The sequence below is a fragment of the Niabella hirudinis genome (assembly GCF_051201075.1).
Classification (GTDB): domain Bacteria; phylum Bacteroidota; class Bacteroidia; order Chitinophagales; family Chitinophagaceae; genus Niabella; species Niabella hirudinis.
Genome location: NZ_JBPEHJ010000003.1, coordinates 461,372 through 576,714 on the forward strand (window position 1 = coordinate 461,372; position 115,343 = coordinate 576,714).

General features: G+C 46.1%; 112 protein-coding genes and 1 tRNA gene (2 of these 113 running past the window's edge). 57 read left to right on the plus strand and 56 right to left on the minus strand.

Annotated elements, in window-relative coordinates:
• The 4 genes in view from GGU45_RS08330 to GGU45_RS08345 are tightly spaced (at most 51 nt apart) and all read left to right on the plus strand, a layout consistent with a single transcriptional unit that may run on beyond the window.
• A protein-coding gene (locus GGU45_RS08330) for a cytochrome c oxidase subunit 3 (RefSeq protein WP_435223725.1) crosses the window boundary here: on the plus strand, positions 1-27 show its 3' portion. Its footprint begins 549 nt before the window's first position; only the last 27 of its 576 coding nucleotides appear in the window; the start codon falls outside the window, past its left edge; its stop codon occupies positions 25-27.
• A 21-nt stretch (positions 28-48) separates the two neighbouring features.
• On the plus strand, positions 49-921 hold the full coding sequence (locus GGU45_RS08335) for a cytochrome c oxidase subunit 3 (RefSeq protein WP_435223727.1): 873 nt from the start codon (positions 49-51) through the stop codon (positions 919-921).
• A 51-nt stretch (positions 922-972) separates the two neighbouring features.
• The gene (locus GGU45_RS08340; RefSeq protein WP_435223729.1) at positions 973-1,467 is read left to right on the plus strand and encodes a cytochrome C oxidase subunit IV family protein; all 495 of its coding nucleotides are present in this window, start codon (positions 973-975) and stop codon (positions 1,465-1,467) included.
• Positions 1,427-1,996, plus strand: a complete 570-nt coding sequence (locus tag GGU45_RS08345; protein ID WP_435223731.1) for a DUF3267 domain-containing protein — start codon at positions 1,427-1,429, stop codon at positions 1,994-1,996. Before GGU45_RS08340 ends, GGU45_RS08345 begins: the two co-directional genes overlap by 41 nt.
• Positions 1,997-2,123: 127 nt before the next feature.
• Here the strand turns inward: GGU45_RS08345 and GGU45_RS08350 are convergent, their stop codons facing one another.
• Complete coding sequence (locus tag GGU45_RS08350) at positions 2,124-3,263, minus strand: M48 family metalloprotease (protein WP_435223733.1); 1,140 nt, start codon at positions 3,261-3,263, stop codon at positions 2,124-2,126.
• A gap of 118 nt (positions 3,264-3,381) precedes the next feature.
• On the minus strand, positions 3,382-3,936 hold the full coding sequence (locus GGU45_RS08355) for a CopD family protein (protein WP_435223734.1): 555 nt from the start codon (positions 3,934-3,936) through the stop codon (positions 3,382-3,384).
• Between the two features lie 160 nt (positions 3,937-4,096).
• Between GGU45_RS08355 and GGU45_RS08360 the strand changes: the two genes are divergently transcribed.
• The 3 genes from GGU45_RS08360 to GGU45_RS08370 are packed head-to-tail and all read left to right on the plus strand — an operon-like array spanning position 4,097 to position 7,608.
• A complete protein-coding gene (locus tag GGU45_RS08360; RefSeq protein ID WP_435223735.1) occupies positions 4,097-6,268 on the plus strand; it encodes an ATP-binding protein in 2,172 nt (723 codons plus the stop codon).
• A gap of 14 nt (positions 6,269-6,282) precedes the next feature.
• The gene (locus tag GGU45_RS08365; protein WP_435223737.1) at positions 6,283-6,690 is read left to right on the plus strand and encodes a hypothetical protein; all 408 of its coding nucleotides are present in this window, start codon (positions 6,283-6,285) and stop codon (positions 6,688-6,690) included.
• Positions 6,691-6,696: 6 nt separating this feature from the next.
• A complete protein-coding gene (locus tag GGU45_RS08370) occupies positions 6,697-7,608 on the plus strand; it encodes a hypothetical protein (RefSeq protein ID WP_435223739.1) in 912 nt (303 codons plus the stop codon).
• A gap of 661 nt (positions 7,609-8,269) precedes the next feature.
• Here the strand turns inward: GGU45_RS08370 and hemH are convergent.
• The gene (hemH, locus tag GGU45_RS08375; RefSeq protein WP_435223741.1) at positions 8,270-9,295 is read right to left on the minus strand and encodes a ferrochelatase; all 1,026 of its coding nucleotides are present in this window, start codon (positions 9,293-9,295) and stop codon (positions 8,270-8,272) included.
• Between the two features lie 230 nt (positions 9,296-9,525).
• Between hemH and hemA the strand changes: the two genes are divergently transcribed.
• The 11 genes from hemA (at position 9,526) to GGU45_RS08430 (ending at position 21,068) form a co-directional block, all read left to right on the plus strand.
• On the plus strand, positions 9,526-10,776 hold the full coding sequence (gene hemA, locus GGU45_RS08380; protein WP_435223743.1) for a glutamyl-tRNA reductase: 1,251 nt from the start codon (positions 9,526-9,528) through the stop codon (positions 10,774-10,776).
• Between the two features lie 15 nt (positions 10,777-10,791).
• Positions 10,792-11,763 (plus strand): hydroxymethylbilane synthase, encoded by a 972-nt coding sequence (gene hemC, locus GGU45_RS08385; protein WP_435223744.1) that lies wholly within the window; start codon positions 10,792-10,794, stop codon positions 11,761-11,763.
• On the plus strand, positions 11,753-12,442 hold the full coding sequence (locus GGU45_RS08390; RefSeq protein ID WP_435223746.1) for a uroporphyrinogen-III synthase: 690 nt from the start codon (positions 11,753-11,755) through the stop codon (positions 12,440-12,442). Before hemC ends, GGU45_RS08390 begins: the two co-directional genes overlap by 11 nt.
• Before the next feature lie 29 nt (positions 12,443-12,471).
• Positions 12,472-13,518 carry a uroporphyrinogen decarboxylase gene (gene hemE, locus GGU45_RS08395; RefSeq protein WP_435223748.1) on the plus strand — a complete coding sequence of 349 codons (1,047 nt, stop codon included), beginning with the start codon at positions 12,472-12,474 and terminating at the stop codon, positions 13,516-13,518.
• Between the two features lie 11 nt (positions 13,519-13,529).
• Positions 13,530-15,407, plus strand: a complete 1,878-nt coding sequence (locus tag GGU45_RS08400; RefSeq protein WP_435223750.1) for a M1 family metallopeptidase — start codon at positions 13,530-13,532, stop codon at positions 15,405-15,407.
• A 66-nt stretch (positions 15,408-15,473) separates the two neighbouring features.
• Positions 15,474-16,448 (plus strand): oxygen-dependent coproporphyrinogen oxidase, encoded by a 975-nt coding sequence (hemF, locus tag GGU45_RS08405; protein WP_435223751.1) that lies wholly within the window; start codon positions 15,474-15,476, stop codon positions 16,446-16,448.
• A 39-nt stretch (positions 16,449-16,487) separates the two neighbouring features.
• Complete coding sequence (locus tag GGU45_RS08410) at positions 16,488-16,847, plus strand: four helix bundle protein (protein ID WP_435223753.1); 360 nt, start codon at positions 16,488-16,490, stop codon at positions 16,845-16,847.
• Positions 16,848-16,954: 107 nt separating this feature from the next.
• Positions 16,955-17,941: a porphobilinogen synthase gene (gene hemB, locus GGU45_RS08415; protein ID WP_435223755.1), complete on the plus strand. Its 987-nt coding sequence runs from the start codon at positions 16,955-16,957 to the stop codon at positions 17,939-17,941.
• A gap of 1 nt (position 17,942) precedes the next feature.
• Entirely contained in the window at positions 17,943-18,473 is a 531-nt protein-coding gene (locus tag GGU45_RS08420) for an STM3941 family protein (protein ID WP_435223756.1), read from the plus strand.
• A gap of 347 nt (positions 18,474-18,820) precedes the next feature.
• Positions 18,821-20,116 carry an MFS transporter gene (locus GGU45_RS08425; protein WP_435223758.1) on the plus strand — a complete coding sequence of 432 codons (1,296 nt, stop codon included), beginning with the start codon at positions 18,821-18,823 and terminating at the stop codon, positions 20,114-20,116.
• Positions 20,117-20,207: 91 nt separating this feature from the next.
• Positions 20,208-21,068: an MBL fold metallo-hydrolase gene (locus GGU45_RS08430; protein WP_435223759.1), complete on the plus strand. Its 861-nt coding sequence runs from the start codon at positions 20,208-20,210 to the stop codon at positions 21,066-21,068.
• A gap of 468 nt (positions 21,069-21,536) precedes the next feature.
• On the opposite strand, the gene GGU45_RS08435 is transcribed toward GGU45_RS08430, so the two are convergent.
• Both GGU45_RS08435 and GGU45_RS08440 read right to left on the minus strand, forming a co-directional pair.
• Positions 21,537-22,376, minus strand: coding sequence for a DUF3108 domain-containing protein (locus tag GGU45_RS08435; RefSeq protein WP_435223761.1), 840 nt, complete (start codon positions 22,374-22,376; stop codon positions 21,537-21,539).
• A complete protein-coding gene (locus tag GGU45_RS08440) occupies positions 22,363-23,364 on the minus strand; it encodes a lysylphosphatidylglycerol synthase domain-containing protein (RefSeq protein WP_435223763.1) in 1,002 nt (333 codons plus the stop codon). The genes GGU45_RS08435 and GGU45_RS08440 overlap by 14 nt, the downstream gene beginning before the upstream one ends.
• Before the next feature lie 6 nt (positions 23,365-23,370).
• Between GGU45_RS08440 and ruvC the strand changes: the two genes are divergently transcribed.
• From ruvC to GGU45_RS08470, 6 genes are all read left to right on the plus strand, one after another.
• Entirely contained in the window at positions 23,371-23,940 is a 570-nt protein-coding gene (ruvC, locus tag GGU45_RS08445; protein WP_435223765.1) for a crossover junction endodeoxyribonuclease RuvC, read from the plus strand.
• Positions 23,941-24,046: 106 nt separating this feature from the next.
• Positions 24,047-25,807 carry a sensor histidine kinase gene (locus GGU45_RS08450; protein ID WP_435223767.1) on the plus strand — a complete coding sequence of 587 codons (1,761 nt, stop codon included), beginning with the start codon at positions 24,047-24,049 and terminating at the stop codon, positions 25,805-25,807.
• Positions 25,804-26,556, plus strand: a complete 753-nt coding sequence (locus GGU45_RS08455; protein WP_435223769.1) for a LytR/AlgR family response regulator transcription factor — start codon at positions 25,804-25,806, stop codon at positions 26,554-26,556. Before GGU45_RS08450 ends, GGU45_RS08455 begins: the two co-directional genes overlap by 4 nt.
• 73 nt (positions 26,557-26,629) lie before the next feature.
• The gene (locus tag GGU45_RS08460) at positions 26,630-26,851 is read left to right on the plus strand and encodes a hypothetical protein (RefSeq protein ID WP_435223771.1); all 222 of its coding nucleotides are present in this window, start codon (positions 26,630-26,632) and stop codon (positions 26,849-26,851) included.
• A 50-nt stretch (positions 26,852-26,901) separates the two neighbouring features.
• Positions 26,902-27,399 carry a DinB family protein gene (locus GGU45_RS08465; protein WP_435223773.1) on the plus strand — a complete coding sequence of 166 codons (498 nt, stop codon included), beginning with the start codon at positions 26,902-26,904 and terminating at the stop codon, positions 27,397-27,399.
• Positions 27,400-27,618: 219 nt separating this feature from the next.
• Complete coding sequence (locus tag GGU45_RS08470; protein ID WP_435223774.1) at positions 27,619-28,254, plus strand: hypothetical protein; 636 nt, start codon at positions 27,619-27,621, stop codon at positions 28,252-28,254.
• Here GGU45_RS08470 and GGU45_RS08475 read toward each other — a convergent pair.
• On the minus strand, positions 28,229-29,164 hold the full coding sequence (locus GGU45_RS08475; protein WP_435223775.1) for a DUF6438 domain-containing protein: 936 nt from the start codon (positions 29,162-29,164) through the stop codon (positions 28,229-28,231). The genes GGU45_RS08470 and GGU45_RS08475 overlap by 26 nt on opposite strands.
• 114 nt (positions 29,165-29,278) lie before the next feature.
• The gene (locus GGU45_RS08480) at positions 29,279-29,671 is read right to left on the minus strand and encodes an HIT family protein (protein WP_435223777.1); all 393 of its coding nucleotides are present in this window, start codon (positions 29,669-29,671) and stop codon (positions 29,279-29,281) included.
• A gap of 142 nt (positions 29,672-29,813) precedes the next feature.
• On the opposite strand from GGU45_RS08480, the gene GGU45_RS08485 reads away from it, so the two are divergent.
• Positions 29,814-30,503 (plus strand): outer membrane beta-barrel protein, encoded by a 690-nt coding sequence (locus GGU45_RS08485; protein WP_435223779.1) that lies wholly within the window; start codon positions 29,814-29,816, stop codon positions 30,501-30,503.
• A gap of 125 nt (positions 30,504-30,628) precedes the next feature.
• On the opposite strand, the gene greA is transcribed toward GGU45_RS08485, so the two are convergent.
• From greA to GGU45_RS08505, 4 genes are all read right to left on the minus strand, one after another.
• Entirely contained in the window at positions 30,629-31,102 is a 474-nt protein-coding gene (greA, locus tag GGU45_RS08490) for a transcription elongation factor GreA (RefSeq protein ID WP_435223781.1), read from the minus strand.
• Positions 31,103-31,198: 96 nt separating this feature from the next.
• On the minus strand, positions 31,199-32,134 hold the full coding sequence (locus GGU45_RS08495; protein ID WP_435223782.1) for an NAD(P)-dependent oxidoreductase: 936 nt from the start codon (positions 32,132-32,134) through the stop codon (positions 31,199-31,201).
• 67 nt (positions 32,135-32,201) lie between these two features.
• Complete coding sequence (gene rsmA / locus GGU45_RS08500; protein WP_435223783.1) at positions 32,202-32,954, minus strand: 16S rRNA (adenine(1518)-N(6)/adenine(1519)-N(6))-dimethyltransferase RsmA; 753 nt, start codon at positions 32,952-32,954, stop codon at positions 32,202-32,204.
• A 26-nt stretch (positions 32,955-32,980) separates the two neighbouring features.
• Complete coding sequence (locus GGU45_RS08505; RefSeq protein ID WP_435223785.1) at positions 32,981-33,208, minus strand: CDGSH iron-sulfur domain-containing protein; 228 nt, start codon at positions 33,206-33,208, stop codon at positions 32,981-32,983.
• A gap of 78 nt (positions 33,209-33,286) precedes the next feature.
• Here GGU45_RS08505 and GGU45_RS08510 point away from each other — a divergent pair, with 78 nt between their 5' ends.
• Positions 33,287-33,901: an HAD family hydrolase gene (locus GGU45_RS08510; RefSeq protein WP_435223787.1), complete on the plus strand. Its 615-nt coding sequence runs from the start codon at positions 33,287-33,289 to the stop codon at positions 33,899-33,901.
• Positions 33,902-33,981: 80 nt separating this feature from the next.
• Here GGU45_RS08510 and atpH read toward each other — a convergent pair whose 3' ends face one another.
• From atpH to GGU45_RS08575, 13 genes are all read right to left on the minus strand, one after another.
• On the minus strand, positions 33,982-34,545 hold the full coding sequence (atpH, locus tag GGU45_RS08515; RefSeq protein ID WP_435223789.1) for an ATP synthase F1 subunit delta: 564 nt from the start codon (positions 34,543-34,545) through the stop codon (positions 33,982-33,984).
• A gap of 61 nt (positions 34,546-34,606) precedes the next feature.
• Positions 34,607-35,101, minus strand: coding sequence for a F0F1 ATP synthase subunit B (atpF, locus tag GGU45_RS08520; protein ID WP_435223791.1), 495 nt, complete (start codon positions 35,099-35,101; stop codon positions 34,607-34,609).
• A 230-nt stretch (positions 35,102-35,331) separates the two neighbouring features.
• Positions 35,332-35,583 (minus strand): ATP synthase F0 subunit C, encoded by a 252-nt coding sequence (gene atpE, locus GGU45_RS08525; protein WP_008586479.1) that lies wholly within the window; start codon positions 35,581-35,583, stop codon positions 35,332-35,334.
• A gap of 34 nt (positions 35,584-35,617) precedes the next feature.
• Complete coding sequence (gene atpB, locus GGU45_RS08530) at positions 35,618-36,730, minus strand: F0F1 ATP synthase subunit A (protein WP_435223793.1); 1,113 nt, start codon at positions 36,728-36,730, stop codon at positions 35,618-35,620.
• Positions 36,731-36,797: 67 nt separating this feature from the next.
• Positions 36,798-37,157, minus strand: a complete 360-nt coding sequence (locus tag GGU45_RS08535) for a hypothetical protein (protein WP_435223795.1) — start codon at positions 37,155-37,157, stop codon at positions 36,798-36,800.
• Positions 37,158-38,143: 986 nt separating this feature from the next.
• Entirely contained in the window at positions 38,144-39,037 is an 894-nt protein-coding gene (locus GGU45_RS08540; protein WP_435223797.1) for a COG4315 family predicted lipoprotein, read from the minus strand.
• Between the two features lie 35 nt (positions 39,038-39,072).
• A complete protein-coding gene (locus tag GGU45_RS08545) occupies positions 39,073-39,972 on the minus strand; it encodes a DUF5777 family beta-barrel protein (protein WP_435223799.1) in 900 nt (299 codons plus the stop codon).
• Positions 39,973-39,997: 25 nt separating this feature from the next.
• Positions 39,998-40,549, minus strand: coding sequence for a YceI family protein (locus tag GGU45_RS08550; protein WP_435223800.1), 552 nt, complete (start codon positions 40,547-40,549; stop codon positions 39,998-40,000).
• Positions 40,550-40,560: 11 nt separating this feature from the next.
• A complete protein-coding gene (locus GGU45_RS08555; RefSeq protein ID WP_435223802.1) occupies positions 40,561-40,983 on the minus strand; it encodes an OB-fold protein in 423 nt (140 codons plus the stop codon).
• 4 nt (positions 40,984-40,987) lie between these two features.
• A complete protein-coding gene (locus GGU45_RS08560; protein WP_435223803.1) occupies positions 40,988-41,356 on the minus strand; it encodes a hypothetical protein in 369 nt (122 codons plus the stop codon).
• A 51-nt stretch (positions 41,357-41,407) separates the two neighbouring features.
• Positions 41,408-42,592 (minus strand): porin family protein, encoded by a 1,185-nt coding sequence (locus tag GGU45_RS08565; RefSeq protein ID WP_435223805.1) that lies wholly within the window; start codon positions 42,590-42,592, stop codon positions 41,408-41,410.
• Positions 42,593-42,605: 13 nt separating this feature from the next.
• Positions 42,606-43,181 carry an RNA polymerase sigma factor gene (locus tag GGU45_RS08570; protein ID WP_435223807.1) on the minus strand — a complete coding sequence of 192 codons (576 nt, stop codon included), beginning with the start codon at positions 43,179-43,181 and terminating at the stop codon, positions 42,606-42,608.
• 137 nt (positions 43,182-43,318) lie between these two features.
• The gene (locus tag GGU45_RS08575) at positions 43,319-45,103 is read right to left on the minus strand and encodes an ABC transporter ATP-binding protein (protein ID WP_435223809.1); all 1,785 of its coding nucleotides are present in this window, start codon (positions 45,101-45,103) and stop codon (positions 43,319-43,321) included.
• Between the two features lie 91 nt (positions 45,104-45,194).
• On the opposite strand from GGU45_RS08575, the gene GGU45_RS08580 reads away from it, so the two are divergent.
• Complete coding sequence (locus tag GGU45_RS08580) at positions 45,195-45,887, plus strand: ROK family protein (RefSeq protein WP_435223810.1); 693 nt, start codon at positions 45,195-45,197, stop codon at positions 45,885-45,887.
• 225 nt (positions 45,888-46,112) lie between these two features.
• On the opposite strand, the gene GGU45_RS08585 is transcribed toward GGU45_RS08580, so the two are convergent.
• Positions 46,113-48,326, minus strand: coding sequence for a hypothetical protein (locus GGU45_RS08585; protein ID WP_435223812.1), 2,214 nt, complete (start codon positions 48,324-48,326; stop codon positions 46,113-46,115).
• Between the two features lie 205 nt (positions 48,327-48,531).
• Entirely contained in the window at positions 48,532-50,784 is a 2,253-nt protein-coding gene (locus tag GGU45_RS08590) for a hypothetical protein (RefSeq protein WP_435223814.1), read from the minus strand.
• A 210-nt stretch (positions 50,785-50,994) separates the two neighbouring features.
• Here GGU45_RS08590 and GGU45_RS08595 point away from each other — a divergent pair, with 210 nt between their 5' ends.
• Together GGU45_RS08595 and GGU45_RS08600 are read left to right on the plus strand one after the other, a co-directional pair.
• Complete coding sequence (locus tag GGU45_RS08595; RefSeq protein WP_435223816.1) at positions 50,995-51,672, plus strand: response regulator; 678 nt, start codon at positions 50,995-50,997, stop codon at positions 51,670-51,672.
• 29 nt (positions 51,673-51,701) lie between these two features.
• Entirely contained in the window at positions 51,702-52,751 is a 1,050-nt protein-coding gene (locus GGU45_RS08600; RefSeq protein ID WP_435223818.1) for a sensor histidine kinase, read from the plus strand.
• Between the two features lie 44 nt (positions 52,752-52,795).
• Here the strand turns inward: GGU45_RS08600 and GGU45_RS08605 are convergent, their stop codons facing one another.
• From GGU45_RS08605 to pheS, 4 genes are all read right to left on the minus strand, one after another.
• On the minus strand, positions 52,796-53,701 hold the full coding sequence (locus GGU45_RS08605; protein WP_435223820.1) for an Rpn family recombination-promoting nuclease/putative transposase: 906 nt from the start codon (positions 53,699-53,701) through the stop codon (positions 52,796-52,798).
• A gap of 83 nt (positions 53,702-53,784) precedes the next feature.
• Positions 53,785-54,981, minus strand: a complete 1,197-nt coding sequence (locus GGU45_RS08610; protein ID WP_435223822.1) for a beta-ketoacyl-[acyl-carrier-protein] synthase family protein — start codon at positions 54,979-54,981, stop codon at positions 53,785-53,787.
• A gap of 9 nt (positions 54,982-54,990) precedes the next feature.
• Positions 54,991-55,254 (minus strand): phosphopantetheine-binding protein, encoded by a 264-nt coding sequence (locus tag GGU45_RS08615; protein WP_435223824.1) that lies wholly within the window; start codon positions 55,252-55,254, stop codon positions 54,991-54,993.
• 48 nt (positions 55,255-55,302) lie between these two features.
• Entirely contained in the window at positions 55,303-56,334 is a 1,032-nt protein-coding gene (gene pheS / locus GGU45_RS08620; RefSeq protein WP_435223826.1) for a phenylalanine--tRNA ligase subunit alpha, read from the minus strand.
• A 177-nt stretch (positions 56,335-56,511) separates the two neighbouring features.
• Here pheS and GGU45_RS08625 point away from each other — a divergent pair, with 177 nt between their 5' ends.
• Together GGU45_RS08625 and GGU45_RS08630 are read left to right on the plus strand one after the other, a co-directional pair.
• Complete coding sequence (locus GGU45_RS08625; RefSeq protein ID WP_435223827.1) at positions 56,512-57,039, plus strand: ORF6N domain-containing protein; 528 nt, start codon at positions 56,512-56,514, stop codon at positions 57,037-57,039.
• Positions 57,040-58,073: 1,034 nt separating this feature from the next.
• On the plus strand, positions 58,074-58,541 hold the full coding sequence (locus tag GGU45_RS08630; RefSeq protein ID WP_435223829.1) for an Lrp/AsnC ligand binding domain-containing protein: 468 nt from the start codon (positions 58,074-58,076) through the stop codon (positions 58,539-58,541).
• Positions 58,542-58,683: 142 nt separating this feature from the next.
• Here the strand turns inward: GGU45_RS08630 and GGU45_RS08635 are convergent, their stop codons facing one another.
• From GGU45_RS08635 to GGU45_RS08650, 4 genes are all read right to left on the minus strand, one after another.
• Entirely contained in the window at positions 58,684-59,769 is a 1,086-nt protein-coding gene (locus tag GGU45_RS08635) for an ABC transporter permease (protein ID WP_435223831.1), read from the minus strand.
• 101 nt (positions 59,770-59,870) lie between these two features.
• Complete coding sequence (locus tag GGU45_RS08640) at positions 59,871-61,013, minus strand: glycosyltransferase (RefSeq protein ID WP_435223832.1); 1,143 nt, start codon at positions 61,011-61,013, stop codon at positions 59,871-59,873.
• Positions 61,014-61,157: 144 nt separating this feature from the next.
• Complete coding sequence (locus tag GGU45_RS08645; protein WP_435223833.1) at positions 61,158-61,604, minus strand: Uma2 family endonuclease; 447 nt, start codon at positions 61,602-61,604, stop codon at positions 61,158-61,160.
• Positions 61,605-61,757: 153 nt separating this feature from the next.
• Positions 61,758-62,540, minus strand: a complete 783-nt coding sequence (locus GGU45_RS08650; RefSeq protein ID WP_435223834.1) for an alpha/beta fold hydrolase — start codon at positions 62,538-62,540, stop codon at positions 61,758-61,760.
• Between the two features lie 195 nt (positions 62,541-62,735).
• On the opposite strand from GGU45_RS08650, the gene GGU45_RS08655 reads away from it, so the two are divergent.
• The 5 genes from GGU45_RS08655 to GGU45_RS08675 all read left to right on the plus strand — a co-directional run bounded on the left by GGU45_RS08655 (position 62,736) and on the right by GGU45_RS08675 (position 70,107).
• A complete protein-coding gene (locus tag GGU45_RS08655) occupies positions 62,736-63,407 on the plus strand; it encodes a hypothetical protein (RefSeq protein ID WP_435223836.1) in 672 nt (223 codons plus the stop codon).
• Positions 63,408-63,548: 141 nt separating this feature from the next.
• On the plus strand, positions 63,549-63,989 hold the full coding sequence (locus tag GGU45_RS08660; RefSeq protein WP_435223837.1) for a MarR family winged helix-turn-helix transcriptional regulator: 441 nt from the start codon (positions 63,549-63,551) through the stop codon (positions 63,987-63,989).
• Between the two features lie 119 nt (positions 63,990-64,108).
• Entirely contained in the window at positions 64,109-65,902 is a 1,794-nt protein-coding gene (locus GGU45_RS08665) for an acyl-CoA dehydrogenase FadE (protein ID WP_435223839.1), read from the plus strand.
• A gap of 267 nt (positions 65,903-66,169) precedes the next feature.
• Positions 66,170-68,188 (plus strand): DUF3858 domain-containing protein, encoded by a 2,019-nt coding sequence (locus GGU45_RS08670; protein WP_435223841.1) that lies wholly within the window; start codon positions 66,170-66,172, stop codon positions 68,186-68,188.
• A complete protein-coding gene (locus tag GGU45_RS08675) occupies positions 68,188-70,107 on the plus strand; it encodes a DUF3857 domain-containing transglutaminase family protein (RefSeq protein WP_435223843.1) in 1,920 nt (639 codons plus the stop codon). Before GGU45_RS08670 ends, GGU45_RS08675 begins: the two co-directional genes overlap by 1 nt.
• On the opposite strand, the gene GGU45_RS08680 is transcribed toward GGU45_RS08675, so the two are convergent.
• A complete protein-coding gene (locus GGU45_RS08680; protein WP_435223845.1) occupies positions 70,108-70,869 on the minus strand; it encodes a rhamnogalacturonan acetylesterase in 762 nt (253 codons plus the stop codon).
• A gap of 8 nt (positions 70,870-70,877) precedes the next feature.
• The gene (locus GGU45_RS08685) at positions 70,878-72,287 is read right to left on the minus strand and encodes a pectate lyase family protein (RefSeq protein ID WP_435223846.1); all 1,410 of its coding nucleotides are present in this window, start codon (positions 72,285-72,287) and stop codon (positions 70,878-70,880) included.
• Positions 72,288-72,406: 119 nt separating this feature from the next.
• On the opposite strand from GGU45_RS08685, the gene GGU45_RS08690 reads away from it, so the two are divergent.
• The 3 genes from GGU45_RS08690 to GGU45_RS08700 all read left to right on the plus strand — a co-directional run bounded on the left by GGU45_RS08690 (position 72,407) and on the right by GGU45_RS08700 (position 74,956).
• Entirely contained in the window at positions 72,407-73,444 is a 1,038-nt protein-coding gene (locus tag GGU45_RS08690) for a LacI family DNA-binding transcriptional regulator (RefSeq protein ID WP_435223848.1), read from the plus strand.
• A 121-nt stretch (positions 73,445-73,565) separates the two neighbouring features.
• The gene (gene uxuA / locus GGU45_RS08695) at positions 73,566-74,744 is read left to right on the plus strand and encodes a mannonate dehydratase (RefSeq protein ID WP_435223850.1); all 1,179 of its coding nucleotides are present in this window, start codon (positions 73,566-73,568) and stop codon (positions 74,742-74,744) included.
• A 68-nt stretch (positions 74,745-74,812) separates the two neighbouring features.
• Positions 74,813-74,956, plus strand: coding sequence for a hypothetical protein (locus tag GGU45_RS08700; protein ID WP_435223852.1), 144 nt, complete (start codon positions 74,813-74,815; stop codon positions 74,954-74,956).
• A 429-nt stretch (positions 74,957-75,385) separates the two neighbouring features.
• Here the strand turns inward: GGU45_RS08700 and GGU45_RS08705 are convergent, their stop codons facing one another.
• The 3 genes from GGU45_RS08705 to GGU45_RS08715 all read right to left on the minus strand — a co-directional run bounded on the left by GGU45_RS08705 (position 75,386) and on the right by GGU45_RS08715 (position 78,052).
• On the minus strand, positions 75,386-75,997 hold the full coding sequence (locus tag GGU45_RS08705) for an L-threonylcarbamoyladenylate synthase (protein WP_435223854.1): 612 nt from the start codon (positions 75,995-75,997) through the stop codon (positions 75,386-75,388).
• Between the two features lie 115 nt (positions 75,998-76,112).
• Positions 76,113-76,913: a class I SAM-dependent methyltransferase gene (locus GGU45_RS08710; RefSeq protein WP_435223856.1), complete on the minus strand. Its 801-nt coding sequence runs from the start codon at positions 76,911-76,913 to the stop codon at positions 76,113-76,115.
• A gap of 113 nt (positions 76,914-77,026) precedes the next feature.
• Positions 77,027-78,052 (minus strand): 2-oxoacid:ferredoxin oxidoreductase subunit beta, encoded by a 1,026-nt coding sequence (locus tag GGU45_RS08715; RefSeq protein WP_435223858.1) that lies wholly within the window; start codon positions 78,050-78,052, stop codon positions 77,027-77,029.
• A 164-nt stretch (positions 78,053-78,216) separates the two neighbouring features.
• Between GGU45_RS08715 and GGU45_RS08720 the strand changes: the two genes are divergently transcribed.
• The 4 genes from GGU45_RS08720 to GGU45_RS08735 all read left to right on the plus strand — a co-directional run bounded on the left by GGU45_RS08720 (position 78,217) and on the right by GGU45_RS08735 (position 82,446).
• Positions 78,217-78,603, plus strand: a complete 387-nt coding sequence (locus GGU45_RS08720; protein WP_435223860.1) for a c-type cytochrome — start codon at positions 78,217-78,219, stop codon at positions 78,601-78,603.
• Positions 78,604-78,814: 211 nt separating this feature from the next.
• Complete coding sequence (locus GGU45_RS08725) at positions 78,815-79,096, plus strand: hypothetical protein (protein ID WP_435223861.1); 282 nt, start codon at positions 78,815-78,817, stop codon at positions 79,094-79,096.
• A gap of 101 nt (positions 79,097-79,197) precedes the next feature.
• Complete coding sequence (locus GGU45_RS08730; protein ID WP_435223863.1) at positions 79,198-80,325, plus strand: AraC family transcriptional regulator; 1,128 nt, start codon at positions 79,198-79,200, stop codon at positions 80,323-80,325.
• Positions 80,326-80,574: 249 nt separating this feature from the next.
• Positions 80,575-82,446, plus strand: coding sequence for a right-handed parallel beta-helix repeat-containing protein (locus tag GGU45_RS08735; protein ID WP_435223864.1), 1,872 nt, complete (start codon positions 80,575-80,577; stop codon positions 82,444-82,446).
• A 91-nt stretch (positions 82,447-82,537) separates the two neighbouring features.
• Here the strand turns inward: GGU45_RS08735 and GGU45_RS08740 are convergent, their stop codons facing one another.
• From GGU45_RS08740 to mfd, 3 genes are all read right to left on the minus strand, one after another.
• Complete coding sequence (locus GGU45_RS08740) at positions 82,538-82,681, minus strand: hypothetical protein (protein WP_435223866.1); 144 nt, start codon at positions 82,679-82,681, stop codon at positions 82,538-82,540.
• 69 nt (positions 82,682-82,750) lie between these two features.
• The gene (locus GGU45_RS08745) at positions 82,751-83,425 is read right to left on the minus strand and encodes a peptidyl-alpha-hydroxyglycine alpha-amidating lyase family protein (protein ID WP_435223867.1); all 675 of its coding nucleotides are present in this window, start codon (positions 83,423-83,425) and stop codon (positions 82,751-82,753) included.
• A 474-nt stretch (positions 83,426-83,899) separates the two neighbouring features.
• The gene (gene mfd / locus GGU45_RS08750; RefSeq protein ID WP_435223956.1) at positions 83,900-87,292 is read right to left on the minus strand and encodes a transcription-repair coupling factor; all 3,393 of its coding nucleotides are present in this window, start codon (positions 87,290-87,292) and stop codon (positions 83,900-83,902) included.
• A gap of 188 nt (positions 87,293-87,480) precedes the next feature.
• On the opposite strand from mfd, the gene GGU45_RS08755 reads away from it, so the two are divergent.
• Positions 87,481-88,194 (plus strand): ferredoxin--NADP reductase, encoded by a 714-nt coding sequence (locus GGU45_RS08755; protein ID WP_435223869.1) that lies wholly within the window; start codon positions 87,481-87,483, stop codon positions 88,192-88,194.
• Between the two features lie 65 nt (positions 88,195-88,259).
• Positions 88,260-88,331, plus strand: a tRNA-Arg gene (locus GGU45_RS08760).
• A gap of 367 nt (positions 88,332-88,698) precedes the next feature.
• On the opposite strand, the gene GGU45_RS08765 is transcribed toward GGU45_RS08760, so the two are convergent.
• On the minus strand, positions 88,699-89,328 hold the full coding sequence (locus GGU45_RS08765; RefSeq protein ID WP_435223871.1) for a recombinase zinc ribbon domain-containing protein: 630 nt from the start codon (positions 89,326-89,328) through the stop codon (positions 88,699-88,701).
• A gap of 252 nt (positions 89,329-89,580) precedes the next feature.
• Between GGU45_RS08765 and GGU45_RS08770 the strand changes: the two genes are divergently transcribed.
• The 6 genes from GGU45_RS08770 to GGU45_RS08795 all read left to right on the plus strand — a co-directional run bounded on the left by GGU45_RS08770 (position 89,581) and on the right by GGU45_RS08795 (position 93,681).
• Positions 89,581-90,120 carry an RNA polymerase sigma factor gene (locus GGU45_RS08770; protein WP_435223872.1) on the plus strand — a complete coding sequence of 180 codons (540 nt, stop codon included), beginning with the start codon at positions 89,581-89,583 and terminating at the stop codon, positions 90,118-90,120.
• A 3-nt stretch (positions 90,121-90,123) separates the two neighbouring features.
• Positions 90,124-90,912 carry an anti-sigma factor domain-containing protein gene (locus GGU45_RS08775; RefSeq protein WP_435223874.1) on the plus strand — a complete coding sequence of 263 codons (789 nt, stop codon included), beginning with the start codon at positions 90,124-90,126 and terminating at the stop codon, positions 90,910-90,912.
• A gap of 232 nt (positions 90,913-91,144) precedes the next feature.
• Complete coding sequence (locus GGU45_RS08780) at positions 91,145-91,858, plus strand: ferritin-like domain-containing protein (protein ID WP_435223875.1); 714 nt, start codon at positions 91,145-91,147, stop codon at positions 91,856-91,858.
• 25 nt (positions 91,859-91,883) lie between these two features.
• A complete protein-coding gene (locus GGU45_RS08785) occupies positions 91,884-92,705 on the plus strand; it encodes a ferritin-like domain-containing protein (RefSeq protein WP_435223876.1) in 822 nt (273 codons plus the stop codon).
• Between the two features lie 29 nt (positions 92,706-92,734).
• Positions 92,735-93,139 (plus strand): hypothetical protein, encoded by a 405-nt coding sequence (locus GGU45_RS08790; RefSeq protein WP_435223877.1) that lies wholly within the window; start codon positions 92,735-92,737, stop codon positions 93,137-93,139.
• 155 nt (positions 93,140-93,294) lie between these two features.
• Positions 93,295-93,681: a response regulator gene (locus tag GGU45_RS08795; protein WP_435223879.1), complete on the plus strand. Its 387-nt coding sequence runs from the start codon at positions 93,295-93,297 to the stop codon at positions 93,679-93,681.
• Positions 93,682-94,831: 1,150 nt separating this feature from the next.
• Here the strand turns inward: GGU45_RS08795 and GGU45_RS08800 are convergent.
• From GGU45_RS08800 to GGU45_RS08825, 6 genes are all read right to left on the minus strand, one after another.
• On the minus strand, positions 94,832-95,812 hold the full coding sequence (locus GGU45_RS08800; protein WP_435223881.1) for an alpha/beta hydrolase: 981 nt from the start codon (positions 95,810-95,812) through the stop codon (positions 94,832-94,834).
• Positions 95,813-95,843: 31 nt separating this feature from the next.
• Positions 95,844-96,527, minus strand: coding sequence for a type 1 glutamine amidotransferase domain-containing protein (locus tag GGU45_RS08805; RefSeq protein ID WP_435223882.1), 684 nt, complete (start codon positions 96,525-96,527; stop codon positions 95,844-95,846).
• Between the two features lie 179 nt (positions 96,528-96,706).
• A complete protein-coding gene (locus GGU45_RS08810) occupies positions 96,707-97,642 on the minus strand; it encodes a helix-turn-helix domain-containing protein (RefSeq protein ID WP_435223884.1) in 936 nt (311 codons plus the stop codon).
• Between the two features lie 16 nt (positions 97,643-97,658).
• Positions 97,659-98,597 (minus strand): NAD-dependent epimerase/dehydratase family protein, encoded by a 939-nt coding sequence (locus GGU45_RS08815; RefSeq protein ID WP_435223886.1) that lies wholly within the window; start codon positions 98,595-98,597, stop codon positions 97,659-97,661.
• A gap of 480 nt (positions 98,598-99,077) precedes the next feature.
• Positions 99,078-99,425 (minus strand): SDR family NAD(P)-dependent oxidoreductase, encoded by a 348-nt coding sequence (locus tag GGU45_RS08820; RefSeq protein ID WP_435223888.1) that lies wholly within the window; start codon positions 99,423-99,425, stop codon positions 99,078-99,080.
• Between the two features lie 178 nt (positions 99,426-99,603).
• Positions 99,604-100,605, minus strand: coding sequence for an AraC family transcriptional regulator (locus tag GGU45_RS08825; protein ID WP_435223890.1), 1,002 nt, complete (start codon positions 100,603-100,605; stop codon positions 99,604-99,606).
• An 85-nt stretch (positions 100,606-100,690) separates the two neighbouring features.
• Here GGU45_RS08825 and GGU45_RS08830 point away from each other — a divergent pair, with 85 nt between their 5' ends.
• From GGU45_RS08830 to GGU45_RS08840, 3 genes are all read left to right on the plus strand, one after another.
• On the plus strand, positions 100,691-101,365 hold the full coding sequence (locus GGU45_RS08830; protein ID WP_435223892.1) for a hypothetical protein: 675 nt from the start codon (positions 100,691-100,693) through the stop codon (positions 101,363-101,365).
• Between the two features lie 114 nt (positions 101,366-101,479).
• Positions 101,480-101,794, plus strand: coding sequence for a HopJ type III effector protein (locus GGU45_RS08835; RefSeq protein ID WP_435223894.1), 315 nt, complete (start codon positions 101,480-101,482; stop codon positions 101,792-101,794).
• A gap of 116 nt (positions 101,795-101,910) precedes the next feature.
• Positions 101,911-104,151, plus strand: a complete 2,241-nt coding sequence (locus tag GGU45_RS08840; protein WP_435223896.1) for a S9 family peptidase — start codon at positions 101,911-101,913, stop codon at positions 104,149-104,151.
• Positions 104,152-104,291: 140 nt separating this feature from the next.
• Here the strand turns inward: GGU45_RS08840 and GGU45_RS08845 are convergent, their stop codons facing one another.
• Positions 104,292-104,714 (minus strand): c-type cytochrome, encoded by a 423-nt coding sequence (locus GGU45_RS08845; RefSeq protein WP_435223897.1) that lies wholly within the window; start codon positions 104,712-104,714, stop codon positions 104,292-104,294.
• A 312-nt stretch (positions 104,715-105,026) separates the two neighbouring features.
• Between GGU45_RS08845 and GGU45_RS08850 the strand changes: the two genes are divergently transcribed.
• Positions 105,027-107,798: a family 78 glycoside hydrolase catalytic domain gene (locus tag GGU45_RS08850; protein ID WP_435223899.1), complete on the plus strand. Its 2,772-nt coding sequence runs from the start codon at positions 105,027-105,029 to the stop codon at positions 107,796-107,798.
• A 131-nt stretch (positions 107,799-107,929) separates the two neighbouring features.
• Entirely contained in the window at positions 107,930-108,727 is a 798-nt protein-coding gene (locus GGU45_RS08855) for a hypothetical protein (RefSeq protein WP_435223901.1), read from the plus strand.
• A 24-nt stretch (positions 108,728-108,751) separates the two neighbouring features.
• Here GGU45_RS08855 and GGU45_RS08860 read toward each other — a convergent pair whose 3' ends face one another.
• From GGU45_RS08860 to GGU45_RS08880, 5 genes are all read right to left on the minus strand, one after another.
• On the minus strand, positions 108,752-109,567 hold the full coding sequence (locus tag GGU45_RS08860) for a formylglycine-generating enzyme family protein (protein WP_435223903.1): 816 nt from the start codon (positions 109,565-109,567) through the stop codon (positions 108,752-108,754).
• A 7-nt stretch (positions 109,568-109,574) separates the two neighbouring features.
• Positions 109,575-110,297, minus strand: coding sequence for a hypothetical protein (locus tag GGU45_RS08865; protein ID WP_435223905.1), 723 nt, complete (start codon positions 110,295-110,297; stop codon positions 109,575-109,577).
• 69 nt (positions 110,298-110,366) lie between these two features.
• Positions 110,367-110,861, minus strand: a complete 495-nt coding sequence (locus GGU45_RS08870; RefSeq protein WP_435223907.1) for a GNAT family N-acetyltransferase — start codon at positions 110,859-110,861, stop codon at positions 110,367-110,369.
• 37 nt (positions 110,862-110,898) lie between these two features.
• On the minus strand, positions 110,899-111,843 hold the full coding sequence (locus tag GGU45_RS08875) for a sugar phosphate isomerase/epimerase family protein (protein ID WP_435223909.1): 945 nt from the start codon (positions 111,841-111,843) through the stop codon (positions 110,899-110,901).
• A gap of 68 nt (positions 111,844-111,911) precedes the next feature.
• The gene (locus GGU45_RS08880; protein ID WP_435223911.1) at positions 111,912-113,285 is read right to left on the minus strand and encodes a M20/M25/M40 family metallo-hydrolase; all 1,374 of its coding nucleotides are present in this window, start codon (positions 113,283-113,285) and stop codon (positions 111,912-111,914) included.
• Between the two features lie 90 nt (positions 113,286-113,375).
• Here GGU45_RS08880 and bshA point away from each other — a divergent pair, with 90 nt between their 5' ends.
• Positions 113,376-114,503, plus strand: a complete 1,128-nt coding sequence (bshA, locus tag GGU45_RS08885; RefSeq protein ID WP_435223913.1) for an N-acetyl-alpha-D-glucosaminyl L-malate synthase BshA — start codon at positions 113,376-113,378, stop codon at positions 114,501-114,503.
• Positions 114,504-114,832: 329 nt separating this feature from the next.
• Here the strand turns inward: bshA and GGU45_RS08890 are convergent, their stop codons facing one another.
• A protein-coding gene (locus tag GGU45_RS08890) for a 3-keto-disaccharide hydrolase (RefSeq protein WP_435223914.1) crosses the window boundary here: on the minus strand, positions 114,833-115,343 show its 3' portion. Its footprint extends 92 nt past the window's final position; only the last 511 of its 603 coding nucleotides appear in the window; the start codon falls outside the window, past its right edge — the gene reads right to left on this strand; it ends in the stop codon at positions 114,833-114,835.

The window sequence follows — 115,343 nt, forward strand, 5'->3', positions numbered from 1 at the left end:
ATGATATTTTTCATAATTCTGGGATAAAAATAACTTTACAAATCGAATATGGAACAAACAGTAACACATAATACCAAGTGGTGGAGCGGCGGCAAGAGCCCGTTTAATCTTGAGTACGGGAAAATAATGATGTGGTATTTCCTGCTGAGCGACTCCTTTACCTTTGGGGCCTTCCTCATTTCATTAGGCACTGTACGCTTCGGGCTCAACTACTGGCCGGAGCCAAGCATTGTATTTAATACATTTCCCTTTGCAGGGCACGCTAATTTGCCGCTTGCATTTGTAAGTGTGATGACCTTTGTGCTCATCATCAGTTCTGTAACGATGGTGCTTGCCGTACACGCAGGTCATAATCGTGATAAAAAAGGGGTAGAAAAGTACCTGATCTTTACGATTATCGGGGGGCTTATCTTCCTGAGTTGCCAGGCCTGGGAGTGGACGCACCTGCTGACCGCAAAAAATCCCGTTTTGGTGGGTGATCATATCGAGGTGATGGCACAGCGCAACGGATTTAATCCCTGGGGCGAAATCGTATTGCCGCAGGATGTAGCACCGGCCTTGGCTAAAACTTCACCGGAAACCCTGGCCACATTGGTGCATGAACAGCATCTTTCACATGCAGACCATGCAGAACTGTTAAAAACGCCCAAGGACCAATTGATCCAATTGCTCTCTAACAGCGAAATGGTAGTGCGTAAACCCGGTCCCGCTGCATTTGGAGGGTTCTTCTATGGTATTACCGGTTTCCACGGCTTTCACGTATCCATTGGGGTAATCCTGCTGATCATTATGCTGATCCAGACAAAAATGGGTGTGTTTGAGCGCCGCGGGCGCTACCTGATGATTGAAAAGATCGGTTTATACTGGCACTTTGTAGACCTCGTTTGGGTATTTGTATTCCTGTGTTTTTATCTTATTTAAAAGAGAACACGATCTTCCTTCCTTTTTCAAAAAGAATAATTAATATAAGTTATGAGCAATCATTACGATCCAACAAAAGATATTTCACCTTCTGCTGCCTACCCCGAAGTAAGTTTTGCGCACCATACAGATGACAGCACGTTTAAAAAACGCGTTATCCGCACTACCGTTATTTTAAGTGTGTTAACCGTATTGGAGCTGGCCCTTGGGTTCACCATTTATGCTCTGCACAAAGGAGAGCCCAGCCATGCGTTACTGCTTTTTATAAAAGGAGTGGTTTGTATTTTAACATTGGCTAAAGCCTACTATATTGTTTCTGTGTTTATGCATCTGGGCGATGAAATACGGAATTTTATTATGACCATCGTTGTACCGCTGATGCTGTTTATCTGGTTCATTATTGCCTTCCTGGCAGACGGACATTCATACAAGAACATGCGCAACCAGTATGATCCTTATTTTAAGGAAAGCACAACGCCTTCCGGTCATCCGGTGATTCCTTCTGATGCACACAAGTACAACAGCCAGAAGGGGCAACGACAGTAAAAAAGAATCAAAATCACTACATAAAAGCGGACGTTTCAATTTTGGGAACGCCCGCTTTTTATTAAAAAAAGGTCTCCGGGCAGCACATATAAAAAGCACGTATCACTATCTTGCAACGCAGCACAAATTGCTGTTGGCATTGATTCCTTTGCTGGTTTTGGTTGCCGGAATTGTTGTTCATGAGTTGATCCATGGCCTCACCTGGGCCCTGTTTGCCCGGAACGGGCGCCGGTCTATAAAATACGGCGTGTTGTGGAAGTATGTAACCCCCTACTGTCATTGCAATGAGCCGCTGGAGGTCCGCCATTATGTATTAGGAGCCTTGATGCCCGCAGTTATTTTGGGTATACTGCCTTCCATCGCAGGGATTATTACGGGCAACTTTTATGTATTGGTAACAGGTATTTTTTTTGTAATGGCTGCTGCCGGTGATTTTATGATTATATATTTATTGCGCGGGGAGAAGAGAAGCAACCGGGTGCTGGATCATCCCAACGAGGCGGGCTGTTATATCTACCGCCAGGGGTAAGGGGTGTTCAGATGCCATACCGGGCAAGGGATAAAAAGAGGACCGGGTCAAAATCACAAATTTTCTTTAATAAAAAGCCGGCACCCTTAGTCGTTTGGGGGCCGGCTTCTTTTTATATATCCCTGTATCAGTTACTGAGAATCTGCGGCAACGCTGCTTCAAACATCGCCACAAATGCAGCCGGGCTTAAAACAAGTCCCTTTTTTTGAGCCGATGCCGCAAGCTGGTAGGCCCAGCTGGCAGCGGCCATCCGCTGGGTGGGCGTCCCATGGTGATCGTCTGAGGTGGTAGCACAATCCCCAATATTGAAGAATACCTGCAAAAACTGCTGTACTCTTTTCCAGTTCATAGACGCGCCGCGCGCGTGGGTAAGAAAATAGGCGCTAAAAGCATCTGCCATCAATTCCTTTTTGCGGGAAGCTACCGGTCCCTGTTCGTCCGGCAGGTTTAAATAGTATTGCACCTGGTGGCCAAATTCATGGGCCAGGATGGCCTGTGGGGCCACATCGCCATAGCCAATTGCATTGTAGCCATCCAGCATGCCATCGCCCATCACAATTTTATCGGGGATGCCATCTGCTTTAACCGCAAAAGCATTGAATGAAAAAATAGGATGGTTGCCCTTGCGGTATTGCGGAATTTCATTGGCCAGGAATACCACCACATCGGCCACATAGTTGGCATCTTCTTCCGAAATATAATAAATCGCCTGTACGGTTCTCAACACTTTTTCACGATCAAGCAGCATACTGCCATGCATGGGCACCATAACCATATTGGCCGATTCAATATCCCAGAAACGCTTCAGGTCCTTAAAGGTTTTGGTCAGCCGTTGGGTATATTCGCCATTTACGCCAAAAACCTGCCCGGTGGGGTCATTTTCAAAAATGAATGCGTTATACATCGGGTAGTTAAGCATTCCCCAGTCCAGCACGTAGCCAATCGTGGTAGATGTCCAGTCGGCCAGCTCGCTGTCCAGCCAGGCATTAATGGGCGTATTGTCATCACATGTTGCTACGTCATTCAGTTTATTCAGTACCAGGTTGCGGTACCCGGAGTGCTGATCCGGAAAGGGTTGGGTGGGGATTAGCTTCAGATTTCGTTGTCCCGGGTTTATCTGGTTCAGGAAGGTCCGGCTATCGGAGGATTTTGCAGCGCTGCGTTTTGTAGCCTGCGCTTCTTCTTTCAGGGCTGTTTGTTTTTGGCAGGCAGTAAATAATAACAGGAGGCAGAGGCATGCACCCGGCAGCAGTTTCAGACGTTTCATAATAGTTTTGTTTTGTTCTTAAATTGAAAATTACATTCTAAAGTTAAGACATAAAACTTTTCACAAACGTTTGTGAACTACATGTTTTTAAAATAAATAATTTAAAATTGGTTGAGGGCTATTGACCTTTGCTGCGCACCCGTTTATAAATGCGGATGGCCAGCATCAGGATAAAGATCAGCAGAACCATGCCAACCAAACCCCAGATTACGCTGATTTCTTTTTTTACAACCACCAGCATCACAATTGCTACCAGGAAGATGGTGGCAACCTCGTTCCACATCCGCAGCTGGTCGGAGGAATACCGGTAAATACCTGCCACCTGCTGTTTAAAAATACGGTGAAGGGAATAGTGATAGGCATATAAAAATAAAACCAGTATCAGTTTTAGCAGCAGCCAGAAGCCTTCGGGTTTAAAGAGGCCCTGGATCCAGCCTCCTTTTAACAGTACAGAAACACCCATGATCAGCGTAATAATGGCCGAAGGCCAGGTAATACCATACCAAAGAGGCCGCATCATTTTTACAAATTGACGATGCAGCAGGTCCCGTTCCGCCTGTGGCTGCGTATGGGCCTCCACATTGTATATAAACAGGCGCGGCATGTAAAATAAACCGGCAAACCAGGTAACTACAAAAATAATATGGACCGCTTTTAAGTATAAATATGCCATAAAAAGCCAATAAATAAATTTTAAACAGGCTCTAAGGTAAAGAAAAATGAAAATTCCTTTCTTTTTGTATTGGGGTAAGAAATATATAATTTTGGTTTTTGGAATTTGTAAACCGGACCCGGAAGGTTTCCCGTTATTTTAAAATATATTATACGCATTCATGCAAAAAAGAAACTATAACTATTTTTTGCTTATTTTCTTTGCTTTCCTGCTTGTTGTTAGTATTATATTTACGCAAACACTTACAGATAAAGCCACGCAGGCCCTGCAAAAAGGAAACGTAGAGGCTGTGGAAACGTTTAAGACCAACAACGAAATGCAGCACCTGGTCAATCTGTCCTTTACCCTTCAATCCAGGCTGAGCCAGATGAGTAACATGGATAGGGTTGTTCCGCTAGATGTGTTAAGTGATTCCCTTACATTATTTGGGTATAACGCCAATGTGCTTAATGATGCGGTTGCCCGCAAGGGGAATGTTCCGAATTTGAAAAGGCTGATGGATGCAGTGAATATACAACTGAATATATCCTATGCCATTTTAGATGCCCGGCAACAGGTGAATGTACCATTGCTCGACAGTTTAACCAAGGTGCTTACGAAGACCAAGCCTGCCGAAAATGTATATCATTACGGGGTGCTGGTAGAAAAATTCCTGGAGAACCAGCTTCAAAAAACACTGGTGACCAACTCTGCACATGCCAGCCAGTTATCCGGGTATAACCGCGTATTATCCATCGCGGCCATAGTTGCAGTGTTAATTTTTACTACCATTATTGTAATCCGGCAATGGCAGCAGCTGGTACTTATCAAAGAGTTGCGGGTAGCGCGGGAGGCCGCCGTTAAAAGCAGGAACGCCAAGGACGAGTTTTTGGCAAATATGAGCCATGAGTTACGTACACCGCTCAACTCGCTGATCGGTTTTGGAAACCTGCTGTCAGATACACCGTTGGATCGTGATCAGAAAGAATATACGAATACTATTATTTCCAATGGGTACAACCTGCTGCATATTGTAAATGATATCCTGGACTTTTCATCGATTGAAGCGGGTAAACTCCGGATCAAACGCATCCCCTTCAACCTTCCGCAGCTGTTTGAAGATCTGAAACGGATGTTTTCCGCCATTGTCAACGAGAAAAAGTTGTCCTATCATTGGGATATTGACCCCCAAACCCCGCAATTGATAAAAGGGGATCCCGAGCGGCTTAAACAGGTGCTGGTAAACCTGATCAATAATGCCATCAAATTTACATCCTACGGCGGCGTACATATTCATGTGGGCGTATTGCCGGAGGAGGGCGAAGAGGTACACCGGCTCATTTTTAGCGTAAAGGACACCGGAGAAGGTATTCCCAAGGAAAAAGCAGATCTTATTTTTGAGCGGTTTGAACAGCTGGAGCAAATGGCCACCCGCCAGCACGGAGGTACCGGCCTGGGGTTAAGTATCGTAAAAAGCCTTGTTGAAAGCATGGGCGGCTCGGTTTCTGTAAACAGTGAAGTAGGCCTGGGCTCAAAGTTCACTTTTACCGCCATTTTCGAAAAAGCAATGGAGGCCCCCGTAGCTGCCAGCAGAAACACCAGCAAGCCCAGCGCCGATTTTGCAGGGTATACAGCGCTGGTGGTGGAAGATAATGCCGCCAACCGCGTGCTGTTAAAGCACCTGCTCAAAAAATACAACCTCCAGATAGAATTAGCCGAAAATGGCCTTGAGGCACTTGAAAGAATACAGGCAAAACATTACGACCTGGTGCTGATGGACATCCAGATGCCCCACATGAACGGCTACAAAGCCATTTCCATTATACGGGAAGAATTGCATATTAACACCCCGGCGATTGCCATGACAGCTTACGTGATGGAAAACGAGGTGAAACGCTGTTTTGCCGCGGGGTTTAATGACTATATTTCCAAGCCAATTGAAGAGCCCGATATTATCGGCAAAATCATAAAATGGATGCCCGCCCGTGCGGAAAACGCATCCCAACCCGCCATAGCCGGTACATCTGTTGAAAATGATCTGGATTTTTTCAGGGAACTGGTAGGCGGGGATGAGGCTATAATGAATGAGCTGCTTGGCGAGATCCGGAAACAATGGGTGTATGATAAAGAAGCGCTCAGGATAGCGGCAAAAGCAGGCGATGTATCAGAGATGGGCCGCATTCTGCACCGGGTAAAATCTACTTTTTCGGCATTGGGACCCAACCATCCGGTACTGCAATTGTTAAAGAAGCGTACCATTGCAGCAGCTGGTGATGATGGGGAAATTAGTAAGATATGCGAAGAAATTATCGGGGATATCGATCAATTTGGAAAGGCGGTTTTTCTTTCATAAAAGACAAGAGCAGTATGATCTCCAAACAACTGATTAAAGATACATTAAAACAAACCCCTCCCCATAAAGCCATACTCCTGATGTTGGTTGCCTTATGGATGGTTTCCTTTATCCTGATCGCCATTTTGCTGTTTAACTGGCGGCGCCAGGAGTTTTCCGGGACGGGGCCCGATGGGCACCGGCCTCCTTCGCTGGATGAGATGCTGCTTTCCTTTAGTGAGTTAAAAATGGGCACCAACACTACACTGATCAATTTGCAGCTCAAAGAAATTTCTCAAAAAAAAGCCAGCACCGATACAACGGCTGAAGAAGAAATTGCCGACTATCGAAAGAAAATTTTTGATCGTATGCTGGAGCAGAAAATTAAAACCAGCGCTTCGGGCAAGGATAATGGATTTACGATTAAACCAGTTCCTCAATAATTGACTATGCATTTTTATTCGTTTATATTAGCCCTCCTGATCCTGACTTCCTGCGGCATGCAAAAACGGATGACTGCTGCCAGGGCCACCAGTGAAAAGACTAAAAGAATGGTGCACGATGAGTCCGTTAAACTGGACTCGATAAAAATGATACTGGATGTTAAAGCTGCCGATCGCGCTATTGACAGTGTGTTAAACAGGGATGTACAAAAGATCCTGAAAAAGCTCGGTGGTCATTTAAACAGTGCCCAGCAGCTGGCCCTGATTGTAGAAATGGCTTCCAGGAGCAAATCCGCATTCAGAGAGGGAATAACATCTTCTGATATTTTAAAGAAGCTGGTACTGCTGGATTCTTTCAATACCGCTCAAAAACGGCGGGAGCTGATCTATCGCATGCTAACGGAATCGGTGAACACAACAAAATACCAGTTGTTTCATTATGCGGCTTTTTTTGATCCCGGGGTTTACCAGATTCCCCCGTCAGCTATGAGTATCATCCGCTCGCATTTCAGACCCATTATTGATTCGATTGCACGTATCTCCAATAAGTACGCCGGTATAGCGCGTGAGGCGCGGATTGTATTTGTAGGATATTCTGATTCCACACCTGTTGTTCCAGCGAAACCGCTTTATAAAGAACTGGTCAGGATACTTAACAATACCGATCCATCGCGACGACAGATGAACCAGCTGCTGTCCGATCTGCGGGCAAAGGAGATGGTGCGTAATATGAAAATCGTTTTGAGCGAAAATACCTCAAGGTTTAAGAACTTCAATACCTTAAAGATTGGCTATGTGGCCTATGGTAAAGGCGAAGAGTACCCATCGCCCCGGATCGAAGATTATAAACCCACCGATGAGCGCAGGCGTATCGTTTTGAGTTACTGGACGGTGCTGCCGGACCTGAACGGGTTGTAAAGCAGGGGATTGGGAAATTTGAGAATTTGTAAATGTGGAGATGTGAGAATGGATTGTCTGATGACTGATGGCTGATGAACCTTCTCAGAAGCTGCTTAAAAATAGAATGATTAAAAACCATTAAGACTAGTTTAGTAGTCGCAGCACTTAATGAATCTTAACTTAATGGTTTTTGAGGGCCTTAATGTCTGTTATACGGAATTTTAATTGTGAAAATTTAAACAGTTTCTAAGGTACGATGATTGCGTTAACAAACGAAAACCCCATTTTCAAATTTCCACATTTACAAATATTCAAATTAATGGTGAGCAGCACATCGGGTATAAAAACGTCCCGAAGCTTCGCATGCGCGTCAAGTTAGCATACAAACTGTACCTGCCGCTTAGCGGCAGATGAATATTGTAAGAGCGGGTTTTAACCCGTCTCGCCATCCAGACGAAGAGTTGAGAGCCGTCAGCTCGAAACATCTGCCGTGCCTATGGCACTCACATCTGCCTTTTCGCTGCTAACATCGCGCTAAAGCACGATGTTCTCCAAAATCTATCCGGGGCTATGCCCCTCAAAGCCTTTAATAGCGCAGATTTGCCGGCATGCTTACATCCCCTTAACTTGACGCCAATGCGAAGCTTCGGGAGACCTGGAACTTTAAACTTCAAACGTCCTATGCCTGCCGGGTTTCCTCAATCAGCTGCAGCAAGGTATCTACCCAAATTCCGTTGGTGTTCATACAAGGGATATAGGTGTAAGTTTCACCGCCGGCTTGTAAGAACTCTTCCTTGCCCCGGATTTCAATTTCTTCCAGGGTTTCCAGGCAGTCGCTCACAAAGGACGGACACACAACCACCAGCTTTTTAATGTTTTCATCCGGCAGCTGTGGCAGGCGCACCTGCGTATTGGGCAGCAGCCAGGGATCGCGCCCCAGGCGGCTTTGATAGCTTTGCTGCCATTGGTCTTTTTTAAGTCCCAGCTTTTTGGCCACCAGCTCGCTGGTAATGGTAACCTGGTGCCGGTAGCAGGTGGGATGGGAAGGGCTCGATTTGAAACAACAGTTTTCTACCTGCATACAATGCTTTTTGGTAGGGTCGCTTTTGAGCACGTGCCGTTCCGGGATACCATGGTAGCTGAACAGCAGCTGGTCAAAGTGCTCCTGCAGGTAAGGACGCATGCTTTCTGCCAGCGCATTTATATAGGAAGGGTGTTTATAAAAAGGGGGTACCACCTTTATGCCGAACGAATAATTTTTCTTTTTGTGGGCTGCTTTCATATGCTCAACAGCTGTTTCAAAACTGCTCATGGCATAATGGGGGTATAAGGGCACCAGGATCACTTCCTCCACATCCGGCATACGTTTCAGCAATGCCTCATAGGCCGCCTCCGGATTAGGGTTGCCATAGCGCATGGACAACTCTACCGGCAACTCCGTTTGCTGCTGCAGTGCGTCCTGCAGCTGTTTCGACAATACAATCAGGGGAGAGCCTTCCTTCCACCAGATCGTTTTATAGGCCTCTGCCGATTTGGGCGCGCGAAAAGGCACAATAATGCCCTTTATAAGCAGAAACCGCAAAAGCCAGGGCTTATCGATTACCCGCTCGTCCATCAGAAATTCATCCAGGTACCGTCTTACGTCTTTTACTTCCGTTGAATCCGGGGAACCCAGATTCATTAATATTATTCCCGTTTTGCGCATTTCCTTGTTGTATAAAAAATTAGTGCCCCGTTTACGATAATGGTTGCAGGGACCCGGTTTTGTACCCGTAGTACAAAAGTATAACAACCGGCAAAGATACAGGTTCCGGCAAGACAATCATACTATCCGCAGCAATCAAAAATCATGATAAAAATCATGCGGTTTTTAAGCGGCACTGACAAAAGTATGACGATACTACCGTTTATCCTTTATACATTTGCGCCTGAACTATGTGGTTAGAAGAGTTTCATATTTCGAAGCAGGTTTTAGATCGTTTTTGCATTGCAGGCATCAACTATCATAAGGCCGATGCAGCAACCAGGGGACTGTTTTCCATCACGGGCGATGCGTTTATTACGTTAGGCAAAAGTGCAAAAGCCATGGGATTGAAGAGTGTCTTCGTGGTATCTACCTGTAACCGTACCGAAATTTATGGATTTGCAGAATCGGTAATGCAATTAGTCGAGTTGCTGGTGCCGCATACCAATGGAGACAAGGCGGCGTTTTACGAATGCGGCTATTTTAAGAACGGGGAAGAAGCATTACAACACCTTTTTAATGTGGCCGCGGGGCTGGACTCGCAGATCCTGGGCGATTATGAAATCCTTGGTCAGTTGAAACGGGCTGTGGATACGGCTCGCGGTCAGCACCTGATTGGCCCCGTGATGGACCGGATGCTGAACTTTGCTTTTCAGGCCTCAAAAAAAATAAAAACCGAAACCAACCTGAGCGATGGCACGGTCTCTGTTTCGTTTGCAGCAATTGAACTGTTGCAGCAAATGAAGGACATCGAACAAAAGAAAGTGCTGATCATTGGCGCCGGTAAATTTGGGGTGAACGTATGTAAAAACCTGAACACCTATTTGCCGCATACCTCCGTTACCATTATGAACCGTACGGATGCTGTTGCAAAACAAATTGCAGCGGGGCACCAGGTTCATTTTGCTCCTTATGCAGGCAAAGCAGCAGCAGTGCAGGCATCCGATATTGTAATTGTTTGCACCAATGCCAATGAGCCCACAGTGATGCCCGGGCTGGTAGCGGCAGGTACACCAAAATTGTTCCTGGATCTTTCCGTGCCGGTAAATGTGCACCCGGACATCCGGAATATAGAGCAGGTTACGGTGATTGATGTGGACGAAATTTCCAGCACAATCCTGGATCGCACATTGGCAAAACGCAAAGCGGAAGTACCCCGCGCCCTTTCCATTATAGAGCATTTTAAAAAGGAATTCCTGGGCTGGTTGAGGGAGCACCATTACGCATTGCATCTGAAAACCTGGAAGAACAAACTACGCGAAATTGATTTATTGCAAACAACCGTTTGCGAATTTTATAAAGACAAGGAGTTGATCAACGAAACGGAACGCGTAATGCGGGCCCAGAAAGCAGTGAAACAGCTGGCCGTAAACCTTAAAATCCGTCAGGATAAGGGATGCCAGTTTATCAGCAGCATCAATGATTATCTGCAAACTCCCTAACCCGGATGTTATTATATGATCCGTATTGGTACCAGAGACAGTCAACTGGCCGTTTGGCAGGCCACACAGGTAAAAAATCGCTTAGAAAGTTTAGGCACCCCCGCACAGCTGGAGCTGGTTAAAAGCGAGGGCGACCTTGACCTGGTAACTCCTCTTTATGCAATGGGGGTACAGGGTGTTTTTACAAGAGTATTGGATGCCGCCCTGCTCAATAATAAAATTGATGTGGCGGTGCACAGCATGAAGGATGTGCCGGTACAATTGCCCGAAGGCATTGTAGAAGCCGCCGTTTTGGAACGCGCTTCATACAAAGATATCCTCGTGTTGAACCCAAACTGGCAGGCGCCGGATGGCATAAACGTAGAGGAACTCATAAAGGCCATGGCCGAACCTGAAACCCTAAACCTGAAACCTGAAACGTTAAACCTGACCATCGCTACAAGCAGTGTGCGCCGCCGGGCTCAATGGCTAAACCGGTTTCCGGGGCATACGATCGAAAATATCCGTGGAAACGTAAATACACGACTTCGCAAGCTTTCCGAAAGCAACTGGTTCGGAGCTATTTTTGCCGAAGCAGGCCTGGAGCGTATTGGTCTGAAACCCGCAAACAGCATCCCGTTGGACTGGATGCTGCCGGCTCCCGCGCAGGGGGCCATCATGATCACCGCCCGTAAGGGTGATGCAGCAGTGCTGCGTGCCTGCAGCCGTATTAATCATACCCCAACGGCATACTGTGTAAAAGCAGAAAGAGATTTTTTAAGCGAACTCATGGGAGGATGTGCCACACCCATCAGTGCGCTGGCATCCATTCATCAAAACAGCCTGCAGTTTAGGGGAAGTATTGTAACGCCCGATGGAACCGAAAAGATGGAGGTAAATGAAATATATGCAATAGATGCAACCGCCGCAGCCGGAAAAACTGCTGCTACAAAGATCCTGGAAAAAGGCGCCGGACCATTAATTGCGAAAATGAATAATGAGCAATAGACCGCTTCATATTTTAAGTACAAAGCTGCTTGATGATGCACTTATTCACCGGGCCGGGGCCGGTGTCCTGCTTGATTGCAGGCCCTTTCTGCAAACGCAGGCGGTAGCACCGGAGCAGGTTGCCGCATTGCTGGCCGATGTTTCCCTCCTGGACCAGGAAGTGATCTTTACCAGCGCCAATGCAGTAAAAGCAGTAGCAGCAGCGGTTACAGGCAACCCTCAATGGAACGTATTTTGTATTGAAGCGGCTACCCGTAAAAAAGTGCAGGAGCTGTTTCCCGAAACTAAAATCAGGGCGGCTGCTCCCAACGGTGCACAACTGGTGAAACTGATCATAGAACAGGCACCGGATCAGATCGTTTTTTTTTGCGGGAATCTGCGCCTGGATACCATTCCGGACGGGTTGAAGAAGTACGCCATCTCCTGCCGGGAAAAAGTGGTTTATGAAACAATAAAAACACCGGTTCCTGTTAAGCCACAATACGATGGGATCCTTTTCTATAGTCCGAGTGGTGTGGCCAGTTTTTTTGCTGTAAATAAGATAAGCCCGGAAACGAAAGCATTTTCTATTGGCCCTTCCACAACTGCGGCCTTAAAACAATATACTTCAAACATTGTGGAGGCCCCGCATCCCGATGTGGAACAGATGATCCGGGCCATTACGAACAGCAGCTGGTAACAGGCCCGGCAATTCAAAGACTTTTAAATATGATGCAACAGGAAATAAAAAACGATTTAATTTTAAAGACGCTTCGCGGAGAAGCCACAGAACGTACCCCCGTATGGATGATGCGTCAGGCCGGAAGATACCTGCCGGAATATATTCGGCTGAGGGAAAAGTATTCTTTTTTTGAACGGTGCCAAAACCCCGAGCTGGCCTGCGAAATTACCCTGCAACCGGTAGATATTGTGGGCGTGGATGCGGCCATCCTGTTTTCGGATATCCTGGTAGTGCCGCAGGCGATGGGATTGGAAGTGCAGCTGGTGGAAAAACTGGGCCCGCTGTTGCCCCAACCCATAAAAAAACAGGATGACCTGCAACGTATCAGGATCCCCGATGTGAACGAAACATTGAATTATGTATTTGAAGCCATAAAGCTGATTAAAAAAGAACTGAACGGAAGCGTGCCGCTGATCGGCTTTGCGGGAGCGCCCTGGACGCTTTTATGTTATATGGTGCAGGGAAAAGGCAGCAAAACTTTTGATGAGGCAAAGACCTTTTGTTATCAGCAACCTGAAACCGCGCATGCCTTATTGCAGATGATCACGGATACCACTATCGCATACCTGAAAGGCCAGGTGGCGGCGGGTGCGGATGTGCTGCAGGTATTTGATAGCTGGGGCGGATTGCTGAGCAAGCACGACTTTGAAGAGTTTTCGCTTCGCTACATCCGCCAGATCGTTGCAGCATTAAAAGAAAGCGTTCCCGTGATCGTTTTTGCAAAAGGCGCCTGGGGCTCGCTCGCAGAAATGGCAGCAACCGGTGCCGCTGGTTTGGGGGTCGACTGGTGTATTGAGCCGCAGGTGGCCCGCAGTATGGCAGGAAACCAGGTTACGTTGCAGGGGAACTTTGATCCGGCAAAATTGCTGTCTCCCATTTCCCGGATCGAAAAAGAAACAAAAGACATGCTTCGTGCGTTTGGAAAAGGCCGGCATATTGCCAACCTGGGACATGGTATTTTACCCAATGTACCGGTTGATCATGCAAAAGCATTTGTAAATACGGTGAAGGAATACACATTCTCTGATCAATAAAATCTTCTGTCTTGAAAAAGATACCCCTTTTAACAGTGCTGCCTATACTCCTCTGGACAGCTGTTGCTGCACAGGAGCTATATATGCCCCGTAATATCCGGAATGCTGTAAAAAGGGGAACCCGTACCACAACCGGATTGCCGGGAGCAAACTACTGGCAAAACAGAGGGGTGTATGAGATCAGTGCTACCGTAAATACCAAGGAAAAATCTGTTTCGGGGAAAGAAAAGATCAGCTATTCCAACAATAGCCCGGATACCCTCTGGTCGGTGGCGATCCGTTTTGTAAACAATATTCACAAGCCAGAAGCACCAAGAGCCGGACAGGTGCCTACGGATTTTTTGACCTCCGGCCTAGAGATCAATGGGTTTGTAGTAAATGGGGAACGCTATACGGTCAACAGCGATGACTGGGGCACCGTTAATAACATAAAGCTCCACACACCCTTGCAGCCACACTCAAAAACGGAATTTGAGATCGGATGGTCGTATCCCTTATCCAAACTCAGCGGCCGGGAGGGACAAATTGATCCAAACACCTTCTTCTGTGCCTACTTTTATCCGCGGATTTCCGTGTATGATGATTACAACGGATGGGATCTTCTGCCACATACCGATGGCGGTGAGTTTTATAATGATTTTAATGACTATACTGTTTCCGTCAAAGTGCCCACCAACTATGTGGTTTGGGCAACGGGAACCCTGGAGAACGCAAAAGAGGTATTGCAGCCGGCGGCCCTCAAACGTTTCCGGGAATCACAGTCCTCCAATAAAGTCGTTCATGTGGCCACTGCCAAAGACATGGAACAGGGCGCGGTAACCAATTTCAGCGAATGGAATGAATGGAAGTTTACGGCCCGGAATATTACTGATTTTACGTTTGCCACCAGCAACCATTTTGTATGGGATGCCGGCAGCGTGGCCCTGGGGGATGGCAACGGGTTAAAAAGGGTAAGCGTGCAAGCGGCCTACAAGGATACTGCGGCTGATTTTAAAAATTATGTTGAGTGGACCAAATATGCCATCCAGTGGTATTCGGATCATCTGCCGGGTGTTAACTATCCCTACCCCACTATGACGGCCATCCAGGGATATGCAGATATGGAATATCCCATGATGGTAAATGATGCCTCTTTAAGAGATCTGATGGACTCCCGGCTCACGGTAGATCATGAAGTGGCACATACTTATTTTCCCTTTTATATGGGCATCAATGAAACACGTTATGCCTTTATGGATGAAGGCTGGGCCACTACTTTTGAATACCTGATCGGTATATCAGAAAATGGAAAACAAGTGGCAGACAGCGCCTATAAAAGTTTCCGGATAAAGAACTGGATCAGCAACCCGGCAACAGAAATGGATCAACCCCTGATCACGATGTCGTCCCAGTTATCCGGGGCAGGGTACGGAAGAAATTCCTATGGGAAAGCTTCGCTATCTTACCTGGCCTTAAAAGACCTGCTGGGAGATGTCCCGTTTAAAAAAGCACTGATCAGTTATATCAATACCTGGAACGGGAAACATCCCGTTCCCTGGGACTATTTCTATTCCATCAATGCCGCCACAAAGCAGGATCTTAACTGGTTTTGGCAAAACTGGTTCTTTAGCAATAACTACATCGATCTTAAAATTAAGAACGCCCGGTCCGGCAATAACAATACCACCATCACCCTCGAAAATATTGGCGGGTTTGCAGTGCCCTTTGATGTGATCATAAAACCGGAAAACGGGAAAGAAAAGCATTGCCATTATACACCGGCAATATGGAAGGGAAGGGAACGGTCAGTCACTTTAACAGTGCCCGGCAGTGGAAGAATAGAAAAGGTTATCATCGACGGAGGGATTTTTATGGATGCTACTCCGCAGGACAATAGTTATCTGTTATGAAACGTATAAGTTCCATCCGACCAATAAAAATCGTCCCGTGCAGCGGGACAAGCAAAAAGTATACGGATGAAAAAAGAAGCAACAAACGCATTTCGCCAGCAGTGGATCGAATATGTATACGGTCTGCAGGATCGCATCTGCAAAGCCCTGGAGGCAGAAGATGGCCGGGCGGTTTTTAAAGAAGATAACTGGCAGCGCGGTGAAAATGGAAAAGGTGGTGGCGGGCATTCCCGTATCATGGAAAATGGCGCTGTTTTTGAAAAAGCCGGTGTCAATGTTTCGGTGGTATACGGGCATATTACCGAACAAATGCAAAAAGTGCTTTCTATTTCCCCCTCCTCCAGGGTGGGGGGTGGGGCCGAAGGTACCTGGTTCGCCTGTGGCATTAGCCTGGTGCTGCACCCGGAGAACCCTTTTGTACCCACCACCCATGCCAACTGGCGCTATTTTGAAGCGCATGACGGGGAAGGCACCGTTACTCACCGCTGGTTTGGCGGCGGCGCGGATCTGACGCCTTATTATTTGTTTGAAGAAGATGTGACCCATTTTCATTCCACGCTAAAACACGCAATGGATCCGTTTGGGCAGGAGCTATACCCGAGGTATAAAAAGCAATGTGATGAATATTTTTCCAATAAACACCGGGAGAATGAGATGCGGGGGGTAGGGGGTGTATTTTATGACCACCTCTATCTGAACAGCGAAGAGGAAGCGGCACAGTTGCTGGTGTTTCAAAAAGCCAATGGAGACGCATTCCTGGATGCATATCTTCCCCTTGTGCAAAGAAGAAAGCATACTTCCTGGAATGCTGAAAATAAAAAATGGCAGGAGATCCGGCGTGGCCGCTATGTAGAGTTTAACCTGATCCACGACAGGGGAACGATCTTCGGACTGAAAACAAAGGGCCGCACAGAAAGCATTTTAATGAGCCTGCCACCAACGGTCCGGTTTATTTACAATTACGAGCCGGAGCCCGGGAGCCCGGAAGATCAATTGCTGCAGGCCTGTAAACATCCGCGGGAATGGGTTTTTGATGTCTGATGGCTGATTTTTTGATGTCTGATGTGTAAAAGTTAACTTATGGATAGAAAAGAATTACAGGACAGAACGAAGAAGTTTCATGTGGAGGTGATCAAACTTTGTGAAAACTTTCCAAGGAACGCAGCTGGCTTTGAAACGGCCAAACAACTCATACGGGCTGCAGGATCCGTGGGCGCAAATTATAGGGCTTCTGCCAGAGCAAAATCCCCAAACGATTTCTTGTATAAGATAGAAGTTGTTTTAGAAGAATCAGATGAGAGTCTTTATTGGTTGGAGGTTGTTAGAGATGCGAACCTGCAAGGCAGCCAGGAACTAAATCAACTAATTAAAGAAGCAAACGAATTAACCGCAATTTTCGTGGCTACAGATAAAACAAACAAAGCAAACATAAAAAAATGATTTTTTTATGTTGATTCATGATAGCGACTCTGTTGTATAAATAATATGAATGCGGAGCGCACAAAAGATCATAAATCAGACATCATAAATCAGACATTAGAGAAATTATGATACTACAACACAGAAACCGGATATTAAGAAAAAGTTCCGCCATCCGAGATATGGTAGCGGAAACACAATTACGCGCTGCTGATTTTATCCTGCCGCTCTTTATTACGGAAGGCAGGGATGTGGTAGAACCCATCAGTTCTATGCCGGGCTATTTTCGCCGTTCTTTGGACAAGACCGTAGAAGAAGTAAAGGAATTGTGGACCCTGGGCATCCGGAGCGTATTATTGTTTGTAAAATGTGATGATGCGTTGAAGGACAATACCGGAAAAGAAAGCTGGAATCCCGGTGGGCTGATGCAACAGGCGGTAAAGGCTATAAAGGACGCCATCCCTGAAATAGTGGTAATGACCGATGTGGCCCTGGATCCTTATTCGGAATACGGCCACGATGGCATTGTAGACGTAAAGAGCGGCTATATCCTGAACGACGAAACCGTGGATGCGCTTACAAAAATGAGCCTTTCGCATGCGGCTGCCGGAGCCGATTTTATAGCACCCAGCGATATGATGGATGGACGTATTGGAGCCTTCCGGAAAGCGCTCGAAGAAAACGGGCACACGGGGGTTGGCATTATGAGCTATTCCGCAAAATATGCCAGTTGCTTTTACGGCCCCTTCCGCGATGCGCTGGATAGCGCCCCTGGCTTTGGCGATAAGAAAACCTACCAGATGAATTATGCCAACCGCACAGAGGCGATTAATGAAACGTTGAAGGATGTGGCAGAAGGCGCAGATATTGTAATGGTAAAACCAGCGATGGCCTACCTCGATATTATCCGCGAAGTAAAAAATGTCGTTACCGTTCCCGTAAGCGCCTATCATGTAAGCGGCGAATATGCCATGATCAAGGCGGCGGCGGAGCGGGGCTGGCTGGATGAAGAAAAGGCCATTATTGAAAGTCTTACATCTATCAAAAGAGCTGGCGCCGACCTGATTGCTACGTACTTTGCCAAAGACGCAGTGAAGATATTAAATGGAAAATAAAATGAAGGATCCGGTTGTCATCCCCGTAAACAAGAAAAAGACCATACGTTACCTGATAGGAGCCCTGCTGTTGGTGCTGCTTGGAGTGTTGTTTGTTGTAAAGCCTTTTTTGTTTATAAAGAGCGATGACCCAACAGTAATAAAAATTATCGGTTATATCTGCACCGGCTTCTTTGGGATTGGTGTTATTCTTTTTGTTCAAAAGCTGCAGAATAAAAAAGAAGGGCTGATCATCGATACCGAAAGTATCACAGATCATTCGAGTGGAATCTCGGCCGGAAGGGTATTGTGGCGGGACGTAAAGAATATATGGGTGGAGCAGGTGGCGGACCAGCCTATCATTATGCTGGACGTAAAAGATCCCCTGTTGTACCTGCAACAGCAGCAAAACCCGGTAAAAAGGCGGGCCATGGAGCTAAATTACCAGCTTTACAAAACCCCCGTGGGTATTTCAGCGCAGTTTTTAACGATCGGGTTTGAACAGCTGCTGCAATTACTGCAAACCTCCTTTAATGAGGCCAGGGGGAAATAAAGGGGCACGATTTCAGGTTCCAGGACTCATGCCTGGGCCCGTTTGATGCTTGGTGTTGAATGTTTTATTCCCGGTGTTAAAGACACCCCGATCGGAAGAAAGATTGAGTAGCTATACCGGCATCTCCACTTCTACATTTAATATTTTTCATTCAATATTTTATCTTCCCCAAAGGGACAAGTTTCAGGTTTCAGGTTCGATCCGTTTCTTGCGCGATGATCTGTTTTCCTCATTTTCACATTCTCCTCCCCATTCCCCAGGAATGTTGTACCAATAACCCGCTGCTGATCGCCAAAAGCTACAAACGAATCGCCGCAAATCCCTTATTTTTATGCAAACAAAACTCCATGCAAACGGCTTCTAGGAAAGTGATCAATGGATGGGCCATGTACGATTGGGCCAACTCGGTGTACAACCTGGTTATCACTACTACTTTTTTTCCTATTTACTTTTTGGCAGTTACTGGTAGCAATGGCGCCGATCATAAAGTAAGTTTCCTGGGAAGGCGGTTTATAAACTCCTCCCTGTATGATTATGTGCTGGCAGTGGCCTATTTGCTGGTAGCCCTTCTTTATCCCATCCTCACTTCTATTGCCGACACCCGGGGAAATAAAAAAAAATTCATGCGTTTTTTCTGTTATATGGGAGCATCGGGTTCTGCGGCGCTGTTCTTTTTTACAAGTGATTCGTTGGGTCTGGGCGTGGCAGCCTTCATGCTGGCGGCAATGGGTTATGTGGGCAGCCTGGTATTTTATAATGCCTATCTGCCGGAGATTGCGGCGCCCGAAGATCAGGACCGGATCAGCGCCCGGGGCTTCTCTTTTGGGTATATCGGAAGCGTGATTATGCAGTTGATAGGTTTTATGCTGATTGTGTTAATGACCGATAAAGGACTGGCCACCCGGCTTACTTTTTTACTGGTCGGCATCTGGTGGTTTGCCTTTGCGCAGATCACGTTTGCCCGCTTGCCCAAATCAGTGCAAACAGGAAAGGTAAAGGGCCGGATCTTTAAGGATGGCTTTATTGAAATAAAAAAGGTATATCTGCAGGTCAAGCAAATGCCCGTACTCAAACGGTACCTGCGCGGCTTCTTTTTTTACAGTATGGGGGTACAAACCGTAATGCTGGCTGCAACCTTGTTTGGCAGTAAACTCCTGGGGCTTCCGGACGACCGGCTGATCATATCGGTTGTGATGATTCAGTTGGTAGCCATTGCGGGGGCCTGGTATATATCCCGTTTATCTGCCCGGTACGGAAATATAAAAGTATTGATGGGGGTGGTTGTTTTTTGGATACTGATCTGCCTGGCGGCTTATTTCACCGCACTGGTAGCCGAAAGCGGCGGTAATGGCGAGTATCTGTTTTATGGACTGGCAGTAGCTGTAGGCCTGGTAATGGGAGGCATTCAATCGCTTAGCAGGTCTACCTACGCCAAGCTGATGCCCGATACGAAGGATACGGCCTCCTTCTTCAGCTATTATGATTTTACCGAAAAGCTGGCCATTGTAATCGGTATCTTTGCCTTTGGATTTATTGAAGAGCAAACGGGCAGTATGAAAAATTCGGTATTATCTCTGATCCTGTTCTTTGCCATCGGCTTTTTCTGGCTCTACTCCGCACTGGTAAAGCAGCGGAACGCATAAGGATCAGCCTTCAGCAATCAGTTTTCAGATCAACCCGGCGCAAAAGACTAAAGACTAAAAACATCTCACGTTCAACTTCTCACTAAAAAACATGAACCTATACACAATCAATTGCGGTCATTTTAAGTTAGATGGCGGTGCTATGTTTGGTGTAGTACCCAGGAGCATCTGGAACGGACTAAACCCCGCAGATGAAAATAATATGTGCAGCTGGGCCACCCGTAGCCTGCTTATTGAAACCGGTAACCGGCTGATATTGGTGGATTGTGGCATGGGCGATAAGCAAAGCGAAAAATTCTTTGGGTATTATTATCTGCATGGCGATGATAACCTTGACAAATCGCTGGCACAATACGGGTTTCACCGGGATGATATTACAGATGTATTCTTAACCCACCTTCATTTTGATCATTGCGGAGGGGCCATAAAGAGAGGGGGTAACGAGCTGGTACCGGCGTTTAAGAACGCCGTTTATTGGAGCAATGAGGCACATTGGGACTGGGCCATCCATCCCAATCCGAGAGAAAAAGCTTCATTTCTGAAAGAAAATATATTGCCAATACAGGAAAGCGGACAGTTGCAATGGATTACCGGGCAAAAGGAACAGGCGGATAAACTTGCAGTAGCACCCTTTCTTGAGAAATTTGACATTCGCTTTGCCAGCGGACATACCGAGGCCATGATGCTGCCCCAGGTGAAGTACAAAGGAAAGACGATCGTATTTATGGCCGATCTGTTGCCATCTCCGGGGCATATTCCCCTGCCTTATGTAATGGCCTACGACACCCGTCCGCTGATAACCATGGTGGAAAAGGAATCGTTTTTAAAGGAAGCGGTTGCAAATGATTATCTCCTGTTTTTTGAGCACGATCCGCATCAGGAATGTTGTACGCTGAAGAATACGGAAAGGGGCATCAGACCCGATCAGTTTTTTAAGTTGAGTGAGCTTTAGCCCCCTTTTGGGGGAATGTGGGAATTTCTGATTTCTGACAAACTTACTATTATACGAATACCCCGTTAATGGCCCAACTTTAAACCTACAAAGACCCCGGTTAATACTGAACATCAACCCTCAAATTAAAAAACGAAGACTCCGTCAATCCCGGCTCTCATTTACACATTTTGATATTCTCAAATTTTCAAATTAGTATGAATATCCGGTTAGCATCAATGGGCAATGGATCATAGTCGATAGTCAATAGTTCATAGTCAATGGTCAATAGTTCATGGAGTATAAACCCGGATCCAACCTGAGACTTGAAACCTGAAACCTGAAACATCAAATGTCAACCCTCAAACAAAAAAACGAAGACTCCGTCAATCCACGGCTCTAATTCCCACATTTCCATATTTTCAAATTAGCAAATTTTAACTGGAACTTTAAACGTGAAACCAGAAACCTATAACTGCCGAAGCTTGATCAGTTCTTCTTGATTAACGCCGTCATCGGACTCTTAAGCCCTTCAAAACTGGTCATATCGATCCGCACTTTACCAACAATGATCGGACTTTCTACCCGTACCGGCACGTGGTTGGCGTCATCCGTAACCCATACCACCATTTTTTCACCGCCTTCAAAGATCGTTCCTTTGATGGTTAGCGGCTGAATGCGTATGGTTTTAAATTTTCCATATTTGGTGTTAATGGTTTCCTTACCCATATAGCGGATGTACATATTAAAAACCTCGTTATCAAGGAAAATACTAAAAGGCACTTTGTCGCCGCGTTTGAGGCTGTTATAATCTACATTACGGGCATAAAATACGGAGCTGACCACATCGTGTACACAGGGCGGTACTTTGTATGTGTTGCCTTCCATAGTGACAGCTGTATTGGCCGATTTGACAAAGCTGACTTTCTCATATTTTTTATAACCGCCCTCATTAATATTTCGGATGAACTGCAGCGGCTGGAAGGTTTCTACATCAATGAATGTTTCATAGGTATCTTTGGCTTTGTAAGCCCATTCATAGGAAGAAAGCGTACGCCCCGTACCGGTAATATGATATACGGAGCGACCATTCAGCTTTATCAGCGTGGTTTCAAAAGACCCTGCTCCGGCGGGTACAAAGGCCCCTGCCACACTGTACCCTACTGTAAAACCTACTTTTTCACCTGCCTGAAAGGCGGTATTGGGTATGGCGCAATCACCAGCAACCACCGTTGTGGACGGGGAAGGTATCTCTGCACCCGCGGGTACAGGTTTGTTGCCTGCAAACAGCATAAAAAACGGGACCAGGAATAAACTAAGCGTTTTCATTTTTGCTTTTAAATATTCTTTTTATACCTAATACCAGCACACTTCCAACCAGTGCCGGTATGATCAGGTTAATTAACCAAATGCTTGCCGAAGTTAAGCTAATACCCAATTGATTAGCGTTAAATAATCCTAATATTGTCAGACTGAGGCTCCCCCGGATGCTCAGATCCGTAAAAAGCGCAATGGTGGGGATGATGGCCAGGATTAAAAACAATACGCTCACTCCCGTCCAGGTCTGCCAAAAAGAAAGATCTACTTCAAACAACTGAAATAATAAAAAATATTGCAATATAAATATAAAAAACCTTGTTACCGATAAAGACAGCAATCGGAGCAGTACCGTTGCATTAAAATGTTCCAGCGCCTCAATAGACCAGGAGAATTTTTTTCCGGATGGAATACGGTTGATCCACTTTACCATCCAGGAAATGCGAAAATAAAAGATCAGCAGGACAACAACCCCCAACGCTACGATGTAAAAGAGTGAATCAAACCATAACTGCGAAATGATGCGGGCTGCAACAAGGGGCTCTTTTAAAAAATAAAGGGAGCACAAGCCCATTCCCATTGTGACCAACAGCTGGCTGGCATTGCTGACCACGGTGAGGGTAGCTGCCTTGATACGTTTACCCTCATCTATATACAGTACGCGTCCCACATAATCGCCGATACTGTTGGGAGTGGAAACAGAAAAGGATACGCCGGCAAGCGTGGCTTTTAAAGCTCGTAAAAAAGAAAGCCGCTGCACGGTTTTAACTGCCAGCTGCCATTTATAGGCTTCTGTAAGCCAGTTTACAGCCATCAGCGCCATAACCGCCAAAAGGTAAATGATTTTTGAACTGTTTAAGGATGCTTTGATCTGCACCCAGGATGCTGCCAGTCCCTCCTGCTGGCGCACCTGGTTATAAATAGACCAACATAACCATGCAAACAGCAGGGGACCCAGGAAATAATTGAAGAATATTTTGATATTTTTGTTGATCTTCATGAATCTGTGGTAAAAATAGCAACATCTGCCAACATAATACTCGGTATCGACCCCGGTACGCTCATCATGGGTTATAGCGTCATTGAATGTTCCGGGCAGAAGGTACAAATGCGCGAAATGCATGCCATAAAATTTGCTGCCCGTTTAAATAATTATGAACGGCTCAACAAGATTCATGAAAAAGTAACGGAGCTGATTCATAGGTATAAGCCCAATGAATTTGCGATTGAGGCCCCTTTTTTTGGTAAGAACGTGCAAAGTATGCTCAAACTGGGGCGTGCCCAGGGAGTTGCCATTGCCGCCGCTATGCATTTTAATATCCCCATTACAGAATATTCACCCCGCAAAATAAAGCAGGCGGTTACAGGCAACGGAAATGCGGCCAAAGAGCAGGTATGGAAAATGCTGCAGCAGATCCTATCCTTAAAAGAAGCCCCGGAGTATTTTGATGCCACCGATGCGCTGGCTGTAGCCCTTTGTCATCATTACCAGATCAGCAGTCCGGTAAAAATAACCGGCGGGTTTAAGGGCTGGGAAGATTTTTTAAAGAAAAACCCGGATAAGATAAAGAAGTAATTCTTGCCCAGGTTGAACGTTTACCAATTGATTTTGGGCGAATACTAACGGATCATTGACTTTGGCTTTTTTGATACGCAATATTTGTGTAACAAAATCAACAGATATGAAAGCAATCTACACAATACTGCTCCTGCTTTTTGTAACATTCAGTTCCTTTGCCCAACGGAAGATCACTGGTGAGACAAAACCTGCCTATAAATATGAGATCAACTTTGAACCAAGCAGTAAAACCGGTGGAATAAGCATTACAACACCCTATTTAAGCCATGCTGATTTTATATTTGAAAGAAACCTGACTGCACAGCCTGGGCATAAGAGTACTTTCAGTAAATATGAAGGGATTCTCCTGGGTATTGTAAAGCCATATGATGGCAATACAACTTTTGGGCCCGGGTATATACAATCGCTTTCAAAAAGATACCGGGTGGCAACCATTTCCGATAGCTCGGATATACAGGTAATTGCCTATGGCATTACGCCCAATAATAAAAACTTTTTTAAATACCATGTTGTCCTGAACGATAAAAAAGAACTAACCTCCTGGACAACGCCCCGGTATTTTGAAAAACAGTTTGATGCCGAACGCCCCTACGCCGTACTATGGAAGGGTAAAGCGCTGGCGGAGCAGGTCTACGTTGAGGCCTATGATACCCGCGATTTTGATAACAGGGAAGGTGTGCTGCTGAACTGGAACTTAACAACAAAAGAGCTTCCCCGCGTTTCGGGAATGTGGGCTTTTATGAGGTTTGTGGAAAGAGGCGTGCCAATGCAGAGGGAATATTTTTTTAGAAAGGACTCGATCAGCAGCCCATTCTTTTCAAAATTTAATACCGAATATAATTACCCCGAAGATCTCCATTTCCGGCAGAATGATTTTGGGGACTTTGGTATTTATTTGGATCTGCTACCCGGAACATTTTATTCAGCCACCATAAAAAAGATCATCAATGACAGCATCAGCGAGTACCGTTATGCTACCTATAGTAGTGCCAATCCGGTTCTGTCGATCCAGGAGGATGTGTTTGCCGCTCCGGGCAACTATGAAATTGAGATCTATAACGTGCATGGGGAAGAAGATGAAGAGGGAACAAAAAAACAGCGGATCCGGATCCCGGTAAAAGTATTTCCCCCGCCTCCAAAAGAAACAACGTTTACCATCAAACAAATTGTTCCCTATGCAACGGCAGCTATATTGATAGCTGCTTTTGTGTTTTACTTGTATTACCGGCAAAACAAAAGAAAGATTGCCGGCATTGAGATGGAAAAGCAGGTGAGTAAACTGCGCCTGCAATCAGTCCGCAACCAGCTCAACCCCCATTTTGTATACAATGCGCTGGCGGGTATCCAGAACCTCTTAAACAAAAATGATAACAAAAGGGCCAATGCGTATTTGACCCGTTTTTCCCGGCTGTCACGCAGTGTGCTGGAGGACGCGGAAAAAGATCTTATCACGATTGAAGATGAGGTTAAACTGCTGAACGATTATTTACAGATGGAGCAAATGCGTTTTGGATTTGACTACACCATTCAGGTGGATGCAGCCATTGACCCAACGAACACCGAGATGCCCGCCATGCTTTTACAACCTTTTGTTGAAAATGCCGTAAAACATGCCATGCCGGCCGTTGCTTATGGGAGTATCGGAATTGTGTTTGAAAGAAGGGATAAAAACATCCTGATTAAGATTCGGGATAATGGAAAAGGGTTCAACGCACACACCGCGCCGGGCACTGGTTCCGCATTATCCAAAAACAGGATATCTTTATTAAACGAGGTATACAGCAACACTCCTGTAGTCCTGGACGTTCAATCGGGAGCAGGCGGTACCACTATATTACTCACATTAAACGACTGGCTGGCATGAACGCGATCATTGTAGATGATGAGGCACATAATATTGAAAACCTGGAGGGGATGCTGTGCCGGGGCTTTCCGGAGATAATGATTTCCGGTACGGCCGCCACCGTTGAAAACGCTATTGCATTGATAATGGCAAATCCTCCGGACCTGTTATTCCTCGATATTCAAATGGGAAAGGAAACGGGTTTTGACCTGTTAAAGCGGATCCCCCATCGGAATTTTGAAGTGATCTTTGTAACGGCCTATGATCAATATGGGATACAGGCGATTAAGTTTGCCGCCCTGGATTATATCCTGAAACCGATCGACGAAAAGGAGTTAAAGGCAGCTATTGAAAGAGCGGTCGAAAAGTGGAACAGTAAACACAGCTACCATCAGCTCGATTTTTTAATCCATCATCTTAAAGGAGCAGGCAGGGCCCCGGCAAAGATCGCGCTGCCTTTATTCCAGGAGACGCGCTATGTGGCCGTAACCAGTATCATTCGTTGTGAAGCGCAGAATACCTATGTTTATTTTTACCTGAACAATGGTGAAAAGATACTGGTTTCCCGGCCGCTAAAAGAGTATGATGAATTACTGGCTCCGGGCGGCTTTATCCGTTGTCATCAAACGCACCTGGTAAACCCGGTATTTATAAAAAGCCTGCTGAAAGAGGACGGCGGCTGTTTGCTGTTAACCAATGAAGAGAAGATACCGGTATCCAAGGCCAAAAGAGATGCGGTGAAGCGGGCACTGGCAGGGCAAAAAGAATAAAATACACCGGATTTTCTCCTGACATACAGCTGTCACCGGATCTGCTTTACTTTGTGTAAAAGAACAAAGACAGATGAAAACCGCGGTTGAAGTTTTTAAAACAAATGTGCAGGGGCCGCCGGTGGCAAAACTGCTGAAGATGCAATTGAAAGCATTGTTGCCATCGGCAAAAATAAATTTCGATCTCGAAGATTGTGATCATATACTGCGTGTGGAAGCCCCCCGCACCTTTGATGTAGCATTGGTCAGAAATTGTATGTTGTACCATGGTTATGAAGCGGAACAATTGTTGTAACCTGTGAGCCCGCCCGCCTTAAATATTTATTTACTTTATAAACAAAAATCATGACAAGATTAGCGATTTTAAAAAAGGATTTTGACAATGAAATGGTAACCACACGGAAATTCCTGAACATTGTTCCTGAAGATAAATGGGACTGGAAACCGCACCCCAAAAGTATGAGCCTGATGCAGCTGACCACGCATATAGCAGAGCTGCCCGGCTGGCCGGCCATGACCTTTGAAACATCCGAACTGGATTTTGCAGCATTCCCTTATCAGCCCACGGTAGTAAAAGACCGAAAGGAACTGCTGGAAATTTTTGAAAGGGAGGTTGCAAAATCGGAGAAATACCTGAACGATCCCGAAAATGAAAAAAAGCTGGATGATGCCTGGACCCTCCGCGAAGGCGATAAGATCTATGGTGTAAATCCCAAACTGGATGTAATACGGATGAGCATTAACCAAACCATCCACCACCGGGCACAGCTGGGCGTGTTCCTGCGCCTGCTCGATGTGCCCATCCCCGGCAGCTATGGCCCCAGCGCCGATGAATCATTTTAATTTCCTGGCGGCGGAGGCAACCTGTTAGGTCTTAAGACCTAACAGGTTGCCTCCGCCGCTTTTACCGGAATTTTCTTAATATTGTATATGCTTCCACTTTGGCAAAAAGTAATTAAAAATCCTACTTAGTTCCCGCAATCCTGCGGGAAACGTTGCCTGTTTTGGGTACGGCTTCCATGCCCCTGATCCATTTTTATTGATAACTCCCAAAAACAGTGTATGGCAGCAACCATTATTGAACCGTTTCGTATTAAATCGGTGGAACCCTTACGGTTCACTACAAAAGAACAACGCACCGGTATTTTAGCCCAGGCCTTTTATAACCCATTTATGATACACGCAGACGATGTTTTGATCGATCTGCTGACGGAAGAGGGGCGTCAGCCCGCTACCATAGCACCATTTAAAGGCAATATAAACCTTGTGGCGCTGGAAGCAACTATCAAAGAGAAAGGTGCTGCTCATATCGCCATGTGCATCATCACCATTACCAATAATTCCGGTGGTGGCCATGCCGTTTACCTGGATGCGAAGGCATTTCTGCCGCAGGTTTCATTGCAGCAATATCCTGGTTTGGCGTTGAGCAATGCCTTGTATATAGAAGGGGGCGTCCGCAGTGTGGAGATCGGTTCGCTGATGTTTGGAAAATACGCAGCGGACGGATCCCTGATCCCTGCGCCGATGGAACTGGTACGGCTGGCTATTCCCCGCCGGGTATACACGCAAAGTCATATCGACTATGTGGCAGAGATCATCATCGATGTATTTAGGAAACGACAGGAGCTAAGAGGGTATGAGATCGTATATGAAGCACCGTTGTTACGGCATTTTACGGCGAAGCTGAAACCGGTATAAGCCGGTGCCCGGGAGGGGTGATCTGCTCCTTCCACCGGATGGAGCGTTTAAGCAACTCCAGTTTTTGATAGAGCAGGTTTAGCCCCAGCGTTCCGGTCATGCCATAGTCTGTAATGGTTTTGGTTTTTCCGTTGTCATAGGTAATGGTGATGATGGCTGTTACCAGGTCTGATGCCAGGTCCCTGTAGTCTTCATATAGGTTTTCAAAGCTTATGTAATTGAGCAGGCTGCAGAGCGCTGCAAATTCCGCCGGCCGGAGGGTGCCGGAAGAATGATCATCCAGGGAGGCCGAACAACGGGCATCAATGACCAGTCGGCTGTTTCGAAATGTAACAGAAGCACCGGATGTGGAGTATGCTATTTTTTGAATAGTGTGTGCGGCGGGCTGTGGATTTTCTTCGATAAAGTCCCCATATTTAAAAATAATATTTATGGGGCTGAAGTGAGTGATCTCTTTAAGAGTGCCGCGGTCCGGTTGTCGGATATATTTTATGTACGTGGTTTTACCATTGTGCCTGATAACCGGAAAGCTGCAGGACGAGGATCTTGTATGCCGGTTCAGTGTTTTTAGTTCATAGCGGTTGCCTTTGTTAAGGACACAGAGGATGGTATGATCCGGCTGATTAGTAATAATCAGCAGATCGGGCCGCCCATCATTGTCAAGATCGGCCTTTGACCAAGACGTTAGTTTCAGGCTGTCCGCTATGTGCTGACAATCGCTGTCTGTAAATGTAAGGACGGCCGGTATTTTAAAGTTCTTATAATGACTGTCAATGCTTCCAAGTAATTGCGCTACCTGCTGGGCCGATCGGATTCGGCTTATATCGTAACAGCATTTAGCAGCAGGCTGCCCATTGGCAAACGTAACTTCGAAAAATAAAACAGCCAGCCATTTAAGGGAATTTACCATATATACGCTTTTCGGGTATAATATAATAGATGCCGTTTTTTATGTTTTACACAATCGCCTCCGGCGATATTCCTGTTGCCCGGATAAGGATTGAGTGGCGCTATACCGGTACTATTATTGTAAATGGGATACGATCAGCTCCTGCACCTCCTTCATTTCTTCGGGGGATAGTTTGAGTTTCGGCTGCAGGAAATTGACATCATTGGCATCGTTGAGCGGGATCAGGTGCACATGGGCGTGCGGTACTTCGATGCCTACCACGCTTACGCCGCAGCGGTTACAGTTGAAGCTTTTTTCAATGGCTTTTGCCACAGGCTTTGCAAATACCAGCAGTTCCGAAAGGTATTCATCCGGTACATCAAACAGGTTGTCTACTTCTATCTTGGGCACTACAAGGGTGTGGCCCCTGCGCAAAGGCATAATGTCTAAAAAAGCAATGAATTTGTCGCTTTCGGCGATTTTATAGGAAGGGATTTCTCCCGCAATGATTTTTGAAAAGATGGTCATCTGACTTATTTTAGGGTAAAGGTACAAAATAGGTTATTTTTGAAACAGGAGCCGTTTGCCAAAATAGCTGCGGCAATTTAAACGAAAATAAATCATCACTAAGGTCGGTATTATCTAAACTGTTTTATCAAATCAAACCCCTATGAAGAGGAACCTGATTATCCTTGCTCTGCTTGTTTTTCCGGGCCTTTGCTTTTTTACGGAAGCACAGGTTAGATGGGGCGTAAGAGCCGGTGTTAATTTTACCAATGTATGGGCAGTGGTAAATGGAAAACCGACTAATTCAACCATCAGAGCCGGGTTTAAAGGAGGTGCAGATGCGGAGATACCGTTGGGCCACTTGTTCCGGATCGAACCGGGATTGCTGTTTTCAACAAAAGGATATAAGAACGGACAAGCGGTAAAGCTCAATACAAACGCGTATTATTTGGAAATGCCCGTTAATATTATTTATTGTCCGAAGGTGGGCCGCCGGAGCCTTCTTTTGGGTACCGGCCCCTATCTGGGATACGGGTTGGGTGGTAAATGGAAAACACCCGGGGTTAACAGCGGATCGGATTTCCGGATGGGATGGAACGGGAATCTACAATTTGTAAATGATACCAAAATGGATGATTATTATTATACCGCTCCCGGGGCAAACTTTACTTATGGCAAACCCATTGATGTAGGGGTGAACTTTCTTGCGGGTTATGAATTGTCTGATAACCTGGATCTGCGTTTAGAGGGGCAGCTGGGGATAACGGATCTTGCCCCTAAAGTGGAAGGACAAACAACAAAAGACCACCTGAAAAATGTTGGATTCGGAGTTTCAGTCGGGTATAAATTTTGATAGTAAGGCAGTATTAAAAAAAACCGCCCCGGTTTAACCGGAGCGGATCAAAAGCTGGTAGCAGTGCTGCAGTACAAGTGTGCAACGCAAGAAAGGATCGGTCATGCACCGCTGCCGGCTAAAAATCATATCGATATTTCTTCAATTTTAAACTGGATCACGCCTGCCGGTGCCTGTACATCGGCCACATCACCTGGCTCTTTACCCAGGATACCCTTGCCAATGGGGGAGGTGATGGATATTTTTCCGGCCTTCAGATCGGCCTCCTGCTCACTCACCAGCTGGTAAACCACTTCTTTTTTTGTTTTTAGGTTGGTGAGTTTTACCTTGGTAAGGATGGATACCTTGCTGGTATCGATAGTGGACTCATCCAGGACACGCGCATTGGCCAGCGCGCCTTCCAGTGCAGCAATTTTGGCTTCGAGGATGCCCTGGGCTTCCTTGGCTGCATCATACTCGGCGTTTTCTTTGAGGTCTCCTTTTTCACGAGCTTCCGCAATGGCCCTGCTGGCAGCCGGGCGTTCCACACCTTTCATGTGTTGCAGCTCTTCCTTCATTTGCTCCAGTGTTTCCTTTGTTACATATTGTATACTGCTCATATTTGTTACTTTAGAATAAACAGAAAAAAATAACAACGCCTCAGATCAGAACTGAAGCGTTGCATTAACTATATAAACAAATATAAATAAAAAGGGTTACAATTCCTTTATCCCCAGCTTTTTTAACAGAACTGTAGCCATTTTCAAAAAAGCCTCGTGACTATAGCCGGCAATATGGGGAGTTATAATTACGTTTGATTGATTTAGAAGCCATTGCAACGTTTCCTTTTCTTCCCGAGTGTAGGTATCCAGCTTCTCATTCTCGAGCACATCCAGACAGGCACCGGAAATGAGCGCTTGTTTCAGCCCTTCTTTCAAGGTGGGGAGATGAATGACTTTGCCGCGGCTGGCATTAAGGATAATGGGTTTTTGCTGCATGGTTTTCATAAGCTCCAGGGTAAGCATACCCTTTGTATCGGAGGTCAGCGGCACGTTGAAACTGATCACATCCGAATAGCGGCAAACCTGTTCCAGTGAGGCTTCTTTTACATGATCATGAGCAAAATCATTTTTGAATTTATCATAAGCCAGTACCGTTACATTAAAGGGTTGCAGCAGGCGGGCAAAGGCCCAGCCGGTATTGCCATAACCAACAATGCCCACGGTTTTTCCGGTAAGCTCGGTACCCCGGTTCTCTTCCCGCTTCCAGGTGAACTGCTGTACTTCCGGAACGGCAATGTTCATTTTGTTGAGCAGCATCAGCAGCATGCCCAAACTTTGTTCTGCAACGGCATTGCGGTTACCTTCCGGACTGCTTACGCAAAGAATATTTTTACTTTGTGCATAGGGTACATCAATCAGCTCCATGCCGCTGCCCAGGCGCCCGATCCATTTAAGAGAGGGAGCTGCATCGATCAGGTTTTTATCAACTGTTATGCGGGTGGTCAATACCAGGCCGGTAATATCGTGGGACTGCGCCATCAGTTCCTCATACGTTATTTTGGGCAGGTAATTAACCTCAAACCCTTTTTCGGCAAGGGTTTCCTGCAGTATAGGATGTGCATTTCCCGTAATGATCACTTTCTCTTTCATCAATATTTTTTATGTAAAATAAATGGAATAAACTGATTAAACGATGCGGCAATAAATAGCGGCCGGATCATTTCATTTTAAAACTGAGCGCCGCAAAATCGCTGACGGATAATTGCTCGGCGCGTTTGTTAAAAATATCGTCTTTCAATGCCTCCTCATCAAACAGGGGTTTAACAGCATTGCGCAATGTTTTTCTTCGTTGGTTAAAGGCCGCCTTGACCAGTACGGTAAATGCCCGGTCCGACTTTACGGGTTCGGTTGTTTGCCTTCTTCTAAGCCGGATTACACCGCTTTTCACCTTGGGGGGCGGGTTAAAAGCTTGCTCGCTTACATCAAACAGGTAATCAACCTCATAAAAAGCCTGTATCAAAACACTGATAACGCCATAAATCTTTGAACCGGGTGCAGCAGCCACCCGCTGCGCCACTTCTTTTTGAAACATCCCGGTAATAACCGGAACCTGTTCCTTCCAATCAAGTATCTTAAAAAGGATTTGTGTAGAAATATTATAGGGAAAATTGCCCACTACATGAAACAGGCCCTCAAAGGGAACGGCAATATCCAGTATGCTTTCATGGATGATTTTGTCTTTTAGCTCCGGATAAGTGGCCGTAAGGTATTGCACTTTTTCGGCATCCAGCTCTACAGCCTTAAAAGAAATATCCGGCAATTGTACCAGGTAGCGGGTAATAGCGCCACCGCCGGGGCCTACTTCCAGCAGCTGTTCGGGTTTTTCACCGGCAACAGCTGCTACAATTTTCCTGCATATATTGTCATCTTTCAGGAAATGCTGACCCAATGACTTTTTTAATGTGTACATGCTGCAAAATTAGGCAGTAGCCCGGTTTAAACTGTTTTCTTTGGGGGCAGGGCAAAGGCAATGGCTTCGTGTTCAAAATGGCCTTTATGGCTGCCATCGCAAAAGGGTTTGTTGGCCGATTTTCCGCAGCGACAAAGCGATACTATTTCCCTTCCACCCAGATCGTAGGGATTGCCTTCTTTATCTACGATTTCAAAATCTCCCTCGATCCGTAGCGAACCATTATTATTTACTGTAATTTTTGTTGTAGCCATAATTATTTATTAGCCGGCAAAGATAGGGGCTGCAAGGGCGAAAAATGTTTCACCCTTACAAAAACCTATCTTTGAACCATGATTAAAAATGTAATTTTTGATTTTGGCGGTGTATTACTAAATCTGGATTTTAAGCGGTCATTTGCTGCATTTGAAGCATTGGGATTTGAGGATTTTGAAAACAAATTTTCACAGTATACAGCTGCCCCCGTGTTTCAGGAGCTGGAGAAAGGGTTGATTGCGGCTCCTGCATTTTATGAGGGACTCCGGAGCCTGTTGGGGAAGCCCGTTCCGGATGCACAGCTGGAGCAGGCCTGGAACGCCATGCTGCTGGATTACCGCAAGCCCAGTCTTGATTTTTTAATACCGCTTGCCGGCAAATACAGCCTGTTTTTACTCAGCAATACCAACCAGATCCACTATGATCATTTTTCAAAAACGCTGAAGGAAGAAACGGCTTATCCCTCGCTGGAATCATTTTTTAAGAAGGCGTATTACTCTCACGACATCCAACGCCGGAAGCCGGATACTGCTACCTATGCTTTTGTACTGGAAGATGCGGGGATCAGGGCGGCGGAAACGCTGTTTATTGACGATAGCTTTACCAACCTGCCTGCGGCGCAGGAGCTGGGCATCCAAACACATTTATTGCTGCCGGAGGAACGGATAGAGCATCTGGAACAGCTGCAGTAGGGGAAATGTAAAATATTAAATCAAAAAAGAAAGCCCCGTTCTTTTGGAACAGGGCTTTGATATTTTGAGTGATAATGTTACTATCGCACTTTATAGATAAAGTCGTTATTCTTAAACTGCTTGGAGATGGCCTTTAGATCATAGCTAACGCTGGCATCTACCATTTTATCGCCCATTTCCAACACAAAGCCACCAATGATATCGGGGTTAACGGTTGCTTCCAGCTCGATGTTTTGCTGACCGGATGCTTTTTTCACCTGTTCAATAATATTATTTTTTACCGCATCACTTACCGGCACGGCGGTGGTTAGCTTTACGGTGTGGATATTGTTCAGCACTTTGTACTGTGCTATAAATGCCGGCAGGATTTCCGGAAGAATGGCTTCCCGGTTTTTGGAGATCAGCAGGCTGGCAAAGCCTTTTGTCATAGCGCCAATGTGGTTGGCGGTAATGGCTTCCACGATGCTCTTTTTCTTATCGGCCTTAATGATGGGGCTGCGCAACAGGCTTACAAACTCCCTGCTTTCTTTGCACACCGCCTGCAGCCACTGTACATCTGCAAATACGGCTGCTACCTGGTTTTTTTCTTTGGCCAGGTCTAACAGGGCTTTTGCGTATCTGGAGGCTAAACGGGGATTAGGCATATCTTAAATGTAAAATAACGAATATAAAATATCAACTGTAAAAAACGATTCCCGAACCGGCTTAGTTCAGTTTAATGGAATTTACCAGGCTATTAATGTAGGCTTCCTGTTTGTCTTGCCCCGCAAGCTGTTGCTTCAGCACTTTTTCACTTACTTCGATCACCATCTTGCCTACTTCATTTTTCACGTCTGTAAGTGCCGCCATTTTTTGGGCGTTGATGGCCTGCTGTGCATCGGCAATGATCTTGCTGGCTTCAGCTTTGGCCTGCTCCTTAGCTTCATTAACGATTTTGTCCTTTGTTTCGCGGGCTTCTTTAAGCAGTTGCGCCCGTTCTTCACGTGCTTTAGCCAGTAAGGATTCATTTTCGCTTTGCAGCTGTGCCATTTCTGCTTTTACTTTTTCGGCGGAAGCAATAGCCCCGGCAATATTTTGCTCGCGCTCATTTAACGATTTAATGATCGGTTTCCATGCGAATTTTTTAAGCACCAGAAACACCACAACGAACGCCACGAATATCCAGAAGAAATAGCCAAGATCAGGAGTAAGTAATCCCATAATTGATAAAAGTTGAAAAGTTGAAAGGTGAACCAGTTGAAAAGGCCTTCCGTGTAAACTGATTAACCTTTCAACCTGTAAACCATTTGTTGATTTATATTCAACAGCTGAAGAGTGCGACGCAACACCGGCGCCACCTATACCGCAGCTGATAGCATAAAAAAAAGAACTTAAAATACTGCATCCGCCGCCCTTTGCTTTAGATGCAGTAAATTGTTTTGGTGAAGCTATTACTTCAACACAGCCAATAAGCCTGCGATTACCGCAAACAGGGCAACACCCTCAATCAAGGCTGCAGATAAGATCATAGCACCACGAATGTCGTTAGCTGCTTCCGGCTGGCGGGCAATACCTTCTGTAGCGCCTTTACCAATTTGGCCGATACCGATACCGGCACCGATAGCTGCCAGGCCTGCGCCTACAGCACCACCAAAGTGAGACCAGCTTCCGCTTACTTCCAACAAAGTGTTCATTAAACTCATGACTCTGATTTTATATTGATTAAAAAAAACGTTATTAATGGTGGGGCTGCACATCCTCTTCAAAGTGATGATCGCCAATGGCCTCTCCAATAAATATGGCGGTCAGGTTTGCGAAAATATATGCCTGGATAAAAGCCACCAGTATTTCAATTAAATAGATAAATACCGCAAATGCGATGGACACCGGTGTAAAGGCAACACCTGCTACCCTGGACATTTCGGAGAAAATAAAAATAAGACTGATAAAGCTGAGGATCACAATGTGCCCCGCGGTCATATTTGCAAACAGACGGACAATTAAGGCAAATGGCTTGGTAAATACGCCCATCAGCTCCACCGGGATCATTAATATTTTAACCGGAAGGGGAACACCCGGGAACCAGAATATGTGCTGCCAGTAATGCCCGTTGGTATTAAATATGATTACAAGAAAAGCAATGAGGCCTAAAACTGCAGTAAATGCGATATTGCCCGTTACGTTTGCAGAGCCCGGGAACATACCCAGGATAGCGTTGATGAGAATAAAAAAGAAGATAGTTAATAAGTAGGGGAGAAATTTTTGATATTTGGGCCCCAGGTTGGGTTTGGCAATATCATCCCGTACAAAGGTAATTACCGGTTCAATGGCATTTTGCAAACCTTTGGGCGCCGAAGTAACGCCCTGGCCGGTTTTATATTTTTTGGCCATGCTGATCATCAGCCATACCAGTATTATCAGGGCAATAAGCATTTGCACCACGTTCTTGGTCATGGAAAAATCATACACTTTTACCGATTCGTCAAGGTTTCCGCTGGCATCTACCGCTACAATCTTATCATGCTCCAGTTTATAACCGTTATAAACTTCGGCTCCGTGGTGGAAATTAGAAGACATGAAGGCGGAAAAACCTCTTTGAGGCGAGTACAGGATCACAGGGAGCGGCAAGGTGCCATGGGTTTCGGTGCCGTCATCGTGCTTTAGACTAAAGAAATGGAACTCATGGCTATCGGCAATATGGTGGAGGATGGCTTCGCCCGGGTTAAATTTTTCTTCGGTGGCAGCTCCCTCTGCAGGCTCCTCATGTTGTGCAAAAACGGATTGTGCCGAAGACACCAAAAAAAGGCTTAAAGCCGCTACCATAAAGGATTTGAACCATTTAAAACCCATACTGCTCTGAAATTTGCGGCAAAGATAAGGCTGAAATCAATAAAAAAGGGAATTTGCAGGCGGGTATTTAAAGTTTTTGGGGGCCCGCAGCATCTTCTTCAAGGATTTTTTTGATCCGCTCCAGTTCAATGACATCGATCTGGTCCTTGGGGCGATTTACCGCTTTTTTATTGGCGATGAGGTGGTTGATGTGGAGAAAAGGAACTTTAACATCGTCAATTTCAGCAATTCCGGCAAGTTTATAACATTGCTCAAGGGAATAGCCTTCCAATCCCTTCATTTGAATGATCAGGTCGATCCGGTACCCGTTATTCAGGTAAATATAGGTCCAGCCCGGAACAATCTGCATTGTTTTTAGCATGTAAAGGTTTTCTCCAGAGTAGTCTTCATAGGCTTTTCTGAAATTTGTAGCCACACCACCCATCATTATGTAGGGCCTGCTGTTTAACCGGTACTCAAGCAAATTAGACTGTAAGACAATAGGTTCTGGTTGTCGAGGAGTGAGAATGGTGCAAGCAAAATGCAGCCAACCCCGCAAAACCCTTGCACTAAATTTTTTTGTAGCCTTTTTGTTTGCCCAAAAATCCCGATCGCCATCGGGACAAAAAGGGCCCCGTCCCGACTCGAATCGGGAGGTTATCCCGCTCCGCGGGAATTCCGGATGGGTGCTTCTATTGGCTTTAGTACAAAGTGGTAGGTCCGCCGCAGCGACGCTCAGCTTTTGAATTTCTATGCTTTAATCGATGTAACTTTCACCGTTTGTTGCAGCGATAACCTCGATCATGCTAAAGAAGCAATTACAACCTCGAAGGGGCCGTCCGCCGCACAGCAAAAGATATAATCAAGTGGAATGGCGGTTATGACGCCGATGAGAAGCCTCAAAAAGCTGCAGCAGGAAGGCTGTCATAACCAGGCCTGCAACACAGATTTTATCGGTTCCGCCCCTCAGTAAATATTCAGTAGTACCCGATCACAATAGGGCGGAATTTGCCTTGTGGCGGACTAGATCTTTTGCTCCACTTTTGTACCCCGATTGATCGGGGCAAAAGTGGAAAAAAAATAAGGGTACCGGTCTTACTTAAACAGCAGACCCTATGTATCTGACTTTCCGATTATTGAGCGCATACCAAAAACGTAGCAGTTCTGCGTCAAAAACATCCATAAAAGTTATTTAGGAAAACGTTTATAAGTGATCCTGGCCCTTTTCATCATCAGGCTGTCCTTCATCAGGCTGGTTCCCGTAAAATGGGTAAAGGAGGATCTTCCTCAGGGTATTTTTTTTCGTCCTTCACCACCGCAAGTTTAAAAATTTCCCGGGTATTGCTTCCCGCTGCGGCTAAAACGAATAAAGCCGCCCTCAATTTTATTAGAAGACGGCTTGTATATAAACCTATCGAACCTCTGCATCGTGGATCAGGGCGCGGGAGCGGCCGTGCGGCTTCGTACTACTACCGGCCACCTCGGGTAACTTACAGAAACCCCCTTATTGAGCCCCATGGTCATATTATCTCCCACGTAGTAATAAAGCGGCCATCCCTTATAAGCCAGTTGTTTGCTTCCGGAAGGGTGGGTAATTACTGTAAAATCGGCCTTATTCAGATAGGAAGGAACCACAATTTTATCCATTACGTAAACCGGCCAGGTGCCCAAACAACCGGCCGAGGTACAATTGCTGGTATTTAGTTTGTCAACAGTAAAGGCATATAACGTATTACCCCGGGCATCCGTAAGGTAGCGGGTTTTGCTATTGTTGGTGATGAGGGTCAGGGCCGAGTCATATTTATTACCATCGGCGCCTACCAATTGCGCGTTGGTAACGGTAATCGTATAATCGGGCTTTGCCACAAACCAGTTATTTCCAACGCCCTCTCCAAGGGTTTGGCCGGCTGCTTCGGGCTTATTGGTGCCGTTCGAGGAGGGGGCATAATAATAAAGGGGTCGTCCTTTGTAGGCCAGTTGCATGGAGGCGCCGGCGCCAATAGTATCAAAGTCGTTGATATCCAACCCCTTTCCAATAGTTTGTGGCGTAATGCCAGCAAAAAAGATGGGCCATAGCGCCTTACAGCCTGCCGATTGACAGGTATTTACCGTGGCCGAATCGTTGGCGAAAAAGTAGAGCGTGCGGCCATCCTTGTCGACCAGGAAATCGCCCAGTGAAGCGCTGTTGGCCAGTTTTACCTGCATTACCGGGGCCGGAGGGGTATAGCTGTCATCGCTGGAACAACGGGCAATAAGCAGGATAGCAAATGCCAATAAACCGGGAAACAAAAGCTTTTTCCATTGAAACGTGAAATAATAGGATCTCATAATTTTTGTATTAAAGGTTTAAAAAATGTGTGGAATTAAGAACCGGGCGTGTTTTTCTTTTTTCCAACGGAAAAGACCCGCGACAGGTTAAATCCGAAACGGATTTCTCCGCTGCCCCAGCTATCGGTAGTATTGGTAATAAAGGCCTTCTCATTCATGCCGGTAGAGTTAGAGAAATGGAGTTGAAATACGTGTCCGCCGGTTTCAATATCAAATCCCAGGGAAAGGGGGTTTTTATAGATGTCCTTGTTCAGACCAGAAACAACATAATGATAGTCGGCAACGAATGCCACCCTTTTTGACAGCTTGAGCCGGCCGCCGATTCCTAATGCATAGGTATCGTTGTCATCAGTGGGGTCCTGCACCAGGTTTCGGTGCACATAAGTGGGCGCTACCTGGAAACTGAACGCCTCTGTAAACTTTCGCCCGATGATGAGCTCGCTGTAGTACGCCATCCGGTGTTTGGTATCGGTATATTTTGCATCGGCAGCCAGTTTTTGGGTGGTGAGCGCAGATCCTGCAGCCAGCACTACGGAAACCGGGGCTGCTCCTTTTGCACCGGTGGCCTGTTGTATAAGCCGGTACTTTATAAACCCATCCAGTTCCTTGCCTTCGGTGCTGCGGCCTACACCAATGGTGAGATTTTTGCCCAGCCCATAGTCAAACCCCAGGCGCATGCTGGCCTCATCGAGGCCAAAAAATTCACCGATACCATCATTGACCCTGCCAAAGCGATGCAGGATGCGTACATCCAGCACGTGTTTGCCAATAAATTCTATAGAATGCCCATTGATGACCCTGCTCGATTTAAAAGCACCGGTTACATATTCTTTTTGTCCGGGCCCGGTAGAATCGATCAGTCCCAGAAGGTCTTTATCCTGAGCCCGGATCGCCGGCGCCGTAAAAAGAAGCGTTGCTATTATCAGATATTTCATATTGGTTTGGTTTTCGGTTGATGCATTATTTTAATAGGGAATAGTTACAATTGACAGATACCGTTGCCGTTTTGGCGATTTTATCGCGTACAATACCGGGTATTGCGATTTTATAGTCGCTGATGGCAACGGGTAGCTTTGCAAGGGCCTGTATCGCGTTGCCCGAAACTTTAATAGATCCGATGGTTGTAATCTCCTTTTTTACGCCATGTATTTCCAGGGTGCCTTTTACAGTAACAGAATAGCTCCCGGGCTTTTGAAAAGCAACTTCCCGGATATTGACAATGGTTCCCTTAAATGTGGCCTTGGGATACTTGTTGCTTTCCATGTAGTTTTCATTGAAATGTTCCTGCATAAGCGCCCGGCGGAACTCAAAGCCCTTTATCAGCACCGCAAACTCTATTTGCCCGGTTGCAGCGTCCAGCACACTGGCTGCGGCCTTATTGGTGGCTACAATGTCTTCCAGTGCCGTTCCCGCTTCAAAGGAGATATTGCCGGTTTTTGTAAAATATTTTTGAGCCGATACTGATGCAAGGGAAATAAAAAGAATATAAATGGTGAAGGCGAGTTGTTTCATCTTAAAAGTTTTTATTGAACAATACTGCATTTGTTGAGCACCACGTCCATCAGTTTGCCGGTACAGACTCCTTTAATAGTTACCTGCTGGCCGGCGGTCAGTTTTTTTACTGCGGTGGTCTCTGTATCGTAAAAACTGCAGGTAACGGCGACCATCGGGTCGTTGCTACTGAGGAAAACCGTTGCATGCCCGGCTGTGTCAATTTTTACATCGGCAACTTTGCCGGTTACAGCAATGATCTTTTCCAGGTATTGCCGGTTTGCAGAAGGCTCATCGGTGTTGAATGCGGCCACCAGCGCCGGAGCATCTGTGGTAATTTGGGGCCGTTCCGTTTTTACATCCGGTGGCTTCCTGTTATACTGGTAATAACCATAACCGCCACCCAGCAGTATGCCCGCCAACAGGAATAGCAAAACCCGTTTTCCCTTTTTCATGATTTTAGTTATTTAGACTTCCATTATCGATCCAGCATCCCAGTATCTTTTTTTCGCTTGCCGTGAGAGCGGGTCCGCCCTTTGGCATGTTGCTGGTGGTTACTGCCTGCGTTTTTATATCGCTGGCTCTTGATTTTATCTGGTCATAGGTTTCCAGCGCAAAGGGGGCGCTGCCTCCGGTGCTATGACATCTCTGGCAGTTTGCTTTGATCAGGGGAAGCACATCGCTTGTAAATTTTGCATTAATGCCGGCACAGGCTTCGGCTTGCGGTGGGTTATCTACTGCATTTTCTTTATCACCGCCACAATTGGTAAGAACAAGGGTCGTAAAAGCCAATAAGATCCCTGTAGAAAAAAATTGCTTTTTTTTCATGATAACAGATTTAAGTTGAATAAGAGGATTATATGTTCGTATGCTACTGCATTACAAGTCTTTTTTGATGGAAATTTGTGTACCAACCCCACCCAGGCTGAGGTTGCCATATCCTATTTCGCCCATCGGTATTTTTACATAGGGAGTAATTTGTACCGACACATGCTCCCATTTTTGCTCGTAGCCGATGGAAAGGTTGGCCACAGCGTAAACGCTTTTTCCTTTCCCGGATACATCTCTTGTTACAGGTACCGGCCCTTCGCCCCGGTCAAAATCATACACGTAACTTTGTTTTAGGATCACAGTGGGGGAAACCCCGGTGCTGACAAAGGCCTTGTTTTTCCGGGATGTTACTACATCATAACGCACATTTACCGGCACATCGATCATGCTGCAGGATCCTTCTATATTTGAAACCTTTGACGACACGGGCTTACCGTTGGGGTTAAAGTCTTCATTGTTTACCGCGTAGGTCATGGATTCATACAGCACCCCGGACTCTACCGAAAACCGCGATTGCCCCAGTTTTTTTTGCACCAGCAAACCCGCGTTTAACCCCGGCTTTTTTGAAACGCCTCCCCGGACCATTCCCAGGTTGGAGCCTGCCAGCAACCCTACCTGCCACCTGCCACCGGCATTTCTTGTCCGGGGTGTTTCTACTGCATCTGGCGGGTTATAGTACCCGGGCAAGGCGCGCTGGCCGGTTGGTTTCTGTGCCGGTTTATCGCGCAACGAAAAGGAGGGACTCCCTGGTTTTACGGTGTCCGGCGCCGGATGTTTTTGTCGGGCTTCAACATGTTGCAGCGCGTCAATAAATACCCGGTTGTTATTGACCGCTGGTTGCTCTTTGTACTCAGAAAGCGTGGCTGCCAAATCCGGCCGGTTTGTATTCAAAGAGCCATTATCCGTTTCGTTGTTACCTGGAACGATAACCGGCCCTGCTGATTGGTTTTCAAAAATACCGGTAGCGATCTGGGCGCTGGAGCGGCTTCCGCCCGGCCCCGGGGCCGGTTGTTGCCGCAGGATCCATACCAGGCCCGTCAGGGCCAGCAGCAGGCAGGCTGCCGCCAGCTGCCAGAAACGCCGGGGCATAAAAAACCGGCGTGGTTCGGCGCTTTTTTCTACCGGGAGCATTTTTGTTCTGTAAAACGCTTCCCACGCACCTTCCGGAACATCCGGTGGCTGAAAACGACTGGCTGCATCGCGGAAGAGTTTATCCAACTCTTCATCGTTCATATTTGAAAACTTTTTACTCATTTAGCTGCTCCAGCATATCCCGGAGGTTTTTACGGGCTTTTAACAGGTTGGATTTTGATGTGCCTACCGATATGCCCAATGTTTTTGCTATTTCTTCGTGGCTGAATCCTTCAATCGCAAAGAGGCTAAAAGTGGCCCGGTAGGCCGGGCTTAGCCTTTGGATCAGCTTTACCAGATCCAGGTACGCCATATCATCCGCTGCACTTCCGGAGGTCTGCATTTCCGGCTGTTCCGGGGGGCTGTTTACCCGGTCTGCTTTTCTTTTAGCAGCCTGGTAATGGTTGATACTTGTATGGATCATTATTTTTTTTAACCAGCTCATAAAAATTTTTGATAAAAGCGCTGGATCCTCCGGTTCCTGAAAATGAGCAATGCCCCTGAACACCTTTACAAAGCCATCATTCGCCATTTCGAGCGCCTCCTCCTTTGATGCGGTGTACCTCAGACATATCGAAAGCGCAAATCCAAAATACTGCTCATACAACCGCTTCTGCCAGGAGGGAACGCCCAACTTACAGCCACCTACAATACTTGGCAGGTTATACTCGGTCTTCGGAGGTACTGACAAACAAAATAAATAAGATTACGAAATGGTTTATATATGAATATATACAGCAATTTTCAGTGATGGGTTGCCTTGGCCCGAATTTTTTTTTATGAGGAAAATAAGAAGCCGCGGTGTTTTAAAAATACCGGGTACTGTCGTCAAACCGGGGTTTGCCGGACTTCCTGTTGCTCAAACTGCATTTTGTGCAAGCGTGCGTAGAACCCGTTTTTCTGCATCAGCTCTTCGTGGGAGCCCATTTCTACCAGTACGCCTTTATCCAGCACCATTATGGTATCTGCCCTGCGGATGGTGCTGAGCCGGTGGGCAATAACGATGGAAGTGCGCCCTTTTACCAGGGTTTCGGTGGCTTTCTGAATAAGCAGTTCGCTTTCCGTGTCAATAGAGGAAGTAGCTTCATCCAGGATCAGGATGGAGGGGTCGTACAGCAGCGCCCGGATAAAGGAAAGCAATTGCCGCTGACCCAGCGATAATGTAGCCCCGCGTTCCTTTACATTATAATCGTACCCACCCGGCAAACGCATGATGAAATCGTGCATATCGATCATTTTTGCAGCTGCAATAACCTGATCCCTGGAGATACCCGGGTTCCTGAGCGTAATATTGTCCAGAACGGAGCCGGAAAAAAGAAATACATCCTGCAGTACCACCCCAATATTTTTTCTCAGGTATTCGGGTGATAAAGTTAGAATATTTCTTCCATCCACCTTGATCGTTCCTTTCTGGATGGTATAAAAACGGTTCAGCAGGTTGGTGATCGTGGTTTTGCCACTCCCGGTATGTCCTACGATGGCTACAGTTGCTCCCTGTTGGATATGAAAACTGAGGTCTTTTAATACCCATTTTTCGTCTGTATATGCAAAAGAAACCTGGTCAAAACTGACGGCGCCGGCAACACGGTGCTGAGGATCCTGGTAACCTCCTGCCGGCGGCACATCGGTATCGGGATTGTCCATAACGGAAAAGACCCGGTCGCTGGCAATAATGCCCATCTGCACCGTATTAAATTTGTCGGCCAGCATCCGCAGCGGGCGAAAAAGCAGGTTCAGACAAAGGATAAAAGAAACGATCACTCCCTGCTGGCCCTGTTTTAATTCAAGAGCCTCCCGGGCCGTATACCAGATTACCAGTCCTATAGACAGGGCCAAAACAATTTCAATTACCGGAAAAAAGACCGAGTAGGCAAAGATGGACCGGATATTGGCATTGCGGTGTTGTTTATTGATGGCATTGAATTTTTCAAATTCCTTTTTTTCTGCGTGAAAGGCCTGTACCACGGTCATGCCAGACAGGTGCTCCTGAACAAAGGCATTCAGTGCCGCTACGGCATTCCGCACTTTAAAGAAAGAGCGGTTGATGCTTTCCTTAAAATAATAAGTGGCAACAATCATGATGGGAAACGGGATAAGCGCAATCAGCGTTAACTTCCAATCGATCCAGAACATATACAATAGTACACAAATGATAGAGAGCAGATCGGCAATAATGGGGATCAATCCATCGGAGAATATCTCGTTGATGGATTCAATATCATTGATGGTGCGCGTGGTAAGGGTTCCGATCGGAGTGCGGTCAAACTGTCGGAGGTTCAGGCGCAGGATCTTTTTATAGATCGAGTCGCGCATGTCTTTTACAACAGCCTGTCCCAGCCATGCCGTGGTAAAAGAGAAGGAGAAGCGCATAGCCGTTTCAATGAAGATGATCACCAGCTGGATCAGCGTTACATAAATGACCATCCGGGGTACGGAATGGGTGATGTATTCATCCACCGTAAGCTGGATCAGCATCGGACGTACCGGTGTGATCAGCGCCAACAGGATGGCGAGTACTACAGACAGGTAAAATTTTTTCTTATACGGAGCTGCGTATTGAAAAACCCGCCTGACCTTTGAAACGTCAAAAAAGGCCTTTTTTGAATCTGCCATGGGGCTGCAAGATAATTATTCCAGGGACAATTTTTTTCGAAAAAGACCCGTAAACTTGTATATCTTTCCTGCGTCTAAAACGAAAATGCATATGGCATCCATAACATTGGCGATTGATATTGGCGGTTCCAAGGTAAAGGGCTGCACCCTCAACGCGCGGGGATCAATCGTACAGGAATATACGAAAATGCCTACGCCCGTTCCTGCTACGCCCGATAATTTGGTGCATACCATAAAAGAGCTGGTAAAGGGTTTCAGGTATGACCGGGTGTCCGCCGGCTTCCCGGGTTATGTGCGCAATAATACGGTATATACTGCGCCCAACCTGGGCTCCCAATACTGGAACCGGGTTGATCTGGCGGCACTGCTAACAAAAACGCTTGGAAAACCGGCCCGTGTGGTTAACGATGCAGATATGCTGGGGCTTGGCTGTATTTCCGGCAAGGGGTTCGAAATGATGATTACGCTGGGAACGGGTTTTGGCACATCCTTCTTCCTGGATGGAAAGCTTTTGCCGCACCTGGAAATCGGGCAGCATCCCTCCGTTAATAATAAAACTTATGACCAGTATATTGGTCAACGGGCGTATGACGATCTGGGGAAGAAGGAGTGGAACAAAAGGCTGCACACGGTACTGAAGATTTTACAAACAACATTTAATTACGATCATCTTTTTATCGGCGGCGGGTTGGCAAAAAAAATAACGCTTGAGCTAAAGGAAAATATGTCTGTCGTTTCTAATATCGATGGTATTGATGGCGGGGTACAGCTGTGGAAACAATAGTTTGTTTCAGGTTTCAGGTTTCAAGTTTGAAGTCAGATTTCGCTTTACACTCAGTGATCTCTTAACCATTCAGGACCCATCTTTTACCTTGGATTTGTTTAGGGTTCAATGTCAGACATCGAATAGCTAACCACTGATATCTGTGAATATCGAATGGAGGAAAGGTCACCAGGCAATAACGGGATCTTCATTTTCAAATCTTCAGATTCGCATATTTCCACATTCCTAAATGTCCTCTTCGCCGGTTTCTTTTTTGTATGCTTTGATAAACAGCGCTCCCAGGTTTTTATAGGGAGGAATATAGTCTTCCATACCGGTAATATGCGCTGCCGCTCTGAATGTTTTCCAGAAGGGGATCCAGTCAATATCCTTTTTGTTTCTCAGTGTTTCGAGGAAGATCCGGATAAAAGGCAGGTTAATATCCCGGTAGCCGGTTTGTTTGGACGAAATAATATGTGCATCGGAAGACCTGCGCAGGATCGAGTCAATAAGATTGAAGCCGCCGCAGGAGCCCAAAAATACTACCCGGTTGGTAGGACTTACATAACCAACGCTGGTCATGGCATGATAGCTATGACCCCGGTGAAAAGTTACAGTGGGCGATAAATTGTTTTTTTCCAGGTAATCTTCCATCGCATTTTGCGCCACAAAATCCTGGTCTTCTTCATTCGGCAGGGGCCGGTTAGCGTATACGTAAACGGGGGCTCCGCTGGTTGTTTTTGCCACTACAAATTTGCTGTTGCTCTGATCCACCTTCCATTTGGGGTCGCCGGAAAAGGTACGAACAAAAATGTCGAAATCCATTCTTCCGTCCTCGTCCCCGTAAAAAAACATTTGAGTAATCACTTCGCCTTTTTCATTGGTCAGGTTCGAAAACGGCACCATATACACGGGCGGAATGCCGAGTTCTTTTGTGAGGTCGATATTGTTGGCGGGGTTGGCGGATAAGAATAGTTTGGAAAGGATGGTATAAATGGCAATGCCCCGCTGGTTGCCATTGCGCCGGTTTGCCTCCAGGTTTCGTTTAATGTTGCCCAGCATTTGCCTTGCCAGGTCCGGGAGGGTTTCGTAAAGGCTGGCATAGGAATCGGCCACGTCCACACCATCTTCCAGGCCTTTCGATTTTTCCAGGCCGGTTGCAAATGCCGTCATCAGGTCCCGGGCGTCTGCATCGTTTTTAAAGGTGGTGAAGAAACTTTTGAGCGTATTGTAAGACGCGGCCTGGCTAATAAATTTACGGTAATGGTCAAAAGTAACGCTCAGCAGGAGCGAGTCTCCCCGGTTGTTGATCTTACTCATCATTTCCGGGTATACCCCGCTAACATAGCTGCTGGTATAGATGAGATTGTCTTTATAGGTAGATACCGCCAGGTAATACAGTTCCTGCGCATTCAGGGGTAGCAGGCATTTAAACCGGATGGCATTTGGGGATTCATGCAAGCCGTTGATCTCATCAACAAAATCATCAAAAGCCTTACGTTCCAGGCGTTCGGTAAGGTCTGCAAACCCAACAGCGGTATCCCCGTTCAGTGCCCGCCGGGCGTAGTCAATTTGCGTATTCACCAATAGGCGATAGTATTTATAACGGTCATTTTTGGCAGCATCCAGCTGGGCTGTTGTTATTTTCCCTTTTACAATATTGTCGAGAAAAGGGAAATAAATCTGCCCGTTGTTATTATCGCTCCGGGCCATTGATACAATCGTTTTTACAAACTGATCATCATTAATGCGCTGAATTTTGTAACTTAATTTGTTATTGGCCTGGGCATAGTTATAAAGCTGTTGCGGATACTGGCGTCCCGCAGCCTTTATAAGGCTGTCTGCCATGGGGGCATCGGGGTAGTCAGTAAGTGCCACAAATGTTTTTTCGGGGTATTGTTTACAGTATTTTACCAGCAGGATGTCTTTTATTTGTTTGTAGCTGGGGTTTTCCTCAAATATGCGGGGAAGGGAGGCGGTATATACAATATCGTAAGGAAAATAAGTGATAAAGGGAATCAGCGATTCCTTTTTCTGATTTACATCAATTAGTTTTTTATAAAGCGCTATGATCTGGTCAAAATGCGAAGGACGCACATCTTTTTTCAGCCAACCGGTGCGCATGTGACTCAAAATGGCCACCAATCCGGAAAGGTAGCCAATCTTCATACGATTATCGATGCCGGAGTTGGTTTCAATTTCATATTGCAACCAGTCTACTTTTGTAGTAATTGCCTTGGTGGCAACCTGGCTGGCCTGCTCGTCATTGTTAAAAGAAAAATTGTTATCGGCTTTTCCATCGCTACCCAGCAGCAGCTGCTGCATTTTGTCGATGTCCTCATGCTTTTTTTGCCGGGTAATGGGTACCGAGTATTCCGGAACAGCTCCGGTTTCCGATTGCGAATAAATAGTGCCTTGTCCTATAAGAATAACCCCAAAAATTAACGCCAGTCTTTTCATCCTTAAATTTATATGGTTTTAACGGTCGGATGTAACCTTTGATGATTAAAATTTTCATTTTTATCACACAGGATAATGAAAATTTTAATCATGTCGGTTTCATGAATAATGCTTGACAATAAAAATTAATCTGCCGCAAAAGTACTTCCATTTTTTTGAGGAAGGCCATTTGCAGAATCTTTTAACAAAATCAAGACGCAAAAGATCAGATATCGGTTTCCCCGGTTTCTTTTTTATAAGCTTTTATAAAAATTGCCCCCAGGTTCTTATAAGGCGGAATATAGTCCTCAAACCCCGGAACATTGGCCCGGCCTTTAAATTCCTTCCAAAAAGGAATCCATTCTATATCTTTTCCTGTGCGGAGTTTCTCTGTTAACAATAAAAAGAAGGGTTTGTTGATAGCGGTTTTCCCAATTTGCTTGGAGGCAATGATATGGGCATCTTCCGATTTTCGTAAAATGGAGTCGATGAGGTTAAACCCTCCGCAGGAACCCATAAATACCAATTTGGAGCTGGGTGCCATATAATCGATAGTGGTTGGTGCATAATAACTGTGTCCACGGTGAATGGTAACGGTAGGAAAAAGATCGTGCTCTTCCAGGTAAGCGTTCAGTGCTCTTTGGGCCTTATCGTCTTCTCCTTTTAGCTCATTCAGCGGCCGGTTGGCATAAATAGAAACGGGGTTCCCCCTGGTCGATTTGATCACTACCCATTGTTTGTTGCTCCGGTCAATCTTCCAGTTGGCGGGGTTAAACATATTCAGAAACCCGTTGAATATATTCCGGCCATCCTGGTCGCCATAAAAGAATACCTGGCTGATTACCGTTCCTTTGTCGTTGGCCAGGGCATTAAAGCTGATGTCATATACCGGCGGTATCCGCAACTCCCTGGTAAGATCGATCCGGTTGGAGGAATCCGCCGAAAGGAAGAGATAGTTGAGGATGTTGTAAATCGCCTCCCCCTTCTTATTGCCCGTCTGCCTGTTGCGGGCCAGGTTCGTTTTTACATCCTTCAGCATCTGGCCGGCCAGTTCGGGTAAGGTTTCATAAACGCTTGCATAGGAGTCGGCTACATCCACTCCATCTTCCAGCCCCTCAGTTTTTTCCAGGTTACTTACAAAGGAAGTCATCAGTTTTTTTGTGTCTTCTTTGTCGGAGAAGGTGCTTAAGAAGTTTTTTAGCGTATTATAGGAGGCCGCCTGGCTGATGAATTTGCGGTAATGGTCAAAGTTGAGATTTTTAAGCAATTCGTCTCCTTTGTTTCCTGCTTTTCGCATCATCAGGGGGTACACCCCGTTTGTATAGCTGCTGGTATAGATGAGGCCATTGGTGAGCACGGCCACGTAGTACAATTCTTCCGCCGTAAGCGGCTGTATGGCCCGGAAACGAATGGCATCCGGACGTTCGTGCAGCCCATTAATGGGGGCTACAAACTCGTCTTTGGCTTTTTGTTCCAGTTTGCCCAAAAGGCTCCGGTATCCGATGGCTGTATCTCCTGCAGCAGCACGTTTTGAGTATTCGATCTGGGTTTTCACCAGTAACCGGAAATATTTTACGGGATTGTCTTTTACGGCGTCAATGTCCCCGATGGTCAATTTTCCGGAGGAGATGAGGTCCAGGAACGGAAAATAGAACTGTCCGCTTTTGTTATCGCTCCGCGCCATACCCACGATGCTTTTGATGAGGGCATCGTCTTCAATATTCTGGATCTTGTAGCTCAGTTTGTTATTGGCCTGGGCATAATCATACAGCTGTTGCGGATATTTATGCGCCATTACCCGTATCAGGCTGTCGGCATGGGGCGATTCGGGGTTGGTCCTTAATGCGGCAAAGGTCTTTTGGGGGTAGCGTTCACTTAATTTCAACAGGAGAATATCTTTCGTATCCTTGTAGCCGGTATTGTCTTTAAAAACTCTTGGCAAAATAGCCGTATATACAACATCATAGGGAAGGGGGCGGATTACGGGAGCGATCGATTGCCTGCCGCGGTCTGCTTCTATACATTTTTTGTAGGCGGCAATGATCTGGGGCAGGTAGGCGGCGTCCACTTCGCCCCGTCTCCAGCCCGTTTTTACATAGCGGAGGATTTCAGAGATTCCCGAGAGGTAATTTGCCTTAAGTCTTTGATCCATAGTTGGATCTGTTTCTATTCTATATTGGAGCCAGTCTACCTGTTTAGCAACGGCATCGCCAGCCGCAGCGTTTGTCTGTTCATCTGCAGATACCTTTAGCACGGCGTCTTCTTTTCCATCACTGGCTAATAGTGCTTTTTGATCGGCATCGATGGTCTCATGCAATTTTAACCGGATCATGGCGGGTGTATAGGCCGGAATGGTTTCTACAACAGCAACAACAGGAGCTGGTTCACGTTTTTTTTTCCGTTTTGATCTTCTTTGTGCATCCGCCTGAACAGCCAATAGCAGCAGTAAAAGGAAGGGAATAAACTTCTTTATATACATAAGTCACAAGTTACATGGCCTGGATAAGAATATTTGGTTAAAAATCATACAAAATTTATACCATGATGCAGGGCTTGTTTCAATGCGCCGTTTTGGATATTATTTTAGGATGATGATTAGATTAATTTATTATTAACTCTAAACAATCCCTGGCGGCAAAAGGCCGTATATCAAAAAAATACGGTTAGGTTTGCTTTAAATTTCTGTTAAATGGAACATAAAGGGTATAAAATTCTGGTGGCGGATGATGAGCCGGATATCCTCGATATTTTATCATATAACCTGGCAAAGGAGGGTTATGATGTTACCACTGCAAAGGACGGGGAGGAAGCCATTGACCAGGCAAACCGGGTAAAACCGCACCTGATTGTTTTGGATATGATGATGCCCAAGAAAACCGGGGTGCAGGTATGCCAGGTATTGCGGGCGCAGTCTGCATTTAAAGATACGCTCATCATGTTCCTGACGGCATTAAATGATGAATCTACCCAGATCCGCGGATTGGAGACCGGAGCCGATGATTATGTAAGCAAGCCTGTAAGCCCGAAAGTGCTGCTGAGCCGGGTAAATGCGTTGTTAAGACGGATCCATAAAGAAGACAGCAAGATCATCAAGGTTGGCCCCGTAACCATCGACCCGGAAAAGTTTGTAGTATTAAACGGCGACAAAGAGATCATCCTGGCAAAAAAGGAATTTGAATTATTGTACCTGCTGGCCCTGAAACCCGGGCGTGTGTTTTTACGAAATGAGATCCTGAATGCCATCTGGGGAAATGATGTGATTGTAGGCGACCGCACTATTGATGTGCACATCCGGAAGATCCGGCAAAAACTGGAGCTGGATTGCATTACAACGGTGAAAGGGGTCGGTTATAAGTTTGAAGTGTAATATCCGGGACTGATTTTAATGGATTGATTATGTTTGACCCTAAAAACCTTTCGCCAAGAAAATTATCATTTTATACGGCTTTGGGCCTGGCCGCACCCATTAGCCTTATTGATTATATTTTTGAGCAAAAATGGCAGCCCGCTGTGGTGTCCTTTTTTGTGGTGCTGGCTGGCGGATACCTTCTTATTAGTGTGGTGCTGGAACGGTTTATTTACCGGAAGATTAAGGTGATCTACAAGTTTATTTATCAAACTAAGGCCACCCGCCGGCAGGAAACCTATTATAAATTTATCCTTCCCAAAAAAAGCCTGGATGAAGTGGCCGTAGATGTGGAGAACTGGGCGCAGGAAAACCAGCAAAAGGTGGCTACCCTGCAGGCCAACGAGGAATTCAGGCGGGAGTTTCTGCAAAATCTGTCTCATGAGTTTAAAACCCCCGTGTTTGCCATACAGAGTTATGTAGAAACGCTTTTAGCCGGGGATATGATTGATCCCCTGATCAGCAGAAAGTTCCTCGAAAAAACAGCAACCAATATAGAGCGGCTCACCAACCTGCTACAGGATCTGGATGAGATCTCCAGCCTGGAGCGCGGGGAAATTACCATTGTAAAACGGAACTTCATCATACAGGACCTGCTGAAAGACTCGTTTGAAGGTATTTCTATTAAAGCAGAACAAAAAAATATCCACTTCAGCATTAAAAAGGGTTGTGAGGCGCCCATTATGGTAAATGCCGACAAGGAAAAGATCCGCCAGGTAGTAATCAACCTGCTGGAAAACGCCATTAAATATGGAAAAATTAATGGCAGTATTAAAGCGGGGATCTATAAAACGGACGACAAACGGATCCTCGTGGAGATCAGTGACGATGGAGTTGGGATTGCCGAAAAAAGCCTGCCCCGGATCTTTGAGCGGTTTTTCCGCACCGAAACAGGGCGCAGTATGGATGTTACCGGCAGCGGGCTGGGACTGGCGATCTGCAAACATATTATTGAAGCCCATCAGCAAACGATCCATATCCGCAGCACGGAAGGGGTGGGTACCACTATTGGGTTTACGCTGGCAGCGAAGAAGGAGTAAGAATTTTAAAATTTGAAAATGTGGAAGTGTGGAGATGTGAAAATTCAGCGGATCCTTGCTTTTACCTGTTTTACATAGGCAACGGTAACCTGGGCTAATGCCGCAATTTTTGATATTTCAAAATCAGTACTGGTAAGAAGATTCATTACAAACTCAAAATTTCGTTCTTCCCGGCCTTTTTGCTCGCCGATCCGGATGCCTTCCTCCCGGGCAAAACTCAACACGTTGGCATTGTCCCATTTATGTTTTAAACTCTTGTCGTAAAGCATTTTTTCTTCTTTTGTAAGGTTACTGTATTCGGCAATTTGAAATAGCCTCTGAAATATTGTTTTTAGCAGAAACACGGGCATTTTTTTCATTTGCCCCAGGTTCTTCAGCACATACAGCCATTTTTCCAGGTCTGTTTTTAATTTCGTTTCGTTCTTTACAAATTTACGTAATTCTATATAAATATACCCCAGCTTATCATAGAACGGAGTTTCTGATCCTACATTATAGAGCCCTACATCGTGGACAACCGGCCCCTCTGCATTATCTCCTATCGCAGCATTTTCCAGGAGCGCTATCAGGTATACTTCCGGCAATGCATAACTCCAGAGGCCACGTTTCCCTTTTGGCGCCAGGTCGCTGATAAGGCGGCTGGTATAAAAGAGAGCCCGTTCCTTAAAATTCTTTTGATTGCTGCGTTGTACTTCAATAATGAACCTTTCTCCGTTACCGCCGGTGCACAACAAATCAAAAACAGCACCGCCTGCATTAGCGGTGTCGCCTTTGTATTCTGTTTTGCTGAAACTGAGTTCTGTGATCTGTTTGCGCCCGTTGAAGATGCTGTTTAAAAAGGCGATGAGCAACTCTTTGTTGGGCTCCGTTCCAAAAATGCGCTTAAAGCCAAAATCTGTAAGTGGGTCAATGTAAACAGCGGCAGTTGCCGGGTATTTTTCGGTGGTCATAGGTATGCACTTTTTAACAGGAAGTGTTCTGTAAAGTTAGCACTTTCAGGCATTAATACAAGGGAAGAACTATATCCGTTTAATTAAAGGTGCTGTCCAAAAATCAGTGAACTGCAATTACCTCCAAAGCCAAAAGAGTTGGACATTACATAACGAAGCGAACGTTTTTCGTACTTATCTACAGGCGTAAGCCCCGTTTTTTCTATGGGCGTTTCAAAATTGAGGGCCGGGTACACTTCCTGGTGGAGCAGGTTAAGGATGCTGTAGATGGCCTCCACGGCCCCTGCGGCACCCAATGTATGGCCGGTATAGGACTTGGTGCTGGCAAAAGCCGGCACCTTGTCAAATAGCCGAAGCATGGCTACGCTTTCGGTTTCGTCATTGTTTTCGGTAGCAGTGCCGTGCGCATTAATAAAATCAATGGCTTCCGGCCCGAGGCCTGCCGCTTTCAGAGCCTCCTGCATACACAAATACGGCCCATCGGCGTTTTCGGAGGTGGAGGATGGGTGATGGGCATCATTGCTGTTCCCAAAACCTTTTAGTTCTGCATAAACCGTGCGGGAGGGCGCGATGTTTTCTTCTTTTTCCAAAACAATAAAGCCGCCCGCTTCGCCCAGATTAAGTCCTTTGCGGGCATTGTCAAAGGGCCGGCAGGGGGCATTGGAAAGAATCATCAGCGCATTAAACCCGTTGATGGTAAATTTGGCCAGGCTATCGGTTCCTCCTACAATAGCCCGTTCCGCCAGGCCATTCTGCAACAGACGGGCGCCATACATAATGGCATTGGCAGACGAGGAGCAGGCGGTATTAAATGTGTTTACCACGCCGCCGATATCAAAAAAAGACTGCAGAAAAAGGGTGCTGGCACTGTTGGAGTAGGAAGCCAGAAAGGGGCTTCCGGATGCGGTTGTCGTATTGGCATCGGCATACATCTGGTCTGTTAAACACATACCGCCTACGGTACTGGCGCCAATCAATGCTGTGGAATGACTACGCAGGTCTGCTTCAGAAAGCTGTGCATCTTTAATAGCCTCTCTCACTGCCTGCAGGGCAATCAGGTCGGTACGGGTTACCTCGGGGTAGGCAGATACAGCGGCGTCTTTTAGTGCTTCCGTGCTCTTTTTGATTTCGCCAAATGGAAGGGTTGCGGTGTATTTGGACGGGAGGTGTACGGCGTTGCCAATACCCGAATGCCCCGCCAGGAGCGACCGGCGGTTTTCTGCTACGGTATCACCGATTGCGGAAATAAGTCCCATGCCGGTAACAAGGATCCTGCCCAAAATGAAGTTTTATTTTGTACGGTGCTGTTCGATATAATCTACCATTGTATTAACGGTAGTTAATATTTTTCTTCCCTCTTTGGGGTCCTGGATATTGATGCCATATTCCCTGGAAAGCATTACGATCAACTCAATGGAGTCGATGGAGTCCAGTCCAAGGCCTTCCCCGAACAGCGGCTCATCGTCCTTTATTTCTTCGGGTTTTACACTATTCAGGTTCAGGAACTTGATAATCTGCTCTTTTACCTGTTGTTTCAGTTGTTCTTTTTCCATTCTTAATTCTATAAATAATTATCAAAAATAAGCAAGCAGCTCTTTGTTTCAGGTGGTGCTGGTAAATTGTTTCAGAAAACGCACATCGTTTTCGCTGAATAACCGGATATCATTAATCCCGTATTTTAACATGGCTGGCCGTTCAACCCCCATCCCAAATGCAAATCCCGTATACTTTTCGGGATCAATTCCGCAGTTTTGCAATACGTTCGGGTGTACCATTCCACAGCCCAGGATCTCGACCCAGCCTGTTTTTTTACAAATATTGCAACCCTTTCCGCCGCAGATAAAACAGCTGACATCCATTTCTGCACTGGGCTCGGTAAAGGGGAAATAGGAGGGGCGGAACCGTACCCGTACATCTTTACCGTACATCTCCTTTACAAAGAAATAAAGTGTTTGCTTAAGATCTGCAAAGGAAACGTTTTCATCAATATAAAGGCCTTCTACCTGATGGAAAAAGCAATGACTGCGGGCACTGATGGTCTCATTGCGGTATACGCGTCCCGGACAGATAACACGGATAGGTGGTTTGCCCTTTTCCATTTCGCGGATCTGCGTATTGCTGGTGTGCGTGCGCAACAGCCAGTCAACTGCTGCATTTTCACCGGCATCTACATAAAATGTGTCCTGCATATCCCGCGCCGGATGATGCTCCGGCATGTTGAGCGCAGTAAAATTATGCCAGTCGTCTTCAATCTCAGGTCCTTCTGCAACGGCAAATCCCAGTCGCTGAAAAATGGAAATGATCTTATTCCGCATCAGGGAAATGGGATGACGGCTTCCCAGCGGAACAGCGTCTCCGGGCAAGGAAAGATCGGGTGTAGCGCGATCTGTGGCACCGGCTTCTGCTGTTTCCTTCAACCCGGCATACCGGGCTTCGGCAAATAGTTTAAATTCATTCAGCAATTGCCCCGCTGCTTTTTTTTGTTCAGCAGGCACATTTTTCATCTCGCCCATTACCTCCTTTACCCGGCCTTTGGAGCCCAGCCATTGAATGCGAAATACTTCGGCCTCCGCGCCGGAAAAGCCCGTGATCTCCTGTTTGTAAGCTTCTAATTTTTGAATCAAATCCTGCATAACGGACAAAGATAATTAAAATATACCGGCATTTTCAGGGAGGCAGGCCCCCTTTTTGCATTATGCGGGTAGCTGCAGAATGGGGTCTTTTTTCCCCGGGGGATAGTTCCATTATGACGAAAATTTTGTAAATTAATATTGAAAACGCTTTAACCATTGAAAATAAAGGAGAACACCATGCAATTAACTGTTATTCAACAAAAAATTTATGAAATAAGGGATCAGCGGGTAATGATGGATTATGATCTCGCTGATTTGTACCAGGTTGAAACCAAGCGCCTGAAGGAGGCCGTTAGGAGAAACAGGAATCGTTTTCCCAATGATTTTATGTTTGAACTGACAAAAGAAGAGTATGAGGCTTTAAGGTCGCAATTTGCGACCTTAAAGCCTGCCGCGGTTACAGGGGATGAACTGGTAGTCTCAAAGCGGGGCAGACACTCAAAATACCTGCCGTTTGCCTTTACTGAACATGGTGTGGCCATGCTGGCATCCGTGCTAAACAGTGATAAGGCAATTGAGATGAATATTGCGATTGTCCGGGCTTTTATCGCCTTGCGGGAATTAGCCCTGCACCGGGGCGATTTTTTGCAACAGCTACAAAATCTGCGTAACGATTTGCACCAGCGGATTGATGTGCATGATGCCCAGCTAAACCAGATATATGAAGTCCCGATAGCAATCCTATCGTGTAGACACATCTCCTGAAAATAATAGCATTGCCTGATGCTTTGTCATCGCCGGATCTGCGACCGTTTAACAGCGAATATTACTGAATTAGTATGAAATAGAAGGAGCTGCAATATCTCCCGGAGCCTGCCCTGAGTTTACCCGAAGAGGCGGGCATGTGCGTCAAGATAAGAAAAGACCTATTCCCATAAAATGCAGCAGCGTAGGCCTTTCAGATCCAAAAGGCCTCATCTCTTAATGGCAAACAGGCGCAGCGCGCCGTTAACCCTTATAACTATGAGTATCTAAAACTTCCCTTAGCCGCAGCGCGGCGGTAATTTCGTACGCGGGGCTTGTACTACCCGCAATGATTACCGGTGCGCTGCACCTTTATAACCCGTATTGCCGTTTACTAACAGGATCAGCGCTGCGCTGCAGCTCCCAGGGTCAAAAGTTAACTTGCCGCCCATGCACTTTGCGGAATGAAAGTCTGTGTTCCGATGCATTCTATCGTATGTTACAGGCCCCGCATCGTAATCCTAATTCGTGATAACCGTTCAATCTCCAGAAATGTGTCCATACGATAGGATAGCTATCGGGAGAAAAGATGCTGGATACAGAGGCGGAGAAAAGGGCCAGGGAAGAAGCGTGGAAAAACAGGGAGCGGATCGGTTATAAATAAAGGGTTTCCCGGGGAAAGCACAATAAAAAACCCTCACAGGGCGCACCTGCAAGGGTTTAAAAGCTGTAGGGGGAGGGCTCGAACCTCCACGAGGCAGTTAGCCGCAACACAAAATCCGTGGTGGTCAACCCCGGTCGATTCTGACCGAAATCAGAACCGGCTCTATGCTGTGTTTATCCTGGACTCCTCACCCCCGAGACAAGAGGGCATGTCTGCCAAAAATTTCATCACCCCACAGTGTAAAAGAACCCGCCTTTTTCAGCGTTTGATAGAACAAAAATAGGCATTATTTCCCTATTGTTCCAAATAATTCAATAAAAATTTTGAAAATATAGAGAATTTTTAAATATTTGCATTGATTGTTGAATTATTTAAAATCAATATTGCCTAAATGAACAATAAATTGAATCTGGACAAACTCGATTTACAGATCATCCAGCACATGATGGAGGATGCTGAGATTTCTTATGCCGACCTCGGTAAAAAACTTTTCGTATCGGGCGGTACCATTCATGTGCGCATCAAAAAATTGCAGAAAGATGGCATTGTGAAAGGTACAAAATTAAATACAGATCTGAAGCTATTGGGGTACGATGTTATTGCTTTTATTGGAATTTACCTGAGAGAAAGCTCGTTGTATGATTCGGTGGCCAAAGAGTTGTATAAGCTAAAAGAGGTGGTGCGGCTCAATTATACAACCGGTAACTACAGCATGTTTGCCGAAATTATTTGTAAGGATATCAGCGAGCTCCGCATGGTATTGCATGAGAAACTGCAAAAGATCAAGGGTATTGAAAGAACGGAAACCCTGATATCCCTGGAAGAAAGTTTTGCAAGAAATGTGCGGGTGCTGGATTAGGCAATAGGGAATAGTCAGTAGTGAATCAATACCGTTTCCTTAAGCCAGATGTTGGGCCGGCAAAACGCAAACGGGAATGCGGCGTCTAAGGAAATGGCATCTGTACGGCAGGCCGCCCATTGACTATTTACCATTGCCTTCATCACAGCCTGCCTTTTACGTTTAAGGCGTCCCTTAACCCATTGCCAAACAGGTTAAATGCCAGTACGAGGATCATAATCGCAAAGCCGGGCGCCAGGGCCAGCATGGGGTTTTGAGTAATGATAAAATTATAGTTTTCTTTGATCATTAATCCCCAGCTGGGTTGCGGAGGCTGTACACCAACGCCCAGGAAACTCAGGCCGGCTTCAATAACAATGGCGGAAGCAAAGTTGGCAGCGGCAATTACCAGCACCGGCCCCATAATATTGGGCCAGATATGACGGGCAATAATACGTGCATTTTTAAATCCCAGCGCCCTGGCGGCTTCAATATATTCCAGTTCCCTTACAGCCAGTGCCTGGCCTCTGACAAGGCGTGCAACATTTACCCACATCGTTAAACCCACAGCAATAAACACCTGCCAAAATCCCTTACCCAATGCTAATGTAATGGCAAAAACAAGCAGCAGTGTAGGGATGCTCCAGATTACATTGATAAACCACATAATAACTTCATCTACCCGGCCCCTGTAAAACCCGGCGAGGGAGCCAAGGATCAGCCCGATGCTGATGGATATCAGCACCGTGATCATACCCACGCTCAGGCTTACCCGTGTACCCACAATGAGCCTGCTGAGGATATCCCGCCCGTAGGTGTCGGTACCCAGCCAGAAGGTTTTTGTAACAATGGGCTTTGCCGGCAATTGTATCTTTGCAAAAGCCATTTTTTCAGTCACACCTTCATCAATATATTTATCAATAAACACACTGTCTCCCACGTATCTATAAGCTACTATAGGAATATAATCCGATTGGTCGGGCCGGCCCGTAACCAGCTGTTGCAGAAAACCTGCAGGGGGCTGCTGTTGCTCTTTTTTTATTTTAAGGAAGCTTTGTTTAAATCCAGGCCGGGCACCACCGATTTCGAGGATGATCCGGTTGGCATTGGGAGAGGCGTCTTCTGCCAGAAAATAGCAGAATACTGCTACAAAAACCGACAAAAGGATCACCCATAAGCCGGCCATTGCGCCCTTGTTTTTTTTGAGCCGCTTCCAGGCAGGCTGGTGGAATATGGCGAATAATTGCATGCGGTTCAAATGTATGAAAAAACAAAACCGGAAAATGGGTGCTACTATTCTTCCGGACTTTTTATCTTCATTTTTGTGTGGTTGCCGATTGGGTTGAAATACTATTTTACTCTTCTGCCTTTCCACTCATACCGGCCAAAACTGCCAAGGAACCCTGCAAATACCGTGTAACCGATATGCAGCGGCTGCAATAAAAAGAAATATCTGAGCCGTTCCTGTTTATTAAAGAACCTTGCCACACTTTTAATAAAAGGATATTCGACAAGGGTTTTCAAAACCCAACAGGCAAGCAATGTAAAAAAGTAATCGTTGTTTGCGAACCCCGCTATGAGCAAAACCAAAAAAGAAGCGTTCAAAAGATATACCAGCAGCAGCACCCCAAAAATACGCTGATCATTATAGCTGGTGGCTTTACTGGCCCAACGGATACGCTGGTTAAAAAAGGCGCGCCAGTTGGGTGCGGCAGCTGTTTTTATAATGGCCTGTTCCGATTTCAGGTAGGTTACCCGCTGCGGGTACTGCTTCCAAATTTTATGCATCAGCAGCATATCATCCCCGGAGGCGATAGTGTCAATGCCGCGAAATCCCTCTACCTCTGCAAATATATCGCGCCGGTAAGCAAGATTGGCTCCGTTGCACATCGTATGTATGTTTTTGTAAACGGAAGCGCCGGTAATGCCCTGCAGGGTGATAAAATCCAGGTCCTGGAATACATTGACCAGTGTGCCCGTTTCAGTGAAGGCCACCGGGGCCGCTATAAATACCGGATCGGTTGCCTGTATGGCCTGTGCCATGCTTTGCAGCCATCCTTCAGGTGCTGTACAGTCTGCATCGGTGCAAACGATCCAATCGTTTTTTGCAGATGCAATGCCAGTTTCAATGGCTTTTTTCTTGTATGAATTAAGCTCTTGTCCGGAGAGCCGGATGAGTTTGATAAAAGGCTCCGCCCCGTTTTCCATTGCAAACCGTTTAATGAGCAGCGCTGTATCATCGTCTGAATGGTCGTCCACCACAATGACTTCGAAAAGAGGAGCAGGATAAGTTTGCTTTTTTATGGATTGCAGCAGGGAGATGATATTTTCCGCTTCATTCCGGGCCGGGATGACAATGGAGAATGTGATGCCCTCTTTAACCGGCGTTCCGGTTGTAACCTGCAGGGGGATCTGGTTCCAGCTTCGGGTGTAAAACAGGATAAGGACTGCATACAATGAAAATAAAACGCTGATGATACCGATCAACCACATGCGACAAAGCTAAGTTTTTATTACCGGGATAGCGATAGTGCTGTTAAATTGGAGCCGCTTTTTTTTACCACTTTGATCGCAATAGAGAACCTGTACGCCTTCTTATAAAAACTAAACAGCAAGTGCCACGCTGCAGACAAAAAGTTACGCACCGGTTATAGCGTGCAGATCAAAAGGGATCCAACAATGTTCGGCCAGGTTCAATTGGAATGGAGGAAACAGTTCTTTGTATTTGTTATCCATCAGTTCAAAAACCTGTACAGTGTTGGTGTCCGGGTCTGCCATCAGGTAGTATTTTACCCCGCAGAATTCGTAAAGGGTAAACTTGGTATTCCGGTCCTTGAGCCGGGTAGCCTGGGAGTATATTTCTACAATTAAAGCGGGTGTTTTTGTAATATGGCCTTCGGGATCCAGGTCTCCGCAGGCAATTAAAATATCGGGGCGTACTACATTGCTTTCATCAATGATCCAATCCTGTTCAAATAAAACCTGGCAGTTGCAGGATGGCCTGTTTTTGCGTAGATGGTTATAAAAATAAGCATAAAGATCACCGCTCATCAGCTTATGTTTGTTGAGCGGCGATGGCCTCATAGCCACCGGGTTAACCTTGATGAGCTCCTAATCGCCCTCCCATTGCTTCCAGTCGCCAATGGTATAAGTAGGTATATATAGATCCGGAATCATTGTTGTAAAGATACAAAAAACCTGTTGTGGAATATAGCAGCTCCAACGCTGCAGGAAATGTTATACAGGCTTCTTCATTAATGCCGCCTGTACGGTAGCATCCTGCAACAACCGGTGCCCTGCTTCCAGTATATGGATTTGAGCAACCGCCCCGATGTTTTTAACAAAGGAAAAGCCTCCGTGTGCCGGAATTACCTTGTCGTACCGCCCAAAATAAAGGTCTGTGGGTGTTTGTTGCCGGGTAATGATTGTTTTTATGCGCGGGGTATCCGGCTTAAAAAAACGGAATGCCGTCCATACGGTGTAGAGTTTTTCCCGCACGTCCCGGCGATGCAGGTGCTGAACCACAAATTTTTTAACACCGGCATTGATCACGCCGGTCTTATAAAGGATGCCCGCAAATTTTATCAGCCAGCCGGGATGCTTCATAGTGACGGCAAATAACCGGTTGCCGATGATGGTATGCGATGAAAACCAGTACCAGGGGCTCATTTTTAAGCCATCCGGCGCCAGCAGGAAAAGATGGCTAACCTGTTGCGGATACTGCTGGTAATAGGAAAGGCACATACGTCCTCCCAGGCTGAACCCAACAAATATTAATGGCTGGGTTACGGGGCGGGATTCCGCATTGAGCATAAGATGAATGATCTCATGAAGTTGGGCCGGGGTAAACCGGAGCCCCTCTTTCCACCGGGTGTTCCCGTGAAAAGGTGCATCGATGGACAGGATGGTGTACCGGTTGGCAGGATCCTGTAATACCGAAAAGGCCCGGGCCGACTCATTGAAGCCGTGGAGGCAGATCACCGGCTGCGGACCGCTGCCACCGACCGTATAGCAGATCACCGATTGGTTATATGAAATATATCGTTGCTCCAGATCTTCAGATTAAAGCCCCGCCGGACGCCGGACCACTGCAATTTCGTTTATTTTAGCGCGAATCCGGCAAGAATAATAAGTAGAAAAATGAGATCATCAGGTGTTTTCTGCGCGGCGGGAGGAAACCGTGTTGTTTTTTAATACAGAACAACACAAGTGACAATGGGAAAAGCGGTTTCGTCCCCGGTTTGGAACAATTCATCCCGCCGGCCGGCTGCAAATCTGCAAAGTGCGTATCTTCCGGTAAAAATGATGCGCTTCTGTCTTTTTTGTCTTTCTGCCATCGCGGTTATAGGATGCCATAAGAAAACAACGGATCGGGTACAGGATCCTCCTGCAATCATAAAACATAAAGACCTCGGTAACCAGGCCATTGCCTTTGGCCAGCAGGCATCTGTTGATATAGACAGTGACGGAACTCCGGACCTGGTTTTTAGAACGTCGTTTCTTGGGGACCCGGTTAACGGCGAGGATAAAAAACAGTGGATGGTGCAAACCCGTGGCACTGTCCGGCTTCCGGTTAATACTGAGGAGCGCATCCCGGTATTCAGCAGTAAACAGCGGATCGGAACCGCAGACTTTAGCGGCTATTACTGGTCAGAAGGCGTTGCCGCGCTGTTGTCGGAGAAAGTAACAAACCTTCAGGATCAGGTCATTTGGCGGGGCGATTGGGTTGCTGTCAGCCACCAGTTCATTCCCTTTTTAATAGGCCGCAACGATGGAACGTACACGGGGTGGGTGGAGGTCAGTTTCAGCAAAGCGCAGGAGCAGCTGATGCTTCACAGGGCCGGCCTCTCCGTTAAAAAAGACCAGGCTATTGATGCCGGCGATTAGGCTTTCGTATATATTGGAAGACCGTTAAAACAGATTATGCAGCACCGCCTTTTTTTGGCCTTTTATTGACGGTAATCAACATTGAAAATGCTGATTGGATTGAAAAATAGGCTAACTTTGGTTAGTTGTTAAAACAACTATATGCCAAACAACCAATTTAAAAAGAGTGAGTTATATAGTTTTATCACCGGCGTGGCCAGTACGGCTATTGCAAGGCGATTGCAAAAGAAGTTCAACCAGGCGGATCTGAATCTGACCATTGAGCAGTGGAGCGTATTGTACCATTTGTGGAAGGAGGATGGTATCAGCCAGCAGGACCTTTGCAAAGCCACTTTTAGGGATAAACCCAGCATGACAAGGCTGGTGGATAATCTTGAAAAGGCAGGAATGGTAAAAAGAATTCCTTCAAAGGCCGACCGGAGAAAGAACATGATCTACCTGACAGAACAGGCCAAGGAAATGCAGGATACCTGCTACAGCTTTGCGGAGGAAACAGTGGAAGAGGCTCTCTCCGGAGTAAGTGAAGATAAAATTGAAGTTTGTAAAGAGGTACTGAAGATCGTATATGAAAATCTAAGGTAAGCGTTATCCGCTTTTAGCCTTCGGTGATAAGCTTTTAGTAACGGTTACGGGCTGATGGCTAAAGACTGGAAGCTGATTTACGGAAGTCAGACATTTAAAAAACTTTAAAAACAAAAACAATGGATGCCGCTGTAAACAACGAAACCATCGCAAAAGGTGCAGAGTGGCTGATAAAGGAACAGGTACCTGCTCAAACATTTATAGCCAATGAGTTTGATGAGGAGCAGTTGATGATCCGCGACCTGTGCAACCAGTTTCTGGAGGTGGAGATATGGCCTAATCTGGACCGTATAGACAGTATGGAACCGGGGCTGATGAAGCAACTGGTGCAAAAGGCCGGCGAGCAGGGCCTGCTGGCTACCTCCTTTCCGGAAGAATATGGCGGGCTGGGTAAAGATTTTGTAACTGCTACCATCATCAATGAGTATCTGGGTGCCGGGCATTCTTTTTCCGTGGCCATTGCTGCACATACCGGTATTGGAACGCTTCCTATTTTATACTTTGGAAATCCTGAACAGAAACAAAAGTATATTCCCAAACTGATTACCGGTGAATGGACGGGCGCTTATGGTCTTACAGAGCCCAATAGCGGCAGTGATGCACTGAGCGCCAAGACCACCGCTAAGCTGAGTGATGACGGAAATTATTATTTATTAAACGGGCAGAAATGCTGGATTACCAATGGAGGTTTTGCCGATGTGTATACGGTATTTGCAAAGGTAGACGGCGATAAGTTTACGGGCTTTATTGTAGAACGCGGAACCGAAGGTTTTACACAGGGACCCGAGGAGCAGAAAATGGGTATAAAGGGATCCTCAACCGTGCAATTGTACTTCCAGGACGCCAAAGTGCCTGTTGAAAATGTGCTGGGAGAAATCGGGAAAGGCCATAAGATCGCTTTTAATATATTAAACATCGGGCGGCTGAAGCTTTGCGCGGCGGCACTGGGCGGGGCGCGCAAGGCGTTTAATACTTCCCTGGAGTATGCGAAGACGCGCGAGCAGTTTAAACAGCCCATCAGTAATTTTGGCGCCATCAAGCACAAGCTGGCATCAATGGCTATTGGAATGTTTGCCGCGGAATCGGCTTTATACCGTACTGCAAAATGGATCGACCAGTTTGAACAAAAACTCCTGGCCGAAGGGAAGCCTTTTAACGAGGCGCTGCTGGGCGCGGCAGAAGAATATGCTATTGAGTGCGCCATGTTAAAAGTATTTGGAAGCGAGCTGCTGGACTTTGTGGTAGATGAAGGTGTTCAGATCCATGGCGGCAACGGGTTTAGCGCCGAGTACAATATTTCCCGGGCCTACCGCGATAGCCGCATCAACCGTATTTACGAGGGTACCAATGAAATTAACCGGTTGCTGATCCTTGATATGACGCTGAAACGCGCCATGCAGGGGCGCCTGAACCTGATGGGCCCTGCAATGGAGGTTCAAAAAGAACTAATGAGTATACCCGACTTCGGCGGCGAAGAGGAAGCTCCTTTTTCCGAAGAACGCAGGCTGATTGCCCATCTTAAAAAAGCCATCCTGATGGTGGCGGGAGCGGCCGCACAAAAGCTGATGATGAAAATAGAAGGTGAGCAGGAGATCCTGATGCATATCGCAGATATGGCTATGGAAGTGTTTCATGCCGAAAGCATGTTGCTGCGCACCATGAAAACCGCCGAAACAAAAGGGGCGGCCGCAGCTGCAGACTACGCGGAGATGACCCGGGTATACCTGTATGATGCAGCAGACCACATAAACAAAGCCGGCAAGGATGCCATTAACGGCTTTGCGGAAGGAGATGAGCGGCGGATGATCCTGATGGGATTGAAACGGTTTACAAAAGCACAACCCTTTAACAGTAAGGAGGCACGGCGCCGTATTGCTGATAAGCTGATCGCTACAGGTTATTATTGTTTTTAATACTCCGTATGAAACATTAAGAAATGGAGCTGTCTTCAAAAGTCGCTTTACAGCATGATGTCGTTCTGAAGATGTCATCCCCGGGCTTGACCCGGGATCTATTCTTGTTTCGGAATCTATTGGTAATTAATCTCTTTTGGATGCCGACGCAAGTTCGGCATGACAAATGAGAAACTTTTGATAACCTCTTTTTTGCGCCCGGCCATTAAAAATTGAAAATTCTTTAACAGAGCTTTTTATATTTGCTGCTGTTACTGAATAACTATTATGAGAACTACTTTATTGATACTGCTTTGCCTGGTATGCCTTTTTCCTGTTGCGGGTGACGCCCAGGAAAAAACAAACTCAAAATTTGGGAAGGTAAGCGCCGGGGATTTTACCCTGAAGTCGCCCGTAATTGACTCCAATACCAGTGCAGTGGTGTTGTCGGATGTAGGCACATCAAAGATCGAGGGCAATAATAAAGGCTGGTTTTCACTGATCCATAAACGTACCACGCGAATCAAAATACTGGACAAGAAGGGATTTGATGCCGGCAATGTTTCTATTGATCTTTATACATCTCCGGATGGAGAGGAAAAACTTACCGAGGTGAAAGGCATTACTTACAACCTGGAAAATGGCATTGTGCAGCAAACAAAGCTGGAGTCATCGAATATCTTCAGGGAAAAACAGAACCGGAACTGGGTGTCAAGGAAGTTTACCTTTCCGAATCTCAAAGAAGGCTCCATTGTGGAATACACCTATTCCATTGAGTCTGAGTTTTTGTTTAACCTGCGGTCCTGGGAATTCCAGGGCGATGATCCCCGGTTGTTTACGCAATACACCGTTTACATTCCCGAATTTTTCCAGTACGTGTTTTTATCGCAGGGATATGTGCCGCTAAAAAATACCAGGAAGGATGTTTTTAAAAGCTGGTCGGTAACCGAATCCAACGGCACCCGGGCAACAGAGCATTATACGCTTTCTGGCTATGAAACACAAAATACCTGGTCGGCAACGGATGTTCCTGCGCTGAAAGAAGAGCCCTTTACATCCTCTATCGAAAATCACAATTCAAAAATCGATTTTCAGCTTTCGCAGTACCGGTTCCCCAACACACCTCCCAAGGATGTAATGGGCAATTGGGCCACTGCCAGCGAGCAGTTGTTAAAGCATGAAGATTTTGGAGGAGCGCTCACGCGCCCCAATTTTTGGCTGGGTGATGAGGTAAAAAAGATCACATCCGATGCAACAACCGATCTTGGGGCGGTGCAGGCCATCTATGCTTTTGTAAGGGATCATTTTACGGCCACCGGATCGAGCGGGTTTTATATGTCGGATAATACCAGCTTAAAGGATGTCTTCCGGAAAAAAAACGGAACGGGTGCGGAGATTAATATGCTCCTGATTGCGATGCTCAGGCAGCGGGGCATCACCGCTGATCCTGTTTTGCTAAGCACCCGGAGCCATGGCCTGGCAAACCCGTTTTACCCGTTGCTCAACAAATATAATTACCTGATTTGTGCCGCCCGCATCGATGGTAAGTCTTGTTACCTGGATGCAACCCGGCCCAGGATGGGTTTTGGAAAACTGCCGGCTGAATGTTACAACGGATCGGCTTTTTTAGTGAGCGCTGCCCCGCGCAACCTGAGTTTTGATCCCGACTCGCTGCAGGAGCGCAAAACCACCTTACTGTTCCTGGTAAACAATGCGGACGGAAAAGGACTGAGCGGGTCATATACCAGTACACCGGGTTATTTTGAATCCTGCGGGATCAGGGACGAGCTGGTAACAAAAGATGCAGGGGACTATCTGAAGGAGGCGGAAAAAGCCTATTCGTTTCCCGTGCGCCTTTCAGAGATACAGATCGACTCTCTAAAAAGAACTGACTTGCCCATATCGGTGAAGTATAAGATGAGCGTTGACCTGGGAGCAGAAGATATGATTTACCTGAACCCGATGTTTAGCGAGGCCATCAAAAAAAATCCCTTTGTTTCGGCTGAGCGAAAGTACCCGGTAGAAATGCCCTATACCCTGTTTCAGTTGTATGTGCTGAATATGGAAATACCGAAGGGTTATGAGGTAGAGGAAATTCCCAAATCGGCGCGTGTTAGGCTCAATGACAATGAAGGTGTGTTTGAGTACATCGTCAGCGCTTCCGGCGGACGCATCATGCTTCAGAGCAAGATCGACATAAAACGGGCTTATTTCCGGGCAGAAGATTACCAGTCATTGCGTGATTTTTTTGGGCATATTGCGCGTAAGCACAGCGAGCAGATTGTTTTAAAAAGAATAAAAAATTAATGGCTGCATTTTTTTTGAGAAGCATTATGGTGCTCCTTTTTGCAGGGGTATTTGTGGTCCGGTCGAAGGCTGAGTACCCGGTAAGCACGATACCTGAGGCGCTGCTAAAAAAAGCAAAGCTGGTCAAGCGGGTAGATGAAACGTTTATTGAAGTGCGCAATACCGGTAAAGCCATTTATCGCCGGCACTATGCATATACGGTTCTGAGCGAAGCGGCCGATGAATATGCCGCGCTTGTGGTAGGATACGACAAATTTCGCCTGATCACTGATATTTCCGGCACCCTTTATGATGCCGGGGGAAAAAAACTGAAATCCATCAAAAGGAAGGATATTCAGGACGGAAACGGTACCGATGGCTCCAGCCTGATTACAGACGGACGTTATAAATACCACAACTTTTATTATAAGCAGTACCCTTATACGGTGGCGTATGATATTGAAGTGGAACTGAACGGTATCTTTTATTTCCCGGAATGGATGCCTCAAAGTGGTCCGCAGATTGCTGTTGAAAACAGTAAGCTTGCTTTTGTACTACCAAAAGATTACAAACTGCGCTATAAAATGTTTCGTTATACGGAAGCGCCGGGGATAAAGGAAACAAAGAATACAAAGACCCTTTCCTGGGAATTGGACAATGTGCCGGCGCAGGAAGAAGAAGCCTTTGCTCCGGAGTGGAACCAGCTGGTGACCCGGGTGCTGACGGCGCCTTCATCCTTTGAGATTGGAGGTTATAAAGGAAATATGGAAACCTGGCAGCAGTTTGGAAGATTTATGACCACCTTGTATGCCGGGCGCGATGTATTGCCCGCCGGTATTAAAACAAAAGTAAAAGAACTGACTGCCGGATTAAAAACGGAACGTGAAAAGATTGATACCTTATACCGGTATATGCAGCAGAATTCCCGCTACATCAGCATCCAGCTGGGAATGGGAGGGTGGCAACCGCTGGATGCCACCTATGTTGCCGAAAAAAAATATGGCGACTGCAAGGCCTTGTCGAACTATATGGTAGCATTGCTTAAAGAGGCCGGTATCCGGGCTTACTCCGCATTAATCACCGGAGGAACGGAGGATAAGGATGTGGTCAGCGATTTTCCTTCCAACCAGTTCAATCACGTTATTGTTTGCGTGCCCGGTGGCAGGGATTCGGTGTGGCTGGAATGTACCAGCCAGACTGTAGAACCGGGTTATATGGGAGGGTTTACCGGAGATCGGGAGGCATTGCTGATTGATGCTGCTGATAGCCGGCTGGTGCGCACACCTGCCTATCCAAAGCCGGAAAATGTGCAGCAGCGGCTCATTGATGCCCGTCTTGATGAAGACGGCACCCTCATTGCTTCGGTTGTGACCCGCTGCTCAGGCCTGCTCCAGGATGACCTGCATCATGTAATGTATGGTTTGTCGGACGAGGAAAAGCAGCAGCGGCTACGGAGTCGTTTCTCAATCCCTAATTACGAGGTGGGCTCTTTTGGTTACCAGGAAGGGAGCAAAAAGGATGTTCCGGCTATTACAGAAAAAATGCAGCTGCTATCAAAGGGATATGCTACCATAACGGGGAAGCGCCTGTTCATTACGCCCAATATACTATCCTCCAATACACCCCAGCTTATCAGGGAGAGCAGGCGGCAGCATGAGATCGTTTTTGATTATGGTTTTGTAATGTCCGATACGGTGTCAATCAAGATTCCCCCGGGGTATGTGGCAGAAGCCATGCCCCGGCCGGTAGCCATCGAAAACGTTTTTGGCGTGTATGCTATCCGGTTTGAGCTGGCAGACGGACTAGTCCGCATGGTGCGCCGGTATGAGCGCAATAGCGGTCGTTTTCCCGCCAGCGATTATGAAAACATGGCTGCTTTTTACAATACGGTGTATGCCGCCGACCGGTCGCGGATCGTATTGGTAAAAAAAGTACAATAATCAACGGCCTGCTTTTGAAGCCGTATCAACCGTCCTTGCAGCAAGCAGGGGCACCTGTTTCCGGATGTCTGCCAGCACCAGCTCTGCAATTTTCCGCGCTCCGAGTTCTGTAAAATGCGTGTCGTCTGTTTTGCCGCTGGGGTAGTTGGGATGCTCGCCGGGGGCCAGGTGCATGAATAATAGTTTGGAATATGCATCGCCCAGTTGCTGGTAAAGCTGCTGGCTGGTTTGGTCAAGGTCGATGAGTGGTGTATGCTCCTGCCGGGCCACTGCTCTTACAATGGCTGCGTAAACGGCATGCGTCTCCATTATTTTCCCCTTGTTATCAAATTTTCTCCTTGCCACCGGGGTAATCAGAACCGGGATGGAGCCCTTATTCCTGGTTTCGTTGATAAATTGTACCAGGTTGTTTTTAAATTCCGGTTGGGGTGTGTAGGTTTTCTTTGTAGGCACTTCGTCATTGTGTCCAAACTGGATCAGCACATAGTCGCCGGGGCCGGCTTCATCGATGATTGATTGCCATAAGCCTTCCTTTTTGAAGGAGGAAGTGCTTCTGCCGTTTTTGGCCTTATTGATTACCGTAACGGATGAATCCCAGAAGTAAATAAAGGGCATGCCCCAACCCGTTTCGGGGAAGGTTCTTTTTTCTTTAATGGCCATGGTGGAATCACCGGCCAGGAATATTTTAATTTTTTTCTGCTGTATCGCTGGCGCAAAAGCGGAAAGCAGCATCCATAAGCCGAGTGCGTAATAATTTTTCATGGGAAAAGTCAATTTACAAGCCCGTTAATATATACTTCAATATTTGAATAGCTACTGTTAAGTGTGAATATGGCGGCGTCTCCCGGGTCGCGGGGGTTTAAACGATGTGCTTTTTCCCATGCATCGGGTATGCCATCGCTATCCGTATCTGCCGGTGCGGGCGCCTGTTCCAGGAAGGGCCAGGCGTCTACTGTTTTTTCATAGAGTGTGCCGTGCGGATAGTGTCCCTGAACATCAATAAATGCTCCTTTGCGGTTTTTTACGTCATTAACGATACGCTGGTCCAGGGTGTCTCTTTTGGGTAGCAGGGCCCCGGCTTTTTCCAGCACTGCCTGGTAAGCGGCCGTGGCTTCCTGTTCCGGAAGGGGCTCCACGCTAAAAGGCTCCGTTGCGCTTGCGTTTTTTTTGTCGGTTTCCGTTCCGTTGTTCATCTGGATGCCCTTATAATTGTCCCTGGTAATACCGGGTGCGCCATCCACATAGTTTCCGTTTACATAGTACCGGCCAAAAGGAATATTTTTCTTTTCTTCCTTGTATGGGTTTACAATGCGATAGCGGACCGTTTCTTTTGTGGATGGTCCATATTTGAAATAGTTGTTTACAATATTATAGTGGCCGCCTTCGCCTCCGTAAATGTTATTACCTCCCCAATTATAGATTACATTGTTGCGAAAATCGGCTAATTCTGTGGTGGCGCCCAGCCTTGTTCCGTTAAAACGCGGGTTGCGGCTGTTGCAATGGGCAAAGAGGTTGTGGTGGGCGCTAAAATGGGCTCCGCCCCAGATGCCGCCGTAACCATGGTGCTCGAAATCTTTGTCGCCTTCTTCAAAGTGGTAAGAATAGTTCAGTGGTTCGGAGAGGATATTCCATTGCAGGGTGGTGCTGTCGCCCCGGTAAACCGAACAAACCTCATCGGTACTCCAGCTCATGCTGCAATGATCAATGATAATGTTTTTGCGTCCGGACCCGCCCAATGCATCATCGGCGCCCGCCCCATCCTTCATGCCGTTATTTTGGTAGCGATCGCCCATCCGGATGCGCAGAAAACGTAAAACGATATTATTGCCGGCCAAAACAACCGGCTGATCCGCCAGGCAGATACCCCCGCCCGGAGCTGTTTGCCCTGCAATGGTTTTGTTGCTTTTTATATTTAACCGGCTTTTTAAATGGATGGTACCGGAAACCCGGAAAACAATGATCAGCGGTTTTGCGGAACTCACGGCTTTTCGCAGGCTTCCTTCCCCGTCATCGTTGAGGTTGGTTACCAGGTAGGCGCTGCCCCCTCTTCCCCCGGTGGTGAACTTTCCAAAACCTTCTGCTCCGGGAAAGGCAATAACCTGGCCGTTTGCAGTGCTTTGAGCCGTGCTATGCAGGGCTGTGATGATGATGGCAACTATTAAAAAGAAGCACTTATACATATAGACAAGTTAGGCATATTTCAGGGACGGTGTCCTTCCCAATGGCACTATTTACGCAATCGTTGCCGGTAACGATAGTATAAATAAGTATATTCGCCTACCACTAAGATATTGGTTATATGAAACTGGATGCTATTACAATAAAAGACATCGCCAAAGCGCTTGGGCTATCGGCCTCTACGGTTTCCAGGGCATTGCGCGACAGTTATGAGATCAGCGAAGAAACAAAGAAGAAGATCCGCGATTATGCCAATGAGAACAAATACCGCCCCAATCTTGCAGCGCTCAGCCTGCGCAAGGGTAAATCCCGGTCGATAGGAGTCATTGTTTCAGATATTGCTAATAGTTATTTTAGCCAGGTGATTGCCGGTATTGAATCGGTTGCCAATGAAAAAGGGTATAATGTGATCATTACCCAAAGCAAGGATTCGGCCGAGCGGGAGCAGATGATTGTTAATGATCTTACCTCCCGGTCTATTGACGGGCTGATTGTATCGCTTGCGGCCGGAACAACGGACTACACTGTTTTTGAGGAAATGATTGACCGGGGCGTGCCAATCGTTTTTATTGATCGTATTGCTGAGGATATAGAAACGCATAAAGTAACGGCAGATAACTTTACCGGAGCCTACGAAGCGGTACAGCACCTCGCAAAGAATGGTTACCGGAAAATAGCGCTGATTGCCAATAACCGCAACCTGTCGATATCCCGCGAGCGTATCGAAGGATGTATAAAAGCGTTTGAAGAACTGGGACTGGAGCAAAATGCAAAATGGGTGCAATTTTGCGCTGCCGGAGGATCAGACGACCGGGAGATTGAAAAAGTAATTTCTTCCCTGCTGGGTATGAAGAACAAGCCGGACGCCCTGTTAACCCTGTCGGATACCCTATCGTTAAAAACACTTCGGATCCTGAAGCGAAAGCAAATAAAGATCCCCGGGGAGATTGGGCTTATGGGGTTTTCGAATTTCAACAATTCAGAACTGCTGGATCCGGCCCTGTCGGTAATTTATCAGCCTTCGGTGGAAATGGGCAGCATGGCTGCTAAATTGCTGCTGGCAGATATCGAAAGTAAACGCCCGGTAACCAGTTTTACCAAGCAGGTATTGTCGACCCGTATCATTACACGGAAAAGTAGTGAGCCCGGACATTCATAAATCGCTTATTTTTGGGCAAATCAGCATGAAATGAAGCAGAAAGATTTTCGGGCAACTCATCAAATGCGAGGAAAATTTTTATGTGTAATTCCATCTGACAAAATTCAATAAAAAGATACAGATGAAACAAGCGCAATATGCCATGATCCATACCATGCGCTGGTACGGACCCAAAGATCCTGTTAGTTTAAGTGATATCAGACAGTCCGGTTGCACGGGTGTGGTTACAGCCCTCCATCATATACCAGTGGGTGCCGTATGGAGCATTGATGAAATCAACAAGCGGAAACAGGAAGTGGAAGCCGCAGGGCTTACCTGGGAAGTGATCGAAAGCTTGCCGGTGCATGAGGATATAAAAAAGCAGAACGGTGATTTTGAACAGTACATCGAAAACTACCGGCAAAGCCTGCGAAATGTAGCAGCCTGCGGGCTGAAGGTGGTCACATATAATTTTATGCCCATCCTGGATTGGATGCGTACAGATATAAATTATACGGTTGCAGACGGAAGCAAGGCGCTTCGCTTTGAAAAAGCTGCTTTTATTGCATTTGACGTTTACCTGCTAAAGCGCCCCGGAGCCGAAGAAGACTATTCGGCAGCAGAGCTGGAAGCTGCTAAAAACTGCCTTGAAAAATTAAGCGCGGAAGATAAAGAGACCCTGTACCGCAACACGCTGTTAGGGTTGCCGGGAAGTGAGGAGCGCTTTACGGAAGAGGAGATCCTCAAAGCGTTGAAAACCTATGAGGCCATTGATGCACAAAAACTAAAACAGCACCTGTTTTATTTCTTACAACAGGTAGTACCTGTGGCGGAAGCGGCCGGTTTAAAAATGGCCATTCACCCCGATGATCCTCCGTTCCCCATCCTGGGATTACCAAGGATTGTAAGTACCGAGGCCGATGCGGTGGAACTGATCAACGCGGCGCCTTCGCCCGCCAATGGCTTGTGCTTTTGCACCGGGTCCTATGGCGTGCGCGCAGATAATGATCTTGCCGGAATGGTAGAACGCCTGGGCGATCATATCCACTTCCTGCACCTGCGCAGCACAAAAAGAGATGAAGCAGGCAACTTTTTTGAGGCGGACCACCTGGATGGGGATGTAGATATGTATACAGTGGTAAAAGCGGTTGTAACAACCATGCATCGCCGGGGCGTATCCATCCACATGCGCCCGGACCACGGGCACCAGATGCTGGACGATCTGAAGAAAACGACCTATCCCGGTTACTCTGCCATTGGCCGCCTGAGAGGATTGGCTGAATTAAGAGGGCTGGAGCTGGGGATCCGGCGCAGCATTTAAACAGGATTGATTTTTTATCAGGCTCTTTTTCCGGTACTGTTGAGCAGGCTCCGGGGAAAGAGCTGTTTTTGGGCATATCAATCTACCAGCCCGAGAAGCCGCTGGCCATCGTGATCATCGGCGGGCTGATCACCGCAACGGTATTAACACCGCTGATCTTCCCGATTATCTTCTGGGTGTTTAACCGGACAAGAAAAGAAGCGATACAATAGTTGTAATTAAAAAAACCGGAACCGGAGTTCTGAATAATATTTCATTTTACATGGCGAAGTGAAAAAGGTAAAATGACCACCAGTCTTTCTCTGTATATTAATGTCGAGCTAATTTTTAAATTTATGTAGTTTCTTTGTTATGTACTTTTATTTTCAAATTGTAACACCCTCCTCTTGATGACAGGGTGAATAAAGCTGTAGGGCAATGATGTATATATTTGTCTCCCTTAATTCTTCTTCCAACGGGCTTCTAAACGGTATCTGTTATATTTGATAAACATATCGTAACCTCGGTGCTGCCGTTTTCTTTTCCCAGTCAAATACTAATAGTAAGTTCCTTTTCCTCTCCGTGCTTTATGAAATTCAGGTAGCCTGCTGGTTCTTCGCTTTGTGTTTTTTATTTGATGTTCATTATTCTACATTTATCATTTAATCTTCTTCCCAGTCTCCCAATCCTTTCCGAACAAGCACATTTTCACCGCCCGTGCAATCGATGATTGTGGAGGGGATCATGCCGCCAATGCCACCATCTATAACGATGTCAACAAGGTTCTGGTAATTATCGTGGATGATCTCGGGGTCTGTATAGTCTTCAACAAATTCCCCGGGGAGGGTCGTACTTAAAATGGGATGGCCCAGCTCCCGGATGAGCGCCTGGGTGATCTTGTTGTCCGGAACGCGGATACCAACCGTATTCTTTTTGCTGTGCAGGATCCTGGGTACCTGTTTGCTGGCCTCCAGGATAAATGTATAAGGCCCTGGAAGGTATTCCTTCAGCAGACGGAACGTACTGTTGGAGATCTGTTTTGCAAAATCGCTGAGATGACTCAGATCTGCACAAACAAAGGAGAACTGTGCCTTTTTAGGATCTACTTTCTTGATCCACGCGATGCGTTCAATAGCCTTGGTCTGAAAGATATCGCAGCCCAGGCCATAGATGGTATCCGTTGGATAAATGATAATTCCCCCTCCGCGCAGGGAATCAGCCACCTGTTTGATCAAACGGGGCTGTGGATCTTTGGGATGGATGGAAATAAGCATACTGCAAATATCGGATGATAGGTTAACAAGTTGACAAGTTAACTGGTTGACTGGTTTGTACAAGGTATTGCAGGGAAGTGATCCCTGTCAACCTATGAACTTTTCAACAAGTTAACTAATGCTTCACCGCTGTTAATGCAAATACCATTGGGATCTTATTGTCCAGGTGTTGGATGCGGTATTTTTTGGGAGCTACTTCTACCGTGTGTCGGAAACAGTTGTAGGGCGAGTAGTCAAATTCGGCAAAGGCCGTAATCTCCAGCCCGGCTCCAAGCAGGCTGCTGAATACCTCGGCCAGGCCATGGTTCCACATTACATACTCCTGACTCAGCGCTGCGTTCCTGTCGGCATAGGTGCCGCTGTACGTTTCGGCGATAGGCCCGCTGTTAAAATAATTGTAGCCGATCCGGGAAAAATCATCATCAAACATCCATACTACCGGATGGAACTCAGCAAATACCAATTGTCCCCCGGTACCCAGGAAGCGGGCAATGACCGCTGCCCAACGGTCCAGGTCGGGCAACCAGCCGATGGTACCATAACTGGTAAAAACGATATCGAAGGTTTCATTCAAATGATTGGGAAGGTCATAAAGATCGCAGCAGATAAAACGGGCGTTGGTATGGGTTTTTGCCGCCAGCTCATTGGCCGCTTCAATGGCCTTATCAGACAAATCGATCCCCGTAACCTGCGCGCCCATACGGGCCAGCGAAATAGAGTCCTGTCCAAAATGGCATTGCAGGTGCAGGATGCGCTTACCGGTGATGTTGCCCAGCAGGCTCAGCTCAATATCATTAAGCGAGGAGGTCCCGTTTATGAAATCCGGCACCCCATAAAAATCAGATTCCAGATGAACGTGTACCTTGTTGTTCCAGGAGGCTTTATTGATGGCCAGATAGTCTTTTACAGGGTCCATAGTTGTATATGTTTTCTGATTGGTTGATTTTAGCCCAGGAGGATTACCGGACGCTGAAGGGAGTGACACAACCCGGTCCAATACCTGTGCTGAAGCCGGCCCATAAAAAATGATTACTGGATCGTCCAAACTTCCTTACCACGCAGCAGTGCGTCCAGGTCCGGCGCTTTGCGTGCTTTGGCATCTTCCAGCTGGAGGGCCATCATTTCCTCATAGCAGGGGCGGTCGGTTTCATAAAACACGCCGAATGGGCGGGGCAGGTGCCCTTCCAGCGCCGGGTTGTCAAAAATGCGGGTGAGCAGCTGTGCTTTAAAAATGTCTTTTTCATCATGTACCCACAGATCATCGGCACTGTATTGCTCACCAAGGGTTACCACCTGTGGTTTAAACCCATCCAGGCGGATACCTTTTTTTCCATCCGCGCCAAAAATCAGCGGTTGGCCATGTTCTACAAAAATGGTTTCTTCCGGTTTGGAGCTTTTCTCTGTAAAGACTTCAAAAGCACCATCGTTAAAGATATTGCAGTTCTGATAGATTTCGAGGAAGGAAGCGCCCTTATGCTGGTGGGTGCGGATCAACATGGCCTGCAGGTGTTTGGGATCCCGGTCCATCGTACGGGCAATAAAGCTGGCGTCGGCGCCCAATGCCAGGGCAAGGGGGTTAAACGGGTGATCGATACTGCCGAAGGGGGTCGATTTGGTAACCTTGTTTTCTTCCGATGTGGGGGAATACTGGCCCTTTGTGAGTCCATAAATCTGGTTATTGAACAACAGCACGTTTACATCAAAATTCCTTCTTAACAGATGAATGGTATGGTTACCTCCAATGCTAAGTCCGTCACCATCGCCGGTAACGATCCAGATGCTGAGCTCCGGGCGGGAGGCTTTCAAACCCGATGCAATGGCCGTGGCGCGGCCGTGGATCGAGTGCATCCCATAGGTATTCATATAATAAGGAAAACGGCTGCTGCACCCGATACCGGAAATAAATACAATATTTTCTTTTGGAATACCCAAACCCGGCATTACCCGTTGTACCTGGGCTAATATAGAATAGTCGCCACAGCCGGGGCACCAGCGTACTTCCTGGTCGGTTGCAAAATCCTTGGCTGTTAAGGCGGGAGTGATAACTTCGGACATGATCTTAAAAATAGGCTGCAAAGTTAATCATTCCTGTGGATTGAAACGGTTGTAATCCGGATAACGAACGACTGTTTATGCCCGGGTTGGCTGTTAAACCCTTGTTTCTGCTGATTTTTCATATATTGCAGAAGGTTGTCATTTATTTGTAAAAACTTTATTTTATGAGATATAAAAAGGTCACCATTGCATTTACGCTGATTCTTTTATCCCTTATGGTGGGCGCGTCTTACTCCTTTTACCGCCCGCCGCATAATCTTAAAGTATTGCCCCAGGATATTACACATGAGCGGCTGGACAGTATTATGGAAGGGTTTAATAAATCACTGGGTGTAAAATGCAATTTCTGTCATGCCAAACGAAAAGATAGCGAACGATTGGATTTTTCATCGGACGACAACCCGGCTAAGGAGGTGGCGCGGAGGATGCTCCGGATGACGATTGATATCAACAAAAATTATTTCCGCACCGATTCGGTGATCCACCCGGCTTATCTGAATACCGTTACCTGCAATACCTGTCATAAGGGGGATGCCTACCCGGGGCAGTAGCGGTTCGGCAGTGAACCGGCAATAGTCGATCCCTGTTGTTTCCTTAGAAACTGTTTAAAATACAATGCATATTTGATATTTGTTGGTATCTTTATGGTGAAGCTGTTTACACACTTCAACACTACAGAACAAATATTGCTGGCGCTGTATGCGCCGGTGTGTTTATGAGCATTTTTTTTAAAGTGGGGGAACGGACTGTATTTTATCCATAATGATAAAACAAATAAAGCGTCGACTGGAACTACTGCTTTTGCGGGGGATGTTGCCCTCTGCACATCGCTCCTTTTTCAGGATAGGTAAAAAACGGATGATGCTTGCTTTTTTTATTGTACTGGCATTGGTATCGGCTACTATTGCCTGTTACCACAACAGCGTTGTTGCTGAAGGGGAAGGGCCCGGCGCTGTTCGCTTTATACGCGTGACGGTAACGGATAAGGAGGGCGGGCGGTCCTATTCAAAGATCGTAAAAGTGCGGGAATCGGGGAGGCGTTGATGGTTCAATTACATTTATGGAAGTCTATAAAATGCGAACCGCAAAAGATCCTATGCGGGGAGAAATAAAGTATGCAGGTTTTTAATTTCTTGCTGAGCGCAATGGCTTTTTTACTCATTGTGTTTGCATTACATCTTTTATATGCGAAACAGGGCAACCGGCTACTCAACCGGCTGCTTGCTATTCATTTATTAGCCCGGTTTGGCCAGGGCTGTATTTTGCTGTTCATGGTTTGGGGGTATCCGGTTTTTTATAAGATACTCATGCCCTTGTTTTTTATAACACCGGCCTGCTCCTACCTGTATGTCCGTTGTTTTTTGAATGGAGAAACCCGTTTAAAGAAGTACGATTATCTGCACTTTATTCCCGGGTTGCTGATGCTCATTCATTTATTGCCATTGTCGCAAAAAGCGGTGAATTGGAAACATGTATCGCAGCAGATTTTAACAGGTGGTCAATTTTCTGTTACTGAAAGTACCGGACTTTTGCCGGCGAATTTTTATTCCATTGGCTTGTTTGTGCTTACATCGGTTTACTTAATTGCCGTATGGTGGATGGTGCTTTCATCGGGGGTTATACGAAAAAGCAAATGGAACACTACTAAAGTATGGCTGTTTTTTTATCTTTCAACCGTCTCTTTTTTTAAGCTGCTGGGCTTTGTGGCCTACCTGTTAAATGCTAATGGGGCGAGTTATATCCGCAACCCGGTTTTTATCATCGTCAGTTGCCTGGGATTGCTGTTTATGATGCTTTTCATTTTGCACCAGCCGGGTATTTTATATGGATATATTTTATTGTCGGGGCGGCCAAAGGAAACGCCCGGACCGGTTAAAGTGCCTGTAACAAAAAAAATAGCTGTTGCCGGCGCCACCACCACCAGCGAACAACAGCAAAAATATATTGAAGCCATTACCCGGTTAATGGAAGAGGAACAACCTTTCCTGGCGGCTGACTGCCAGATCATTCACCTGGCGCAGGGGTTGCAGATTCCCGTGCATCATTGCTCACAGGCGATCAACAAAGTAATGGGCAAGAACTTCCGGGACTGGCTGAATGGGTACCGGATCCGGTATTTTATCAGCCGGTATCCGCAGGAAGCCGATACCATGACGATTGAATCGATCGCTATTCAATCGGGATTTAAAAACATTACCACCTTTTACAATGCCTTCAAAAAAGAAACCGGGCAGATGCCGAAGGGGTATTTTGAGCATTTAACAATTAGCTAATGCGGAAATAAGTATTGGGCCGGCGATGAAGTGTTACGCCCCATGGTGGAATGACAAACATCAGATCATCGATTTTAAACTTTAAATCTTGATTCCTGAACCTTATCCTGATGAAAAATGGGCTAATCTGAACCACTATTCCCCCAATTTTCTATAACAATTCAACGGTTATAGTTATTTGAGAGCCCCAAAAAAGCCATTTTCTGCCTGGTAAGCTATGTTTGCGGTCATTATTTTAAAACTATAGTTATGAGAAAGGCAAGCCATTACATTTTATATCTTATTTTTTTACCGGTATCATTTTTAACTACGGCCCTTCATGCCCAAACTCCGGACATCAATGGCATCGTTTACATAAAACAGGGTGGAGCGGGCACAGGTAGCGGCGATAGCTGGGGTAACGCCACAAGCGACCTGCAAGCGGCTATCAATGCAGCGGGTGTTACACAAGTATGGGTGGCTGCAGGCAATTACATGCCGGGAACGAACGCCTCTTTTTTTATGAAAAATGGTGTTGCCATATTGGGCGGCTTTCCCAATACCGGCGCGCCTGATATAGGGCTAAGAGACTGGCAGACCAATAAGACTACTTTAAAAGGTAATGGCAAGAGGGTATTTAATAACCAAAGTCTGAATTTTACTGCGGTATTAGATGGGTTTATCATTACTGAGGGCTTTTATCCCAGCAATGCTGGCGCGGGGATGCTCAACAACGCCGCCTCTCCCACCCTTAGGAATTTGAAGATAACAGGAAACACAACCACTAGCGTTGGCGGCGGGATGTACAATGATAATAGCTCTGCTCCCATCCTTACTAATGTGGAGATAACCGGCAATACGGCTAATGGCGGCGGTGGAATGCACAACGCCAATGGCTCTTCTCCCACCCTTACCAATGTGCAGATAACCGGAAATACAGCTACCAATAGCGATGGCGGCGGGATCTATAATGATGCTTCTTCTTCTCCTGTTCTTACCAATGTACAAATATCGGACAACACGGCTGCTCGTGATGGCGGCGGGTTGTACAATAATGCTTCGTCAGCAACCCTTATCAATGTGCAGGTAACCGGCAACACGGCTGCTCGTGATGGCGGCGGGTTGTACAATAACAACTACTTCGCTTCTTCCTCACTCACCCTCACCAATGTAACGATAACAGGAAATAAGGCAACTGGAACAAGTGGAAGGGGTGGCGGAATTTATAATTATTGGTCCAATTTAAGTTTTACAAATGTACTGATCGCTGGAAATACGGCGGTCGCTTCCGGTGGAGGAGTATACGATGACTACAAGGGTAATAGTGTGTTTACAAATGTAACCCTGGCCAATAATGGTACTAATGGGATTTATGCGAACGGTAACTTATTGTCATTAAATAACAGTATTATCTGGGGTGCTATTAGCGGCAGTAAATATACAACGACCAATTGCCTGGTAGAAGGCGGCAGTAGTACGGCCAATGGGAATGTTGATGCTACCGGGTTTACCAATGCCGTTATTTTTGTGGATCCGTCTACCGGCGATTACACGCTTAAAATTGGAAGCCCAGCCGTTAATAAAGGAAACAATAGTTTATTTGCGGGCTTAGCGTCTGAGACTAAAGACCTGGCAGGTAGCCCAAGGCTTTTTGGCTCAACGATCGATCTGGGCGCGTACGAATACCAGGGAATTGATGCGCTGCCGGTTTCATTTGGCAGCCTCGGCGCCGTTATCCAAAACGGGCAGCTCCTGGTAAACTGGACTACAGAAACCGAAACCGGTAACGACCATTTTTTAATACAGGCATCGCAGGATGGCATCCATTTTGCCACCATTCAAACGGTACAAAGCAAGGCAGTGGATGGCGATAGCAACACCAGCCTTGAATACAGCAGCGCTATTCCGTTTACGGGGTTAAGCCTGGGCATAGGATTCCTGGCATTGGGCCTTATGGCTAATCGCCGGCATAAACCTGCTTTTGCCATTATAGCAATCCTCCTCTGCGCGTTATTTTTTTCATGCGATAAAAAGGACCTTTTAGAAAATAGTGAAGATGGAAAGCTGTTTATCCGCATTGTGCAGGTAGATAAGGATGGGAAGGAGCGGGTATCGAAAGTGGTTCAGGCGGTAAGGGAGTAGTCAATGGTCAATAGTCAATAGGCAATCAGTGCGGTTTTCTTCAAAGCGGCAGATAGCAGGGAACGCACTTCCAAAAAGTATAATAAATTCCTTATACATCCCGCTCCCTGGCATCTTCGCGGCTGAATTTAACCGCAAGGGGCACCAGGATCACGCAAAGTGCCAGGATAGCTGTCATAGCGGCTTTCATAGCGAACTTCGCGAATACATTGCGTCCGTTGCGGTTAAAATCCAACTGCGAGGTATTGCAGTAACGGATACGGCAGGCGGCAATCGCATTTGAAAGTGAGTGAAGAGTACTGCCTTACCTCACCCGTTGAAATTTTTGAATCCTGTTGTTGAGGATATCACCCGTATAAATGTTCTCGTCTTTATCAACGGCAATGGCATGATACAGGGAAACGGACCCATTGTAATCTCCGCTTCTGCCGAATCGCGTATGTGTCCGTCCTAATGTGTCAAAAATAAAAATATCTGACCCGCGATGTTTGATTTTTAGAAATGTAAAATCGTCTGTAGCATACAGTTTTGAATTGGCAAAAACAACGGAGCAAATAGCTCCAAAGGAATTGTCTGAAAATTGCTTTATGAATTTACCCGTTGAATCAAATACCTGTATCCGGTTGTTTTCCCGGTCGGCTACATAAATGTTTTCGTGCTCATCTAATGAAATTTCGTGTGGAATATTGAACTCACTTTCTTTGCTGCCTTTTTTGCCCCATTCAAACAAATACGTTCCTGTTGCTGAAAATTTTATGATCCTGCTGTTTCCATAGCCATCGCTAACATAAAATGAACCGTCTTTTGCAATGGCAATATCGGTAGGCTTGTTAAAATGTAAAGGATCACTGCCCGCTACTTTTGCAGTACCCAGTTTTAGCAACAATTTGCCTTCATAACTGAATTTAAAAACCTGATGAAGCCCAACGTCTGTAACCCAAATATTGTTTTCCTTATCAACTTTTAAACCATGAGGCATTATGAATAAATTGCTACCCCAGCTGTTTATGAGTGTCCCTTTATCTTTATCAAGAATATAAATGGTTTTATCCTTGATCCGTTTGTCTGGCATTGGGCCCAGCAGCGGCCAGGTTCGGTTACCCCTGCAAAAGATGACTATATTTTCGTTTGTGTCAATGCCCAAACCTGTGGGATTACCCAACTTTATATCTGCGGGTAGTATTGGCCAATGTAGGATGCGCTCATATCTTACAGATATGTTTATGCCTTTGCCCTTCTTAATTGGTTGCAGGAAAAATGCGGCAGTTATAAGTGCTGGCACAATGAAAAAAAAGTAGATCCATTTTTTAAGCATCGGCTAAATAGTATAATACATCCTGGCATTATACGCAGTTCAAAAGTACATGAAAGTTCTCGCACCGAAGGTTCTAAAAGGAGCTGCTGTTTTGTTTGCTATGGGTAAATGGTGATGATCGAAAGAAATAGTATATTTTTAGGCTTTCGTTGTATCGCTCAGGCAAAAAGTATGCATGTCTTTCAAAAAATCATAGAGCAACTTCATGGAAGGGATGGGCTCGGCTACCAGCAGGAATAGCCGGCCGGTTTGTTTTAAACGGGCCTTGTTGGTGCCGGTTTGTACATACTGGATGATCTTTTGGAACACATCCGCTTCAAAATAAGGAGAGTCCGGCCGGTTGATGAAATGACAACGGAGGGTTTCATTTTTCAGGGTCATTTTTTCAAAACCCAGCTCTACGGCCAGTTTGCGACATTTGATGGTTTCAAAGAGATCATTCACCGACTCCGGTACCGGGCCAAAACGGTCCTGTAGTTCCGTATACATTTCGGCCAGCTCTGCTTCTGATTCGCTGTTATCCAGGCGCTGGTACAGCGACAGGCGTTCGGTAATGCTCTCCACATAATCGTCCGGTATCAGGATCTCCAGGTCGGTATCAATGGTACAATCGCTTACAAAATCATCCTGCTTGCTGATCTCTTCTTTAAACAGCTCTTTAAACTGGGTGCGTTTGAGCTCGCGGATGGCTTCTTCGAGGATCTTCTGGTAGGTTTCAAAACCAATTTCGGCCATAAAGCCACTTTGCTCACCACCCAGCAGGTTGCCGGCCCCCCGGATGTCGAGGTCGCGCATGGCAATCTGGAAGCCGCTGCCCAGTTCGCTATGCTGCTCCAGGGTTTGCAGCCGTTTACGCGAGTCGGCGGGCAGGGTGCTCATCGGCGGCGCCAGCAGGTAACAGAATGCTTTTTTATTGCTCCGGCCCACACGGCCCCGCAGCTGGTGCAGGTCACTGAGCCCAAAATGGTGGGCATTGTTGATGATAATGGTATTCACATTGGGAATATCAACTCCGCTTTCTACGATGTTGGTGCAAACCAGCACATCGTAACGATGATCAATAAAGTCCAGAATCTTTTCTTCCAGTTTAGCGCCCTCCATCTGGCCATGGGCATAGCTGATAGAAAGGTCCGGGCAAAGCCCCTGGATCATTGTTGCCATTTCACTAAGCCCTGCCACACGGTTGTGGATAAAGAAAACCTGTCCGCCCCGCTCCGTTTCAAAATAAATGGCATCGCGGATGGCATCTTCGTTGTATACCTGCACCTCTGTTTGTATGGGCTGGCGGTTGGGGGGCGGCGTATTGATGATGCTGAGGTCCCTTGCGCCCATGAGCGAAAACTGCAGCGTACGGGGGATGGGTGTGGCCGTAAGGGTTAAACAATCCACCGTGCTGCGCAGTACTTTTATTTTTTCTTTATGGGCTACTCCAAATTTTTGTTCTTCGTCAATTACCAGTATGCCCAGGTCTTTAAATTTTACTTCTTTACCCAGTAATCCGTGGGTGCCTACCAGGATATCAATTTTGCCCTCCTCCAGTTTTTTGAGGGTTTCTTTTTTTTCCCTGGCGGATTTAAACCGGTTCAGAAAATCGACCGTTACCGGAAATTCTTTCAGACGGTCGCTAAAAGTTTTATAGTGTTGAAAAGCCAGGATGGTAGTGGGTACCAATATGGCCGCCTGCTTTCCGTCTACACAGGTTTTAAAGGCGGCACGGATGGCGATCTCGGTTTTTCCAAAGCCCACATCGCCACAAACCAGGCGGTCCATGGGCGATTCGGATTCCATGTCTTTTTTTACATCCGCAGATGCTTTGTTCTGATCCGGTGTGTCCTCGTAAATAAATGAAGCTTCCAGCTCGGTTTGCAGGTAGTTATCAGGGGTATGGGCAAACCCTTTCTGGGCTTTTCGCTGCGCATAAAGCTTAATCAGGTCAAATGCGATCTCCTTAACCTTTGCCTTTGTCTTTTCCTTTAACCGGGTCCAGGCATCGCTGCCCAACTTATTTACCCTGGGCACACTGCCATCTTTGCCAGTGTACTTGGATATTTTATGCAGGGAGTTGATGTTAACATAGAGTACATCTTTGTCCTTGTAAATAATACGGACCGCTTCCTGGGTTCTGCCATTTACATCCATCTTCTGCAAACCGCTGTACACGCCCACGCCATGGTCGATATGGGTAACAAAATCGCCCGGCTGCAGTTCTCTCAGCGTGCGTAGAGTAATGGCTTTATTTTTATTATAGGCCTGTTTGACCCGGTATTTATGATACCGCTGAAAAATTTCATGATCGGTATAGCAGAGGATCTTCAGATCCTCATCGGTAAAGCCGAGATGGATGGCAGCCGAAACAGGATTGAATACCAGCTTTGCATCCTGATCATCAAAGATGGACTGCAGGCGCTGTAACTGTTTGGGGTTCTCCGAAAAAATATACAGGGCAAAGCCTTTTGCTTCATGTGCCTTCAGATCCCGGATCAGCAGCTCAAACTGCCGGTTAAAGGCGGGCTGCTCCCGGGTATGAAACACAAATTCTCTGGATATGGATACCGGCATCTGCTCCAGGTGCACAACAGGTCTGCTTTCCAGTGCTGTTTCAAAATCTGCGGATGTAATAAAATCTTCTGCGCTAAGATCCTTCTTTATGAGTTTATCTTCGTCCCTGTTGCCCGAAGAGGCATCGGATTGCTGCTGTGCCAGAAAATGCTCCAGCTCCTCCGCATGCTCCTTTATGCGCTCCCGGCAGAGCATTGCATCCTGTACCCAAATGGCGGTATTTTCAGGGAGAAACTCAAACAGGGATACATGCGCCTCTTTCGCAAACTGGGTGTCTACATTGGGAATAATGGATACCTGCAATAATTTACGTTCGCTCAGTTGTGTTTCCGGGTCAATGATCCGGATGGAGTCAATATCGTTCCCGAATAACTCGATCCGGTAGGGTTTATCGTTACCAAAGGAGTAAATATCGAGGATGCCACCCCGCAGGGCAAATTGCCCGGGCTCGTATACAAAATCACTCCGTTCAAAACCGTACCGGTCCAGCTTCAACAGCAATTCTTCAATATTGAGCGGATCGGCGGTTTTCAGATGAATGATGTTCTCTGCCAGTGTGGAGGACACTACCACCTTTTCAAAAATGGCATCGGCATAGGTAACCAGTACCTTTCTATTGCCACCGCCGGCCAGTTTGGTAAGTGCCTCTGTGCGCAGCATAACATGCGATGCATTCAGCAGCCGGTAATTTTTTGTGGTTTTAAACGAGGAAGGAAAGTAGAAGATATCCAGCGCCCCGGTAATATTTTCCAGGCTGTTTTGAAAATAAGCGGCATCCTCCGGTTCGTTCAAAATAACCAGGTGATTGAGTGTCGGAGTTTGCGCCATACAGGCGCCGATGATGAACTGCGAAGCGCTTCCCTGTACGCCCGAAAGGGCCATTTGGGCGGGTTGAAGCAAGGTGAGGTCATGCGCTATTTGTAAACAGCGGGGATCTTCACTATAAAAATTCTTCAACACTTCCGTTTGCATCGGGGCGCAAAGATACAACGAGTTTGAAAAAAATCCCAATGTGTGGCCGTATTAAAACCGGGACCGTTTTCAATTAACTGTAAACCAGGCATTCGGGATATCGAAAAAAAAGGTTGTCAGGCCGATAAATCCCACACTGTTGACGGAGGTTTTACTGAAATTTATTTTATCTTACAAAGAAAAATGTTATGCCCCTCACTTGGCTTACAGGAACAATTGTCAACATAATTGATGAGACCTATAATACCAGGCGGTATTTTATACAGGTGGATGAAGCGGATCATTTTGATTTTACAGCCGGTCAGTTTGTAACGCTGGATCTTCCCATTCATGAGAAGCCCAATAAACGCTGGCGCAGCTATTCCATTGCCAGCGCGCCAAACGGAACAGCGGTGTATGAACTGCTGATCGTGCTGGTGGAAGATGGCCTGGGTACCCCATATATGTTTAAAAACTGGGCGGTGGGCAGCAAGGTTACCTTTCGCGGCCCGCTGGGTGTGTTTACATTGAAAGAAGAACAATTGCAGCAGGAGCTGTTCCTGGTCTGTACAGGAACAGGTATTGCGCCCTTTCGCAGCATGTTGCATACGCTGGTGCGGGAAAATCTTCCGCATAAGCATATTTACCTTATTTATGGCTGCCGTACACAACAGGACTTGTTGTATTATGAGGAGATGAAAAACCTGGGACTGGAGAATTTTCATTATATCCCAACACTATCGCGGGAGGAGTGGGAAGGTAAAACCGGGTATGTACATGCTATTTATGAGGAACATGCCGGGGGAAAGGCCGGTGCGAATTTTTTCCTCTGTGGCTGGAAGAACATGATAGATGAGGCCCGCAGGCGAATTGTGGAGATGGGATTTGACAAAAAAGCAGTGCATTTTGAGCTGTATGGCTAACCGGGGCGGGAAAAATGTTCTGCGGCGGTTGTTGACCCGAATTTATTATATTTGCCACCCATTTTGGCCCGGTAGTTCAATGGATAGAATAGGAGTTTCCTAAACTCTAGATACAAGTTCGATTCTTGTCCGGGCTACTTAACGAAACACAGTATCAGATGCGTTTCGTCTTTTTATACTGCTAACTAATGGAATGTCAATAAATTATAGTTGAGTTGTTGGCAGTTAGATTTTATGCCAATTAAACGCTCTCATTTTTTACAACAAAAGACATAAAATAATATAGGAGAGGGTATTAGCTTACTTTTTCATTAGTTCGATTTTCACTTAAGGGTTTGCATGTTTCTTTCTTCCTATAACATTGAGCGATATGGTAAAAAAAATCCAATATCAAAGCTGCCTCCTTGTGATTCACCTGAATATCATTTTTAGCCAATATTGCAATAGCCCGCTCTGTTGATATTCTCCGGTCGGTGAAATGAGTAGGATTACGAACTGTACTATTCATTTTTGATAATATTGAGATTTTGGATACATTATTTTTGTTAGTGTGCTATTCAGTTCTACTGACATGTTGCCAGTGAGCGCATTAATTTTGCACGGAGGAATTAAACTGATTATTTGCCTCTTATCGGCTGCATCCATGTATTGATATCCCTGGAAAATATTTTCAAAGGATTTTTTTGCCTGCAGCGTTTGTTGCTTTAATCTCTTTAGTTTATCTGTCAATATGTTGAATTCCTTCTGGAGAATTTGGGAAACTGCCTGGTATTCCGTTTTTAATCCGCGAAAATCATCAAAATCGAGCCTATCGGCAACAAACAGTTTTCTTGCTTTGGAAATTATTGTGTCCTGTTCTTCAATCTGCTTTAGCAATACAGTCCGATCATACAAATATTTGAACCTATATGTGCTTGTATTAGTATCTTCTAGCACAAGGCGTAGTAAATCTGTTGCGGCATCAGATAAAACAAAATCCTGTAGTTTTTCATAATAGTTTTTATTGATCAACTCTGTCCTGAATCTTATTCTGCAAGGGCTTGAACAATGGTAATAGGGATATTTTCTGGTTACTGCTCCCGAATAACTTCCGCGGAGCTTTCGGGAACAAACCGGACAGATCAGATAGCCCACAAGGGGGAAAGTTTCCCTTCACCTTGTTCAAAGTACTCGTGACTCTTTTCCTGGTATTAATAACAGCTTGTACGTCATAAAACAATTTTTCAGATATCAATGGTTCACATTACTGGTGTCTCTGCTGCTACCGGCAATGGCATAAGATACGTCCCGGAATTAATTGCTGATATTAAAATCTGATAAATTCAATAAAAGGCAAATCCAAAATACCGGTTATTCCGTATATTGTATTGCTGATGGCTGTAATACTTGAATAAACGACACACATACTCTGAGGATGAGCTGGTTATGCTTTTAAAACAGCGGGATACCGAGGCGTTCGGTTACCTGTATGATCATTATGCTGCTTCATTGAACGGGATCATCCGTAGTTTTGTTACAGATGAACAACATGCCCTGGATGTGTTACAGGAGTGCTTTGTAAAAATATGGAACCAGGTACAGGCGTATGACGCATCCCGGGCACGCCTGTTCACCTGGCTGGCTGCCGTGGCAAGAAATACGGCAATTGATATGCTGCGCAGCCGGAACTGGAAAAATACATTACAGAACAGGGCCCTTTCAAACGAAGAGCATGTTATTCCTGCGGTCTCGGGATGGAATATCGATACGATCGGACTAAGAGGAGCGGTCAAAAACCTCAGGGAGGAACAGCAGCAGGTGATCGAATTGGCGTATTTTGAAGGCATGAGTCACAGTGATATAGCCGCCGAAACCGGTTTGCCGGTGGGCACAGTAAAAACCAGGCTGCGTGCAGCATTGATCGAATTAAGAAAATTTATTAAATAGAAGGTGGACATTCAGGAATACATAAAAAGCGGCATTATTGAAAGCTATGTGCTGGGAATCGCAGATGCTGAAGAAGCTGCCGAACTGGAGCGGATGCGTTCGCTGCATCCCGAAGTACATGCAGCCCTCCTGGAATTTGAAAAAGAGCTGGAACTAATGGCACAAAAAAATGCGATCCCTGTTAAAGAGGCGACCAAGCATCAGATACTCAAAAATTTACACGTTCCCCAACAGACACGTTCTGTTCGCAGCAAGACGAACCTGATCGCGTTCTCAAAATCGCTGGTAGCTGCTGCAGCCGTGCTGTTGATTGTCAGCATAGGATATAATATATATGCTTATCAGAAAGTAAAAGTACTGGAGCGGGAGAACAGGGACCTGGCCTTACAGCGTACCCAGCTGTATGCAAGAAACCAAACATTGCAAACCCGTACGGAAGTACTGGGTTCCAGCCTGCAATTCTTTTCAGATCCCTCTTCGCTGAAAATCGCCCTGATGGGAATTAAGGAAACCGCCACTACAAAGGCAGTAGTTATCTGGAACACAAAAAACAAAGAAGTCCGGTTGTCGTTGCAGGGACTTCCGGCCCCACCGCCGGACCGGCAGTACCAGCTGTGGGCCCTGGTGAACGGCACCCCGGTGGATGCCGGCGTGATCGGAGACTGCGCAACGGTATGTGAACTGAAAAATGTTGAGAATGCGCAGGCATTTGCCATTACACTCGAAAAAGCAGGGGGCAGTTCCACACCTTCCCTCGACCAACTGCAGGCCATGGGGAAAGTGCCGGGATAAAATCCCCTGCTTTATAAAACCGTTTCCACTCTGGATACGTATCTATCCCTGTTATATTCAAGTAACATACATTCGCAAAAAGGGGCTGTAGCAATACGGCCCTTTTTTAGACCCTTATCCCGTAACAATAGCACCCGCAAAAATAATTTCAGCATCGCAATCCGATTGTAAATAGTATCCGTATCTATTTATATGTAACGCTCTTCACATAACATCAAAAAAATATACAAATATGAAAAAAGATTCCTTACAACCGGAACGTACCGGTGTACAAATGGCACACGCAAAAGACGTTAGCCGGAAAAAATTCCTCTCCGTGCTTGGCATCGGCGGTTTGGGCCTTGCCGGCTTTGCCGCCTGCAACAGGGATGATGATGGCATGGGCAGCACCCTCCCGCCTGGCAGCGTCGATCTTGGCAAAGGTGATATCGGCATCCTGAACTATGCCTACGCCCTGGAACAGCTGGAAGCAGCTTTTTATACAAAGGTTGCTGCATCTCCCTATTCCGGCATCACAGCTGCGGAAACCGCGCTGCTTACGGATATCCGCGATCATGAAGTAGCGCACCGCGAATTTTTTAAGAAGGCGCTGGGTACAGCAGCTATACCTGCGCTGAACGTAAATTTTTCTGCAATCGACTTCGCAAAAAGAGATTCAGTGCTGGCCACCGCAAAAGCTTTTGAGGACCTTGGAGTATCGGCTTACAATGGTGCCGGAGCACTGATCGCCGACAAGAACTACCTGGCGCTTGCCGGAAAAATTGTTTCAGTGGAAGCCCGGCATGCTGCCTATATCCGCGATCTTATCAGCAACGGTTCATTTGCAGACAGTACGGTTATCGATGCCAACGGTATGGACCAGGCAAAAGCACCTGCCCATGTACTGATGATTGCACAATCGTTCCTGACCTCCAAATTATGGGGAGGTAATTTGCCCAAATCCTGATCCTTCATTTTAAAAACAAAACATTATGAACCTGCATCAACTATTAAACAGCATTGAAAAAGCCGACCCGGATATTTATGAACGCCTGGGTCCCCGCCGAAAGGCGATCCGCAACTTCGTCGGTATCGGCGGGAAGCTCGCGCTGGCAGCAGTACCGCTTGCATTGGGCGGGCTATTAAATAAGGCGTACAGTCAATCGGCCCCGGCAGATATAAAAGGGGTTTTACAATATGCCCTTACACTGGAATACCTGGAAGCAGAATTCTATACCAAGGCAGTTGCCTCGGGGATCATACCTGCCGGCGCTCCTACAACAGCATTGACCACTATTCGAGATCATGAGAATCAGCATGTGGCCTTTTTAACAACAGTGATAAAGCAGCTGGGTGCAACGCCGGTATCTAAGCCCACATTTGATTTTACCGCCGGCGGGCATTTTGCAAATGTATTCACGAACTATGATCTGTTGCTGGCGGTGGCCCAAACCTTTGAAGATACCGGAGTGCGGGCTTATAAGGGGCAGGCTGGCGTATTAATGAGCGATAACACCGTACTTACAGCCGCGCTGAACATTCACTCAGTGGAAGCCCGGCATGCCTCGCACATCCGCCAGATGCGGCGGACACGTAATAGTGATGCCACCATTAAACCCTGGATTACCGGGAAAAACCCGGGTGGCATCAGCGATGACGCGGTGCAAAAAAGCTATAACGGCGAAGAGCTCACAACCCAGGCTGGTATTGATCTTACAGCATTTGTAAGCAGTAGTGCCGCATCGGAAAGTTTTGATGAGCCGCTGACCTACGATCAGGTAATCGCCATCGTACAACCTTTTATTAAATCATAACCAACCGTTCAATCTCTAAAAATATCAACATGAAAAAAGCAATATTAATCGCAGTATGCTTTATTATAAGCAATACAGGAATAAGCGAACTTAACGCTTCAAACGGCGTCCCGTTAACATACCATTCAAAAAAAGCTGAATGGAAAAAGGTAAAGAACCAGGCCTGGCCGGGTATAAAGGACGGAACGACCTATTGGTACAAGCTGGATAAGATGGCAAAACTCTGGTGGAGCACCGATGGCAAAAAATGGGCTGCTGTCAAAGGTGGGGCATGGATGGATAAAGATGGTAAATGGCTCAGGATCCATCAAGGCAAACTCGTATGGCCTGCCGAAGGAGCGAAATGGGAAGAGGTACCAGAATGGAAGTGGCAGGGTGCGGATGGCAAATGGTACAAATTTGACCAGCACTGGGCCTTGTGGGTGAACGAATGATTTTGCTTTGCCCGGCTGGTAGGCTGTAAATGAAGCAATACAGCGCACAGGCTGTCAAATTTGAAATGCGGTGTATTGAATTGTTGTTTCAAGAACTGAAGTTGTCCGGGATCACCGATCCTTGCACCCGCCGTACTTCAGCTTAATTCTATACAATGACGGAAGGGCTTTTTGCTATCTTAGTCGTAGATGACGAACAGGATACTCTATATTTAATGACTCAAATTTTGAGGCAAGGGGGAGTTACAGTTATCGGGGCTGCCTCAATTAAAGATGCAACGGCCATATTGAAAGAACATTCAGAAATTAAACTCATTTTTCTGGATAATCATTTATCCGACGGTTGTGGATGTGAATTTATAGGACGTTTTAAAACGTTCGTGTCCGCTCATATTAAAGTGATTTCCGCTTATGCGACGGATTGTGAGCTAAACTTAGCTAATGATAACGGAGCTGATGGCTTTATAACAAAGCCCTTTATCAAAGAACAAATATTGGAGTATATTGAGGTATGTGATAAAGCAGCAATCAGACTGGATTGAGACAGTCGAATGTTCCCTAAAAACCGGTAATCGGTTATGGTGGCCTGCGGTGGATATCGCGATATTGAAAAAAGTAGTAGTAAATCTGGCAGAAAAGGCAATAAACGGCAGCTACTTGAGAGAGTTGCCGTTTATTATTTGGTACTAGCTACAAATCAAATTATCCCGGGTGAAGCTACCTGAAAGGATCTATTGGAAGACAGAAGCCATTACACTGACTGCAGTAAAAATGGTGACTCCCTTTTTGATCACCTTGCTTGACATTCCACATAATTGGCGGGATTTTTTATACTTTCATCCTGGAAATTGCTTGATATATATATTCTGTTAGGTAAAGAAAGCCGTTCGCCCTCTTGGTTAGATCTTCATGATTTTTTGATATCGTATAAAGTACCGTCTGGAAGCAGCGTTTTTTGAATCTTTCTTTTGATCTCCAACTTGCTAAAACCTCATATTTCAGCGAGGTTTGGCAGTTTTTGCAGCGCAAAGGAAAGCAATTTCTCAAGATTAGGTATGTAAATATTCTTGAATAGATTATTGTTAGAATGGAACTTCGTCTTCCTCTACCTCATCTGGGAAAAGTGAGGAAAAGTGCTCTACATCTTAGATTGGTATTAAAGAAGTTTTCTGTGTTCGAACATACAACCGTTATATGACCTTCATCAATTTGCAGTCGTTCGCGTATCAAAGAAAGTCTATTAGTAGAGCCTTCTTTGATGTTGGATTCTGACGCGATTAGAAATTTCCCTTGGGTTGGTCGCCATTCTGACAGTCCGGCAATTCACAAAGTTTCAAAAAATCCTCAATAACTAAGTTCGCACCATTTCCGTTCAGCCTACTTAACGAAACACAGTATCAAAAGTGTTTCGTCTCTTTACACTGCTAACTAATGGAATGCCAATAAATTATAGTTGAGCTGTTGGCAGTTAGATTTTATGCCAATTAAACGCCCTCGTTTTTTACAACAAAAGACATAAAATGATATAGGAGAGGGTATTAGCTTACTTTTTCATTAGTTCGATTTTCGTTTAAGGATTTGCATGTTTTCCCTTACTATAGCATTTCCAAAAATAATCTATCACCAAATTCCAAATACAAGACTGTCCTGTAAATAACAGGACCACCTTCAAAAATTTATATAAAAACCGATTTAAGGAAACAATGCATTCTTTAATGCCAAAGCACCCTGCTGCGAAGAAAACTTAACGGCTTCAACGTGGTCCAAAGGATTTAGTAAACCATAATCATGGATAAATCCGTTGTAGGTTTCAATCGTCGTAGGCACTCCGGCTTCGTCCAATTTACGGGCATAAGCCAGACCTTCATCAAAAAGAATATCATTTTCTGCCAGTTGTACCAGTGCTGGAGGAAGTCCTTGTAATTGTTCCAATGTGGCATTAAACGGTGTGGCATAATATTCTTTTCGCTTTTCAGCATCGGGTAAATAGCTATCCCACATCCACTTCATCATAGGAGCAGTAAGAAATCTCCCCTCTGCATATTTCCGCCAGGATTCACGGGTAAAATCTGCATCCGTAACGGGCCATAAAAGCAACTGGAATTTTATTTTCGGGCCGTCTTTGTCTTTTGCCATCAAACAAAGTACAGCGGTCATATTGCCGCCTACGCTGTTTCCTGCTGCTGCCAAATTTTTACCGTCAACGCCAATTTCAGCTCCGTTTTCAGCTACCCATTTTGTTGCGGCATAGATCTGATTGATAGCCACTGGATATTTTGCTTCGGGGGAGGGTGTATAATCTGTAAAAACAGCTGCAGCTCCGCTGTTTACTACCAGATCCCTTACCAGTCTTCTGTGAGTCGGGTAATCGCCCAATATCCAGCCGCCACCATGGGTGAACATAAAAACCGGGAGGTTTTCCGAAGCTGCATTTGCAGGTTTTACGATGTGGATGTTTATAGTGAAGCCGTCCTGTGCAATTTCTCTTTCCTCTTCGGTAATGCCCGAGTAATCTACCTCAACAGATTGCTGCGCATCTACCAGTACCTGTCTTGCATCCTGTGGCGTCATTGTTTCTAATGGTTCACCGCCACTGTTGTTGAGTGCATTCAGAAATTCCCTGATTTGTCTTAAAATTTGCGGGTCTTTTTCCGCTGGTAAGAACTGTGCCATTGTGTAAATTTTTAATTGTTATTTGATTTAACTATTTCTCCAACTCTTTTACAACCACTTTTGCCATCTTTTTAGAACTGAAAGGATTTTGTCCGGTTATTAAATTCCCATCCACCACTACTTTTGAAGTCATTGGAATAAATGCTTTATCATAAATCACGCCTTTTTCTTTTAAGGACGCTTCCAAATTAAAAGGAACCTCTCTTTTTCTGCGGGCAATACTTTCTTCAAACCAATCAAAACCCGTTAGTTTTTTTCTGCTAATTAAATAAGTTCCATCAGGCAATTTCACATTTAATAATCCACCTACTCCGTGGCAAATAGCTGCCACCATTTTCCCACTTTCATACTGACGGCTGATGATGGATTGTAAAGTTTCATCATCCGGGAAGTCATACATCGTTGCATGTCCGCCAGCCAGGTATACACAATCGAAACTTTCGTTCTGTACCTCAGGAAGGCTTTTAGAATGGTTTAACTCATTCATAAAGCCCGGACTTTCGTAATAGTTCTTTGAAATTTTGTCCAATACTAAAGGCTTCAGACTTTCCGGGTCAATGGGAACTGATCCGCCTTTCGGACTTGCGATGGTAACATCCCAGCCTTTTTCTTTAGTTGCCTGGTAAATATGTGTCAGTTCACTTAACCATAAGCCTGTATCTAATCCGCTTGCATAATGACCCACATTTGTTACAATTAACAAGAGTTTTTTCATTTTTAAAGGATTTGATATTTATGAGTAACAAAATTCGTTCTAAAAAACAAGGCATCTGTAACGCAATTACGGAAGTTTGTAACCGTATTTCTGAAAATGAGGTTTCTCCCGGTCATATACGCGTATAGAACTGCGGAAACTCAGTGTTTCTGCTAAATTCTTCAATCTTGTTTTTGTGACTAATTAAACGACGTCCTGAAATCCAAGGGCGATACCGCGGTTCTGCTTTTGAACAGGCGGTGAAAGGATTGCGGATGCTCAAAGCCTAACTCGTAGGCAATTTCGGAAACAGATTTGTTAGTTGTTGAAAGCATCTCTTTTGCCTTTTCTATGACCCTGTTCTGTATATGCTGCTGCGTGGTTTGCCCCGTCTGCACCCGGAGCATATCGCTCAAATAATTGGGACTCAGGTGCAGTTCCCCCGCAACATACTGCACTGTAGGGATGCCTTTTGTCAATAATTGCTCGCCTTTAAAATAATCGTCCAGCAGCGTTTCCAATTTAACGAGCAGATCATTATTGACTTTTTTCCTTGTTAAAAACTGGCGGTTGTAAAAACGATCGCAATACTTCAGGAGCAAATCAATATTAGATACCAGCAAATCCTGCGTGAAAGCATCCATATTGGCATCTATTTCAAGGGATATATTTTCTACAATATCCATCACCGACTTTTCTTCTTTTTCAGAAAGGTGCAGTGCTTCATTGGCTGCATAAGAAAAATAACCGTATTCTTTTATTGCAGCGGCTAACGGATAGCTTTGCAGAAAATCGGGGTGCACTACCAAAACAAAACCTTTTACGCCGTTTAGCAAAACGTCCTCAAACTGCAACACCTGATGGGGTGCGATGAAGTATATGATACCCTCATCAAAATCATAATATTGCTGCCCATATTTGCATTTTCCGCCTGCACAGTCTTTTTTTATGGCAACCACATAGAAGTCCGTGGTTACCGCGCTTAAAATGGTTTCCGGCTCCAACTTCACCTCATCAAAATTAAATACACTGATCAGCGGGTTGGACGGTTTACCCAATCCCAGGGACTGATGCAGCGCACTGACAGAGGGAACTTTCAAAGGAGCTTTCATTTGCTGATTTTCAGATTTATTCATTGCTAATTTACTGATTTTATTTTTGTACTGCTGATTGCCCGTTCTTAATTTGTTCTATTCCTTGTTTATAAGACGTTACTTTAAATTCAGGGAAACGTTTCCTGAATTTGGTATCGTCAAAAACATTATCGTGTTCATATCTCGGCAGTAGTTCCTGCAATTCCTTTACCCGCTGGTTAAATCTTGCCCCTATTTTAAAGACGAATTTTGGAACAACGGAGTATTTCAGTTCTTTACCATAGATATCAGCCGCCAATGCAATAAATTGTTTGTATGTCGGGTGGCTTTTATCAACAGGCAAATGCCAGGTCTGTCCGAAAGCATCGGGCGCGTTACCGATCAGCGCAGTAGCACGACTTGCATCAGGTGTCCATATCAGGCTGCGTTTTTTATTGTCGCTTAACGGCACTTTCAGCTTTTTGCCTTCCTTAATATTGTTGAAGATTAAGGTATTGGTAATGCTTTGTGTTTTCCCGGGACCGTAAAATTCAGGCGCACGGCAGATTACTGCTTCCAGTTCTCCTGATTGCATTTCTTTCAATACCATTTCGGCCATTTCCTGGCGAACTTTTCCTTTTCTGCCGATGGGATCAAAAATGGTTTCTTCCGTAAGCAGCCTGTTGTCCTGCGGATACATATATGTGTTGTCAAAGAACACCAGTTTGGTGCCGTTGATTTTGCAGGCTTCAATTACGTTCCTTAAAATAAGCGGAAACTGTTGTTCCCATAGATCTGAACTGATAGGCAAGCCTAAAGTGAAATAGGCTCTCTCGCTGCCCTTTACGGCTTCAACGGCTTTTTCACGGGCAGATAAATCTGCTGAAAAAGCTTCATCTGTATCATTTACCTTCTTGGCTTCACGGCTTACGATCCTGATATCGGAAGTAAAATTTCTTTTCAGCTCTCTAGCCAATTCTTCACCTATTTGCCCGTTAGCTCCTAATATCGTTTGCATATTTTTTGCTGCTTTTAAATTATAATACAAAGTTCGATAACCTACCTGAACGCGGTGTATCTGGATCAACGAAAGTTGTAACAAAATCTCTGAAATGACTGCAATATCCTTACAAGGATTGGGAACCAGGTTGTTCTTAATTTATTACAAGGTCGGTAATTCAATAAAGCTCAATAAATCCTCCGCAAAACGGTTGGATAAACTGGCCAGATGGGGGAACCTTCTTGGACCTGGGAATAAGTAAAGTTAGTCGTTTCCAATAGTTTTATCGCCATTCTGGCAGTCCGGCAATTCACAAAACTTCAAAAAACCCTCAACAATTAAGTTCGCATTATTTCCGGTCCGCTCTACCCACTTTCCCTACCTGGGAAAAGTTCACGAAAAATTAAAAGCGGCAATTCCTTAAAGAGTTGCCGCTTTTAATTTGGTGATAGCTGCCGGGGTCCTTACCGGTAAATTGTAATTTGCTTAGGGAATGGTTCAATAATAAGGAACTGTACTACTAAGCTGTTCAAACTTCTCTGTCGGGAATTCTTCCAGGGGAGCCACGTGTTGCAGCCCGGCATTGTTAATTAAAATATCCGGCGATCCAAAAGTCTTTTGCGTTTTGTCTAAAGCGCTCCTTACTTCCTGTTCATTTGAAACATCGCATTTTATCCCTATAACCGCTAAGCCCTGCTCTTTTAAAGAAGTGGCTACCTGCGCAATCTGTTCTCTATTCATATCAGTGATCACAATTTTTGCATTTGCTTTAGCAACGGCAGTACTGATCTCCAGGCCAATACCACCGGCTGCGCCCGTAGCTAAAACGACTTTCTGATTAAACATTGTATGTATTTTAATTAATTAACAGTAGTCTCCGGAACCTGTTAGCAATTTTTAAACGCCCCAGAATAACCTCTTTTATTCTTTTGATATTTAATGATCGGTTAGCTAAGTTGCCCGCAACAGCGTAAAATATTCAAAAGAGATCTTGCCGGGTGATGGCGGGCGCTAACGGGCTTTTTTACCGCTGTTCTTTCCTTAATGCCCTCGGCGCTGATTTGGTCCAGGATTTAAAGGCCTTTCTAAATGCCGTGAGGTCGGAGTAACCAAGGATATCGGAAATCTCGGATATTTTTATAGACGGATTTTGCATTAACTGAAGGGCTATTTCTTTTCTTATTGTTCCTGCAATTGCACGAAAACTGGTTTGCTCCTGAAGCAACCTGCGCTGCAAATGCCGTGGCGTTATATTTAATGCTGTGGCCGCTTCTTCAATTGTGGGGATCCTTCCCTTGAACTGCATGAACAATATATGTTTTAAATTTTCTGTCATGCTGTTAGTAGCCAGCAATGCCTGTTTGTCGGCCATAATAGCGTTGAAGAGCTGGAACATGGATTGATCGCTGGTAAGCAGGGGCGTTGATATATCGTTTTTATTTAGAACAATGCGATTGGCCTCTTTATTGAAAAGTACATCACATCCAAAAAACTTCCGGTATGTTGAAATTTCCCGCATTGCGTAAGCCAGTTCAATGCGCAGCGGAACAATGTGTTTGCCCGAGAGGGTGCTGCAGGTATTGAGGATTGCAGCAAATAAGAAATCATTGGCATGCCTTGCCGGTTCCGGATATTTCATTAGCCACATCTTGTTCTGAGTAATTTCAAGAGTGGCTGCATCATTGACCGTATACCGGTATTCAACCATTGGTGATGCTATGGAGCCATACCTGCATAATACCTGAATACTCTGATCAATATCTTTACAGCTTTGAACCAGAAAGCCAACCATCCCATGAAGCAGCGTGGTTGTGCTCATGCCTACATGCAGGCCAATCAATGGGTTGCCGGACAGCTTTAACAAGGGTACCCAAATGAGCGCGGCCTTCTCCCATTCAACCATGTTTTCTGAGTTACTAATTTCTTCGGGACTGATACCAGACATCTGGCAAAGGGTGTCAAAAGCGGCTCCCAATGAAGCTGCCGTTTGAAAAATGCTGCGAATGACCGTTCCCTGTAATGCCATGGCGTAAAATATATCATTTCAGGTAGAAAATACCCCTTTCCCCGCCGGTACTATGGAGGTACTTTGCATTATAAATCACAAAATTATGGAATCAGCTAAAAACATGTTTTTAAAAAAATGGGTAAGAGGCAATATCGCCGTTTATTCCGGTGCCCTGGGTTTTTTTCACCCGCTTATTGCGCACGGGCTTACCGGTGATCATAATAAACTATTAACCACCCCGCAGTTTATTATGCATACCTTGTCGTTGTTTGTCTTTGTTTTCTTTCTCGTAAGAACGCAGAACAGGATATTTCAAAGGGTAGGGAAGCCGGAAATTCCGATCGGCATCTGGCCGTTTCTGTTCTTTATACCCTGGGTGTTCTGGCTCGGCTATTATACCTTTTTTGTTCCTTTTGATATATTGTTCATGTTCCTGTCTATCGGCATCATCAATGCAATACAATTAAAATCAATGGTTCAATCCCCTGGAAAATGGGTATGGCAATGTCTGCTGGGTTATTTTCTTGCTGCAGTAGCAGGTATTGTAATCGGCCTGGGCGCCTATTTGCTTTATTATAAGCATTTTCAGGGAATTGCCCGGGATATGGCTACCTGGCTCTCCATCAGCATTCCGGCGGCGCTTGTTGTTGCTTATTATTTCAAATATATTTTAAAGAACCAGCTCCTTTTGTCAGAAGAAGATACCTCCGGTATGGTTTCTGAACAGAAGCCGTTTCTTCAAAAGTCGTCCGAAAAAGCCAGGCAATCCTTTCTGTAACGATCTTACGGGCGTGTTTAACCGGACAAACGCAGGTTGGAATCAGAGGTTCCGTTATCAGGCCCTGTGATCTGTTGGTATTTCTTTATTTTCGCTGCGCGTAAAAATTACATTATGGTAACTACAGTTTTGGCACAATTGGCAAAAAAGGAAATCGATTTTAAAGGAGTACTGGCTTTTATTGATCAGCACTATACACACGACCCGATACCATTTACAAACGGATCGTTGCGGAATGCAGCCACCGAGAACCAGGGTAGCGCAACAATTTTTTCTTTTGCACGGCAACAAGGGTTGGGAAAGGAAGAAACACTCCAATTGTTTGCAGAGCATTACCAGGCCGTATTGGATGAGCCGGAAGGAAACAATCACCAGAACATCCGCCAGTTCATGATTCATGGCTGGGAGGGTATTGTTCTGGGAGCATAGTCAACGGCCTTATGTTTCGGTTTTTATTGATAACTTAGTTGTTTTGTACCATTGGTGGTTGCCTGGTTTTGGTCTGGGCCGATTGTTTTCTCAAATTCCCCTTTCTTAAAAAAAAGATGAAATTTATTTTAACGATTCTACTGCTTTTGCCCTGCTGCATACATGGAAATACACAGGGCACACTGACTGATTATAAGCATGCAAAGGAGGTACATGAGGCCTACCGAAAAATGTACGATGTGCCCCGGCAGATAACCTGGTCGGCGGATGGCGAAAGTTTTTTTTACACGGTGCGTAAGCCGGGCGGCAGAACAGCACATTATCTTGTAAATGCAATAGCAAGAGAAAAGGAACCCATCGACATGGTGGAAATAGCCCGGCAGATGACCGCGCTGAAATCCGCCCCTGTAAGAATAAATTCGATACAAACAGGATCCGGTTTTAAGGTAGTGAACGCAGCGGAAATTGAATTTGCAGCAGACGCCATAAAATGGAAATGGAATAATCGCAGGAAGCAATTAACCAGGCTGCAGAACACCAGGTCTTTGAACGATCGAAATGTGTATTGGGGGGCCATTGCCGATGACAGTAAAGGAGTGTTCGTAAGTTCACCCGACTCCGGCTACACAGCGTTTCTCAAAAACAACAATATCTACCTGCATAAAAAGAAAGATGGCAAATTTGAAAAACAATTAACTTTTGACGGGAGCCCCGGAGAATATTATTCCGCAAACATTCTATGGAGCAGCGATTCTAAAAAGATTGCCGTTGTTAAAGTGCGCAAAGCAGCCGTCCGGCAACTGACGCTAATAGAATCATCGCCGCCGGATCAGTTGCAGCCAAGGATACTAACCCGCAATTACCCAAAGCCTGGGGATGCATTACCACAGTATTACCCGGCTGTTATTTCAGTGGAAAGCGGTCGCCTGTTTTCTGTAGATCCGCACGCGGTGGAAAACCAGTTTTCTATTACAAATATGGCCTGGAGCCGGGATGACAGCAGCATTAGCTTTGAATATAACCAGCGGGGACATCAGCACTATGATGTGTTGCGGCTGAATGCAATTACGGGAGCAACCAGGGCAATCATCAGCGAAACAAGCGCTACATTTATTGACTATAGCGGTAAAAAATACCGGAAGGACATTGAAAAAACCAACGAGATCATTTGGGCCTCGGAGCGCGATGGATGGAACCATCTTTACCTGTTTGACAGCCGAAACGGGCAGTTAAAAAACCAGATCACGAAAGGCCACTGGGTAGTTCGCAATGTGGTGGCAGTGGATGTTGATCATCAGAAAATAATTTTTGAAGCCAGTGGAATGAAGAACGGTGAAGATCCGTATTTGATAAGATATTACTCAATTGGTTTCGATGGCAGCGGTTTAACGGAGCTGACACCGGAAAGGGCTAACCATCAGGGCGTTTTTAATGGACAAAACTCTTTGTTTGTAGATGTTTTTTCAAGGGTAGATGAGCCGCCCGTTGCGGTGCTAAGAGATGCTAATGACGGATCGGTGCTGATGCCATTGGAGCAGGCCGATATTTCTGAACTGAATAAGGCAGGGTGGAAGCATCCCGAAGTTTTTTCAGCGCCCGGCCGGGATGGTAAAACGGATATCTGGGGCATTATTGTTCGTCCGCGGAATTTTGATCCGCAAAAAAAATATCCGGTAATAGAATATATTTATGCCGGCCCGCATAGTTCTTTTGTGCCCAAGAGTTTTGTACCCGATCCCGCATCAGCAATATATGAACTGGCGGAACTTGGGTTTATTGTGGTGCAAATGGATGGCATGGGTACCTCTAACCGGTCAAAAGCCTTCCAGGATGTAGCCTGGAAAAACCTGAAAGATGCGGGCTTCCCCGATCGCATTGCCTGGATGAAAGCCGCCGCAAAAAAATATCCTTATATGGATTTGAGCAGGGTGGGCATCTACGGCACTTCCGCCGGCGGGCAGTCTTCAACCGGCGCACTATTATTTCATCCTGAATTTTATAAAGTGGGCGTATCCTCCTGCGGCTGTCATGATAACCGCATGGACAAGATATGGTGGAACGAACAATGGATGGGGTGGCCCATCGGCCCGCAATATGCCGAATGCTCCAATGTGGACAATGCCTATCGCCTGCAGGGGAAACTGATGCTGATCGTGGGAGAGCTGGATGATAATGTAGATCCCTCCTCCACCTTCCAATTGGTAAACGCATTAATCAAAGCCGGGAAAGACCATGAATTTATTATGGTTCCGGGGACAGGACATTCGTCGGGCGGTGATTTTGGCGAAAAAAAACGCCGCGATTTTTTTGTAAAAAATCTGCTGGGCGTACAACCCCCCGCCTGGAATCTATATTAATATCATTTGTTCAGGAAATGTAAACGTTCCGATTATTTTTTCCAGTAATCCTTTGCCCCGGCAATCGTTGAAAAAGCTGTATGCAGCATAATGGCATACTTATTTTTAAGTTGAAATACGTGGAATAACGGCACTGTAGCTTACTGTCGCAGCGACAGGATATAGCGAACCATAGTTTGTGCATCATCTGCCGTCAGCGCCGGATGAGGTATCATTACGGCTGCACCCCAGCTTCCGCTTCCGCCGCTGATGATTTTCTTGGCGAGGTATTGGATGTAGGCTTCGTTTACGGGGTATCGTTTTGCTATATCCCTGAATGCGGGTCCTATTGAGCGTTTTTCATCCTTATGGCAGGTATAACAATCGGAATAGCCAATGAGGACTTCTCCCTTTTTGGCAGCTGCTACCGGCACGCTGTCGCTGGGCCCGGGTATCGGTTTTATATAGTCGATGGGCTCTCTGACCGTTTGGTGCGGTTCGTTGTTACAGGCAGCCATAAACAGGATGATCAGCAGCAGGCCGCCTGCTGAAGCAAATGATCGGGTTATCGGAAGTATACTCAATATATTCCTGGTTGATTTTTTTAAAATTAGGAATAAATGATGACGCCTGTTATAAAAAAAGGATTCCATCTGTTGTTAATGGTATTCGATCAAGGCCAGGGGTGGCCATTTGGAAAAGAGTTGTTGTACCGTTTGCAGCCCCTTTCCCGATGGGGTACTTTGTGGAATGATACCGGGTTGGAGAAAGGCTGAAGTAACGGCCGTGCTGTTTAAAAAACACAGAAAAAAGAACCCTGAAAAGCTTAATTTTCCGGATAATTATTCAACGTTCAGTATAAAACGAATAACGATACCATGATGCCAATCGCCCGTATGCTTAGATTATGTGCAGCCTTTTTTATGTTCCTTCCCTTGTGGAGCCATGCAGCAAAAGCCCCGCTGCTTCCGGTAAACCTGGAAGTGGAATATCTGGATCAGCCGGTGGGGCTGGATAACCCCACACCCCGCCTCAGCTGGACCTTACAGCGTACACGGGAGGGGCTTTATGGCCAAAAGCAAACGGCTTACCGGGTGCTTGTGGCCAGCACTTTAAATAAGCTGAATGCCAATATAGGAGATATATGGGACTCAGAGTGGAAGGAATCGGCACAAATGACGCAGATCGTTTTTAAGGGAAAGCCCCTGCAAACCGACAGGAGGTATTATTGGAAAGTGGCTGTTAAGGATGAGATGCAGGCCGTTTCAGATTGGAGTAAAACTGCGTACTGGCATACCGGAATTTTGGAACCGGAAAACTGGAAGGCTACATGGATTGGATCATCAGTGCTCTTTGACCCGGCCCAACAGGACTGCAATATTCCGGACCCCTGGTTGCGCAAATCTTTTTCCCTGGCAATGGCGCCAGGCCAGGCGGTTATATACGTGGCTTCCGTTGGCTTTCACGAACTGTACGTAAACGGGAAAAGGGTGGGAACGGATGTTATGGCAACAGCGGTAACAGACCATACCAAACGGGCCCGCTATGTTTCATACGACATTACTTCCTATCTGAATAAAGGTAAAAATGTGATAGCTATCTGGCTGGGTACCTCCTGGTCGGTACACGGGCCTTATGTAACAAATGACCGGCCCAATACACCCATTGTGGCGGCGCAGGTAGATTTTTATGAGCAGAAAGATCCGCCCCCGGCTATCCGGCCCTTTGCTTCTGTGCATACCGATGCCACCTGGAAGGTGAAAAGCAGCCCCAGCCGGTTGCTGGGAACCTGGAACTCCAACAGGATGGGTGGGGAGCTTTGGGATGCTAATCTTGATGAACCGCAATGGAACGCGGTAGCCTGCCGGGATGATGACTGGCTGCAGGCCACCAGCTATCAGCCCAGGCTCCGTATATCGGCTCAACAGGTAGAGCAGAACCGGCTTTTTGAGGAGATCCGGCCGGTATCGGTAAAAAAGATCAGTGATAGCGTATATAGGGTAGATATGGGGATCAATTTTGCCGGATGGATAGAAGCCCGCCTGGAAGGCCTGCCCGGGCATCGTGCCGACCTGCTGTTTTCAGAACGGGAGAAGATGGAAATGACCTTTGGACTGCACAGTGCCTATATTTTTGATAAAACGGGGAAGGGAACCTTCAGGAACAGGTTCAACTATGGCTCCGGCCGGTGGATCACGATAAAGGGCGTAACAAAGGAACCCAAACCCGGCGATATCAGGGGTTGGCAGGTACGCACAGCCTATAAGAATGCGGCAACATTCAGCTGCTCGGACAGCCTGCAGAACTGGATCTATAATACCGTGCGCTGGACCTACCAGAATTTATCGCTGGGTGGTTTTATTGTGGACTGTCCCCAACGGGAGCGGCTGGGTTATGGCGGTGATGCCCACGCCACCTGTGAAACCGGGATGCTGAACTATCATCTGGGCGCACTTTACACCAAGTGGATGGAAGACTGGCGCGATGTGAGTGGTACCGAATCTATCGTGGGTAATATGTATGATACGGCATTTGCCAGGAAAGCCGTTATGAGCGGACGCCATCTGCACCCGGGGATCCTGCCGCATACCGCCCCTACCTATATGGGAGGCGGTGGCCCGGCATGGGGAGGCATTGTGGTAACACTGCCCTGGTATTTTTACCGGAAATATGGTGATGAAACCATACTCCGGAAAAATTTTTCGCTGATCCGGAACTGGATCGATTTCCTGGACACTCAAACGCGTGACGGGGTACTACAGCGGTTTGGCGGGCGTTGGGATTTTTTGGGCGACTGGCTTTGGCCCAATGCCACAGCAGAAGGAATGAACAATGATTCGCCGCAGAATCTTTGCTTTAATAACTTTTACCGGATCTATAATCTCCGTATTGCGGCAAAGATCGCGAACCAGATCGGCGAAAAAGAATGGGCTTTAAAGTGGGAGGCACAGGCAGCAACTTATAGTGATGTGATCCATAAGAAATTTTTCCATGAGGCCGACACTTCTTATGCCGATGGCTCCATGGGCAACCTGGTGGCAGCCCTGCTGGCCGGTGCGGTTCCTGAGGCCTGGGAGGATAAAGTATGGAAGCGACTGGAAAATGAGATCCTGGTGCGCCGGAAGGGGCATATTCATGTGGGAATAACAGGAGGTGCCTTACTGTTTAAACTATTGCGGGAGCACAACCGGCAGGACCTATTGTTGGAGATGGCTTCTAAAACCGATTATCCCGGCTGGGGATATATGAAGGAAAACGGGGCCACCACCATCTGGGAAATGTGGGAAAAAGACCTGCCCGGGCACTCCCTGCTGCACAGCTCTTTTTTATATCCCGGGGCCTGGTATATCGATGGATTGGCGGGCATCAAGGTTGATCAGCCGGGTTATACAAGATTTGTGATCCAGCCTCCGCAAATTGCGGCTTCAAAACTAAGCTGGGTAAAAGCGGGTTTTGAATCGCCCGTGGGGCTTATTAGGAGCAACTGGAGCCGAAAGGATGGAACGCTTCACATAGACCTGGAGATTCCGCCAAACAGCTCGGCGCTGCTGAAGATCGCGGATGCAGATGAATTATTTATTAAAGAAAAAAAAGGAGTGATCCGGATCGCAGAAAAGAGGAATGGCATCACGGTTTATGAGCTGCAGTCCGGGGTATACCGCTTTTAGGAATGGATTATAAAAAGGAGCTGCGCGGATCAGATGTGGTGCAGGTTTCAGCGGTTTGTTTTTTTCGCTCATCCGAAAGAGAATATTGCACCGGCAAAAAGTTTGAACAACTTCACCCATAAAAGAGATATATGGCTTACTGCAGGTATTTTTTCTTTGTGCTTATTTTCGCCGCGCTGGCAAAATCTTCGTTTTCCCAGTTTGCCGTGGAAATGGAAAGGGCTTTTAAAGAAAACCGTTACGATGCAATAACGGGCATTGTTGATAAATACAGAGCGAAAAACCGTTTTTCATGCAAGCCCGATGATCCGGTTTGTGAAAATACCGCGGCATTAGTAGAAAAAATAATGTACCAGTATTGCATTGACAGAAAGGCAACACGTAAGTACCGCCAAATATTCGAATACCTGGATCTTCAAAATGATTCTATCGAACACCAATACCGGTTTATCCCCCCGGTTATGGAAGTTGTTGTGACGGACGCTGCAAACATTGAAAATGAAAAAAGTGCTATCAAAGGAGACCGCTTTATTTATGATTTTACCAACTATCCGTTAAGAAAAGATAAGGTACTATTTGATGATTTTATTTTTGATTCAACGTTAAGTAAACCTTTGAATGATTTTCTTGCAAAGAAAGATCCGCAGGCTGGTTTTGTTGTTGATGGCAAGGCGAGGGCCCAATTCTTAAATCATTTATTTCCGGACCTGTCTAAGCCAGGTGTGACAAGGGTAATGGCAGGAGGTCGCCGTGAATCGATCTGGCATTTGGGTTATGTTGTTCGGTTCCGGGCTTTTTATTTTAACAAGGACCTGGATCTTGCAATGGTGCGTCTTTCCTATGACTCTGTAATAGTATCAGATGTTTACTTTAAAAAAGTAAATGGGAAATGGGTGTTTTCGCGTGTGGGTGCTACCAGGATCACCTGATCGTATAAGAGGGGCAGACCGGGGCTATTGGTCCTTCACCACCCGGAACCCCAGGTTGCTGAAGGATGCATGCGGGTTGACCGAACCGATGTCAACGCCATTAAAAAAATTGCAGGCGTTCCTGCTGCACCACCAGGATCCGCCCCGGGCATGGGCCACCGGGCGCCCTCCGTCTCTTGGACGGGAGCCGCTGCAAAATTCAAATACATTGCCCAATACATCGTACAGGCCCAAAGGGTTGGGTTTGAAACTGCCTACAGGCGCCGTATACATAAAACCATCGGAATTGTCGGATTGCAAGTGATCAAGGCCCTGCCAGATATTGGCATACCGGCCGATAGTTGACGGTGTTACATCCTCAAAATATTTTGTAACGGAGCCGGCACGGGCGGCAATTTCCCATTCATCCAGGGTGGGCAGCCGTACGCCGGCCCATTTGCAATAAGCAAGCGCATCGGTAAAGCTGATGCCGGTAACCGGGTGGTTCATCTTATCGGTAATGCCGCCCCGGCTAATGCCGTTGGGATACCTCCAGTATGCGGTGCTATCGTCAAGCCATTGAAACTCTTCAAGGCCCGGCTCAAATACCAATGCATTTTTAAAAAGTTCGGCCTCGGTTTTATAGCCGGTAGCCAAAACAAATTTTTCAAAAGCGGCGTTGGTGAGCTCCGTGGCTGCAATCAAAAACGCGCGGACTGTTATCTTTCGCAATGGATTGTCCACATGCCCCTTCAGGCCCACTTCGTAAGTGCCGGCGGGTATTTTTATAAAGCTGCTGTCCCCGGCAGCCGCCCTGAAGGAAAAAAGGAACAACAGTAATATAACGGAGAGTACTTTCAATGAGCGGCTATTTTGCAAAAGACGCAGATCCGCGCTTTCCGGTTCTGTATTGATAATAGTTCATTGCTGTATTTAAAATAAAGGCTTCCGATGCTTTTGTTACGTCAATCGTGGCGCTGTAGCGGCTTTGAGTTCCGTACAGGGCGTTGTAATATACCGACTGAACAAAAGGGGCAAACACATCATTGGCCATCAATACCATAAAGGTAGTAAGCACATCGCTGTCATCTGGTCTTTGTTTGTAATAAGCGGTTAGTACCGGAATCAATTCCCACCCGTTTATTTCAATAGCCGCTTGTTTAAGGTTGATGCCCCAGGTTTTCTTTTGACCAGCGGTGGCCCGGATAAAAGCCATTACAGAATCGCGGTGGGTTTTTAGGAACAGGACCTGCCGGGGGCTTAATGTATTTTCGTTAAACCCGAAGCTTAATTTTGGAAACAACTTTCCACGCTGGAAAAATTGATCATACATCGCGCAATTCTGCAGATACCTTTCAGGATAAATCATGGCATACGTAAATTTTTCCCGAAGGCTCAACGAATCATAGGCTCCTGCGGATACCGGTTTATTCATGTAAGATTCCTTGCTGTTTCTGTATTGCTGTATAAAGGTTTGTACGCGGTCCAACCCGTAGCCGGGGAATGTGGGCCGCCTGAAATCCGGAGTAGAACTTTGGGCCAGCGCAGAAAAAGGGATGGCTATCCAAAACAGGAACTGGAAAATTCTCATAACGTGGGTCATTGGTTAAGGATGTATTGACCCAAGTAGGACGCTGATGCCTGCTTTTTCCATAAAAGTTTATATTTCCTTTTGATAGCCCACTACATCCAGTACTTTCCAAAATTTTTCTCCTACATTTTTAAAATGGGCGCATTTGAAATACCCGTTCTTCTCAAAAAAGTGAATGCTCCGGTCGTTGTCGCCGGAGATGATGGCCAGCAGGTTTTTAAAGCCGGCCTCCCGCGCATGTATTTCCAGTTGCTTCAGTGCCGCCTGCCCGATCCCTTTTGCATAACAATCGTGCTGTAGGTAAATGGTCAGTTCCGCCGTTTTATCATAGGCCTGCCGCTTTTTATAGTTGGTCAGGTAGCAGTAGCCCACCGGTTGTGCTCCATCCAGGATCAGCCAGGACCTGAACCTTGGATGACCGATGTAAATAAATTCGCGGAGCTCGGTGATGGTTACCGGCTCTGTATGAAATGTGGCCGTGGAGTTAAGCACGTACCAGTCGTAGATCTGTTTTACAAAACGCAGATCGGCTTCTTTTAGTTCTGTTAGTGTTATACCACTCATAGCTGGTCGTTTATAACATTGCTTTAATCAGATAAGACTACACTCCGGCTTTTTTGATCACCGCCAATGTTTTCTGCAACCCGGTTGCTGCTACTGCCTGAAGGTCCTGTTTCCAGTATTCGGGATTGTATAGCTCCAGTGAAATACATTTTTTAAAACCGGATGCTTTTAAATCTTTTAAAATATCGGTTAACGGAAGTATTCCTTCTCCGGGATAAACCCGGTGTTTGTCTTCCAGTTCGGATAAGGCGGGTGCGGCGGGTGCATCGTTAAACTGGAAAATGGCGAAAGCATTGCCGTTTACCAGTTTCAGTGCTTCAAATCCGCCCTCGCTGATATACATGTGGTATACATCTGGTATGACCATCGCTTTAGGATGGTTGGCATCCATGGCAATGGCCATTGCCTGGCCTAATGTTTTTAAAGGAAAGTATTTTACAAATACCAATGCCGGTGCAATATTATAATCCTTTAAACCGATTTCAATGATCTTTCTATAGTGCGCCGCCACCCATTTGGGATTGAACGGTTCGCCTACGGTGTTGGGAATGGTTTGAATGTGTTCGGCACCGATATCTGCTGCCATCTGCATCCGTCTGCGTGTATCTTTCAATGACTGATCGAAGGCTTCTGTTGTAGGAGGCAACGCATTCCACAGTCCGATCACACTGGGTACAAACAGTCCCAGGTCTCTGATTTTCTTTCCCAGCTCTTTTAGGTTGCCGCCCTTTTTTACGTACTCCTCCAGTTCTCCGTCCCAGGGCTCAATGGCGTCATAACCGGCCTTAGCCGCAATGGTTATTTTATCAGTCAGGGAGGCAGGCCTTATCGTTGCGGTATCCAAACATACGGGCCAGGGGCTGGCTCCGCCCTGGTATCGCTTTTCAGCGTAAACCGGGTTCCGGGAAAACGCGCCGGAAGGGGAAAGAACACCGGCCAACCCTGCGGTGGCACCGGCACCTAAAAATTTTCTACGATTCATGTCTTAAGTTTTGATGAAAAAATGCAAGCTGTTTATGCTGAGCAAAGACGAAGTATAAGGGCTGCTACTCAGAATCCATGCTGATCTGCAAGGTAGATGAGTGCAGCAAGGTTTACGGCGCCCAGTTCCAGTTCCCGTTTGTTAACGGCTTCAAATACATCCGAACGGGCGTGGTGGATATCGAAGTATCGCTGCGAATCGGGCAGGAGTTCAGCCATCGGTACACCAAGCTTTTCGTGGATAAACAAAACATCGGTGCCGCCACCGCCGCGTGTAAACTGGTTGGCGCCATAAGGCTCCAGGAGCGGGATCCAGCTTTTGAGCTTTGCAAACTGGGCATCGCTGCAGGTAACGCCAAAGCCCCTTGGCGTAAAGCCGCCTGCATCTGTTTCAAGTGCCAGCAGGTGCTTTTCGCTGGTGTTTTTTGCGGCTTCATCGGCGTATTTGGCACCTCCGCGCGCGCCATTTTCCTCATTGGCAAAGAGCACAAAGCGGATGGTTCTCCTGGGTTGGTAACCAATAGCCTTGTAGGCACGCAATATTTCAATGGTTTGCGTAATGCCTGCTCCGTCATCATGTGCTCCCTCGCAAATATCCCAGCTATCCAGGTGGCCGCCCACAGTAATGATCTCATCAGGAAACTCGGAACCTTTCAGTTCGCCAATGATATTATGCCCTTTTGCATCCGGCAAAAACTGTCCCATCGTTTTGAGCGATACCATTATCGGTTTTCCTTTACCGAGTTCGGCCGCCAGCCAGTCTGCATCCTGCAAACCAATGGCAACGGCCGGTATTTTTTTGTAGGCCGCATCATATTGGGTGCCGCCGGTATGCGGGTTATTATCTACGCTATGGCTCATGCTGCGTACTATGCTGGCTGCCGCTCCATATTTTGCGGCCAGCGAAGTACCACGCGTACGGTATTTTACGGCATCGCCATAGGCCTCAAAGGTTCTTATAAACCGGGGATTGAAATGATAATTATAGAAAACGATTTTTCCTTTTAACTGGTCTTTTTTTGCCTCCAGTTCATCAAATGAGTTGATGAGCAGCACCGGTGCTGTTATGCCCTTGCTGCCCGTTCCTTCGGTATTGCCGAGGGCGAGGATGTCCAGTGTCTTTTTCTTTCCATTGGCCAGCAATGCCGTTGCCTGGTCGGGGCCGCCCCGCACCCAATGCGGAACCATGCACTCCTGTTTAAACGTATTTTCACTACCGCTTTGCCGGAGCAGGTTGTAGCCCCAGTCCTCGGCTTTATACATTTGGGGCGAGCCGGCCAGCCGTCCGCCAATGGTTTTGGTAAGCGTTCGCAGGTTTTCGTATGCCTGGCTGTTTACCAGTATTTCATCTGCAATTTTCCGGATCAGTACTTCATCCTTTGTTTGTGCCGGCAGGTTAGCCGAAAAAAAGAGGCCGATGATCCAAAACAATTTTTTGCCCATGCTGTTATTTGTTTTCGGTAAAGGTAAAAATTTACCCATGATCCAAAAGAAACGGATCGGTAATTATCAAAGCAAAACATATCTTTGGGCATGCGAATCGGAATCGTTTGTTATCCTACCTATGGCGGAAGCGGTGTACTGGCAACGGAGCTTGGGAAGGCATTGGCAGAAAAGGGCCATTTTGTGCATTTTATCACCTACCAGCAACCGGTTAGGTTAAACGGCTTTATCCCCAATATTTATTACCACGAGGTGCAGGTACCCACTTACCCGCTTTTTGATTTTCCGCCTTATGAAACGGCATTGGCCAGCACCATGGTGGATGTAATCAAAAACTATAGCCTGGATCTGCTGCATGTGCATTATGCCATTCCGCATGCCTCGGCTGCCTATATGGCAAAAAAAATCCTTGAGGCAGAAGGGAAGTATATCCCGGTTATTACCACCCTGCACGGTACGGATATCACCCTGGTGGGGCGCGATAAAACCTATGCCCCGGTAGTAGCATTTTCCATTAACCAAAGTGATGTGATTACCGCAGTGTCCAAAAATCTGCGGGAAGAGACGTATAAAAATTTTGATGTCCGGAAAGAAATCGAAGTAATCTATAATTTTATTGATGTAACACGCTTTAACCACAAGCCGCTGGACGCTTTTAAAAGAGTACTGGCTCCCAACGGCGAGCGTATCCTGCTGCATGCCTCCAATTTCCGGAAAATAAAAAGGATTGAGGATGTGGTAAAAGTGTTTTTTGAGGTACAGAAAAATATCCCGGCAAAGCTGCTGCTGGTAGGGGATGGGCCCGAACGGCAAACGGCCGAAGAGCTGGGAAGGGAACTGGGTATTTTTGATAAGCTGGTACTTGTGGGGAAACAGGAGCAGATGGAAGAAATTTTTGCCGTGGCGGACCTGTTTCTGTTAACCTCCGAGTATGAGAGTTTTGGCCTTGCAGCACTGGAAGCCATGGCATCGAAAGTGCCGGTTATTTCTACCGATGCTGGTGGATTGGGCGAAGTAAATGTAGAAGGAGTGACCGGTTTTTTAGCCAAAGTAGGAGATGTAACTACCATGAGCGAGAAAGCGCTCTTTATATTAAAGGACGATCATACGCTGGAGCAATTCAAACAAAATGCATTTGAACATGCCCAGCAGTTTAATATCGATGCCATCATCCCGGAATACGAAGCCATTTACCGGCGGTTTTGTAAAGATTGTTAGGGGGCAGGTTCCAGGTTTCAGGTTTAAAGTTTCACGTTAAATCAGTTTTTATACTTGATGTGCAATACTGAAAACTAAACGACTGTTTCACGTTTCAGTTAAAGTTTCAGGATCGGGGTCTGTTTCATACCCGATGATCTGTTCCCTCATTCCCATATTTCCACATTTTCAAATTCCCTTATTATCGAAACAGCATTGAATGGTGTGAGCGTATGGTTCAACTTATCTCAGTTCTCAAAGCCAACATCCCAAATAAAAAAGAGGATGTCCGTTTCCAAACAACCTCTTTAATAAAAGCAGGTATCAGCTGATTGCTGAAAGCTGTCTGTTTACAGCTCTTTTAATTTAAAGTTCTTCCATCTTACTTTAATGCCGCCGCCGTCATGAATCTGGAGGGCAATAAAGCCGTTGGCTTTGCCAATTTTTTCATCTTTGAGATGCACCATCTGGTGGCCATTCAGCCAGGTGGTTACTTCATCGCCCACTACCTTAATGCGCATCGTGTTCCACTGTCCCTCTTTCAGGATTTTTTCATCTTCGGGCTTGGGTTTAATGATCCAGCCGCGGCCGTAAGATTCGTAGATGCCACCGGTATTGTGGTTAAGGGGCGCTACCTCTACCTGCCAGCCGCTGATCTTTACACCTTCAATATCCGAGCGAAAAAACACACCGCTGTTGCCATTGGCTTCCTGCTTAAACTGGAGCGTGAGGTCAAAATTTTTGTAAGATTTTTCTGTTGAAAGATATCCGTATTTTTTGTCGGGTCCGCTTTCGCAAATCAGTTCTCCTTTGTCAACATACCACTTTTCAGTACCATGTATCTTCCAGCCGGTAAGGTCT

Excerpts from the sequence above, each read along its gene's own strand:
- GGU45_RS08780 (WP_435223875.1), top strand. The coding sequence starts at position 91,145 with ATGAAAAAAGATTCCTTACAACCGGAACGTACCGGTGTACAAATGGCA.
- GGU45_RS08485 (WP_435223779.1), top strand. The coding sequence starts at position 29,814 with ATGAAGAGGAACCTGATTATCCTTGCTCTGCTTGTTTTTCCGGGCCTT.
- GGU45_RS08390 (WP_435223746.1), top strand. The coding sequence starts at position 11,753 with ATGAGCAATAGACCGCTTCATATTTTAAGTACAAAGCTGCTTGATGAT.
- GGU45_RS08550 (WP_435223800.1), bottom strand. The coding sequence starts at position 40,549 with ATGAAACAACTCGCCTTCACCATTTATATTCTTTTTATTTCCCTTGCA.
- GGU45_RS08635 (WP_435223831.1), bottom strand. The coding sequence starts at position 59,769 with ATGCAATTATTCGCCATATTCCACCAGCCTGCCTGGAAGCGGCTCAAA.
- GGU45_RS08855 (WP_435223901.1), top strand. The coding sequence starts at position 107,930 with ATGGCTTACTGCAGGTATTTTTTCTTTGTGCTTATTTTCGCCGCGCTG.
- GGU45_RS08730 (WP_435223863.1), top strand. The coding sequence starts at position 79,198 with ATGGCTTTTTTACTCATTGTGTTTGCATTACATCTTTTATATGCGAAA.
- GGU45_RS08615 (WP_435223824.1), bottom strand. The coding sequence starts at position 55,254 with ATGGAAAAAGAACAACTGAAACAACAGGTAAAAGAGCAGATTATCAAG.
- atpH (WP_435223789.1), bottom strand. The coding sequence starts at position 34,545 with ATGCCTAATCCCCGTTTAGCCTCCAGATACGCAAAAGCCCTGTTAGAC.
- GGU45_RS08795 (WP_435223879.1), top strand. The coding sequence starts at position 93,295 with ATGACGGAAGGGCTTTTTGCTATCTTAGTCGTAGATGACGAACAGGAT.
- GGU45_RS08815 (WP_435223886.1), bottom strand. The coding sequence starts at position 98,597 with ATGCAAACGATATTAGGAGCTAACGGGCAAATAGGTGAAGAATTGGCT.
- GGU45_RS08345 (WP_435223731.1), top strand. The coding sequence starts at position 1,427 with ATGCACACAAGTACAACAGCCAGAAGGGGCAACGACAGTAAAAAAGAA.
- GGU45_RS08460 (WP_435223771.1), top strand. The coding sequence starts at position 26,630 with ATGAAAACCGCGGTTGAAGTTTTTAAAACAAATGTGCAGGGGCCGCCG.
- GGU45_RS08660 (WP_435223837.1), top strand. The coding sequence starts at position 63,549 with ATGCCAAACAACCAATTTAAAAAGAGTGAGTTATATAGTTTTATCACC.
- GGU45_RS08365 (WP_435223737.1), top strand. The coding sequence starts at position 6,283 with ATGATCTCCAAACAACTGATTAAAGATACATTAAAACAAACCCCTCCC.
- pheS (WP_435223826.1), bottom strand. The coding sequence starts at position 56,334 with ATGCAGGATTTGATTCAAAAATTAGAAGCTTACAAACAGGAGATCACG.
- hemA (WP_435223743.1), top strand. The coding sequence starts at position 9,526 with ATGTGGTTAGAAGAGTTTCATATTTCGAAGCAGGTTTTAGATCGTTTT.
- GGU45_RS08810 (WP_435223884.1), bottom strand. The coding sequence starts at position 97,642 with ATGAATAAATCTGAAAATCAGCAAATGAAAGCTCCTTTGAAAGTTCCC.
- GGU45_RS08625 (WP_435223827.1), top strand. The coding sequence starts at position 56,512 with ATGCAATTAACTGTTATTCAACAAAAAATTTATGAAATAAGGGATCAG.
- GGU45_RS08565 (WP_435223805.1), bottom strand. The coding sequence starts at position 42,592 with ATGAACGATGAAGAGTTGGATAAACTCTTCCGCGATGCAGCCAGTCGT.
- mfd (WP_435223956.1), bottom strand. The coding sequence starts at position 87,292 with ATGCAAACGGAAGTGTTGAAGAATTTTTATAGTGAAGATCCCCGCTGT.
- hemH (WP_435223741.1), bottom strand. The coding sequence starts at position 9,295 with ATGCGCAAAACGGGAATAATATTAATGAATCTGGGTTCCCCGGATTCA.
- GGU45_RS08630 (WP_435223829.1), top strand. The coding sequence starts at position 58,074 with ATGAACAATAAATTGAATCTGGACAAACTCGATTTACAGATCATCCAG.
- GGU45_RS08785 (WP_435223876.1), top strand. The coding sequence starts at position 91,884 with ATGAACCTGCATCAACTATTAAACAGCATTGAAAAAGCCGACCCGGAT.
- GGU45_RS08595 (WP_435223816.1), top strand. The coding sequence starts at position 50,995 with ATGGAACATAAAGGGTATAAAATTCTGGTGGCGGATGATGAGCCGGAT.
- GGU45_RS08675 (WP_435223843.1), top strand. The coding sequence starts at position 68,188 with ATGGCTGCATTTTTTTTGAGAAGCATTATGGTGCTCCTTTTTGCAGGG.
- GGU45_RS08370 (WP_435223739.1), top strand. The coding sequence starts at position 6,697 with ATGCATTTTTATTCGTTTATATTAGCCCTCCTGATCCTGACTTCCTGC.
- GGU45_RS08600 (WP_435223818.1), top strand. The coding sequence starts at position 51,702 with ATGTTTGACCCTAAAAACCTTTCGCCAAGAAAATTATCATTTTATACG.
- GGU45_RS08710 (WP_435223856.1), bottom strand. The coding sequence starts at position 76,913 with ATGGACCCTGTAAAAGACTATCTGGCCATCAATAAAGCCTCCTGGAAC.
- GGU45_RS08495 (WP_435223782.1), bottom strand. The coding sequence starts at position 32,134 with ATGAAAGAGAAAGTGATCATTACGGGAAATGCACATCCTATACTGCAG.
- hemF (WP_435223751.1), top strand. The coding sequence starts at position 15,474 with ATGAAAAAAGAAGCAACAAACGCATTTCGCCAGCAGTGGATCGAATAT.
- GGU45_RS08335 (WP_435223727.1), top strand. The coding sequence starts at position 49 with ATGGAACAAACAGTAACACATAATACCAAGTGGTGGAGCGGCGGCAAG.
- GGU45_RS08745 (WP_435223867.1), bottom strand. The coding sequence starts at position 83,425 with ATGCCTCATGGTTTAAAAGTTGATAAGGAAAACAATATTTGGGTTACA.
- rsmA (WP_435223783.1), bottom strand. The coding sequence starts at position 32,954 with ATGTACACATTAAAAAAGTCATTGGGTCAGCATTTCCTGAAAGATGAC.
- GGU45_RS08820 (WP_435223888.1), bottom strand. The coding sequence starts at position 99,425 with ATGTTTAATCAGAAAGTCGTTTTAGCTACGGGCGCAGCCGGTGGTATT.
- bshA (WP_435223913.1), top strand. The coding sequence starts at position 113,376 with ATGCGAATCGGAATCGTTTGTTATCCTACCTATGGCGGAAGCGGTGTA.
- GGU45_RS08340 (WP_435223729.1), top strand. The coding sequence starts at position 973 with ATGAGCAATCATTACGATCCAACAAAAGATATTTCACCTTCTGCTGCC.
- GGU45_RS08725 (WP_435223861.1), top strand. The coding sequence starts at position 78,815 with ATGATAAAACAAATAAAGCGTCGACTGGAACTACTGCTTTTGCGGGGG.
- GGU45_RS08835 (WP_435223894.1), top strand. The coding sequence starts at position 101,480 with ATGGTAACTACAGTTTTGGCACAATTGGCAAAAAAGGAAATCGATTTT.
- atpB (WP_435223793.1), bottom strand. The coding sequence starts at position 36,730 with ATGGGTTTTAAATGGTTCAAATCCTTTATGGTAGCGGCTTTAAGCCTT.
- GGU45_RS08580 (WP_435223810.1), top strand. The coding sequence starts at position 45,195 with ATGGCATCCATAACATTGGCGATTGATATTGGCGGTTCCAAGGTAAAG.
- GGU45_RS08355 (WP_435223734.1), bottom strand. The coding sequence starts at position 3,936 with ATGGCATATTTATACTTAAAAGCGGTCCATATTATTTTTGTAGTTACC.
- uxuA (WP_435223850.1), top strand. The coding sequence starts at position 73,566 with ATGAAACAAGCGCAATATGCCATGATCCATACCATGCGCTGGTACGGA.
- GGU45_RS08680 (WP_435223845.1), bottom strand. The coding sequence starts at position 70,869 with ATGAAAAATTATTACGCACTCGGCTTATGGATGCTGCTTTCCGCTTTT.
- GGU45_RS08505 (WP_435223785.1), bottom strand. The coding sequence starts at position 33,208 with ATGGCTACAACAAAAATTACAGTAAATAATAATGGTTCGCTACGGATC.
- atpF (WP_435223791.1), bottom strand. The coding sequence starts at position 35,101 with ATGGGATTACTTACTCCTGATCTTGGCTATTTCTTCTGGATATTCGTG.
- GGU45_RS08715 (WP_435223858.1), bottom strand. The coding sequence starts at position 78,052 with ATGTCCGAAGTTATCACTCCCGCCTTAACAGCCAAGGATTTTGCAACC.
- GGU45_RS08825 (WP_435223890.1), bottom strand. The coding sequence starts at position 100,605 with ATGGCATTACAGGGAACGGTCATTCGCAGCATTTTTCAAACGGCAGCT.
- GGU45_RS08470 (WP_435223774.1), top strand. The coding sequence starts at position 27,619 with ATGGCAGCAACCATTATTGAACCGTTTCGTATTAAATCGGTGGAACCC.
- greA (WP_435223781.1), bottom strand. The coding sequence starts at position 31,102 with ATGAGCAGTATACAATATGTAACAAAGGAAACACTGGAGCAAATGAAG.
- GGU45_RS08840 (WP_435223896.1), top strand. The coding sequence starts at position 101,911 with ATGAAATTTATTTTAACGATTCTACTGCTTTTGCCCTGCTGCATACAT.
- GGU45_RS08425 (WP_435223758.1), top strand. The coding sequence starts at position 18,821 with ATGCAAACGGCTTCTAGGAAAGTGATCAATGGATGGGCCATGTACGAT.
- GGU45_RS08410 (WP_435223753.1), top strand. The coding sequence starts at position 16,488 with ATGGATAGAAAAGAATTACAGGACAGAACGAAGAAGTTTCATGTGGAG.
- GGU45_RS08590 (WP_435223814.1), bottom strand. The coding sequence starts at position 50,784 with ATGTATATAAAGAAGTTTATTCCCTTCCTTTTACTGCTGCTATTGGCT.
- GGU45_RS08555 (WP_435223802.1), bottom strand. The coding sequence starts at position 40,983 with ATGAAAAAGGGAAAACGGGTTTTGCTATTCCTGTTGGCGGGCATACTG.
- GGU45_RS08690 (WP_435223848.1), top strand. The coding sequence starts at position 72,407 with ATGAAACTGGATGCTATTACAATAAAAGACATCGCCAAAGCGCTTGGG.
- GGU45_RS08655 (WP_435223836.1), top strand. The coding sequence starts at position 62,736 with ATGGGAAAAGCGGTTTCGTCCCCGGTTTGGAACAATTCATCCCGCCGG.
- GGU45_RS08430 (WP_435223759.1), top strand. The coding sequence starts at position 20,208 with ATGAACCTATACACAATCAATTGCGGTCATTTTAAGTTAGATGGCGGT.
- GGU45_RS08735 (WP_435223864.1), top strand. The coding sequence starts at position 80,575 with ATGAGAAAGGCAAGCCATTACATTTTATATCTTATTTTTTTACCGGTA.
- GGU45_RS08800 (WP_435223881.1), bottom strand. The coding sequence starts at position 95,812 with ATGGCACAGTTCTTACCAGCGGAAAAAGACCCGCAAATTTTAAGACAA.
- GGU45_RS08360 (WP_435223735.1), top strand. The coding sequence starts at position 4,097 with ATGCAAAAAAGAAACTATAACTATTTTTTGCTTATTTTCTTTGCTTTC.
- GGU45_RS08665 (WP_435223839.1), top strand. The coding sequence starts at position 64,109 with ATGGATGCCGCTGTAAACAACGAAACCATCGCAAAAGGTGCAGAGTGG.
- GGU45_RS08875 (WP_435223909.1), bottom strand. The coding sequence starts at position 111,843 with ATGAATCGTAGAAAATTTTTAGGTGCCGGTGCCACCGCAGGGTTGGCC.
- GGU45_RS08540 (WP_435223797.1), bottom strand. The coding sequence starts at position 39,037 with ATGAGATCCTATTATTTCACGTTTCAATGGAAAAAGCTTTTGTTTCCC.
- GGU45_RS08880 (WP_435223911.1), bottom strand. The coding sequence starts at position 113,285 with ATGGGCAAAAAATTGTTTTGGATCATCGGCCTCTTTTTTTCGGCTAAC.
- GGU45_RS08705 (WP_435223854.1), bottom strand. The coding sequence starts at position 75,997 with ATGCTTATTTCCATCCATCCCAAAGATCCACAGCCCCGTTTGATCAAA.
- GGU45_RS08640 (WP_435223832.1), bottom strand. The coding sequence starts at position 61,013 with ATGTGGTTGATCGGTATCATCAGCGTTTTATTTTCATTGTATGCAGTC.
- GGU45_RS08585 (WP_435223812.1), bottom strand. The coding sequence starts at position 48,326 with ATGAAAAGACTGGCGTTAATTTTTGGGGTTATTCTTATAGGACAAGGC.
- GGU45_RS08450 (WP_435223767.1), top strand. The coding sequence starts at position 24,047 with ATGAAAGCAATCTACACAATACTGCTCCTGCTTTTTGTAACATTCAGT.
- hemB (WP_435223755.1), top strand. The coding sequence starts at position 16,955 with ATGATACTACAACACAGAAACCGGATATTAAGAAAAAGTTCCGCCATC.
- GGU45_RS08440 (WP_435223763.1), bottom strand. The coding sequence starts at position 23,364 with ATGAAGATCAACAAAAATATCAAAATATTCTTCAATTATTTCCTGGGT.
- GGU45_RS08830 (WP_435223892.1), top strand. The coding sequence starts at position 100,691 with ATGGAATCAGCTAAAAACATGTTTTTAAAAAAATGGGTAAGAGGCAAT.
- GGU45_RS08475 (WP_435223775.1), bottom strand. The coding sequence starts at position 29,164 with ATGGTAAATTCCCTTAAATGGCTGGCTGTTTTATTTTTCGAAGTTACG.
- GGU45_RS08790 (WP_435223877.1), top strand. The coding sequence starts at position 92,735 with ATGAAAAAAGCAATATTAATCGCAGTATGCTTTATTATAAGCAATACA.
- GGU45_RS08350 (WP_435223733.1), bottom strand. The coding sequence starts at position 3,263 with ATGAAACGTCTGAAACTGCTGCCGGGTGCATGCCTCTGCCTCCTGTTA.
- GGU45_RS08865 (WP_435223905.1), bottom strand. The coding sequence starts at position 110,297 with ATGAGAATTTTCCAGTTCCTGTTTTGGATAGCCATCCCTTTTTCTGCG.
- GGU45_RS08560 (WP_435223803.1), bottom strand. The coding sequence starts at position 41,356 with ATGAAAAAAAAGCAATTTTTTTCTACAGGGATCTTATTGGCTTTTACG.
- GGU45_RS08435 (WP_435223761.1), bottom strand. The coding sequence starts at position 22,376 with ATGAAAACGCTTAGTTTATTCCTGGTCCCGTTTTTTATGCTGTTTGCA.
- GGU45_RS08465 (WP_435223773.1), top strand. The coding sequence starts at position 26,902 with ATGACAAGATTAGCGATTTTAAAAAAGGATTTTGACAATGAAATGGTA.
- GGU45_RS08850 (WP_435223899.1), top strand. The coding sequence starts at position 105,027 with ATGCTTAGATTATGTGCAGCCTTTTTTATGTTCCTTCCCTTGTGGAGC.
- GGU45_RS08755 (WP_435223869.1), top strand. The coding sequence starts at position 87,481 with ATGCCCCTCACTTGGCTTACAGGAACAATTGTCAACATAATTGATGAG.
- GGU45_RS08685 (WP_435223846.1), bottom strand. The coding sequence starts at position 72,287 with ATGTATAAGTGCTTCTTTTTAATAGTTGCCATCATCATCACAGCCCTG.
- GGU45_RS08605 (WP_435223820.1), bottom strand. The coding sequence starts at position 53,701 with ATGACCACCGAAAAATACCCGGCAACTGCCGCTGTTTACATTGACCCA.
- GGU45_RS08870 (WP_435223907.1), bottom strand. The coding sequence starts at position 110,861 with ATGAGTGGTATAACACTAACAGAACTAAAAGAAGCCGATCTGCGTTTT.
- GGU45_RS08510 (WP_435223787.1), top strand. The coding sequence starts at position 33,287 with ATGATTAAAAATGTAATTTTTGATTTTGGCGGTGTATTACTAAATCTG.
- hemE (WP_435223748.1), top strand. The coding sequence starts at position 12,472 with ATGATGCAACAGGAAATAAAAAACGATTTAATTTTAAAGACGCTTCGC.
- hemC (WP_435223744.1), top strand. The coding sequence starts at position 10,792 with ATGATCCGTATTGGTACCAGAGACAGTCAACTGGCCGTTTGGCAGGCC.
- GGU45_RS08420 (WP_435223756.1), top strand. The coding sequence starts at position 17,943 with ATGAAGGATCCGGTTGTCATCCCCGTAAACAAGAAAAAGACCATACGT.
- GGU45_RS08545 (WP_435223799.1), bottom strand. The coding sequence starts at position 39,972 with ATGAAATATCTGATAATAGCAACGCTTCTTTTTACGGCGCCGGCGATC.
- GGU45_RS08805 (WP_435223882.1), bottom strand. The coding sequence starts at position 96,527 with ATGAAAAAACTCTTGTTAATTGTAACAAATGTGGGTCATTATGCAAGC.
- GGU45_RS08480 (WP_435223777.1), bottom strand. The coding sequence starts at position 29,671 with ATGACCATCTTTTCAAAAATCATTGCGGGAGAAATCCCTTCCTATAAA.
- GGU45_RS08575 (WP_435223809.1), bottom strand. The coding sequence starts at position 45,103 with ATGGCAGATTCAAAAAAGGCCTTTTTTGACGTTTCAAAGGTCAGGCGG.
- GGU45_RS08645 (WP_435223833.1), bottom strand. The coding sequence starts at position 61,604 with ATGAGGCCATCGCCGCTCAACAAACATAAGCTGATGAGCGGTGATCTT.
- GGU45_RS08670 (WP_435223841.1), top strand. The coding sequence starts at position 66,170 with ATGAGAACTACTTTATTGATACTGCTTTGCCTGGTATGCCTTTTTCCT.
- atpE (WP_008586479.1), bottom strand. The coding sequence starts at position 35,583 with ATGAGTTTAATGAACACTTTGTTGGAAGTAAGCGGAAGCTGGTCTCAC.
- GGU45_RS08720 (WP_435223860.1), top strand. The coding sequence starts at position 78,217 with ATGAGATATAAAAAGGTCACCATTGCATTTACGCTGATTCTTTTATCC.
- GGU45_RS08455 (WP_435223769.1), top strand. The coding sequence starts at position 25,804 with ATGAACGCGATCATTGTAGATGATGAGGCACATAATATTGAAAACCTG.
- GGU45_RS08535 (WP_435223795.1), bottom strand. The coding sequence starts at position 37,157 with ATGATGGGTGGTGTGGCTACAAATTTCAGAAAAGCCTATGAAGACTAC.